This window comes from Streptomyces sp. NPDC002206, from assembly GCF_053593595.1.
The window spans coordinates 513,059-626,131 of sequence record NZ_JBSFCW010000002.1 but is presented as its reverse complement, the minus strand read 5'-3'; the positions used below and the strand labels follow the sequence as shown (position 1 = coordinate 626,131).

100 protein-coding genes and 4 pseudogenes (2 of these 104 only partly in view) are annotated in these 113,073 nt (G+C 69.2%); 51 read left to right on the top strand and 53 right to left on the bottom strand.

The genetic code is table 11. From position 1 onward, the window contains the following. The 3 genes from ACWCP8_RS07705 to ACWCP8_RS07695 all read left to right on the top strand — a co-directional run. Positions 1-697, top strand: partial view of a YVTN family beta-propeller repeat protein gene (locus ACWCP8_RS07705; protein WP_352263508.1) — the 3' portion only. 350 nt of this gene lie to the left of the window's left edge; only the last 697 of its 1,047 coding nucleotides appear in the window; the start codon falls outside the window, past its left edge; it ends in the stop codon at positions 695-697. Positions 698-819: 122 nt separating this feature from the next. After that, complete coding sequence (locus tag ACWCP8_RS07700) at positions 820-1,719, top strand: NAD(P)-dependent oxidoreductase (RefSeq protein ID WP_451114790.1); 900 nt, start codon at positions 820-822, stop codon at positions 1,717-1,719. Positions 1,720-1,811: 92 nt separating this feature from the next. Continuing rightward, complete coding sequence (locus tag ACWCP8_RS07695) at positions 1,812-2,498, top strand: SDR family oxidoreductase (protein WP_451114788.1); 687 nt, start codon at positions 1,812-1,814, stop codon at positions 2,496-2,498. Positions 2,499-2,795: 297 nt separating this feature from the next. Here ACWCP8_RS07695 and ACWCP8_RS07690 read toward each other — a convergent pair whose 3' ends face one another. Then, positions 2,796-3,935 (bottom strand): PP2C family protein-serine/threonine phosphatase, encoded by a 1,140-nt coding sequence (locus ACWCP8_RS07690; RefSeq protein ID WP_451114786.1) that lies wholly within the window; start codon positions 3,933-3,935, stop codon positions 2,796-2,798. 714 nt (positions 3,936-4,649) lie between these two features. Between ACWCP8_RS07690 and ACWCP8_RS07685 the strand changes: the two genes are divergently transcribed. Further along, positions 4,650-4,988 (top strand): MerR family transcriptional regulator, encoded by a 339-nt coding sequence (locus tag ACWCP8_RS07685; protein WP_352263502.1) that lies wholly within the window; start codon positions 4,650-4,652, stop codon positions 4,986-4,988. 539 nt (positions 4,989-5,527) lie between these two features. On the opposite strand, the gene ACWCP8_RS07680 is transcribed toward ACWCP8_RS07685, so the two are convergent. Then, on the bottom strand, positions 5,528-6,157 hold the full coding sequence (locus tag ACWCP8_RS07680) for an alpha-ketoglutarate-dependent dioxygenase AlkB (protein WP_451114783.1): 630 nt from the start codon (positions 6,155-6,157) through the stop codon (positions 5,528-5,530). Between the two features lie 344 nt (positions 6,158-6,501). Here ACWCP8_RS07680 and ACWCP8_RS07675 point away from each other — a divergent pair, with 344 nt between their 5' ends. Further along, complete coding sequence (locus ACWCP8_RS07675; RefSeq protein WP_451114781.1) at positions 6,502-9,048, top strand: ATP-dependent Clp protease ATP-binding subunit; 2,547 nt, start codon at positions 6,502-6,504, stop codon at positions 9,046-9,048. A gap of 239 nt (positions 9,049-9,287) precedes the next feature. Here the strand turns inward: ACWCP8_RS07675 and ACWCP8_RS07670 are convergent, their stop codons facing one another. Further along, complete coding sequence (locus ACWCP8_RS07670; RefSeq protein WP_451114779.1) at positions 9,288-10,739, bottom strand: multicopper oxidase family protein; 1,452 nt, start codon at positions 10,737-10,739, stop codon at positions 9,288-9,290. Positions 10,740-11,110: 371 nt separating this feature from the next. Here ACWCP8_RS07670 and ACWCP8_RS07665 point away from each other — a divergent pair, with 371 nt between their 5' ends. Continuing rightward, on the top strand, positions 11,111-12,436 hold the full coding sequence (locus ACWCP8_RS07665; RefSeq protein ID WP_451114777.1) for a geranylgeranyl reductase family protein: 1,326 nt from the start codon (positions 11,111-11,113) through the stop codon (positions 12,434-12,436). Positions 12,437-12,686: 250 nt separating this feature from the next. Next, entirely contained in the window at positions 12,687-13,958 is a 1,272-nt protein-coding gene (locus ACWCP8_RS07660) for an alpha-L-fucosidase (RefSeq protein WP_352263496.1), read from the top strand. A 2-nt stretch (positions 13,959-13,960) separates the two neighbouring features. Here the strand turns inward: ACWCP8_RS07660 and ACWCP8_RS07655 are convergent, their stop codons facing one another. The 5 genes from ACWCP8_RS07655 to ACWCP8_RS07635 form a co-directional block, all read right to left on the bottom strand. After that, complete coding sequence (locus ACWCP8_RS07655) at positions 13,961-14,740, bottom strand: helix-turn-helix transcriptional regulator (RefSeq protein ID WP_352263772.1); 780 nt, start codon at positions 14,738-14,740, stop codon at positions 13,961-13,963. Between the two features lie 723 nt (positions 14,741-15,463). Next, positions 15,464-16,279, bottom strand: a complete 816-nt coding sequence (locus ACWCP8_RS07650) for an ABC transporter permease (protein ID WP_327128225.1) — start codon at positions 16,277-16,279, stop codon at positions 15,464-15,466. A 43-nt stretch (positions 16,280-16,322) separates the two neighbouring features. Continuing rightward, positions 16,323-17,207 (bottom strand): ABC transporter permease, encoded by an 885-nt coding sequence (locus ACWCP8_RS07645; protein ID WP_352263492.1) that lies wholly within the window; start codon positions 17,205-17,207, stop codon positions 16,323-16,325. 13 nt (positions 17,208-17,220) lie between these two features. Continuing rightward, on the bottom strand, positions 17,221-18,423 hold the full coding sequence (locus ACWCP8_RS07640) for an ABC transporter substrate-binding protein (RefSeq protein ID WP_352263491.1): 1,203 nt from the start codon (positions 18,421-18,423) through the stop codon (positions 17,221-17,223). A gap of 53 nt (positions 18,424-18,476) precedes the next feature. Continuing rightward, positions 18,477-19,514 carry an ABC transporter ATP-binding protein gene (locus tag ACWCP8_RS07635; protein WP_356000752.1) on the bottom strand — a complete coding sequence of 346 codons (1,038 nt, stop codon included), beginning with the start codon at positions 19,512-19,514 and terminating at the stop codon, positions 18,477-18,479. Positions 19,515-19,626: 112 nt separating this feature from the next. On the opposite strand from ACWCP8_RS07635, the gene ACWCP8_RS07630 reads away from it, so the two are divergent. After that, complete coding sequence (locus tag ACWCP8_RS07630) at positions 19,627-20,445, top strand: FadR/GntR family transcriptional regulator (protein WP_451114773.1); 819 nt, start codon at positions 19,627-19,629, stop codon at positions 20,443-20,445. Then, complete coding sequence (locus tag ACWCP8_RS07625; RefSeq protein ID WP_451114771.1) at positions 20,399-21,190, top strand: PDC sensor domain-containing protein; 792 nt, start codon at positions 20,399-20,401, stop codon at positions 21,188-21,190. The genes ACWCP8_RS07630 and ACWCP8_RS07625 overlap by 47 nt, the downstream gene beginning before the upstream one ends. Before the next feature lie 108 nt (positions 21,191-21,298). On the opposite strand, the gene ACWCP8_RS07620 is transcribed toward ACWCP8_RS07625, so the two are convergent. Then, positions 21,299-23,422, bottom strand: a complete 2,124-nt coding sequence (locus ACWCP8_RS07620) for an alpha-galactosidase (RefSeq protein ID WP_451114769.1) — start codon at positions 23,420-23,422, stop codon at positions 21,299-21,301. 178 nt (positions 23,423-23,600) lie between these two features. Here ACWCP8_RS07620 and ACWCP8_RS07615 point away from each other — a divergent pair, with 178 nt between their 5' ends. The 7 genes and pseudogenes from ACWCP8_RS07615 (at position 23,601) to ACWCP8_RS07585 (ending at position 33,746) form a co-directional block, all read left to right on the top strand. Then, the gene (locus ACWCP8_RS07615; protein WP_451114767.1) at positions 23,601-24,776 is read left to right on the top strand and encodes an ROK family protein; all 1,176 of its coding nucleotides are present in this window, start codon (positions 23,601-23,603) and stop codon (positions 24,774-24,776) included. 9 nt (positions 24,777-24,785) lie between these two features. Then, positions 24,786-26,099: an ABC transporter substrate-binding protein gene (locus tag ACWCP8_RS07610; protein WP_382833305.1), complete on the top strand. Its 1,314-nt coding sequence runs from the start codon at positions 24,786-24,788 to the stop codon at positions 26,097-26,099. A gap of 21 nt (positions 26,100-26,120) precedes the next feature. Continuing rightward, positions 26,121-27,101 (top strand): carbohydrate ABC transporter permease, encoded by a 981-nt coding sequence (locus ACWCP8_RS07605; protein ID WP_451114765.1) that lies wholly within the window; start codon positions 26,121-26,123, stop codon positions 27,099-27,101. Continuing rightward, complete coding sequence (locus ACWCP8_RS07600; protein WP_451114763.1) at positions 27,098-28,021, top strand: carbohydrate ABC transporter permease; 924 nt, start codon at positions 27,098-27,100, stop codon at positions 28,019-28,021. Before ACWCP8_RS07605 ends, ACWCP8_RS07600 begins: the two co-directional genes overlap by 4 nt. 99 nt (positions 28,022-28,120) lie before the next feature. Further along, positions 28,121-29,968, top strand: coding sequence for an alpha-galactosidase D (locus ACWCP8_RS07595; RefSeq protein ID WP_451114761.1), 1,848 nt, complete (start codon positions 28,121-28,123; stop codon positions 29,966-29,968). Between the two features lie 140 nt (positions 29,969-30,108). Then, positions 30,109-32,535 (top strand): annotated as a pseudogene (locus tag ACWCP8_RS07590) (glycosyl hydrolase family 95 catalytic domain-containing protein). Next, positions 32,532-33,746, top strand: coding sequence for an SGNH/GDSL hydrolase family protein (locus tag ACWCP8_RS07585; protein ID WP_451114759.1), 1,215 nt, complete (start codon positions 32,532-32,534; stop codon positions 33,744-33,746). The pseudogene ACWCP8_RS07590 and the gene ACWCP8_RS07585 overlap by 4 nt, the downstream one beginning before the upstream one ends. A gap of 290 nt (positions 33,747-34,036) precedes the next feature. Here ACWCP8_RS07585 and ACWCP8_RS07580 read toward each other — a convergent pair whose 3' ends face one another. Next, positions 34,037-35,116 carry an NAD(+)/NADH kinase gene (locus ACWCP8_RS07580; protein ID WP_352263482.1) on the bottom strand — a complete coding sequence of 360 codons (1,080 nt, stop codon included), beginning with the start codon at positions 35,114-35,116 and terminating at the stop codon, positions 34,037-34,039. A 254-nt stretch (positions 35,117-35,370) separates the two neighbouring features. On the opposite strand from ACWCP8_RS07580, the gene ACWCP8_RS07575 reads away from it, so the two are divergent. Beyond that, positions 35,371-36,198 (top strand): aldo/keto reductase, encoded by an 828-nt coding sequence (locus ACWCP8_RS07575; RefSeq protein ID WP_352263481.1) that lies wholly within the window; start codon positions 35,371-35,373, stop codon positions 36,196-36,198. Positions 36,199-36,346: 148 nt separating this feature from the next. Next, entirely contained in the window at positions 36,347-37,141 is a 795-nt protein-coding gene (locus tag ACWCP8_RS07570; RefSeq protein WP_352263479.1) for an SDR family NAD(P)-dependent oxidoreductase, read from the top strand. 231 nt (positions 37,142-37,372) lie between these two features. Here the strand turns inward: ACWCP8_RS07570 and ACWCP8_RS07565 are convergent, their stop codons facing one another. Next, positions 37,373-38,266, bottom strand: coding sequence for an aminoglycoside phosphotransferase family protein (locus tag ACWCP8_RS07565; RefSeq protein WP_352263478.1), 894 nt, complete (start codon positions 38,264-38,266; stop codon positions 37,373-37,375). A 190-nt stretch (positions 38,267-38,456) separates the two neighbouring features. On the opposite strand from ACWCP8_RS07565, the gene ACWCP8_RS07560 reads away from it, so the two are divergent. Both ACWCP8_RS07560 and ACWCP8_RS07555 read left to right on the top strand, forming a co-directional pair. After that, positions 38,457-39,038 (top strand): AAA family ATPase, encoded by a 582-nt coding sequence (locus ACWCP8_RS07560; protein ID WP_451114756.1) that lies wholly within the window; start codon positions 38,457-38,459, stop codon positions 39,036-39,038. Between the two features lie 501 nt (positions 39,039-39,539). Beyond that, positions 39,540-40,007 (top strand): nuclear transport factor 2 family protein, encoded by a 468-nt coding sequence (locus ACWCP8_RS07555; protein WP_451114754.1) that lies wholly within the window; start codon positions 39,540-39,542, stop codon positions 40,005-40,007. Positions 40,008-40,292: 285 nt separating this feature from the next. Here ACWCP8_RS07555 and lpdA read toward each other — a convergent pair whose 3' ends face one another. Next, on the bottom strand, positions 40,293-41,705 hold the full coding sequence (gene lpdA, locus ACWCP8_RS07550) for a dihydrolipoyl dehydrogenase (RefSeq protein WP_352263473.1): 1,413 nt from the start codon (positions 41,703-41,705) through the stop codon (positions 40,293-40,295). A gap of 354 nt (positions 41,706-42,059) precedes the next feature. Between lpdA and ACWCP8_RS07545 the strand changes: the two genes are divergently transcribed. Together ACWCP8_RS07545 and ACWCP8_RS07540 are read left to right on the top strand one after the other, a co-directional pair. Then, on the top strand, positions 42,060-43,202 hold the full coding sequence (locus tag ACWCP8_RS07545) for a hypothetical protein (protein ID WP_451114752.1): 1,143 nt from the start codon (positions 42,060-42,062) through the stop codon (positions 43,200-43,202). Positions 43,203-43,410: 208 nt separating this feature from the next. Further along, positions 43,411-43,893: a hypothetical protein gene (locus ACWCP8_RS07540; protein ID WP_451114750.1), complete on the top strand. Its 483-nt coding sequence runs from the start codon at positions 43,411-43,413 to the stop codon at positions 43,891-43,893. A 54-nt stretch (positions 43,894-43,947) separates the two neighbouring features. Here the strand turns inward: ACWCP8_RS07540 and ACWCP8_RS07535 are convergent, their stop codons facing one another. Further along, positions 43,948-44,880, bottom strand: coding sequence for an NADP-dependent oxidoreductase (locus ACWCP8_RS07535; protein ID WP_451114915.1), 933 nt, complete (start codon positions 44,878-44,880; stop codon positions 43,948-43,950). Between the two features lie 393 nt (positions 44,881-45,273). Between ACWCP8_RS07535 and ACWCP8_RS07530 the strand changes: the two genes are divergently transcribed. From ACWCP8_RS07530 to ACWCP8_RS07520, 3 genes are all read left to right on the top strand, one after another. Further along, on the top strand, positions 45,274-45,969 hold the full coding sequence (locus tag ACWCP8_RS07530) for a type 1 glutamine amidotransferase domain-containing protein (protein WP_352263468.1): 696 nt from the start codon (positions 45,274-45,276) through the stop codon (positions 45,967-45,969). Between the two features lie 120 nt (positions 45,970-46,089). After that, entirely contained in the window at positions 46,090-47,043 is a 954-nt protein-coding gene (locus ACWCP8_RS07525; RefSeq protein ID WP_352263464.1) for a LysR family transcriptional regulator, read from the top strand. A gap of 598 nt (positions 47,044-47,641) precedes the next feature. Further along, entirely contained in the window at positions 47,642-48,079 is a 438-nt protein-coding gene (locus ACWCP8_RS07520; protein ID WP_352263463.1) for a hypothetical protein, read from the top strand. Positions 48,080-48,263: 184 nt separating this feature from the next. Here ACWCP8_RS07520 and ACWCP8_RS07515 read toward each other — a convergent pair whose 3' ends face one another. Further along, positions 48,264-49,682 (bottom strand): DEAD/DEAH box helicase, encoded by a 1,419-nt coding sequence (locus ACWCP8_RS07515; protein WP_352263462.1) that lies wholly within the window; start codon positions 49,680-49,682, stop codon positions 48,264-48,266. A gap of 219 nt (positions 49,683-49,901) precedes the next feature. On the opposite strand from ACWCP8_RS07515, the gene ACWCP8_RS07510 reads away from it, so the two are divergent. After that, the gene (locus ACWCP8_RS07510) at positions 49,902-50,522 is read left to right on the top strand and encodes an L-threonylcarbamoyladenylate synthase (protein ID WP_328624774.1); all 621 of its coding nucleotides are present in this window, start codon (positions 49,902-49,904) and stop codon (positions 50,520-50,522) included. A 227-nt stretch (positions 50,523-50,749) separates the two neighbouring features. Next, positions 50,750-52,276: a glutamate synthase subunit beta gene (locus tag ACWCP8_RS07505; RefSeq protein ID WP_352263460.1), complete on the top strand. Its 1,527-nt coding sequence runs from the start codon at positions 50,750-50,752 to the stop codon at positions 52,274-52,276. Positions 52,277-52,342: 66 nt separating this feature from the next. On the opposite strand, the gene ACWCP8_RS07500 is transcribed toward ACWCP8_RS07505, so the two are convergent. From ACWCP8_RS07500 to yczE, 5 genes are all read right to left on the bottom strand, one after another. Next, positions 52,343-53,563: a cytochrome P450 gene (locus ACWCP8_RS07500; RefSeq protein WP_352263458.1), complete on the bottom strand. Its 1,221-nt coding sequence runs from the start codon at positions 53,561-53,563 to the stop codon at positions 52,343-52,345. A gap of 12 nt (positions 53,564-53,575) precedes the next feature. After that, the gene (locus ACWCP8_RS07495; RefSeq protein ID WP_352263456.1) at positions 53,576-54,958 is read right to left on the bottom strand and encodes an NAD(P)/FAD-dependent oxidoreductase; all 1,383 of its coding nucleotides are present in this window, start codon (positions 54,956-54,958) and stop codon (positions 53,576-53,578) included. Beyond that, the gene (locus tag ACWCP8_RS07490; RefSeq protein WP_267008781.1) at positions 54,955-55,164 is read right to left on the bottom strand and encodes a ferredoxin; all 210 of its coding nucleotides are present in this window, start codon (positions 55,162-55,164) and stop codon (positions 54,955-54,957) included. Before ACWCP8_RS07490 ends, ACWCP8_RS07495 begins: the two co-directional genes overlap by 4 nt. Before the next feature lie 407 nt (positions 55,165-55,571). Next, on the bottom strand, positions 55,572-55,919 hold the full coding sequence (locus ACWCP8_RS07485; RefSeq protein WP_326625053.1) for a VOC family protein: 348 nt from the start codon (positions 55,917-55,919) through the stop codon (positions 55,572-55,574). Further along, complete coding sequence (yczE, locus tag ACWCP8_RS07480) at positions 55,919-56,839, bottom strand: membrane protein YczE (protein WP_352263454.1); 921 nt, start codon at positions 56,837-56,839, stop codon at positions 55,919-55,921. Before yczE ends, ACWCP8_RS07485 begins: the two co-directional genes overlap by 1 nt. A 98-nt stretch (positions 56,840-56,937) precedes the next feature. Here yczE and yczR point away from each other — a divergent pair, with 98 nt between their 5' ends. Continuing rightward, on the top strand, positions 56,938-58,425 hold the full coding sequence (yczR, locus tag ACWCP8_RS07475) for a MocR-like transcription factor YczR (protein WP_352263453.1): 1,488 nt from the start codon (positions 56,938-56,940) through the stop codon (positions 58,423-58,425). 192 nt (positions 58,426-58,617) lie between these two features. Here the strand turns inward: yczR and ACWCP8_RS07470 are convergent, their stop codons facing one another. Further along, positions 58,618-59,034, bottom strand: a complete 417-nt coding sequence (locus tag ACWCP8_RS07470) for a hypothetical protein (protein WP_352263451.1) — start codon at positions 59,032-59,034, stop codon at positions 58,618-58,620. Between the two features lie 114 nt (positions 59,035-59,148). After that, complete coding sequence (locus tag ACWCP8_RS07465; RefSeq protein WP_352263450.1) at positions 59,149-59,511, bottom strand: hypothetical protein; 363 nt, start codon at positions 59,509-59,511, stop codon at positions 59,149-59,151. Positions 59,512-60,282: 771 nt separating this feature from the next. Here ACWCP8_RS07465 and ACWCP8_RS07460 point away from each other — a divergent pair. Next, positions 60,283-61,374, top strand: coding sequence for an NAD(P)/FAD-dependent oxidoreductase (locus ACWCP8_RS07460; protein ID WP_451114743.1), 1,092 nt, complete (start codon positions 60,283-60,285; stop codon positions 61,372-61,374). Between the two features lie 91 nt (positions 61,375-61,465). On the opposite strand, the gene ACWCP8_RS07455 is transcribed toward ACWCP8_RS07460, so the two are convergent. Beyond that, a complete protein-coding gene (locus ACWCP8_RS07455) occupies positions 61,466-62,050 on the bottom strand; it encodes a helix-turn-helix domain-containing protein (protein WP_451114741.1) in 585 nt (194 codons plus the stop codon). A gap of 213 nt (positions 62,051-62,263) precedes the next feature. On the opposite strand from ACWCP8_RS07455, the gene ACWCP8_RS07450 reads away from it, so the two are divergent. From ACWCP8_RS07450 to ACWCP8_RS07440, 3 genes are read left to right on the top strand one after another with little or no spacing between them, the layout of a single operon-like run. Continuing rightward, entirely contained in the window at positions 62,264-62,776 is a 513-nt protein-coding gene (locus ACWCP8_RS07450; protein ID WP_451114739.1) for a methylated-DNA--[protein]-cysteine S-methyltransferase, read from the top strand. Between the two features lie 58 nt (positions 62,777-62,834). Beyond that, entirely contained in the window at positions 62,835-63,563 is a 729-nt protein-coding gene (locus tag ACWCP8_RS07445) for a 2OG-Fe(II) oxygenase (protein WP_352263443.1), read from the top strand. A 5-nt stretch (positions 63,564-63,568) separates the two neighbouring features. Continuing rightward, positions 63,569-64,555, top strand: a complete 987-nt coding sequence (locus tag ACWCP8_RS07440; protein WP_352263441.1) for a type 1 periplasmic-binding domain-containing protein — start codon at positions 63,569-63,571, stop codon at positions 64,553-64,555. A 182-nt stretch (positions 64,556-64,737) separates the two neighbouring features. Here the strand turns inward: ACWCP8_RS07440 and rbsD are convergent, their stop codons facing one another. From rbsD to ACWCP8_RS07415, 5 genes are read right to left on the bottom strand one after another with little or no spacing between them, the layout of a single operon-like run. Then, positions 64,738-65,127 carry a D-ribose pyranase gene (gene rbsD / locus ACWCP8_RS07435; RefSeq protein WP_352263439.1) on the bottom strand — a complete coding sequence of 130 codons (390 nt, stop codon included), beginning with the start codon at positions 65,125-65,127 and terminating at the stop codon, positions 64,738-64,740. Next, positions 65,124-66,029: a ribokinase gene (locus ACWCP8_RS07430; RefSeq protein ID WP_352263437.1), complete on the bottom strand. Its 906-nt coding sequence runs from the start codon at positions 66,027-66,029 to the stop codon at positions 65,124-65,126. The genes rbsD and ACWCP8_RS07430 overlap by 4 nt, the downstream gene beginning before the upstream one ends. 39 nt (positions 66,030-66,068) lie before the next feature. Next, positions 66,069-68,021 (bottom strand): ABC transporter permease/substrate-binding protein, encoded by a 1,953-nt coding sequence (locus ACWCP8_RS07425; protein WP_352263436.1) that lies wholly within the window; start codon positions 68,019-68,021, stop codon positions 66,069-66,071. Continuing rightward, entirely contained in the window at positions 68,011-69,555 is a 1,545-nt protein-coding gene (locus ACWCP8_RS07420; RefSeq protein ID WP_352263434.1) for a sugar ABC transporter ATP-binding protein, read from the bottom strand. Before ACWCP8_RS07420 ends, ACWCP8_RS07425 begins: the two co-directional genes overlap by 11 nt. Beyond that, complete coding sequence (locus ACWCP8_RS07415; protein WP_352263433.1) at positions 69,552-70,568, bottom strand: LacI family DNA-binding transcriptional regulator; 1,017 nt, start codon at positions 70,566-70,568, stop codon at positions 69,552-69,554. The genes ACWCP8_RS07420 and ACWCP8_RS07415 overlap by 4 nt, the downstream gene beginning before the upstream one ends. Before the next feature lie 272 nt (positions 70,569-70,840). On the opposite strand from ACWCP8_RS07415, the gene ACWCP8_RS07410 reads away from it, so the two are divergent. Further along, positions 70,841-71,203, top strand: coding sequence for a DUF779 domain-containing protein (locus tag ACWCP8_RS07410; RefSeq protein WP_451114734.1), 363 nt, complete (start codon positions 70,841-70,843; stop codon positions 71,201-71,203). A gap of 334 nt (positions 71,204-71,537) precedes the next feature. Here ACWCP8_RS07410 and ACWCP8_RS07405 read toward each other — a convergent pair whose 3' ends face one another. The 8 genes and pseudogenes from ACWCP8_RS07405 to ACWCP8_RS07370 all read right to left on the bottom strand — a co-directional run bounded on the left by ACWCP8_RS07405 (position 71,538) and on the right by ACWCP8_RS07370 (position 78,228). After that, positions 71,538-71,732: a hypothetical protein gene (locus tag ACWCP8_RS07405; RefSeq protein ID WP_030924608.1), complete on the bottom strand. Its 195-nt coding sequence runs from the start codon at positions 71,730-71,732 to the stop codon at positions 71,538-71,540. Between the two features lie 134 nt (positions 71,733-71,866). After that, a pseudogene (locus tag ACWCP8_RS07400) lies at positions 71,867-72,136 on the bottom strand (hypothetical protein); the annotation flags it as partial. Between the two features lie 448 nt (positions 72,137-72,584). Further along, complete coding sequence (locus tag ACWCP8_RS07395; protein ID WP_352263431.1) at positions 72,585-73,712, bottom strand: acyl-CoA dehydrogenase family protein; 1,128 nt, start codon at positions 73,710-73,712, stop codon at positions 72,585-72,587. Next, positions 73,709-74,902, bottom strand: coding sequence for an acyl-CoA dehydrogenase family protein (locus ACWCP8_RS07390; RefSeq protein WP_451114732.1), 1,194 nt, complete (start codon positions 74,900-74,902; stop codon positions 73,709-73,711). Before ACWCP8_RS07390 ends, ACWCP8_RS07395 begins: the two co-directional genes overlap by 4 nt. Then, on the bottom strand, positions 74,899-75,867 hold the full coding sequence (locus tag ACWCP8_RS07385; RefSeq protein WP_352263428.1) for an NADPH:quinone oxidoreductase family protein: 969 nt from the start codon (positions 75,865-75,867) through the stop codon (positions 74,899-74,901). Before ACWCP8_RS07385 ends, ACWCP8_RS07390 begins: the two co-directional genes overlap by 4 nt. 215 nt (positions 75,868-76,082) lie before the next feature. Next, positions 76,083-76,871, bottom strand: a complete 789-nt coding sequence (locus ACWCP8_RS07380) for a discoidin domain-containing protein (protein WP_451114729.1) — start codon at positions 76,869-76,871, stop codon at positions 76,083-76,085. Positions 76,872-76,884: 13 nt separating this feature from the next. Further along, positions 76,885-77,313, bottom strand: coding sequence for a TIGR03668 family PPOX class F420-dependent oxidoreductase (locus ACWCP8_RS07375; protein ID WP_352263425.1), 429 nt, complete (start codon positions 77,311-77,313; stop codon positions 76,885-76,887). 90 nt (positions 77,314-77,403) lie between these two features. Beyond that, entirely contained in the window at positions 77,404-78,228 is an 825-nt protein-coding gene (locus ACWCP8_RS07370; protein ID WP_352263423.1) for an LLM class F420-dependent oxidoreductase, read from the bottom strand. A 486-nt stretch (positions 78,229-78,714) separates the two neighbouring features. Here ACWCP8_RS07370 and ACWCP8_RS07365 point away from each other — a divergent pair, with 486 nt between their 5' ends. From ACWCP8_RS07365 to ACWCP8_RS07355, 3 genes are read left to right on the top strand one after another with little or no spacing between them, the layout of a single operon-like run. Next, entirely contained in the window at positions 78,715-80,127 is a 1,413-nt protein-coding gene (locus tag ACWCP8_RS07365; RefSeq protein ID WP_352263422.1) for an MBL fold metallo-hydrolase, read from the top strand. A gap of 53 nt (positions 80,128-80,180) precedes the next feature. Beyond that, on the top strand, positions 80,181-80,540 hold the full coding sequence (locus ACWCP8_RS07360) for a rhodanese-like domain-containing protein (protein WP_451114913.1): 360 nt from the start codon (positions 80,181-80,183) through the stop codon (positions 80,538-80,540). Beyond that, positions 80,537-81,319: a sulfite exporter TauE/SafE family protein gene (locus ACWCP8_RS07355; protein WP_352263420.1), complete on the top strand. Its 783-nt coding sequence runs from the start codon at positions 80,537-80,539 to the stop codon at positions 81,317-81,319. The genes ACWCP8_RS07360 and ACWCP8_RS07355 overlap by 4 nt, the downstream gene beginning before the upstream one ends. Before the next feature lie 38 nt (positions 81,320-81,357). Here ACWCP8_RS07355 and ACWCP8_RS07350 read toward each other — a convergent pair whose 3' ends face one another. After that, entirely contained in the window at positions 81,358-81,636 is a 279-nt protein-coding gene (locus ACWCP8_RS07350; protein WP_352263419.1) for a metal-sensitive transcriptional regulator, read from the bottom strand. 77 nt (positions 81,637-81,713) lie between these two features. On the opposite strand from ACWCP8_RS07350, the gene ACWCP8_RS07345 reads away from it, so the two are divergent. Then, positions 81,714-82,286 (top strand): rhodanese-like domain-containing protein, encoded by a 573-nt coding sequence (locus ACWCP8_RS07345; RefSeq protein WP_352263418.1) that lies wholly within the window; start codon positions 81,714-81,716, stop codon positions 82,284-82,286. Positions 82,287-82,362: 76 nt separating this feature from the next. Here ACWCP8_RS07345 and ACWCP8_RS07340 read toward each other — a convergent pair whose 3' ends face one another. Further along, complete coding sequence (locus ACWCP8_RS07340) at positions 82,363-83,658, bottom strand: alpha/beta fold hydrolase (protein WP_352263416.1); 1,296 nt, start codon at positions 83,656-83,658, stop codon at positions 82,363-82,365. 106 nt (positions 83,659-83,764) lie between these two features. Here ACWCP8_RS07340 and ACWCP8_RS07335 point away from each other — a divergent pair, with 106 nt between their 5' ends. Beyond that, positions 83,765-84,928: a betaine/proline/choline family ABC transporter ATP-binding protein gene (locus ACWCP8_RS07335; RefSeq protein ID WP_451114725.1), complete on the top strand. Its 1,164-nt coding sequence runs from the start codon at positions 83,765-83,767 to the stop codon at positions 84,926-84,928. A 266-nt stretch (positions 84,929-85,194) separates the two neighbouring features. Here ACWCP8_RS07335 and ACWCP8_RS07330 read toward each other — a convergent pair whose 3' ends face one another. After that, positions 85,195-85,917, bottom strand: coding sequence for an HAD-IA family hydrolase (locus ACWCP8_RS07330; protein ID WP_451114723.1), 723 nt, complete (start codon positions 85,915-85,917; stop codon positions 85,195-85,197). Between the two features lie 410 nt (positions 85,918-86,327). On the opposite strand from ACWCP8_RS07330, the pseudogene ACWCP8_RS07325 reads away from it, so the two are divergent. Then, positions 86,328-86,515: pseudogene (locus ACWCP8_RS07325) on the top strand (alpha/beta fold hydrolase); the annotation flags it as partial. A 92-nt stretch (positions 86,516-86,607) separates the two neighbouring features. Here ACWCP8_RS07325 and ACWCP8_RS07320 read toward each other — a convergent pair. From ACWCP8_RS07320 to ACWCP8_RS07300, 5 genes are read right to left on the bottom strand one after another with little or no spacing between them, the layout of a single operon-like run. After that, positions 86,608-88,071: an FAD-dependent oxidoreductase gene (locus ACWCP8_RS07320; protein ID WP_451114721.1), complete on the bottom strand. Its 1,464-nt coding sequence runs from the start codon at positions 88,069-88,071 to the stop codon at positions 86,608-86,610. Then, positions 88,071-88,361 carry a (2Fe-2S)-binding protein gene (locus ACWCP8_RS07315; protein ID WP_352263407.1) on the bottom strand — a complete coding sequence of 97 codons (291 nt, stop codon included), beginning with the start codon at positions 88,359-88,361 and terminating at the stop codon, positions 88,071-88,073. The genes ACWCP8_RS07320 and ACWCP8_RS07315 overlap by 1 nt, the downstream gene beginning before the upstream one ends. Then, the gene (locus tag ACWCP8_RS07310; protein WP_352263405.1) at positions 88,358-89,560 is read right to left on the bottom strand and encodes an NAD(P)/FAD-dependent oxidoreductase; all 1,203 of its coding nucleotides are present in this window, start codon (positions 89,558-89,560) and stop codon (positions 88,358-88,360) included. The genes ACWCP8_RS07315 and ACWCP8_RS07310 overlap by 4 nt, the downstream gene beginning before the upstream one ends. Continuing rightward, positions 89,553-90,491 (bottom strand): dihydrodipicolinate synthase family protein, encoded by a 939-nt coding sequence (locus ACWCP8_RS07305; protein WP_328624824.1) that lies wholly within the window; start codon positions 90,489-90,491, stop codon positions 89,553-89,555. Before ACWCP8_RS07305 ends, ACWCP8_RS07310 begins: the two co-directional genes overlap by 8 nt. Positions 90,492-90,541: 50 nt before the next feature. Next, positions 90,542-91,999, bottom strand: coding sequence for a Na+/H+ antiporter NhaC family protein (locus tag ACWCP8_RS07300; protein WP_352263402.1), 1,458 nt, complete (start codon positions 91,997-91,999; stop codon positions 90,542-90,544). A 197-nt stretch (positions 92,000-92,196) separates the two neighbouring features. On the opposite strand from ACWCP8_RS07300, the gene ACWCP8_RS07295 reads away from it, so the two are divergent. From ACWCP8_RS07295 to ACWCP8_RS07280, 4 genes and pseudogenes are all read left to right on the top strand, one after another. After that, the gene (locus ACWCP8_RS07295) at positions 92,197-92,730 is read left to right on the top strand and encodes a helix-turn-helix domain-containing protein (protein WP_352263768.1); all 534 of its coding nucleotides are present in this window, start codon (positions 92,197-92,199) and stop codon (positions 92,728-92,730) included. A gap of 172 nt (positions 92,731-92,902) precedes the next feature. Continuing rightward, a complete protein-coding gene (locus ACWCP8_RS07290; RefSeq protein WP_451114717.1) occupies positions 92,903-93,262 on the top strand; it encodes a helix-turn-helix domain-containing protein in 360 nt (119 codons plus the stop codon). Further along, positions 93,151-93,933, top strand: a complete 783-nt coding sequence (locus tag ACWCP8_RS07285; protein WP_451114715.1) for an IS630 family transposase — start codon at positions 93,151-93,153, stop codon at positions 93,931-93,933. Before ACWCP8_RS07290 ends, ACWCP8_RS07285 begins: the two co-directional genes overlap by 112 nt. 254 nt (positions 93,934-94,187) lie before the next feature. Further along, positions 94,188-94,370: pseudogene (locus ACWCP8_RS07280) on the top strand (Gfo/Idh/MocA family protein); the annotation flags it as partial. A gap of 33 nt (positions 94,371-94,403) precedes the next feature. Here the strand turns inward: ACWCP8_RS07280 and ACWCP8_RS07275 are convergent. Genes ACWCP8_RS07275 through ACWCP8_RS07265 form a run of 3 tightly spaced genes read right to left on the bottom strand, consistent with a single transcriptional unit; the run spans position 94,404 to position 96,705 of the window. Further along, the gene (locus ACWCP8_RS07275) at positions 94,404-95,357 is read right to left on the bottom strand and encodes an ABC transporter substrate-binding protein (protein WP_352263396.1); all 954 of its coding nucleotides are present in this window, start codon (positions 95,355-95,357) and stop codon (positions 94,404-94,406) included. After that, positions 95,354-96,031: an ABC transporter permease gene (locus ACWCP8_RS07270; RefSeq protein ID WP_352263394.1), complete on the bottom strand. Its 678-nt coding sequence runs from the start codon at positions 96,029-96,031 to the stop codon at positions 95,354-95,356. The genes ACWCP8_RS07275 and ACWCP8_RS07270 overlap by 4 nt, the downstream gene beginning before the upstream one ends. Further along, positions 96,028-96,705 carry an ABC transporter permease gene (locus tag ACWCP8_RS07265; RefSeq protein ID WP_352263393.1) on the bottom strand — a complete coding sequence of 226 codons (678 nt, stop codon included), beginning with the start codon at positions 96,703-96,705 and terminating at the stop codon, positions 96,028-96,030. Before ACWCP8_RS07265 ends, ACWCP8_RS07270 begins: the two co-directional genes overlap by 4 nt. 346 nt (positions 96,706-97,051) lie before the next feature. Between ACWCP8_RS07265 and ACWCP8_RS07260 the strand changes: the two genes are divergently transcribed. The 4 genes from ACWCP8_RS07260 (at position 97,052) to ACWCP8_RS07245 (ending at position 103,980) form a co-directional block, all read left to right on the top strand. Then, positions 97,052-97,507, top strand: coding sequence for an SRPBCC family protein (locus ACWCP8_RS07260; protein ID WP_352263391.1), 456 nt, complete (start codon positions 97,052-97,054; stop codon positions 97,505-97,507). A gap of 248 nt (positions 97,508-97,755) precedes the next feature. Next, entirely contained in the window at positions 97,756-98,487 is a 732-nt protein-coding gene (locus tag ACWCP8_RS07255) for a flavodoxin family protein (RefSeq protein ID WP_352263389.1), read from the top strand. Between the two features lie 687 nt (positions 98,488-99,174). After that, the gene (locus ACWCP8_RS07250) at positions 99,175-103,008 is read left to right on the top strand and encodes a S8 family peptidase (protein ID WP_451114712.1); all 3,834 of its coding nucleotides are present in this window, start codon (positions 99,175-99,177) and stop codon (positions 103,006-103,008) included. Positions 103,009-103,170: 162 nt separating this feature from the next. Next, entirely contained in the window at positions 103,171-103,980 is an 810-nt protein-coding gene (locus tag ACWCP8_RS07245; RefSeq protein ID WP_352263386.1) for an inositol monophosphatase family protein, read from the top strand. A 101-nt stretch (positions 103,981-104,081) separates the two neighbouring features. Here the strand turns inward: ACWCP8_RS07245 and ACWCP8_RS07240 are convergent, their stop codons facing one another. Further along, entirely contained in the window at positions 104,082-104,687 is a 606-nt protein-coding gene (locus ACWCP8_RS07240) for a hypothetical protein (RefSeq protein WP_352263384.1), read from the bottom strand. Between the two features lie 302 nt (positions 104,688-104,989). Between ACWCP8_RS07240 and ACWCP8_RS07235 the strand changes: the two genes are divergently transcribed. The 3 genes from ACWCP8_RS07235 (at position 104,990) to ACWCP8_RS07225 (ending at position 108,476) form a co-directional block, all read left to right on the top strand. Continuing rightward, a complete protein-coding gene (locus ACWCP8_RS07235; RefSeq protein WP_451114911.1) occupies positions 104,990-105,433 on the top strand; it encodes a peptidase dimerization domain-containing protein in 444 nt (147 codons plus the stop codon). Next, on the top strand, positions 105,417-108,074 hold the full coding sequence (locus ACWCP8_RS07230; RefSeq protein ID WP_451114709.1) for a SpoIIE family protein phosphatase: 2,658 nt from the start codon (positions 105,417-105,419) through the stop codon (positions 108,072-108,074). The genes ACWCP8_RS07235 and ACWCP8_RS07230 overlap by 17 nt, the downstream gene beginning before the upstream one ends. A 129-nt stretch (positions 108,075-108,203) precedes the next feature. After that, entirely contained in the window at positions 108,204-108,476 is a 273-nt protein-coding gene (locus ACWCP8_RS07225) for a DUF6225 family protein (RefSeq protein ID WP_352263382.1), read from the top strand. A 45-nt stretch (positions 108,477-108,521) separates the two neighbouring features. On the opposite strand, the gene ACWCP8_RS07220 is transcribed toward ACWCP8_RS07225, so the two are convergent. The 4 genes from ACWCP8_RS07220 to ACWCP8_RS07205 are packed head-to-tail and all read right to left on the bottom strand — an operon-like array spanning position 108,522 to position 110,347. Then, entirely contained in the window at positions 108,522-108,812 is a 291-nt protein-coding gene (locus ACWCP8_RS07220; RefSeq protein ID WP_352263380.1) for a DUF3817 domain-containing protein, read from the bottom strand. Continuing rightward, positions 108,809-109,276 carry a DUF2269 family protein gene (locus ACWCP8_RS07215; protein WP_451114706.1) on the bottom strand — a complete coding sequence of 156 codons (468 nt, stop codon included), beginning with the start codon at positions 109,274-109,276 and terminating at the stop codon, positions 108,809-108,811. Before ACWCP8_RS07215 ends, ACWCP8_RS07220 begins: the two co-directional genes overlap by 4 nt. A 2-nt stretch (positions 109,277-109,278) precedes the next feature. After that, complete coding sequence (locus ACWCP8_RS07210) at positions 109,279-109,599, bottom strand: hypothetical protein (protein ID WP_352263378.1); 321 nt, start codon at positions 109,597-109,599, stop codon at positions 109,279-109,281. A gap of 55 nt (positions 109,600-109,654) precedes the next feature. Further along, the gene (locus ACWCP8_RS07205; RefSeq protein WP_451114703.1) at positions 109,655-110,347 is read right to left on the bottom strand and encodes a DJ-1/PfpI family protein; all 693 of its coding nucleotides are present in this window, start codon (positions 110,345-110,347) and stop codon (positions 109,655-109,657) included. A 205-nt stretch (positions 110,348-110,552) separates the two neighbouring features. Here ACWCP8_RS07205 and ACWCP8_RS07200 point away from each other — a divergent pair, with 205 nt between their 5' ends. Beyond that, positions 110,553-111,491 carry a GlxA family transcriptional regulator gene (locus ACWCP8_RS07200; RefSeq protein WP_451114701.1) on the top strand — a complete coding sequence of 313 codons (939 nt, stop codon included), beginning with the start codon at positions 110,553-110,555 and terminating at the stop codon, positions 111,489-111,491. A gap of 71 nt (positions 111,492-111,562) precedes the next feature. Here ACWCP8_RS07200 and ACWCP8_RS07195 read toward each other — a convergent pair whose 3' ends face one another. Both ACWCP8_RS07195 and ACWCP8_RS07190 read right to left on the bottom strand, forming a co-directional pair. Further along, on the bottom strand, positions 111,563-112,186 hold the full coding sequence (locus tag ACWCP8_RS07195; protein ID WP_451114699.1) for a cysteine hydrolase family protein: 624 nt from the start codon (positions 112,184-112,186) through the stop codon (positions 111,563-111,565). A gap of 47 nt (positions 112,187-112,233) precedes the next feature. Further along, positions 112,234-113,073 carry the 3' end of a SpoIIE family protein phosphatase gene (locus tag ACWCP8_RS07190; protein ID WP_451114697.1) on the bottom strand. Its footprint extends 1,041 nt past the window's final position, so the window shows 840 of its 1,881 coding nt (coding positions 1,042-1,881); its start codon lies beyond the right edge, outside the window; the stop codon is at positions 112,234-112,236.

Below are 113,073 nucleotides of genomic sequence, written 5' to 3'. Positions count from 1 at the left end.
CGGGAACAACAAGATCGTCAAGACTGTGACGGTCGGGAAGAGCCCCACCGGTGTCGGGCTCAGCCCCGATGACAGGTCCCTCTACGTCACCAACGGCAGTTCGAACACCGTCTCGGTGATCGACACCCGAACCAACCGGGTCACCGCGACCATCCCGGTCGGCAAGTCTCCCGTGAGCGTGGCTTTCAGTCCCGACGGCGGTACGGCCTACGTGGCGAATTCCGGGTCCGGCAGCCTGTCGGTCATCAACACCAGCACGCGCCGGGTCGCCCGGAGCCTTTCCGCGGGGCGCTCCCCCGTGGGCGTCGCCATCACCCCGGACGGCAATTCGGCCTATGTCGCCGACGAAGTGGGAAAGCAGGTCCTTGCCGTCGCAACCCGTACCGGCAAAGCGACGGCCGTGCAGGTCGGCAAGGGCCCCTTTGACGTGGCCATCGGGTCCGACGGCCACGTCGCCTACTCCGCCGATCTCGGCCCGGGCAACGTATCCGTGATCGACACCAGCAGCCACCGTGTCTCGGCCACCATTGCCCTGGGCCCCCCCGGCACAGACCCGTTCAACCTGGAAGTCACCAACGAGGCGATCTACGTCACGAACCAGGGAGCGGGCACCCTCAACGTCATCGACCCGGCATCTCATAAGGTCGTCGCGACTGTCACCCTCGGCGCCAGCCCCTACGGCGTGGCGGTGAGCTGAGCCCGCGACGCACCGATCACGGTCCCGAGCGCGCCGCACAGCGAGCAGCCGCTTGGATCATCTGCGGGACAGCCCTTGGCCAACCGTCCGTTGCCAGGAAGGACTCGGGTTGCCGACGGAACATGGCCACGGGGGAAAACAGACAAGGGGTCTTTTTCATGTCTCACGCTTCCACCGTCGCTGTTCTCGGAGCAGGCGCACTCGGCGCCGCGATGGCGATGCGGCTCGGAGATACCGGCCACGAGGTACGGCTGTGGAACCGGACCGAGGAGAGGGCCCGTTCGGTGGCGGAGCACGCTGCCGGGGTCACGGCAGTGAGGGCGGTGGGAGATGCGGTCTCCGGCGCGTCCGTCGTCGTCACTGTGCTCCGTGACGGCGATGCGGTCACTCAGGTCATGTCAGATGCCATCGCTCGGCTCGACAACGATGCCGTCTGGGTGCAGGCGAGCACGGTAGGGCCACAGTACGCCGGCGCGCTGGCCGGTCTGGCTCGTGATCACGGTGTTTCGTACCTCGACGCCCCGGTCTCGGGAAGCACCGCTCCCGCTCGGCAGGGCAAGCTTGTCTGGCTGGTTGCCGGCGCCGAGGACGTCCTTTCGCGAGCGCGTCCCCTGCTCGACGATCTCGGCTCGTCGGTGCTCCACGTCGGGACGGGGGTCGAGGGCAGCGCCGTCAAGCTCGTGGTCAACGCCTGGATGGCTGCCTCGACGGTCGCCATGAGCGACGTCCTTGCGCTGTGCGACGCTCTCGGCGTCGACCATGCGACGTTCGTCCGGGTGCTTGAGGCGGGCCCGCTCGCCATGCCGTACGAGTTGCAGAAAGTAGGCGTCATGGACGACGCCTCATACGCGCCGGGATTTGCGGTGCAACTCGCCCTGAAGGACATCGAACTGGCCGCGGCAGCCGCCACCCCCAGCCCTCTGCTCCAGGCCGTCCGGGACCGCCTGCGAGCGACCGTCGCGGCCGGCCATGACAACGACGACCTCGCCGCCGTCGACTACCTGAGGAGGCCGCCGTCGTAGCCCGTATGGGGGCCGTCGTTCCGGGCCCGGTCCTCCTTGCTCATACGGAATTCCGTGTCAGCCACCCGTCGACCTGAACGGACCACTGAATCGTGACCACCTCGATCATCGTCGGAGGAAGCAGCGGACTGGGCCGCGCCGTAGCCCAGCGATTCGCCGACCGTGGCGACACTGTCCTCATCACCAGCCGCACCACGGCGCACGCCGACACGGTGGCCGGCGAAATCGGCGGCCTGACCAGAGGCCTGGCCATTGACCTGTCGCAGCCGGAGACGATCGCCGCCGCGCTCAGCGAAGTGCGCGCGGTCGACAACCTGGTGATCACCGCCATCAAACAGAGCGTCAACTCCCTCGCGGACTTCGATATCGCCGAAGCCATCGAGTCCGTGACCACCAAACTGGTGGGCTACACCGAGACCGTGCGAGCCCTGCGTGACCGGTTCAACCCCGGCGCGTCGGTGGTGCTCTTCGGTGGCCTGGCCAAGGAACGCCCCTACCCCGGTTCCACCATGGTGACCGCATTCAACAGCGGCATCACCGGCCTGGTGAAAACCCTGGCCGTGGAAATCGCACCCCACCGCATCAATGCGATCCACCCGGGCGTCGTGGGAGACAGCGCCAAGTGGCGCGACGCGCCCGAGCACCCCCACCTGGCGCGGACCCCCATCGGACGCCTCGTGACCACGGCGGAGGTTGTCGATGCCACGGACTTCGTCCTCCGCAACACCGGCGTCAACGCCCTCGACCTGTTCGTCGACGGCGGACTGCGCGTGACCTGACTCATCGGGAATCAGGCAGCCATGCGGACCCGCGCAATGGCTGGGAATGGACCCGCTGGAGGCCAGCCTCCTTCTGCAGGTGCGGCGAGCGGGGAACGCCGCACCTGCCGACACCCCGCAGCTCGGGGCGGGCGGCGGCGCATCCGGCGGGGCCCGGAGGTGGACGACGGCCTCGTGGACGACGTCTCGTAGGTCGTCTGTGCCGCTCACCGCACTCACACCTCCTGCTGCGCGCCGATCTCGGCGAGCGGCGCCTCGATGCGGGTCGCGATCGGCCGGGAAACCCACGGTGACGGCTCACTCCAGGTGCGGCCGGTGGAGGTGGTGGGAGGTGGTGCGTTCGATGACCAGGAGGGCGGCGTCGTCGGTGGGCTGCTCGCCGACGTGGGCGAGCAGGTCATCGTGGATGTGACGCAGCAGGGCATCGGGGCTGGTGGCGGAGAAGGAGGCGACACGCTCGGCGAGCGGGTAGAACTCTCCGGTCGGTGAGCGGGCTTCGATGACGCCGTCGGTGTAAAGCAGCAGGATGTCGCCGGTTTCGAAGGGGAACGGGTCGGCACGGCGGCTTGAGGGAGGCAGTTCGGACATGCCCAGTGGGGGTGCGGGGCAGCGCGAGTACAGGGCCGTCACCTGGTGATCGTGCACCAGCAGGGGCGGGGGATGACCGCAGTTGATCATCTGGGCCTGTGGGTCCTGGTCGAGAATGTCGAGTACGAGGGCGGTGATGAAGTGCTCCCCCGGATCGTGCTTGGTATCGGCCACATCCTCCAGGTTCCGGCAGAAGCTCTCCTCGAGTGCCGCCGTGAGCTCGGGCAGCGTGGCGTACCGGTGAGCACCTTCACGGAACGCGCCCAGCACCACCGATGCCTCTCCGATGGCGGCCATGCCTTTGCCCCGGACGTCACCGATGATCACCCGGGTGCCGGGATGGGCGGCGCGGGCGATCGCAAACAGGTCGCCGCCGATCTGGGTCTCGTCCTCGGCGGCCAGATACAGCCAGGCCACGCGCAACGGCCCGATCCGGCGGGGCGGAGGCCGCAGCAGAACCCGCTGTGCCGTCTCGGCCACCGATCGCGCCCGGCTCAGCTGGCGATCGCGCCGCTCCCGCACGTAGCAGACGAAAACTACCAAAGCGGAGAGCACGGTCAGGGCGGTGATCTGCGCAATGTGGTTGGACGTGGCCAGCCCGCCGTGGAGGACGGCGATGAATATCTGAGCAGCCACAGCCAGAACGCCGATTCCCGCAGTCAGCCATGGGCCGGCGAGGGAGGCGGTGAGTGCGGGCGCGATGACCAGAAACGGCCCCAGATGGACATCGGCCGGCGAGTGGATGTCCACCACAGTGATCACTATGATCAGCGCGAGCGGGATTGCCACAAGTCCCCTGCCCGACGGCTGCTCCAGGAGGCGGTCCATCGATACCCGCTCGACACCCATATACCTCATTGTGTCCCTCGTCCGAGGCGGCGCATGCTCCCGGGATGTCAGCCGCGGAGCAGGCCCGGAGCGCGTACGCACCACCTGCATCGGCGTACAGCCTTCCGTGTCAGGCAGCGTGCCCGCGCCCTCAGCCGTCGCACCCCGCCATCGTGCTTCCCGATGCGGTTTCGAGGGGGGCAGGCCATAGAACTCCACCATTCCCCCGCGCAGAAAATCTGTCGTGGCGGAAGTAGACATGCGTGCTCGTCGGAGTTAGCGTCTTTCTTGTAGCCAAGAAGTCAGCAATGCGTGGAAGAGACGAACTACCGCGCATGCAGGACAGAAGGAGGCTGTGGCACGGCAGTGGAGTGGCGGGGCCGGAAGTCCAGGGGTCTCCTCGCTGACTGCCGGGCCGGGCGGCCCATCGGGGCCGTCAGCGGTTCGCAAGACCGCAGTAGCAACCAGATGGATCAGAAAGACGAGAAGGAGGCAGACGCCATCAGGATCGCCCGGGCGAGGACGTAGTCGGCCCGGGTACCGCAGCCCCGGAACGGAAGGTGGTCCCACGGTCACGTATCCGCGATCCCCGCACTCGCCCCCATCCCCCGGGCGCCGGTGCGGAAACGACAGGCCGGCACCGCAGTAAGCCGGCAGATGGTGTTCAAATCCCTCGGGGCCCTGGTGCCGTACGGCACCAGGGCCCCCTGACGCGTTCCCCTATCAGAGGTGCAAATGACCGCAGAAGATCCGCTCGGCCGTCTGGACGACGACGACTATCCCGCCTACACCATGGGCCGGGCTGCCGAAATACTCGGCACGACCCCCGCATTCCTGCGGGCCATCGGCGAAGCCCGCCTCATCACCCCGTTGCGCTCCGAAGGCGGCCACCGCCGCTACTCCCGCTACCAGCTGAAAATCGCCGCCCGCGCCCGTGAACTCGTCGACCAGGGCACCCCGGTCGAGGCGGCCTGCCGCATCATCATCCTCGAGGACCAGCTCGACGAAGCCCAGCGCATCAACGAAGAACTGCGCCACCCCGCCACCCAGTCCCGCTCCAAGTCCGACGCCTGACCCCCCGACCTTGGAAACCGGCGACGGCCGGCGTCCCCACTGACATTCACCCGGCTGCTGAGAGGAATTGCGGTCTCACAGGCCGTCCACCACCAGCACGCGGACAGGGCTCCGACGATGGCATCGCCGGAGCCCTTCAGCAGACCGCGAAACACCGTGGACGAGCTGGAACAAGGTCTCCAGGACACCCTCGCCCGAACGTTGCCGGAGCAAGCAGAACGACCCAGGGCCCACACGATGACCGCGGTCAACTTCTCGTCGAACCGGCTCCTGGCCTGTGCCCGGCGACGCCGCCGTAGGACCACGACAACAGCAAGCAGTGCTGCCACGTCGATCGTCAGGACCTGACCAGCCCTCCTGCCAGCCCGCCTGTACGATCCCCGCGTTACCCAGGCCTCAGTTCGAGCTGATGGCGTTGCGCTACGCGCTCGGCCACTCCACGTCAAAGGTCGCCTGGTGCAACGGGCGGGATGACTTCGACACGAGGGCGGATCGTCCGTTCCCTCATGCCGGAATCCCGGCATCGGCGAGGCGAGAGGTCACTGCACCCCGTGCGGCCGGAACTGGATGCTGATGCGCCCTCCCGCGGCCCGTGCGGTCTTGGGGATGGCATGCTCCCAGGTCCGCTGGCAGGAGCCGCCCATCACGATCAGGTCGCCGTGTCCGAGCGGCCGCCGGACGACATCACCGCCGCGGCACGGGCGCAGCAGCAGGTCGCGGGGCGCTCCCACGGAGAGGATGGCGACCATCGTGTCCTCGCGGGCCCCCCTGCCGATGCGGTCGCCGTGCCAGGCCACGCTGTCGCGCCCGTCGCGGTAGTGGCACAGGCCGGCTGTCGTGAAGGGTTCGCCGAGCTCGGCGGCATAGTGCGTGGAGAGCGCCTGCCGCGCCTCGTCGAGGACGGGGTGCGGCAGCGGTTCGCCGGCACGGTAGAAGGCGAGCAGGCGCGGGACGTCCACGACCCGCTCGTACATCTGCCGTCGCTCGGCCTTCCAGGGAACGTCCGTGGCCAGCTGTTCGCACAGGGCGTCGGCGCCACTCAGCCAGCCCGGGAGCAGGTCGATCCAGGCGCCGTCACCGAGCTCGGTTCTGCGAAGCCCGTCCAGGGGGCGTAGGCGCACGTCGTCGCTCTGATCGAACAGGGATCCCTGGAGATGGTGCGATGCCATGTCTGCAGCATAGCTCGTATTCGAACATGTGCACTATTAGGACAGGCGGCGCGCCTCCGGGTGGATGCGCCGCGGTACGGGCCCGGACACCCTGGGGATGCCCCGTCGGACGCGGACCATCCCATGTGCCAGGAATAGCGGATCGATGCGCGGCGAGCACCCCTGCGGCTCCGCTGCCCCTTGGTCCGGTTTACCGACACGCAGCTCCCATATCGTCTAAATTGGGGCAAGTGGGGTTGCGTCGATCTGAGGTGACGCCGGACCTGCGGGACCGCGTCCAACACGGCTTCACGTGCACTGAGACAGCGTGGCCCGGTCGGGCCGGGCCACGGGGACGGATACTCATGACCGACGGACAGAAGGGTCCCGAGGACCGCGGTCCGGACCCCCTCGGAGACTTCCTCTCGCACTTTCTCGGCAGCGGACAGGGGGACGAGCCGCCCGACCCGCGGCGCATCGACTTCAGCCGGCTGTTGAGCGGCCCCGCACGGCAGCTCGTCACCGTCGCCGCGTCCTATGCCGCCCAGCACGGAAGCACCGACCTCGACACGGAGCATCTCTTGCGGGCCGCGCTCTCCACCGAGCCGACGCGCCGCATGGTCTCGCGGGCGGGTGCCGATCCCGATGCGCTCGCCGCCGAGATCGACCGGCAGGCCGGGGAGGGGCCGCCGCGAAACTTCATCGCCGTCACGCCGGCGGTCAAGCGCGCTCTCCTCGACGCCCATGAGATCGCGCGCTCCACCGGCGCCTCCTATATCGGCCCGGAACACGTACTGGTGGCACTCGCCGCCAACCGCGACTCCACAGCGGGGCAGATGCTCAACGCCGCGCACTTCTCGCCGCCCGCCGGTGCCCGGGACGGCCTCGCACCCGCGCCCGGCAGCGCCGGCCCGCATCACGGCCCAGCCGAGCGGAACACCCCCAACCTGGACAAGTTCGGCCGCGACCTCACCGACCTGGCCCGGGAGGGCCGCATCGACCCGGTCATCGGCCGTGACCAGGAGATCGAGCAGACCATTGAGGTCCTCGCCCGTCGGAGCAAGAACAATCCCGTCATGATCGGCGAGGCCGGAGTGGGCAAGACCGCCATCGTCGAGGGGCTGGCCCAGCGCATCGCGGACGGCGACGTGCCGGACATCCTGCTGGGTCGGCGTGTCGTCCAGCTCGACCTTTCAGGAGTCGTCGCCGGTACCCGCTTCCGTGGGGACTTCGAGGAACGGCTCACCGGCCTCATCGACGAAATCCGCGCCCACTCGGGCGGGCTGATCATCTTCATCGACGAACTGCATACCGTCGTCGGGGCGGGCGGCGGCTCCGAGGGCGGCCCGATGGACGCGAGCAATATGCTCAAGCCCGCCCTGGCCCGCGGCGAACTCCATGTCGTGGGGGCCAGCACGCTCGAGGAGTACCGCCGCTACATCGAGAAGGACGCCGCGCTGGCCCGCCGGTTCCAGCCGGTTCTGATCCCCGAACCCAGCCCGGCGGACGCCGTCGAGATCCTGCGGGGTCTCCAGGACCGCTACGAAGCCCATCACCAGGTCCGCTACACCGACGAGGCACTGCTCGCCGCCGTCGAGCTGTCCGACCGCTACCTCACCGACCGCTACCTGCCCGACAAGGCGATCGACCTCATGGACCAGGCCGGCGCACGGGTCCGGCTGCGCTCCTCCACCCGCGGCACCAACATCCGCACCCTGGAACGCGAAGTTGAGCAACTCACCCGGGACAAGGACCAGGCCGTCGCAGCCGAGCAGTACGAGCGGGCGTCCGAGCTGCGCGACCGACTCGCCGACCTCGAGCAGCGGATCGCCGAGGGAAACCACGTACAGCAGCCTCGCAGCCATGTCGCCGAGGTCACCGTCGAAGACATAGCCGACATCGTGTCCCGTCAGACCGGAATTCCCGTCAGCAGCCTCACCCAGGAGGAGCGGGACCGGCTGCTGGGCCTGGAGGAACATCTGCACAAGCGCGTCATCGGCCAGGACGAAGCGGTGACCGCCGTCGCCGACGCCGTCATGCGCTCGCGGGCCGGTCTGGCCGACCCCAGCCGCCCGATCGGGAGCTTCCTCTTCCTCGGCCCCACCGGCGTCGGCAAGACCGAACTCGCCCGCGCGCTCGCGGAGGCGCTCTTCGGGAGCGAGGACCGGATGATCCGTCTCGACATGAGCGAGTACCAGGAACGGCACACCGTCAGCCGCCTGGTCGGCGCTCCCCCTGGTTACGTCGGCTTCGAGGAGGCCGGACAGTTCACCGAAGCGGTGCGAAGGAACCCCTACTCGCTGCTGCTCCTGGACGAGATCGAGAAGGCGCACCCCGACGTCTTCAACATCCTGCTGCAGGTACTCGACGACGGGCGGCTCACCGACTCCCAGGGCCGCACGATCGATTTCAAGAACACCGTCATCGTCATGACCAGCAACCTAGGTTCGCAGGCCATCACCGGTCGCGGCGGCGCGATGGGCTTCGGTGCCGGCGATACGGACGCCGACGAGCAGGCCCGCCGCGAGCGGGTGCTCCGCCCCCTGCGCGAACACTTCCGGCCGGAGTTCCTCAACCGCATCGATGAGATCGTGATCTTCCGCCAACTCGCCGACCAGCAGCTACGGCAGATCACCAACATGCTGCTGGACGACTCCAGACGCCGGCTCCGCGCCCAGGACGTCACCGTCGACGTCACCCTGGCTGCTGTCGAATGGCTCGCCCAACGCGGCTACCAGCCCGAATACGGCGCCCGCCCGTTGCGCCGTACGATCCAGCGCGAGGTGGACAACCGGCTCTCCCGCATGCTGCTCGACGGCAGCCTGCAGCCCCACAGCCGCCTCCAGATCGACGTCGGCGACGGCGAGCTGACCATCCGCAAAGAGGAAGAGTCGGAGCAGCCTGCGAGCTGACCCCGAGTGGCGGCCCGGACAGCTGACCCTGCCCGTCACCTCACGACACATGAGCCGTCGGTACAGCGCTGCCCCGCTCTCAACGGTCGCATCAGCGCCCGGCGAAGCAGCCGGTCGCAGCGTCCGTGCTGAAACCGTGCGCGCCTGACGCTCCGGCGGTCCGTCGTCGCGTCGAGCTCGTCCCTCCGTCGTCGGCACGATGGTGGCGCTTCGCCCTGGTGCTGCGGGGCGTCGGCACGCTACTTGACGATCTCGAGCACCGCCATCATGCCCGCGTCCTCGTGATTGAGGATGTGGCAGTGGAGGACGGTCTTGCCGGTGTAGTCCGTGAAGTGGATCCGGATGACAAGCTGCCCCTTGGCGGGCACGCTCACCGTGTCCTGCAAGCCGTGGCCATGGTGCGGACGACCGTTGATGCTCATCAACTGGAAATCGTCGACGTGCACGTGGAACGAGTGTTCCTCGTTGCTGTCGTTGCGCACGGTCCACTCCTCGACCGTGTTCAGCTTGGACCGCACGTCCACCCGATTCGGGTCGAACTGCTTGCCGTTGATGTAGAACTTGGTGCCGTCCTTGTTCTCGGAGAACACGAGGGTGCGCCGTGCGGCGATCGCCGCGTGGCTCAGCTCGTCGGTCGGCGCGAAGGGCGAGGTGGGCAGGGCCGCCGGGTGCGCGGAAGGTCCTTCGGCCACCAGGGTTGCCAGGGTCGCCTGCGGGAACTGGTTACCGGCCGGCCCTGTCTTGTAGGCGAGCGTCTGCAGCTGGGTACGGCCGACCGGACCGCCTTGTACGAGCACGTCGAAGCGGGCGCCCGCCGCGAGGAGAAGCGAGTCGGCCGTCCAGATCCGGTCAACGGGGTTCGCGTCGTGGGCAATCACATGGAACCGTTGACCTTGCAGGCGGAGGTTGTAGTAAATGTTGGCGCTGATGTTGGCCAGCCGCCACAGCTGGGTCTCGCCCGGCCGGATGCGGATGGTCGGGTTCAGCTGGCCGTTGACCGTGCGGTTTGTGGGTGCGCCGATGTGCAGGCCCTTGGTCCTGACCGCATCGCCCTCGACCTGGAAATCCTTGAGCGCGATGACGTGCTCGGTGATGTGGCGCAAGCCCGTCGGCAGGTACTGCTGCAGTCCGTCGACGATGAGGACGCCCGACATGCCCCCGGCGACCTGCGGCGCGGACATCGTGTGCGCATGGGAGTGGTACCAGTAGGTGCCGGGAGCGAGGTTCTTCGGGAACTGGTAGGCGTAGTGGAACGTCTCGCCGGGGGAGATGTGGATGAAGACGTTGTCGGAGTTGCCGCTCGGCGACACATGAAGTCCGTGAACATGCAGATTGGTGAACTCGTCCAGCGAGTTCTTCATCGACAGGTCCAGCTTGTCCCCCGGCCGGATCCGCAGCGTGGGGGGCATGTAGCTGCCGTTGTAGGTGAGGGCCCACAGCTTGCGGCCGCCCACCTCCACCTTTCGTCTCTCCACGACGAGTTCCACCCGCAGGACTCCGTTGCGGCTCACCATCTGCGCCGGCTCCTCCAGCGGGGCGCCCTGCGCAACCGCCGGCGACTGCGAGCGGACGGGCACCGCCTGCGCCGGTTCACGGTCCGGTGACCGCTCGCCGGCACAGCCACCGACCAGGAGGGCCACGACGGCAACGACGGCAGTGGCGAGTTCGGGCAGCTTCGATCGGGACCGCATTACATCTCCACTCTTGGAACCCCTGCATCTCACGTAGCTCGCTACCAGGGAGCACGCGGTCCGAGCCGTTCGCGACCCCGGTAGACCGTTCGCGCGCCACAACCACCCAGGTGAACGCGGGGACGTTGCAGTACAACCCGAGCCATCCCCGTGCGCCGGAGCGAGACACGACGCGTTCGCTGCCGTCGCCGGCGCGACCACCACGACGGAGACGATCGCGAGTGTGCCGAGGAGATCGGCCGCGGTGAACCGCAGCGTGCGGGGACGGCCGGACATCCGGCAAGGTTCCGCACCGGCTCGTCCTGATCGATGATGACGTACCGGGCTGCCGTCCTCGGTGCGGCACCGGCTGTCCCAGGAAAGGGGTCCCCATGCGGGAAACGACGCCAGAGCAGTCCCCGGCGGACGATCGCTCCGTCCACGGCTCGGGCGAAGAAGCCGATGTGATCGTGGTGGGGGCGGGGCCTGCGGGCTCGTCCGCAGCTTTCCACCTCGCCAGGGCGGGCATCGATGTCCTGCTCCTGGAAAAGGCCCACTTTCCCCGGGAAAAGGTGTGCGGGGACGGCCTGACCCCGCGGGCGGTGCACCAGCTCATCCGGATGGGCATCGACATCAAGGCACCGGGGTGGACGCGTTCACGCGGTATGCGATGGGTGGCCGGTGAGCATCAGGTGCACATCGACTGGCCGGCCCTGGGGCGCTACCCGGACTTCGGCCTCTCGCGCAGTCGGCATGACTTCGACGACATCCTCGCCCGCCACGCCGTCGGAGCAGGAGCACGGTTGCGCAACGGGGTGAAGGTGACCCGGCCCGTGACCGACCGCGCCGGCCGCATCACCGGCGTCACCGCCACGGCCGGACCGAAGGAGCCGGTGGTCTTCCACGCACCGATCGTCATCGCCGCCGACGGTGCTTCCGCGCGCCTCGCCCTCGCCATGGGCCTGCAGCGGGACAAGAGCAAGCAGATCGCGACAGCCGCTCGCCGCTATTACCGCAGCCCAGAGCGGTCGCAGGAGGAGTACCTGGAGTTGTGGGCCGATCTCCGCTTCCCGGGGAGCGATCACTACCTGCCGGGATACGGTTGGATCTTTCCCATGGGAGACGGCCGCGTCAACGTCGGGCTCGGTGCGCTGCCTCACCGGCGGCACGGCACCGCGGACCTGCGTGCCACGTTGGACCAGTGGCTGGCCCGCACACCTCACGCCTGGGGACTGCGTGAGGAGAACGCCGAGGGCCCTGTCCGGAGCGCGGCGCTGCCCCTGGGTTTCAACCGTCATCCCCTCTATACCCGGGGGCTCCTCCTGGTCGGCGACTCCGGAGGCATGATCAGCCCCTGGAACGGGGAGGGCATCGGCCAGGCCATGGAAGCCGGCGAAGTCGCAGCCGAGAGGGCCGCGCTCGCCCTCGCCCTTCCCCCGGGCCCCGGGCGGGAGCGAGTGCTGCACGGCTACCCAGTCGAAATGAACCGCCGCTGGGGGCGCTACTACCGTCTCGGCAACACGGCCGCCGACGTCATCTTCAGCCGTTCGGGTTTCCAACCGATCCTCAACCGGTACGTCATGGGATCGCCGTTTCTGCTCAACACCCTGGCCCGGATGCTCACCAACCTCACGGACAAGCCCTCGCACGACGTGATCGACCATGTACTCAACACTGTCGTCCGTCTGGTCCCGGCACCGAATGTACGCAGACGCTGAACGACCAGTCTGCGATTGCCCTACCTGCGTGGTCGTCCCGGCCAAGCCGACACGTTGCCGGTCCATGGAGCCGACGCGGCGCCGTTGTAGCCAATGCTGACCGGCCTTGAGCATGCGCACCAGCTCCTCAAGGCCGGTCAGTACTTCACCGGGCGCTTGCGCGGCGCACCCTGCCCACAGGGTGAAAACAGACCAGTAGTGGTGACTGCGCCCCACGCGCGGACGGCGCACCCCTGCCTAGCGTGATCGCATGCCAATGCAGCCCTGGTTCTCCGATGCCAAGTTGGGCATCTTCATCCACTACGGGATCTACGCCGTCGACGGCGTCCCCGAGTCCTGGTCGTTCTACACCGGCGAGGTCCCGCACGAGCAGTACATGAATCAGCTCGACCGCTTCACCGCCTCGAAGTACGACCCGAAGGCCTGGGCGGAGCTGTTCGCGCGCGTGGGTGCCAAGTACGCGGTGCTGACCGCACGCCACCACGACGGCGTGGCCCTCTGGGACACCGAGCAGGGCGACCTGAACGTCGTGCGGCACGCGCCCGCCGGCCACGACCTCCTTGCCGGGTATGCCGACGCGCTGCGCGAGCAGGGCCTCAAGGTCGGCCTGTACTACTCGCACTCGGACTGGAACCACCCCGACTATGCGAGCACGGTGCACACCGACCCACCGAACGAGGAGGTGGCCGGAAACCGTTACGCCTCGGCCGCACCCGGCACGGAGGACCCCGAGGCCTGGGCACGCTACCTGGCGTACCGCAATGCCCAGGTCGCCGAGCTCGTCGAGCGCTTCCGCCCCGACCTGCTGTGGTTCGACGGCGAATGGGAGCGCAGCGAGGAGCAGTGGAAGATGCGGGAGCTCTCCGAGGAGATCCTCGCGGGCAACCCGGACACCGTTCTCAATGCACGGATGCTCAGTTACGGGGACTACGCCACGCCCGAGCAGGGCGTGCCGCTGCAGGCCCCGGACGGGCCGTGGGAGCTGTGCCTGACCGTCAACGACTCCTGGGGGTACCAGCACCACGACCACAACCACAAATCCGTGCGCCAGCTGGTGCGTTATTTCGCCGAGACCATCGGAATGGGCGGCAATCTGCTCCTCGACGTCGGCCCCAGGGAGGACGGCACGATCCCTGCCGAGCAGGTCGAGCGTCTCGAAGGACTCGGGGGCTGGATCGCCAAGCACTGCGGCGCCGTGTACGGCACGGTCGCCGGACTCCCAGCAGCGCACCACTACGGTCCGAGCACCCTGTCAGCAGACCGCCGCACCCTCTATCTGATCTGCTTCGACGCACCGCGCGAGACCATCGGACTGCGTGGCCTGCGGACCCCGGTCAAGCGTGTGAGCGTGGTCGGCTCGGGCACCGAGCTCGGCCACCGGGTCATCGGCGGCCTCGGCGAAGTGCCCGGAGTTCAGTGGATCGACGCCCCCACGGGTGCAGATGTGGACGAGTACGCCACCGTGCTGGCCGTGGAGCTCGACGGCGAGCTCGACCTGTACCAGGGCGCCGGCCGCGACTGATGTCAGCCGCCGGCACGGATCGCGCGCGGCGACGCGCCCAGTTCGCGCCGGCACGCCTTGTTGAAGGCCTGCAGATCGCCGATTCCTACCGAGGCCGCCACGGCGGGGATCGACAGCGTCGACTCGCGGAGCAGATGGCGGGCCTGCTCCATCCTGCGCCGCCGGATGTACGCAACGACGGTGCCGCCGGTCTCCGCCCGGAACAACCGGATGAGGTGGTTGTGCGAAACCCCGGCGGCCTCCGCCACTTCGGGCACGGACAGCGGCCCTGCCAGGTGGGCCTCGACATGGGCGACGGCCGCGGCGACCGGGCTGTGCGCCCGCTCGGCACCCGCACCTCGTGGCGCCGCGAGCTCGGCAACCCGCCACAGGGCGGCCCACACCTCGGCGGAGGCCCGGGCCCGGCTGCGCGGAGCCACCGCGACGGCCTGCTGCAGCAGACCGGACAGCATTGGCGCCTCCGCACCGGCGTTCTGCATCAGGGGGACGGTCAACTGCTCGCCGGACTGCGGAAGTTCCAAGTGCGCGTAGAGGTGCTCGGATCGCCCGCGGTAGCGGTACTGCACCAACGCACCGGGCGGCGCCAGGCTCACGTGCCCCGGCCGGATCGCGTGCACCACACCGTCGACGGTGAGCTCGCCTGCGTACCGGTACAGATGCAGTTGCCACAGATCCGGAAGCCGGAATACATCGCGAAGGCTCCCGGTCCCATGCACGCCGACGCCCACGCTCGCCACACGAGGTGGCTCGTCCAGGCACACCTGAACGAGGGAGCCGGTCATGGCAGCGGTGCGCACGATGAAAACCTACCAGCGAGGCAGAGACCACTGTGCCGGGCAAGAGGCGCGAGCAGCGGGCGGCGTCCAGGCTTGCAGCCGTCCCGCCCCGCGGTGGTTCGGTCCCACAGCGCACGAGCGATCAGACGACTCGTCCGCTGCCGCCCGGTTGGGGAAGTCGGTCGACATGCGCCATGGATCATGGAGGCATGCCGGCATGACCATTGTCCGAAAGGCTCATGCCGCGTAAGCGGCCGGGCGCGCTCCGCGCGTCCCAGTGGAGAGCGACAGAGAGCGTGTCGTGGCGTATCCGGCGCATGTCACCGCGGACGAGTGCCCTCATTCACCATTTGGAGCATCAATACCCCGAGTTGGACCTGGCGACGGAATCCGCTCTGCGGTTGTACCGGTGGTTCCTGTCCCAGCCCGCATGGAGTCCACCGGTTCATGAGCATCCGTGTCCTGCTCGCCGACGACAACGAATTCACGCGCCGCGGGCCGACCTGGATCATGGACTCCAGCCCCGGCATCGAGGTGTGCGGCGAAGCCGTCGACGGCGAGGAGGCGGTGGCCCGGGCCGGGGAGCTCCAACCGGCCCACCGTGCTCGCCCTCGAACTCGACGGCGAACTCGATCTCGACCGCGGTCAGGGCAAGGGCTGAGCCGGCCTGCTTCCCGACCGGCATCCCGACCTACGTCAGTGAGCCCTTGGGATATGGGGGCGTTCCTGTCAGATGCGGCTGCCGGAGGCGGTGTCCGACGACAGCCGTTGGGCGAGGTAGATCGGTATGACGGACAACAGGACGAGGACGGCGGCGACGACGTTGACGACAGGGGCCTGTTGGGGACGGGCCATGTTGGAGAAGATCCAGACGGGGAGGGTCTGGACGCCGGGCCCGGCGGTGAAGGTCGTCACGACGATCTCGTCGAAGGACAGGGCGAAGGCGAGGAGTCCGCCCGCTACCAGCGCGGAGCGCACCAGCGGGAAGGTGATGTCGACGAACGTACGGAAGGTGTGGGCCCCGAGGTCCATGGCGGCCTCTTCGTACGACCCGGGCATCCGGCGCAGCCGGGCGATCACGTTGTTGAAGACGACCACGATGCAGAAGGTGGCGTGGCCGACGACCACCGTGAACATTCCGAGGCCCACTCCGAGCGGTTCCAGCACCGTGCGGAAGGCGGTGTTGAGCGCGACACCGGTGACGATGCCCGGCAGTGCGATCGGCAGGACGACCACGAAGGAGATGGCCTCGCGTCCGAAGAACTTGTAGCGCTGGCAGGCGAAGGCGATGAGCGTGCCGAGGACCAGGGCGATCGCGGTCGCACCGAGCCCGGCCCTGACCGAGGTCCACAGCGCGTCGCGGGCGCCCGAACTGTGCCAGGCGGCAACCCACCAGTCGAAGGTGAGGCCGGGCGGCGGCCAGCCCGAACTGCGGTCCGGATTGAGAGAGTTGACGAGGACCAGGAGCAGCGGGACGTAGATCACCGCGAAGCCGAGCCCGGCGGCGATGCGCAGTGTGACGCGCGCGGGGCGGGAGAGATTCATCGGGGGCCTTCGCTGTGCGTGATACGGGGGTGAAGGAGAGGGGTCAGAGACTGCTGAGGGCTCCGGTACGGCGCACCGCGAGCAGATAGAGCACGATGATCACGACGGGCACGGTGCCGAGTGCGGCGGCCAGCGGCAGGTCCAGGGTGATGTTGGAGTAGATGAGGTTGCCGATGAGCTGCGTCTTTCCGCCGACGATCTGTACGGCGATGTAGTCGCCGAGACTGAGCGAGAAGGTGAAGACCGAGCCGGCCGCGATGGACGGCAGGATCATCGGCAGCACCACGGAGCGGAAGGTCCGGCCGGTGCGGGCGCCGAGGTCGGCGGAGGCGTCGAGGAGGCTGGCCGGGAGCTGCTCGAGTCCGGCGTGGATCGGCAGGATCATGTACGGCAGCCACAGGTAGGTCAGCACCAGGACGGTCGCGGTCAGTCCGTAGCCGGGCCCCTCGAGTCCCAGCGGCTTCAGCGCCCAGTCGAGCAGACCGCCCTGGGCGAGGATGAGCCGCCAGGCATATGCCTTGACCAGGTAGCTGGCCCACAGCGGCGTGAGGATCGCCACGACGAGGAGCGGCCGCCGCTTGGGGTTCGCGATGCGGGCGGTGTAGAAGGCGATCGGGAAGGCGATCAGTACACACAGCGCGGTGACCGCGAGGGCGACGCCGATACTGCGCAGGGCGACCTGACGGTAGACGTCGGTGGTGAACAGTGCGGCGAAGTTCTCCGTGTTCCAGATCTTCACCACGTTGGAGGTGAAGGAGTCCGTGGTCCAGAACGCGGAGAGGAACAGCACGGTGAGCGAGCCGAGGTAGGCCAGGGCGAGCCAGGCCAGTGGCGCGGAGAGCAGCAGGGACAGCTGCAGCCGGGGGCGGCGGTGCAGGGTCCCGGCGAGCCGCCGGACGGGTCCGGCGGCAGGCGCGGTGGTGGTCATGGACAGGAAACCCTCAGCCCTTGATCTCGGTCCAGGCCTGGACCCACTTGGTGTACGGCACGCACTTGGTGTCCGTACGTCCGTCCACGCACTGCGCGATGGGCGTGGTCCAGAAGTGGACGTCCTTCCAGTACGACTCGTCGGCAGCGTGGTAGGTGGTGCAGTGGTTCTTGTCCGCGGTCAGCGTGCAGGCCTTCGCGTTGGACGGGGCCTCACCGAAGTACTCGGCGACCTGGGCGTTCACCTTCGGCGAGATGATCCAATTCATCCAGTTGTAGGCGCAGTTGGGGTTCTTGGCCTTGGCGGAGATCATCCATGTGTCCGACCAGCCGGTGGCACCCTCCTTGGGGAGGACGGCCTTGACCGGAACCTTCTCGGCCTGGGCGGTGTTCAGGATCACCTGCCAGCTGGTGCCGACCACCGAGTCGCCGCTCTTGAAGGCGGACACCTCCTTCAGATAGTCGCTCCAGTACTCACCGACGTTGGCGTTCTGCTCCTTGAGCAGGTCGACGGCGGCGTCGAACTGCTTCTGGTCCAGGGCGTACGGGTCCTTGATGCCGAGGGACGGCTCGGTCTTCATCAGGTACAGGGCGGCGTCCGCGATGTAGATCGGCGAGTCGTACGCCGTGACCTTCCCCTTGTACGCCGAGGACTTGTCGAAGACCGCGGACCAGGAGTCGGGCGCCGGGGAGACCTTCTTCGTGTTGTACATCAGCAGGTTGGCGCCGCGGCCGTGAGGGATGCCGTACGAGACACCCTTGACCGAGTTCCACTGCTGGTCCTTCAGCCCGGAGAAGACGTCCTTGTAGTTGGGCACCAACTCGGTGTTGACGGGCGCGGCGTCGCCGGAGGCGATCAGTCGCAGCGCAGCGTCACCGGAAGCGGAGACCGCGTCGTACTGACCGGTCTTCATCAGGCTGACCATCTCGTCGGAGGTGCCCGCGGTCTTGGTGTTGACCTGACAGCCGGTCTGCTTCTCGAAGTCGGTGACCCAGTCGACCTTCGGATCGTTGGAGCCGTCCTCGGCGTATCCGGCCCACGCGATCAGGTTCACCTGGCCCTCGGTCTTGCCGAGGGTCTTCTGCGCGGTGAGCTTGGGCGGGGTGAAGTCGCCGCCGCCGGGCGACGTAGCAGCGGTGTTCGAGGAACCGCAGGCGGTGGCGAGGAGCAGGGCGCCGAGCGCGGCCGCTGCTCGGGACGTTCGGTTCAGACGCACAGGGTTCTCCACGGGAGGGAAGGGGCGGGGACGGGTCGTGCGGGTGTGTGCGCTCACCGGGCCTCAGGGACCTGGAAGTTGTGCCGTCGGTGCCACTGGAGGGTGACCCGGGAGCCACGGAAGGCGGCGACGTCCTCGGAGGAGGTCTCCAGGTTCTGCTGGAGGGCGGTGAGCCGCCCGCCTGCGTCGAGGTCCACCAGGAAGCGGGTGGCATCTCCCAGGTAGACGACCTCCGCCACGGTGCCGGTGGCACGGGAGTGCTGCGGCTCGTCGGCGATGGCGGACTCCTTGAGTACGCGGATCTTCTCCGGCCGGATGCTGTACGTTCCCCGGTCGCCCACGACCTGCTCCGCGGCGTCGTCGGTCAGCAGGTTCGACGTACCGACGAAGCCCGCGACGAACGGGGTGGCGGGACGTTCGTATATCTGGGCCGGGGTCCCGATCTGTTCGACGCGGCCCTGGTTGAAGACCGCGATCCGGTCGCTCATCGTCAGCGCTTCCTCCTGGTCGTGCGTGACGAAGACGAAGGTGATGCCGACCTCGCGCTGGATCGCCTTGAGCTCGACCTGCATCTGCTCGCGCAGCTTGAGGTCGAGGGCGCCCAGCGGCTCGTCGAGCAGCAGCACCTTCGGACGGCCGACCAGGGCACGGGCCAGCGCCACGCGCTGACGCTGGCCTCCGGAGAGCTGGGACGGGCGACGCGTCCCGAAGTCTGCGAGACGTACGCTCGCCAGGGCCTCCCTGGCCTGCTTCAGCCGCTCGGCCTTGGGCACCTTGCGGACCTTGAGACCGTAGGCGACGTTCTGCTCCAGGGTCATGTGCGGGAAGAGCGCGTAGTCCTGGAAGACGGTGTGCACGTCGCGCTCGAAGGGTGCCAGACGAGTGACGTCGGAGCCTGCGAGCTCGATGGTTCCGCCGGTGGGAGCCTCGAAGCCGGCGATCATCCGGAGCACTGTGGTCTTGCCGGAGCCGGACGGCCCCAGCATGGAGAAGAACTCGCCGTCCGCGATCTCCAGGTCGACTCCGGCCACGGCCTCTGTCCGGCCGAAGGACTTACGCAGGTTCTGCAACCGGATGGCCATTCCCTCCATGGGGGGAACCTTTCTGGTGCTGTCGGGAGTTGGCTGTAAACATATGAAGTCATAGTTCTAATTTCAAGGCCCCGCTAAGGTAAAAGCTGGGTCAACTGGCAAGGTGGTGATCGTGAATCGAGACAGACCCGGCGCCCGCAGAGTCGTCTTCACGCCGGTCGACACCCTGGCTCGCGTGGATGCCGTCGTGCGGCGGCTCGGTGATGCCATCGACCTCGGACTGCTCGCCGACGGCGAGCAGCTGCCCGGCGAGTCCGACCTCGCCGCCCAGCTCGGCGTCTCCACCGTGACCCTGCGGGAAGCGCTGATGGCACTGCGGCAAAGGGGCCTGGTCACCACCCGCAGGGGCCGCGGCGGAGGCAGCTTCGTCACCGTGCCCGACGGTCCTGCGGAGGACCGGCTGCTTGCCCGCCTCTCCGACTGGAGCACCGAGGAACTCCGCGATCTCGCCGACCACTGGGCGGCCGTCTCGGGTGCCGCGGCGCGGCTCGCGGCCCAGCGCACCGAGCCCGAGGATCTGCAGCAACTGCAGAGATCTCTGGCAGAGATGGTGGAAGCCAAGGACTCGGGGGCGCGCAGCCGCATCTTCGGGCGCTTCCATGTCGAGCTGGCCGCGGCCGCCCAGTCCGCCCGGCTGACCAGGGAAGAGGTCACTCTCCAGACCGAAGTGGGGGCACTTCTGCGCCTCGTACTCTGCGAGGACGGGCACCTCAAGGACACAGCGGATCGTCACCGCGCCGTAATCTCAGCCGTGCATGATGGGGCGGATGACCGTGCCAGGGCCCTGGCCGAACAATGCGTGCAGGCCTCCATGGCGCGCCTGATCGAACTCCGCCTCGGCTCGGCCGACGGTGCGCGCGGTCCCCGTCCGAAGGAGGGCCCCGATGGGCAGCAGTCCCCGTCTCGCAAGCGCCGGAGCGGCAGTACTTGACGAGCGGGCGGTCGCCGACGCGGCCGCCCGCGTCCAAGACGCGCTCGAAGGAGTCTTCGACGCTGTGGGCAGGACCGCTACGGACACGGAGGCGGTGCTCGCCTCGGCCGTCGCGGACGGCCGTCGGCCGGTCTCGGCCGATCTGGCCGCGCTCCGCTCCGGCCTGCACGCCCGTCTCGCCCGGTACGAACTGGTCTCGGGGATCGGCTTCGTGGCGGTGCCCGGACTGCTCGACGACGTACCGGCGTGGCTCGAGTGGTGGCAGACCACCGTGGACGGTGCCGTGCATCCGTTGTTGCTGGACCTGGACCCGGAGCACTCGGCGTACTCCGACTACACCCACTGGGACTGGTTCACCCTGCCCCGCGACACCGGACAGCGGGCGGTCGCGGGACCGTATGTCGACTACCTCTGCTCCGACGAGTACAGCCTCACCCTCTCCTCGCCGGTGACGATCGGGGGACGCTTCATGGGAGTGGCCGCCGCCGACGTCTACCTGCGGCGCTTCGAAGCGGTCGTCATGCCCCTGCTCCAACGCCTGCCGGGACCCGCCCGCCTGGTCAACGCGCGCGGCCGGGTCGCTGCCTCCACCGACCCCCAGCACCTGGTCGGATCGCTCACCAAGGGCCCGGATTTCGCGGCGGTACTGGCCGGCTCGGCCGACGGCGCCGAACACGGCGGGCTGCAGCTCCGCCCCTGCCACGGCGTCCCCCTGATCCTGATGACGACGGCGCCCCCGGCATGAGGCAGGCCGCCCGCCTCGTTGCGGGGCGGCATCTGCGACGGGCGCGGTCGACTGATGCCGGAGTCGCATGGGCGGTCACCGTCCTGCCCCTCCCCCGCCGCTGAGCGGTCAGGGAACCCGGATCAGGTGCACCACCGCGCTCGCCCAGTCGCCGGGCGGCAGCCCGGGCTGTATCCCGTACTCCCGGAGCACGGTCGCAGAGTGGACCGTACCGGTGCGGGCGTCGCGGTAGCGGGCGTCGGGATCGAGGCCGGCCAGCCGGAGCGGGCGTGACGGCCTGCCATGTGGTGATGCCCGCTGCCAGACGAGCAGGAGTGTCTCGCTGCCGTCGGCGGCGAGGTACTGCGTCGCGGCCGGTCCATCGTCGACCGGGGCTCGCAGCCGGTGCTGTGTGCCGTGCTGTACGAGGTGCCGTACCCGCTTGTACTCGGCGAGCAGGCCGGCGCCCTCGGCCAGTTCGGCCTCGGACCACCGGGAGAGGTCTCCGCCGATGCCCAGGGCGCCGGCCATCGCCACATGGAAGCGGAAGCGCAGGGGGACGGAACGGGCGGTGAGCTGGTTGGGCACATCGGTCACCCAGGCGGCCATGGTCCGTGCCGGGTAGAGCTGGCTGTATCCGTGCTGGATGGTGACGCGGTCCGCGGCGTCGGTGTTGTCCGAGGGCCATGCCTGATCGGTGCGGGACAGTATGCCCAGGTCCACCCGCCCTCCGCCGCCGGAGCACGCCTCGATCCGGAGGCGGGGGTGATCGGCGCGGAGCCGGTCGATGACGTCGTAGAGGTGGTGGACGTACGTCGTCCACACCTCGTCGGCCCCGTCCGCCCGGTCCGGCCAGCCGGCTTCGCTGAATGCGCGGTTCATGTCCCACTTCAGGAAGTCGATGCCGTGGTCGCCGACCAGCCGGGTGAGCCATCCGTAAGCCCACTCGGCGACGTCGTGGCGGGCGAAGTTGAGGACCAGCTGGTTGCGCAGCTCGGTACGGGCGCGGTGGGGGAAGTGAAGCACCCAGTCCGGGTGCTTGCGGTAGAGGTCGCTGTCCGGGCTGACCATCTCCGGCTCCACCCAGAGGCCGAAGCGCATACCGAGCCGGTGCACCTCCTCGACCAGGGGCGCCAGCCCCCGGGGAAAGCGGTCCGGGGTCGGTGTCCAGTCACCGAGTCCGGCCTCTTCGCTGCGGCGCCCCCCGAACCATCCGTCGTCCATGACGTAGAGCTCCACGCCGAGCGCCGCCGCCCGGGCGGCCAGCGCCCTCTGGCCCGCTTCGTCGACGTCGAAGCCGGTCGCCTCCCAGGAGTTGTAGAGAACCGGCTGGATCTCCTGGGGGTACGGCAGTACGTGGGCGAGGGTGTACGCGTGCCAGGCCCGGCTCGCCGCGCCGAAGCCGCCCTCGCAGTAGAGGCCGGCGTGGACCGGGGTGGTGTACTCCTCACCGGGGCCGAGCGGGAGGGACGGGCCCTCGTGGCCGGCGCCGGCGGTGAAGCCCGCACGGCCGTCGGGGGTGCGCTGCACGGTGATGCGCCAGCTACCGCTCCAGGCCAGCGCCGCACTCCACACCTGACCGTGGTTCTCGGTCGCGTCGCCCGCGTCGAGCATCACCCAGGGGTTCGCGTGGTGACTGGTGATACCTCGTCTGCTGGTGAGGACTGTTTCGCCGAATGGCAGCAGGTCCCGGCGGAGTTGAGTCTCGGCCGACCACTGGCCGGTGACGTGGCTCAGCCGGTAGTCGTCCCGGAGCGGCAGGGTCCAGGCGGCGGAATCCGCGCGCTGGAGTGCGACGGGGGCGTCGCCGTCGTTGCGCAGCACGGTCCAGCGTTCGATGACGTCGCTGTCGTCGTGGACCCGGTAGTGGAGTGCCACCCGAAGGGGGTTGAGGCGGTCGCGGAAGTCCAGGACCAGCTCCGCCGAGCCCGGCGCCGGCTCGTGGACCCGGTGCCCGGTGGCCTGCCATTCGAAGGCGCGGGTGCCATCGGCGAAGCGCACCTGCAGCGAGGGGGGTCCGTACCGCGGTCCGCCGTCGACGGGCAGTTCGTCACCGACGGACGGCCGTCCCTCGAAGCTGCTGGCCGGGGGTGCCGACTCAGTGACGAACTCCTGGACCTCCTCAAGCGTCAGCGCGGGTCCCCACGCAAGGTGGCAGGGCGCTCCTGTCGCATCGATCCGTAGCGCGTACGAGGTGCGCGGGGTGGAGAGCAGCCAGACCCCGGTGTCGGCGGCGAAGGCGATCACAGACATTGATCCTCACGTTCAGGTTGCGCCACGAAGGCAGTCGGCAGCCAACTGCGCCTTTGATCAGCTGTCAACCCCCCGCGTCAGTATGGGATTTGCATGCTTCTTCCATGCTGAGTTGAGATTTCGAAAGAGCCTGTTTCTTTTATTGACAGCAGAAAAGAACACCCTCTACGTTTCGGCCATGCACTCGTCGCCCCGTCCCGAAGCAGTCCCGGTTCCGACGCCGGCCGCTTCTCTGGTCTTCACCACCACGCTGTCCCACGGCCCGCTCACCCGGGCCGAGATCGGCCGGCGGACCGGTCTCTCACCGGCCGCGGTCACCAAGGCTGTACGGCCCCTGATGGCGGCCGGTTATCTCGTCGAGGGCGTGGACGAGGAGGCACCGCCGTCTCTCGGGCGGCCCGCCAACCTCGTACGGGTGGACGGCGGCCGCGCACTGTTCATCGGAGTCAAGGTCACCGGGGACGAGATCATCGCGGTCCTGACCGACCTGTGCTGCCGCATCCGGGTCGCCCGGCACGTCCGCGTCACCACCCGTGATCCCGGCGCCGTGCTCGCCTCGACCGCCGCGCTCGTGCAGGAACTCCTCACGGAGGCCGACGGGTTCGGGGTGCGGGTGAGCGGCATGGGTCTCGCGGTGTCCGGAGATGTGGACCGCGCCGCCGGAGTGGTCCGCTACTCACCGTTCCTGGACTGGCACGACGTGCCGCTCGCCGAGCTGGCGCAGGCCGTGACGGGTCTGCCCGTCACGGTCGACAACGACGTCCGGGCCCTGACGGTGGCCGAGCAGTGGTTCGGGGCCGGGGTGGGAGTGCCGGACTTCGCGCTGGTGACCGTCGGTGCGGGCATCGGCTGCGGTCTTGTGGTGCACGGCAGGGTGGTCTCCGGTGCGCACGGCGTGGCCGGCGAGATCGGGCATCTGTCCATCGACCCGCAGGGACCGGCGTGCCACTGCGGCAACACCGGGTGTGTGGAAGCCATCGCCGGTGACGCCGCCATCATCCGCCGGGTCGGCGAGGTGACCGGACTGCCGGTCACCGACTCCGCGCAGGCCCTTGAACTCGCGCACCGTGGCGATCCCGGGGCCCGGGAGGTGTACGCACGGGCCGGGGAGGCCATCGGACGGGCCATCGGGGCCGTCGTCAATGTCCTCGGACCCCAGCGGGTGATCATCTCGGGCGAGGGCCTGGCGGCGTACGACCTGTTCGCCGAGCAGATCCGCGACACCTTCGCCGCGGCCGCCTTCGGTACCGCCGCCCAGTGCGACGTGATGACACGTCCGCTGCCCTTCGAGGAATGGGCGCGCGGGGCCGCGGCGACCGCGATCCAGTCCTTCATCGGTACAGAACACGTATGAGGAGCAGTAATGACGATGCAGAGCCGCATCCTGTCGCCCGTCACCGATCCCAGCCGCCGCACGGTGGTCCGAGGCACGCTCGGAGTCGGCGCCACCGCACTGGCCGCGCCGCTGCTGACGGCCTGCGGCGGCGGTCCTTCGGCCGACCCGAAGACGGTGACCTTCGGATCGAACGGAGCGGATGCCACACCAAAATCCGCCTACGCGGCGGTGACCAGTGCCTTCACCAAGGACAGCGGTCTCAAGGTCAAGACGAACACCGTCGACCATGACACGTTCCAGAAGAGCATCTCCACCTATCTCCAGGGCACACCGGACGACGTCTTCACCTGGTTCGCGGGCTACCGCATGCAGTACTTCGCCAAGAAGGGGCTCGCCCGACCGCTCGACGACGTCTGGGACACCATAGGTTCCGGCTTCAGCGACGCCGCGAAGCAGCTCTCCAAGGGCGAGGACGGCAAGTACTACTTCGTCCCGCTGTACAACTACCCGTGGGCCGTCTTCTACCGCAAGAGCGTGTTCAAGGAGCGCGGGTACGAACCGCCCCGCACCTGGAGCGAATTCACCGCACTGGCCAAGCAGATGAAGAAGGACGGCCTGTCGCCGATCGCCTCCGGATACGGCGGGGGCGACAGCTGGTCCATCCTCGGCGCCTTCGACTACCTGAATCTGCGGGCCAACGGATACGACTTCCACATGTCGCTCATGCGGGGTGAGGTCTCCTGGACCGACCGGCGTACGAGCCGGACCCTGGACCTGTGGCGTGAGCTCAGCCCCTACTACCAGCAGGGCGCGGGCGGCCGCTCGTGGCAGGACGCCGCTCAGTCACTGCTCGACAAGAAGTCCGGCATGGCGGTCATCGGGCTGTTCCTGGGACAGCAGATCACCGACGAGAAGCTGCGCGCGGACATCGACTTCTTCGCCTTCCCAGAGATCGACGCAGCCCACGGCCAGGACACGGTCGAGGCGCCCACCGACGGGTTCATGCTCAGCCGCAAGCCGAAGAACGAGGAGGGCGCGGCCCGCCTCCTCGAATTCCTCGGCAGCGCCCAGGCGGAGAACCTGTACATGGGGGCCGACCCGAGCAATGTCGCCGTCCACTCCGCTGCGGACACCGGCTCGTACAACGCCCTGCAGAAGAAGTCCGCGGAACTCATCGCCTCGGCGAAGCACATCACGCAGTTCGGTGACCGCGACAGCGACCCGGGCTTCGTCTCCACCGTCGTACTGCCGGGCCTGGCTCAGTGGCTGGGCCACCCCGACGACGGCTCGGCCCTGCTGAAGAAGATCGAGTCCCAGCGCTCGCGCTTCTTCACGGCCTGATCCGGACCGGGAAGGTTCACCATGTCCTCCGTAGGCTCGGCGCCCCCCGCCTCCCCTCCCCGGGCGCCCGCCCCGGCGCGCCCCGACGCCCCGCGTGCCCACCCACGGCCGCTGCGGCTCGGCCGCGGTGACCGCCTCTTCCTCACGGTCATCGTCGGTATTCCGCTGCTCGCCCTGCTGGTCTTCGTCTGGCTGCCGGCGCTGGCCTCCATCGGACTGTCCTTCACCAGCTGGGACGGCATCGAACCGAGTGACATCCGCTGGGTCGGTCTGGACAACTACCTGGAGATCTTCACCAATTACCCGCCGTTCTGGCCCGCGGTGCAGCACAACGTCGTCTGGCTGCTGTTCACGGCGCTACTGCCCACCCCGTTCGGCATCTTCCTCGCGTACCAGCTCGACCGGAAGATCAGGTTCACCCGCTTCTACCAGACTGCGATCTTCCTGCCCATGGTGCTCTCGCTCGCCGTGGTCGGCTTCATCTGGGAGATCATCTACAACCCCGACAACGGGCTTCTCAACGGCATCCTGAACGGGGCGGCACCCGGCCATCACATCGACTGGCTGGGCGATCCGGACCTCAATCTGTGGGCCGTCCTCATCGCCTCGGCCTGGCGGCACACCGGCTACATCATGATCCTCTATCTGGCCGGTCTGAAGGGCTTCGACCCCGCCCTGAAGGAAGCGGCCTCGCTCGACGGCGCCGATGGACGCCAGACGTTCCTGAAGGTGGTCTTCCCGGCACTCAAGCCGGTCAACATCATCATTCTCGTCGTCACCGTCATGGAGTCGCTGCGGGCGTTCGACATCGTCTATGTGCTCGGCGGCGGTGTCGGCAGCAAGCCCGGCATGGAGCTCCTGTCGCTCCTGATCACCGACAACATCATCGGCGAGTCCAGCCACATCGGTTACGGCTCCGCACTCGCGGTCGTCCTGCTCATCGTCTCGCTGCTCGCCATCGGGACCTTCCTTGCCCAGACCTTCCGCAAGGAGGACCAGTGACCGCGACCGTCACACCGCCGGCCGCCGGCCCGCGCACCCGCCGCGCGCCGCTCCCGGACGCGGGCCCTGCGCGCCCGAGGCGACAGACCGGACGGCATGTGCTGCTCGGCGGGATCGCCTTCCTGTGGCTCGTTCCGCTGCTGTGGGCGGTGTACACCTCGCTGCGGCCCTACTCGGACACCAGCAGGCACGGCTACCTCTCCCTGCCGCACAGTCTCGGCTTCGAGAACTTCGGCACCGCCTGGCGCCAGTCGGGGATGCCGCACTTCTTCTGGAACTCCGTCCTGATCACCGTTCCGGCGGTCCTCGGCACGCTGCTCTTCTCCGCCGCGGTGGCCTTCTTCGTCTCCCGGTTCGACTTCCGCTGGAACGTCGTCCTGCTGATGCTCTTCACCGCGGGCAACCTGCTCCCTGCCCAGGTGCTGATCACTCCGCTGTACCGGCTCTACCTGCTGATCCCGCTGCCCGGCTGGATGAGCGACTCGTTCCTGCTCTACAACTCGGTGTGGGGCATCATCGTCATCCACATCGCCTACCAGTGCGGCTTCTGCACCTTCGTCCTCAGCAACTACATGCGGACGATCCCGAAGGAGATCACGGAGGCGGCGCTGGTGGACGGCGCCCCGGTGTGGCGCCAGTTCTTCCAGATCGTGCTGCCGCTGTGCCGTCCCGCGTTCGCGGCGCTCGCCACCCTCGAATCGATCTGGATCTACAACGACTTCTTCTGGTCGCTCGCCCTGATCGAGACCGGCGACAAACGCCCGATCACCTCGGCACTCGCCAACCTCCAGGGCCAGTACTTCACCAATCCCAACCTCATCGCGGCCGGCGCACTGATGACCGCGATCCCGACGCTGCTCGTGTACTTCGCGCTCCAGCGCCAGTTCATCAGCGGGCTCACCCTCGGTTCGGGCAAGTAGCGAACCCTGTCCCGCGCTGCGCAGCCCTGCACTGCACGCAACCGGAACACCGCACCACTACCGAATCCCTTCGCCGAGAAAGCAAAGAGGTCCCCTCTCATGCGGTCACCCACCCGCCCCGCCGCGAGAGCCCTGCGCTCCGCGCTGGTACTCGCCGTCACCGCCGGCCTGGCAGTCGCCGTGCCGACGGCGCAGGCTGCCCCGTCCGAGGCCCCCGCCACCTCCCCCGTCGCCACCACCGCGGTGGCCGACGCAGCCGGCACCGGCGAGGACGGCATGGCCCAGAAGCCGTACATGGGCTGGAGCAGCTGGAGCCTCCAGACCACCTCGTACCCGGGGATCAATCCCGACGGCAACTACAGCTATCTCACCGAAGCCAACGTCAACAAGCAGACGGACGCCCTGGCCTCCAAGCTCAAGAAGTACGGCTACGAGTACATCAACATCGACGCCGGCTGGTGGCGCGGCTGGGACTGGACGCCGGAGTTCGACGCGTACGGACGCCAGAAGGCCGACAAGGCACGCTTCCCGAGCGGGATGAAGGCGGTCGCCGACCGTATCCACGGCAAGGGTCTCAAGGCCGGCATCTATCTGCCCGTCGGTCTGGAGAAAGAGGGATACGGCGAGGGTAAGCTGCCGATCTGGAACACCGACAACTGCACCACCGGTGACATCGTCTACAGCGATCTGCGGACGACCAACGGCTGGGACAGCTCGTACAAGCTCGACTTCTCGAAGCCGTGCGCCCAGAAGTACGTCGACTCGCAGGCGCAGCTCATCGCCGACTGGGGCTACGACTTCCTCAAGCTCGACGGCGTGGGTCCCGGGTCCTTCAAGAGCGGTGACAACTACGACAACCGTGCGGACGTCGCGGCCTGGCAGAAGGCCATCAAGAGCACCGGACGGCCCATCCATCTGGAGATCTCCTGGTCGCTCGACATCAATTACGCCAAGGACTGGAAGGCCACGTCCAACGGATGGCGCGTCGACACGGATGTCGAGTGCTACTGCAACACGCTGGTGTCGTGGGAGAACTCCGTCGAGGACCGGTGGCGTGACACTCCCGGGTGGACGCGGTACGCCGGCCCCGGCGGCTGGAACGACCTCGACTCGATCAACGTCGGCAACGCCGCCATGAGCGGCCTGACCAAGGCCGAGCGGCAGAGCTACATGACGCTGTGGGCGATCGCCAAGTCGCCGCTGTTCAGCGGGGACGACCTCACCCAGCTCGACGACTACGGCCTGTCGCTGATGACCAACCGCGATGTGCTGAAGATCAACCAGCAGCCGGGGAAGCCCGCCAAGCCCGTCACCTCGGTCGGTGACGAGCAGGTCTGGGCGGCCCAGAACCCCGACGGAAGCTACACCGTCGCCCTGTTCAACCAGGGTGACTCCGCCTCCCCGGTGACAGCCGACTGGTCGGCCCTCGGCTTCACGGGCCAGGCGTCCGTACGTGACGTGTGGAACAGCGAGAGCCTCGGCCGGTACAAGGACGGCATCACCCAGGCCCTGCCGGCCCACGGCTCGCGCCTGTTCACCGTCACCCCGCAGGGCCCCGCACTGAAGACGACGGCGTACGAGGCGGAGTCCCCGGACAACGTCCTGACCGGTTCCGCGTCCGTCGCCGACTGCGCCGAGTGCTCGGGCACGAAGAAGGTCGGCAACCTGTATCTGGGCGGCACGCTCCAGTTCACGCACGTCGTCGTCAAGCAGGCCGGCCGCTACCTGATCAACGTCGCCTACACGTCGGGGGATCCGCGGTCGATCGGCGTGTCCGCGAACGGCAAGGCGCCCGTCGCGACGGCCTTCCCGTCCACCGGGGGCTGGGGAGCCGCCGACACGATCAGTGTGCCGGTCACGCTGAAGGCCGGCAGCAACACCGTCACCTTCGACAGCGGTACGGGCTACTCACCCGACATCGACAAGATCGACGTTCCGCTCCGGTAGCCCCGTCGCACGACCACATCCGGGGGCGCGTCCTGATCGGCGCGCCCCCGTCCCGTGCTGCCCCTGCCCGCGCTCGCGCCCAGGTCTCCCCCGACACCGCACCGCGCCCTCCGCCATGTCCGCAGGAATGGAGTAGTCCCGTGAACGACCAGCATCCGCACACCCCTGCGCAGCCCAGCACCAGCACCAGCCGCCGTCGCGTGCTCTCGCTCGCCGCCGCCGTCGGATCGCTCACCGCTCTCGGCGGCCTCCCCGCCTTCGCCGCCACCGCCCCGCCGAAGCGCCCCACCACGTCCCCGATGCTTGCCGAGGGCCAAGGTTCGACGACGCGGATGTGGTATCGCGCACCGGCCGGCGAGAAGACGATGCTGGAGCGGGCGCTGCCGGTCGGCAACGGCCGGCTCGGCGCTCTCGTCGGCAACGACCCCTCGCACGAACTGCTCTTCGTCTCCGACGCCACCATGTGAACCGGCGGGATCAATGACGTGCTGGAGCAGGACGGGCAATTCCCTTACGGGCGGACTGATTTCGGCAGCCTCACCCAGCTGGCTCACGTGACGGTCGACATCCCGGAGCACGATCTCGGCACGGTCAACAGCTACCGCCGCGAGCTCGATCTCGCCCAGGGCCTGGTCACCTCCAGCTATATCCGCTCGGGTGTGTCCTTCGAGCGCCGCGTCTTCGCAAGTCAGCCGGACGACGTGATCGTCGTGCAGTTCTCCCAGCGCGGTGGCGGTCACTACACCGGCACCGTCTCGCTCGACGGCACGCACGACGAAACGACATCGGCGGACGGCGCACACGACAGCCTTTCCTTCGGCGCCGAGTTCACCAACGGGCTCCGCTACGGCGCCGCGGTCACCGCGCACAGCATGAGCGGATCGGTCACCACCCAGGGCTCGAAGATCGTCTTCACCCGGTGTGCGGATCTGACGGTCGTGATCAGCGGTGGTACGAACTACTCCCCCGACCCGAAGGCCGGCTACCGGGACGCTGACCTCGACCCGGCCGCACTCGCCAGGACCAAGGTGCGGGCCGCCGTGCGCCATTCGCCCACCACACTGCTGCACACCCATGTGGCCGACTACCGCGACCAGTTCGACGGTATGCAGATCTCGCTGGGTCCTTCCACGGCCGAGCAGCGGGCGCTCGACACCTGGGAGCGGCTGAAGGCGCGGACCCAGCAGGACGAGCCCGACCCGGAGTTCGAAGCGCTGTACCTCCAGTTCGGCCGCTATCTGATGATCAGCAGCTCCCGGGGCGGCCTTCCGGTCGCCCTCCAGGGCCCGTGGCTGGACGGCAACGACCCGGACTGGATGGGTGATTACCACACCGACATCAACATCCAGATGAACTACTGGATGGCCGACCGCACCGCGCTCTCCCGCAACTTCGACGCGTTCACCGACTACTGCCTCTCTCAGCTCCCGGTCTGGACGGAACTCACCCATAGTCTGTTCAACGATCCGCGCAACCGGTTCCGCAACTCCTCGGGCAGAATCGCCGGCTGGACCGTGGCGTACTCCACGAACATCTACGGCGGCCTGGGCTGGTGGTGGCACCCCTCGGGCAGTGCCTGGCTGTGCAACACCCTGTGGGAGCACTACGAGTACACCCAGGACCGGCAGCATCTCGCGAAGATCTACCCGCTCCTCCAGGGCGCCTGCGAGTTCTGGGAGACCCGGCTGCTGACCATGACGGTCACCGACACGGACACCGGCAAGGAACGTGAGGTCCTCGTCGCCGACAAGGACTGGTCGCCGGAGCACGGCCCCCAGGACGCGAAGGGCATCACCTACGCCCAGGAAGTGGTGCGGGACCTCTTCGCGCACTACCGCGAGGCCAGTGCGCTGCTCGGCAGGAACGCCGCGTACAGCAAGACCGTCGCCGGGCTCCAGGAGCGGCTGTACATGCCCGAGGTCAGCCCGAAGACCGGCTGGCTACAGGAATGGATGTCCCCGGACAACCTCGGCGAGACCACTCATCGCCATCTCTCCCCGCTGGTGGGCCTGTTCCCGGGCGACCGCATCCGGCCCGACGCGTCGCCCGCGGCGTTGGTGAAGGGCGCGACCGAACTCCTTACCGCGCGTGGGATGGAGAACTTCGGCTGGGCGAACGCCTGGCGGTCCCTGTGCTGGACGCGACTGAAGCACGCGGAGAACGCGTATCGGCTGGTGATCACCAATCTGAGGCCGTCCGTCGACGGCAGCAACGGCAGCGCGATGAATCTGTTCGACATCTACGAGACCGGGAAGGGCCGCGGGATCTTTCAGATCGAGTCCAACTTCGGTACTCCCGCCGCCATGATCGAGATGCTGCTCTACTCACGCCCCGGACACATCGAACTGCTCCCCGCGCTGCCCACCGCCTGGGCGCGCTCCGGCTCGGTCACCGGCATCGGGGCGCGCAGCGGTTTCGTCGTCGACCTGAGCTGGCGCGACGGCAGGGTCCGCGAGGCCACCATCCGAAGTGTCGGTGGGCGCAGGACCACGGTCACCGCAGGTGGCATCTCGCACGACGTCGACCTCCGCTCCGGGGAATCCGTCACGCTGCGGAACTTCCGATGAGCGGCGCGGCGCACCGCGCCCTGATCGCGGTCGTGGCCCTCGCCGCCACAGTTCTCGCCCCCGCCCACGCCACCGCCGCCGCAACTCCCGTACCCGACCGATCGGTGGTCACCTGGGCGGCCAGCGCGGACCGGCTGGGCGAGGCCCCGTCCGACCGCAGCTACCGTCTGGTCGTCCGCACCAGCGTGGGCGGCAGCGGAATGCGCATCCGGGTGTCCAACGCGTTCGGCGACCGGCCACTGGTCATCGGCAGCGCATACGCCGGGCTGAGCAGGAGTGGTGCCCTGCTCGTCGCGGGCTCCAACAGGAAGCTGCGCTTCGACCGGGCGACGTCCGTGACCCTGGCGCCGGGCGAGATCCGCTACAGCGATCCGCTGCCCGGGAGGACCGAGGCCGGCAGCGATCTGGCGGTCAGCCTGTACGTACGGACGGCGGGCGGTCCCGCCACCGGGCACGGGATGGCTCTCCAGACGTCGTACGCGACCACCGGGGACCACGCGGACGAGGAACGGGACGGCGCGTACACGGAACAGGTCGGGTCGTGGTTCTACCTCGACGCGGTCAGCGTGGACACCGGCCCCGACACCGGCGCCGTGGTCACCCTCGGCGACTCCATCACGGACGGCTGGCAGTCCACCACCGACAAGAACCTGCGCTGGCCCGACTTCCTGGCGCGCCGGCTGCACGGGGCGCCGGGCTCCACGGTGCAGGGTGTGGCCAACGCGGGGATATCCGGGAACCAGGTCCTGGTGGACGGCGCCGGGCAGAGCGCGCTCGCACGTCTCGACCGCGACGTGCTGTCGCTGCCCGGGGTGCGCACGGTGGTCCTGTTCGAGGGCGTCAATGACATCAAGTCCCACAGCGGTGTCACGGCGGCCTCGCTGACGGCGGGCTACCGCCGGATCATCGACCGGGCCCACGCGGCGGGGAAGTGCGTCGTCGGCGCCACCGTCCTCCCCTACCAGGGCTGGTCGGAGTGGGATCCGCAGGGGGATGCGGTACGCGTGGAGGTGAACGAGTGGATCCGCACCAGCGGCGCGGTGGACGCGGTGGCGGACTTCGACAAGGTCCTGCGCAGCCCGTACAACCCGCAGCGGCTGCTGCCGACGTTCGACGGAGGGGACCATCTGCATCCCAACGACAAGGGCATGCAGGCGATGGCGGACTCGATCGACCTCGGGGACCTCGAGTGCGACGGCGCGAGCGGGTGAACCCGCGCGGGAACAGGTGAACCCACGGTCACGCCCACGTCCTGACGCCACGCCGGCCGTTCGGCGCGCCCGGGTGGAGATCCGTCAGCCGTGAGCCGACCCAGGGCCCATCGGGACCGCATGTGTCACCGCGCGTGATCCCGACGGGCCGAAGGCCGGTCTTGGCGCAGCGGCTGCCCCGGCAACGTGGGCAGCGGCACAGGACAGTGCCCCGCGGAAGCCGAAAGCACCCGGTGAACGCGGCAGTCATCACGGAGGGCGGCATCCGACGGCTGTCCCCCGGGCCCGCCTCAACCACCGCCAGGCGCGTCCCTGTCCGCCAGGGACAAATGGAGATGTGCCAGGTCGCGCGGAACCGGACCGTCAGGACGGAAGAGCGGTGCGCTCTCCCCGTAGGCAGCCGTGGCCGGAGCATCCGTGAGGCGAAGACGTGTGCGCAGCCGCCCGTAGAAGTCGTGCGGGCCGAGTCTGATGACCCGCAGTCGACGCGGTGCCGCGTACACCCCGAGCCAGTCCCCGGCGTCCAACACGCCACGCAGATGGCCGTCGATCGTCACCGCTCCCTGTCCCGAATGGGGCAGGACCCGGACCGCGATCGGTTCGTCCGGCGCTACGACCACCGTGCGGTCGAAGGTCATGTGCGGCGCAACGGGTGTGAAGATGACGGCATCCATGCGGGGTGAGACCACCGGACCGCCTGCGGCGAAGCTGTAGGCGGTCGACCCGGTGGGGGTGGCCATGATGACGGCATCGGCCGAGTACGAGGCAAGGAGCCGGCCGCCGACATAGACGCCGAGGCTCACCTGCCGGTCACGCGCCAGCTTCTCCACGACGACGTCGTTGAGAGCGGTGACATCCAACGCCACACCCCAGCCCTCCGCCCCGGCCTCCGCGTCCCGGTCGACCTGAGGCGGCGGCAGCATCGGACGTCGTCCGTAGCCCATCAGAGCGTCGATGTCCTTGGGCACCTCGAGCACCCGGGAGGCCCTCATCGTCAGCAGCATGCGTTCCTCGACCGCCGCTCTTCCGCGGTGGACGGCGTCGAGCGCCCGGACGACGTCCTCGGCCGGCACCTCGGTCAGGAAGCCGACACGGCCCAGGTCGATCCCCAGAACGGCGCCACCGGTCTTGGCAGCGATCCTGGCGCCGCGCAGAAATGTCCCGTCGCCTCCGAGCGTCACAATGAGATCGGGGTTGCCCGCGACATCGGCCTCCTCCCGGCCGCCGCGCCGACGTTCGTCGTCGCGCCACACGTCGATGTCCGTGCATGGAATGTCTTCACCTGCACACCAATCGCGTACGACGCGCGCCGCGACGACGGCCTCGGGGCGGCCCTGGTGGACGACGACCCCCACCCGCTCGACACTCATCTCGGTCCAACTCCCCGCGATCCGACGATGTCCTCACCCCACCTTGACGGCCCGAGGGTGTGCCGGCCCGTCGCCGGGCCGACACACCTCTCTCTCCATCAGGCGATCGGGTCCGCCAGGGCGCCGCAGGACCCGTCGACGGGGCCTGCGGGTGGCCCTTGTGGGAGGCCTGCCGTCACCCTTCAGGGTCTTTCCCGATCCCCTGTACGCGCCTTGCCGCCGTTGCCGATCCTCAACACGGAAGGATCAGGGCCATGAGCATTCCCACTCCGAACGTCACGCTCAACAACGGTGTTGTGATGCCGCAGCTCGGTTTCGGCGTCTTCCAGATTCCGGACGAGGAAACCGCCACCGCCGTCACCACCGCCCTCGACTGCGGCTACCGGAGCATCGACACGGCAGCGGTCTACGGCAATGAGACCGGCGTCGGCCGGGCTCTGGCGTCCTCCGGCATCCCCCGCGAGGAACTGTTCGTCACCACCAAACTGTGGAACGAGGACCAGGGCCACGAGAGTGCCCTGGCTGCCTTCGATGCCTCACTGAACCGGCTCGGCCTGGACTACGTGGATCTCTACCTCATCCACTGGCCCGCCCCGGCACGCGCCACATACCTTGACACCTGGCACGCCCTCGAGAGGATCTACGCCGAGGGACGGGCGCGCGCCATCGGCGTGTCCAACTTCCAGCCCGCTCACCTGCAGCGGCTGCTGGAGCACAGCGACAGCGTCCCCGCCGTCAACCAGATCGAATTGCACCCTCGGCTCCAGCAGAACGAGCTGCGCGCCTTCCACGCCCAGCACCGCATTGTCACCGAGGCATGGAGCCCGCTCGCTCAGGGAGCCCTGCTCACGGACCAGGCGATCACCACCATCGCCGAGCGTCACGGCATGACCCCCGCGCAGGTCATCCTGCGCTGGCACCTGCAGCTCGGCAATGTCGTCATCCCCAAGTCCGTCACCCCCGAGCGCATTCGCGAGAACCTTGACGTCTTCGACTTCGAACTCACCGACGCCGACGCCCGGGACATCGCCGCCCTCGACAGCGGCACCCGAACCGGCCCCGACCCCGACAGCTTCAATTAGCGGATGCGTGAAGGCCGCTGGACGGCGCCCCCACCGCCCGGGCGGCTGTGTTCGCCCGTCGCACGCTCGCCGGCTGCCGGCCTCCGAACACCGTCGCACCGACCGGCGACGGGCCGTGTCGCACCAACCACGTGTCTGAGGAGAAACCGTGCTCATCGATCTCACCGGCAAGACCGCGCTCGTCACCGGATCCACGCAAGGTATCGGTTTTGCCATTGCTGCGGGGCTGGCCCATTCCGGCGCCCGCGTGGCTGTCAACGGCCGCCGACCGCAGTCCGTGGACGATGCCATCGAGAAACTGCGGCAGGAAACGGACCGTGACTGCTTCATCGCCGCGCCCGGCGACATCACCACCGACGACGGCGCCCGGCAGGTCATCGAGGCAGCCCCGGACGTCGCCATCCTTGTCAACAATCTGGGCATCTTCGGGGCGACACCTGCCCTGGAGATCAGTGACGAGGCGTGGCGCCAGTACTTCGACGTGAATGTTCTGTCCGCCGTCAGAATGATCCGCGCCTATCTCCCCACCATGAAGGACCGCTCCTGGGGGCGAGTTCTGAACGTCGCAAGCGATTCGGCCGTGGCCATCCCGGTGGAGATGATCCACTACGGCGTGTCGAAAACGGCTCTGCTCGCCGTCACGCGGGGCTTCGCCAAGGACGCCGCCGGCACCGGAGTCACCGTCAACTCGATCATCGCCGGGCCGACTCACACCGGCGGCGTCGAGGATTTTGTGTACGAACTCGTCGACCCCGGTCTTCCCTGGGACGAAGCGCAGCGGGAGTTCATGGTCAAGCACCGGCCTCAGTCGCTCCTGCGGAGACTGATCGAACCGGAAGAGATTGCAAACATGGCTGTCTATCTCAGCTCGGACCTCGCCTCCGCGACGACCGGCGGGGCCGTGCGCGCGGACGGTGGATACGTCGACTCCATCCTCCCCTGACAGGTCACGCGCGCCAGGATCACCGCAGCGACCGTCTCGTGAGAGTGGCTTCGCGCGGGCGGTCGAGGAACTCGGTGTCGGAGAGCCGGCAGAGGCCCTGTCGTGCCCCCGGCGGCGAGACGGGACGGGGAATCGAGCCGGCCGCATAACTCGACGGCCGCCGCTCGTGGGTGCCTCGAAACGGATGATTCCACCTGGTCCCTCGCGGGACCCGTGTCCTCGCAGCGTCTCCTAGCGATCAGCGCACTGGGAGGCGAGTACCTCACGGATGACGTGGCGGGCGTTGGCGGAAATGATCGGGTTTGTATTGCGGAAGTACGGGAGTTGGATGACGGCCATGGCCAGGGCCCAGCCACGGCCGCGCGCCCATGTCGCGTCGTCGACGTCCACGGCGTCCCGGAACGCGTCCCTGGTCGAGGACGGCAGCAGGTTCCACGCGGGGATCAGGTCGCAGGCGGGGTCACCGACGCCGACGGTGGCGAAGTCAAGCACCGCGGTGAGCCTGCCTCGGGCGACGAGCAGGTTGCTCGGCATAAGATCGGAATGTGCCCAGCGGGGTGCTGCGCTCCATGGCCGCGCGGCGAGCGCGTCCTGCCAGGCAGCCGCGGCCGCGTCGGCGTCGAAGTCTTCGTCGGCATGGCGCAGTTCCTCGATCGCAGCGCGTGTCCGGGCATCGACCTTCGCCAGCGGAGTCCCTCGGTAGGCGCTGGGCCCGCCTTCGACATGGATGTTTCGCATTGCCTTGATGAACTCGGCCAGATCACACGCGAGGAGCTCGGGCTTGTCGAGGTGGCCCTCGACCGGGCTTTCACCTTCGATCCACCGATGCACCGACCACGCCCACGGATATCCCTCGGCGGCTTCCCCCGTCGCGACCACGGTCGGAACAGTGACGGGCAGAGCGGGAGCGAGCTTGCGCAGCCACCGTTCCTCCCGCTCCAGATCCTTGGCGCCGCCCTCCGTGAGGGGCAGCCGGACGGTCAGTGTGTCGCCGAGCCGGTAGACCGCATTGACCGTACCCCCAGAGGCCAGCCGCTCGACCGGCAAATCCGCCCACTGCGGAAAACGTCCACTGACCAGCCGCCTGACGAGGTCTGCGTCGATGTCCGTCTCATCAGCATGCATCTTGACCATCCGCCAAAGAAATGCCCGAAGAGCCCAGCCCGTCAACTGATTTCACCCGGCGACGCGCATCGCCGGGCGCTTCGCTGCGCCCCGCTTTTCGTCTCACGCCTGGACCGAGTGGCCGTCGACTCGGCGGATCACGCGAAGCGCGTACTCTCAGGGTCTTTATCGCTGTGTTTGGAGAACTCGTATGAGCTTGAATCCGGTACCCATCGACCGCGAGTCGGCCGCCGGGGCTGTCCTGCTGACCGGCATCCCGGGCAGTGGGAAGTCCACGGTGGCCGAAGCGCTGGCCGGCCGGCTCCGGATGTCGGCCCATATCGAGGTGGACGCACTCCAGCAGATGATCGTCAGCGGTGGGCAATGGCCCTCTCCGGCCGAAAACGCGGAAGCCGACCGGCAGATCTTCCTGCGGGCCCGCAACGCGTGCCTTCTGGCGGACAGCTTCGCGCGGGCGAGTTTCATCCCGGTGCTCGACGATGTTGTGGTCCGCCGTGCCCACCTCGACTTCTATCGCACAACGCTGGCCGTCGTGCCGCTCCATGTCATCGTTCTGGCTCCCGGCCCGGCGGTCGCGTGGCAGCGCAACCAGACCCGGGAGAAGGTCCTGACCACGGACTGGTCTCCCCTGGATACGGCGCTGCGCTCCGAACTCGGGCAGCAGGGAACCTGGATCGACAACGCTGATCAGACGGTTGAGGAAACAGTCGGGGCGATCCTGTCCGCGACCGGTCTGGCGTCGATCCCCGAAGTCGATCAGCCTCTGCAATGATCGCCAGGTGGCGCGTGGAGCTCTGACGGCTACCCAGCGGGTCGGGCCGGCGCCGTTGTCGCCCGAAGCTGCTGCGCGCGGCGTCCTGGCCCCCTCCGCGATTTCGGCTCGCCGGATCCTGTCGTGCTGCTGGGCGAGTGGCGCCTGCCGCTGTCGGAGATCCGTCTGCTGCGGTGACGGGCCCTGAGTCGGCCTCAGCGCGTTACCGAGCACGCAATGCCGCAAGCACTCGTTCAGGTCAGGCGTGGAAGCGTCAGCCGGATCGGCGGGTGTCCTGGGATCGATCGGGATCGGCGCGTGCCGACACGACGACAGCCGGTGCACGTGTCGGTACCGAATTCACCCAGATCGCAATGACTCCCCTGGCGGGCTGCCCGGCGAGGACGGCCGGCACCACGTTGGTGCCGCGAAACGCCAGGCGGAGTGGGTGCGGTCGACTGGCAAGCGGGTACAGGCAGCCCTAGCGTCGAAGTCAGAGCGCCCGAGCCTGAAGGAGCAGTCATGACCGCACGTCCGCCTGTCCCCCCGTTCACGCGGGAGACCGCAATCGAGAAGGTCCGCCAGGCAGAGGACGGATGGAACACACGGGACCCCGAGAAGGTCGCCCTGGCCTACACGGAGGACTCACGTTGGCGCAACCGGGCGGAGTTCGTGACGGGACGCGATGAGATCGTCGCGTTCCTGACGCGCAAGTGGACCCGCGAGCTCGACTACCGGCTGATCAAGGAACTTTGGGCGTTCGACGGCAACCGGATCGCGGTGCGGTTCGCGTACGAGTCGCACGACGACTCCGGCAACTGGTACCGCTCCTACGGCAACGAGAACTGGGAATTCGATGAGAACGGGCTGATGGCCGTACGGCACGCCTGCATCAATGACCTGCTGATCAAGGAAACGGACCGCAAGTACGACTGGCCGCTCGGTCGCCGCCCCGACGACCACCCCGGTCTCAGCGACCTCGGACTCTGATCCCGGAGCCGCTCCTGCGGCGCCCGAAGCGTTGTGGGCCCCGCGTGGCGCGGCGCGGGGTCGCGCAGCCAATCGCCGGCTCCCCGAAGGGCAGGTGCACGAGGCCCGCTCCGGCCATCACGCCTACGACGGGCGGGTGCTGCCGCGCCCGACCGGGTGGTTGCAGAAGGCGGGCATGGCGCAGCCACCGCCGGGCGAGGTGCCGTCCGGGGCGGATTCATGGTCTTCCCCGGCCCCTGGCGACGGAGCCGACGGAGTCCGGGGGCAACGTGTGGCGCCGCCTTCTCACATGTTGATCATGTGCCCGGCGAGCCCGTGCACGGCCTCCTTGACCGCCTCGCCCAGCGTCGGGTGCGCGTGGACGTTGCGAGCCACCTCGTGGACCGTCAGGTCCCACTGCTGGGCCAAGGTGAGCTCTGGCAGCAGTTCGGTGACGTCCGGACCGATCAGGTGGGCGCCGATGATCTCCCCGTACTTCGCGTCGCTGATCAGCTTCACGAAGCCGGTCGTGTCGCCCAGTCCGTGAGCCTTGCCGTTCGCGGTGAAGGGGAACTTGGCAACCTTGACGTCGAAGCCCTTCTCCCGTGCCTGCGCCTCGGTCCAGCCGAAGCTGGCAACCTGCGGCTGGCAGTACGTGGCGCGCGGGATCATCGGGTAGTCGAGCTCCATGGTCTCGGCTCCCGCGATGGTCTCGGCCGCGACCACGCCCATCGCCTCGGCGGCGTGCGCGAGCATCAGCTTTGCGGTGACGTCGCCGATCGCATAGATGTGCGGTACGGATGTGCGGCAGCGGCCGTCGATATCGATCGCCCCGCGCTCGGTGACCTGTACACCGGTTTTCTCCAGGCCGTAGTCGGTGACGTTCGGTGCGAAGCCGATCGCCTGCAGAACCTTGTCGGTCTCCAGGACCTGTGGTGCACCGTCCTTGCCGATGACCGTGACGCGGACCTGCGGGCCGGACTCATCGATCGAGTCGACGCGGGTGGAGGTGAGCACATCGATGCCCAACTTCCTGTATTGCCGCGCCAGTTCGGCAGAGACGTCCGCGTCCTCCAGCGGCGCCATCCGGTCCAGGAATTCAACGACGGTGACCTTCACACCGTAGTTGTGCAAGACATACGCGAACTCGACACCGATGGCCCCGGCGCCGGCGACCACGATGGACTGCGGCAGGTCCTCCGCAAGGATCTGCTCCTCGTACGTCACCACGCGTGAGGTGCGGCGGGTTCCGGGCAGCAGCTTCGGAGTCGCTCCGGTGGCGATGATGCAGTGGTCGAAGCCGATCGTCCGGGTCGAGCCGTCGAAGAGGGCCACGTCGAGCGTGTGCGCGTCCACGAACGTGCCACGGCCGCTGATCTCCGTGATCCCGTTCTTCTTCATCAGGTAGTGGACACCCTTGACCCGGCCGTCCGCGACACGGCGGCTGCGCCGGAACGCCTCACCGTAGTCGAAGGAAACCTGTCCTTCGACCTTGATGCCGAAGGTCTTGGCCTCGCGTGTGACGATGTGCGCCAGCTCGGCGTTGCGCAGCAGGGCCTTGGTGGGGATGCAACCGACGTTCAGACAGACGCCGCCCCAGTATTTGGCCTCGACAACGGCGACGCGCTTGCCCAGCTGGGCTGCTCGAATGGCGGCGACATATCCGCCTGGGCCTGCTCCGAGTACGACGACGTCGAAGCGCTCACCTTGCTCATCCATGGAGAGTTCCTTTCTGACGGGGATCGGCTCGGCCACCGTTGAGAGCCGACTCATCCTGTTCGAACAGCCTGTGCACCGGCCGGGCGGCTGTGGTTTCCGACACCCGTCCGCGGGAGGAACATCACCCGGAAGACAATGCGGGCGATGGGCCGGCCGGTCACATCATCGCTCGTGCCGGATCGGCTCGGCACGCCGGTCGCGCAGACGCTCCGTCTCTCGCCCGTCGTTTCCGTGCGCCGCACGGCGGAGCCGCAACGCTCGGCCGGGTGCAGTACGGCGCGAGCTCCCGGGTCCTCGCCCCGAATTTACCGGGCCGCGCAGAACTACCTCACGCCGCTGTCCGGCTTCACCGACATGCGTAACGCGATGGCCCTCGCCGCCAAGTCCCTGAAGGTCCCCGGGGACGACCTCGCCGTCATCCGCAAGGCCTTCGACACCCACGGCATCGTGGACAGCTGGGAGCAGCAGGCCGGCACCCACGACGGCACCACCATCGGCGCCCGGGTGCTGCCCGCCTACGAGGTGTACGGCGGCGTGCACGAGCAGGCCGCGCAGATCAACGGCGACGTCTACGCCATCAGCCACGGCGACGCGATCGCCTGGGACCGGGGCGGCGCCGCCTTCAACATCACCGTCGGCCGCTTCAGCAAGCTGCACGGCAACGCGGAGCACGAAATCGCCCAGGACGACGCCTACCTGCTCGACCCGTCCTTCGACGACGACCGCATCGTCTTCACCCGGATCACCGCCGACGGCATCGGCATCTACGCGGCGGGGAACAAGGGACAGGGCGCGATCAAGAAGCTGGTCGACGACCCCGCCGCCGACGAGACCGAGCCGGTCACCGACCACGGCGACCTCGCCTGGATCCGCACCACCCCCGACGGCGAGCAGGACGTCATGCTCCGCAGGGCCGACGGCACCACTGTCAACGTGACACCCGAGCCCGGCACCAGGGCCGGCCGACTGGCGATGAAGCACGGCAGCATCGCCTGGGCCGGCGGCGCCGACCGCAGTTACGTCAGGCTCTACGACATCGCCGCCGGCACCACCCAGAGCAAGCGGATCGGTGGCTTCCTCTTCAACTCCGTCGGCGACATCCAGTTCACCTCCGACCGCATCTTCTGGCGGGAGAACAGCAGCCTGTTCGGCTCCACGAACTTCATGTCCGCGCCGCTGAACGACCTGGCCAAGTGGGCGAAGCTGACGGGGACCTACCTCGCCCAGTTCTCCGTCAGCGACAACTACTTCGCCTACCCGACGTACGACGCCTGGAGCGGCCTCGGCGCCTGGAGCGGGCCGGACAAGATCAAGGTCCAGGTCGCCGGTACCGCCGACGTGGTCGCAGGGACCGGCGCCTTCAGCCGCGCATCCTGCTCGTCCGGCGCCCAGCCGGCCCCGTCCCTCGGTGACGGCCAGCGGGTGGCATGGCTCGACACCACCGCCGCCGACACCGACGTGGTGACCCGAGCCACCTTCGCGGGCACCTGCGAATAACATCCGCCACGCGTCGGAGGCGGTCACCGGATAATCCGGCGGCCGCCTCTTCGCGTACGGGCGTCGGAACACTCGTCGACCTCCTGGCGCACGCCAGTACCTGCCCGAACCATCAGGGCACTCGGAACCGTTCACGAACGTTGCCGACAAGGAAGCACGCGTCGAGAAGAGTGCCCGCGGGGGCACCCGGGTTCGGGTTCGGGTCGGCATGACAGTGATCGCGGAAGTGCGCGGAGCGGGCGGCTGGTGTGGCGCCGAGGTCGCCATCAGCGACGAGTGGCGGGTCGAGCTCAGCGCCGTCCATCAAGCCGAACTGCGCGCCGCAGTCGGCGCCGTGGAGTCGGCCGGCCTCGGTCTCGTCGACTTCTCACGCGAGGACTTTCCGTTGCCGACACTCGGTCCCCTGCTCCACAGCCTCGTCTGCGAACTGATGGACGGCCGCGGTTTCGTGCTGCTGCAGGGCGCACCCGTCGCCGATCTGAGCGAGCAGCAATGCGAGATCCTCGCCCTGGGAGCGGGCCGACACGTCGGCCGCACCGTGAATTTACGCGCGGGCGACATGCAGTTCCTGAACAACCACGCCACCCTGCACAGCCGCATCGAGTACGTGGACCACCCCGAGCCGAAGCGCCGCCGTGACCTCGTCCGACTCTGGCTGAGCGCCGACCGGGACCGGCACGCGCCGTCCTGAAGGACAGGACGAGCACGGTCAAGCACGGCAGCAGCGAGCCGGCCCCGGGGTTGCCTACTCCACGACCAGGACGATCTTGCCGGTCGTTCGGCCGGTCTCCCCCAGCGCGTGGGCCTTGGCCGCATCCGTGAGGGGGAAGGTGGCCTCGATGTGGGCGCGGAGAGAGCCGGTCTCGACGAGATCCGCGATCGCCTTCATGCCCGCGTGGTCGGACTCGACGAGGAGCGTCTCGACGCGGATGCCCAGCCCGGCGGCCTTCGCTGCCTCCTTCGGCGAGCCGCCGTTCAGGAGGGAGACGAGAATCCCGCCGGGGCGGAGTACGTCGAGGGAGCGGGCGCGGGTCTCGCCGGAGAGGGGGTCGAGGACCATGTCGATGTCCTGAACGGCGTCGGCGAAGTCGACGGTGCGGTAGTCGATGACTTCGTCCGCACCCAGCTCGCGTACGAAGTCGTGTTTGGGCGCGCTCGCGGTGCCGATCACGTATGCGCCAAGGGACTTGGCGATCTGTACGGCGAGGTGGCCTACGCCGCCGGCCGCGGCGTGGATGAGGACGCGCTGCCCGGGCCGGACTTCGGCGGTGTCGACGAGTGCCTGGTAGGCGGTGAGGGCAGCGAGCGGAAGTGCGCCCGCCTGGACGTGATCGATGTCGGCCGGCTTGCGGGCAAGGGCGCGGGCGGGGGCGGTCACGTACTCGGCGTGGGAGCCGACGCCGTACGGGTAAGGCAGCATGCCGAAGACCTCGTCGCCCGGCTTGAAGAGGGTGACCCCGTAGCCGACGGCCTCGACGACCCCGGAGACGTCCCAGCCGAGAACGAGCGGAAGGCGGTCGAGGAACAGGCGGTTCGCCCGGTGCTTCCAGTCGGTGGGATTGACGCCGGCCGCCCGGACGGCGACCAGAACCTGGCTCGGGCCCGGGACAGGTCTGGGGAGCCGGACTTCCCTGAGTACATCCGGGGTTCCGTAGGCGTCCTGACTGATCGCGCGCATGGTGGCCTGGCCGGTGTTGTTCGTCATGCGTCCAGCGTGCCGGTCCTCGCCGTTCCGTGCCACGGGGTGCATGCGATCTTTCATCGGGATCCCGACATTGGTTCCCGCAGGTGGCACTGGATCCTGACGTCTCCTTTCCCGCGCGCCCTGCACACAGGGACTGAGAATCAGCGCAAGTCAGCTGATTGGATGATATTTACTCTGAGCCATTGGAATTTTGATGGCTGCCATTCGGATCCCCATTGGAAATGCATGGATTGCCGTCCTAACTTCGAGGACATCGCCGCACTGACGATCCGGCCCCGGAGGGTCGGAGTTCGCAGGACGTAGGAGCGTGCGATCCGAATCCCCCATCCCATGGGCCCGAGCGGGCCCCGTTCCCGGAGACCACTCATGTCGAAGATCCTTTTCGTGATGACCGGCGTCGACCACTGGACGCTGGCCGACGGCACGAAGCACCCCACCGGTTTCTGGGCGGAGGAGGCCGTCGCCCCGTACGAGGCGTTCAAGGCGGCCGGGCACGAGATCGTTGTCGCCACGCCCGGCGGCGTCGTCCCGACCGTGGACAGGGGCAGCCTGGCACCCGAGTTCAATGGAGGGCAGGAGGGTGCGGACAAGGTCGCTGCCACGCTCGCCTCGATCACCGAGCTCCAGCACCCGATCACGCTGGCGGACGTGAACCTCGACGACTACGCGGCCGTGTTCTACCCCGGCGGCCACGGCCCCATGGAGGACCTCGCCGTCAACCCGGCCTCCGGCCGGATCCTCATCGACTCCCTCGCCTCCGGCAAGCCGCTCGCGGTCGTCTGCCACGCCCCGGCCGCGCTCCTGGCCGCCGAGAAGCCCGACGGTTCCAACGCGTTCGCCGGCTACAAGGTGGCCGCGTTCACGAACGTCGAGGAGACCCAGGCCGGTTTCGCCGACAAGGCGAAGTGGCTGCTCGAGGACCGTCTGACCGAGGCGGGCGTGGAGGTGCAGGTGGGCGAGCCGTGGGTCCCGAACGTCGTCGTCGACCGCAACCTTGTCACCGGCCAGAATCCCGCCTCGTCCGCCCCGCTCGCCACCGAGGTCCTCAAGAAGCTGGCCTGACGATGAGTGCCGACCGGCTCGCAGAGGTCCTCGACGCCAATGACAACTGCCTCACCCGGTATGACGTACGGCGCACGATGGACGACATGCACTCCCATAAGAATGCCTATATTTATCTGCATGGAGCATAGGGATTCAGATGAGCCGCGGGTGGTGCCGCACGCCGGTCCGGCACCGCTCGCAGACCTCAACCTCCTGCGTACCTTCCTCGCCGTCTACCGCGTCGGCTCCTTCACCGCCGCCGCTCATCTGCTGGGCCTGTCCCAGCCGACGGTGACGACGCAGATCCGTTCCCTGGAACGACAGACCGGCCGCGAGCTGTTCGAACGCCTCCCGCGCGGCGTCTCCCCCACTCCGATCGCTCACGACCTCGCGACCCGCGTCGCGGGCCCGCTCGACGCCCTCGCCGCCACCGGCCGGGATCCCGCCGCGCAACCGCACGCGCGCCCCGACCCCGTCCACCTCGCAGGGCCGGCCGAGTTCCTCGCCGAGCGCGTCCTGCCGGGCCTCGCCCCGCTCGTCGCCGACGGCGTACGGCTGCGGGTCACGACAGGGCTGACCGACCCCCTCCTGGACGAGCTGCGGCACGGCCGACACGACCTCGTCATCGCCACCGTCCGCCCACGTGGCCGGACCCTGGCCTCGGTGCCCCTCGTCGACGAGGAGTTCCTCCTGGTCGCCGCCCCCGCCGTGGCCGAGCGCACCAAGCCACTTCTGGCCGCCGACGGCCCCGCCGCACTGCACACGGTGCCGCTCATCACGTACGCGGACGACCTTCCGATCGTCCGCCGCTACTGGCGTCACGTCTTCGGGGCCCGTCTGAACCGCGAGGCCGCCGTGACCGTCCCCGACCTGCGGGCCGTGCTTGCCGCGGTCAAGGCGGGCGCCGGGTTTTCGGTCCTCCCGCATTACCTGTGCCTGACCGACATGGCCGGGGGCTCCCTGGCCCTCCTCCATGAGACGGACGACCCGCCCATCAACACCAGCTACCTCGTGCAGCGCCCCGGCACCCCCGACAACCCGAATGTCACACGAGTCCGGGACCACCTGCTGGGCCTCGTCCGCAACTGGTGACATCGACCGTGGGATCCAGGACTTCGGGGCGCGTACATGTGCGCGGGCTACTCGTCGTAGCCCTGCGCCACCTGCTCGTTCCACACGTCCGCGTCCATGACGTCGAAGGCTGACACGCTGTCAGGCAGGCAAGCCGCTGGATTTTCCCGCCTGTCGATCGCTACGCCACGCTGATCCAAACTGCTGCTCACGCAGCGGCAGTCACGGACTTCGCTCGGCCCGCAGCATCCATTCGGTCAGTGCGCAACGTCCGCGTCCGTGCGGCCCGGCCTTGCCGGCCGGCCCGGTGAGTGCTCACGCCGCGATGCCGAGTTCCGTACGCGTCACGCGCCGGTCGATCACGAGGAGCGCCCATTCCTCTCAGCGCGGGGGGCTGAGAGAAGACGAGGCCAATGGGTGCATATTTACTACTTTGCGAAGTTGTTACCTGTGTGGGTGGTGCGTCCCCGGGCTCGGCCGTAGCGTCGATAGCGGAACATCCGTTGAGGAGAGGCCGGAAGCGCCGTCAGGCGCCTGCTCCGGATCCGCGGCCCGCACCGCGGCGCGAGCCGGGCGTACGCGAGGCCTCACGGGCCGGAGAGACTGCTGGGGAGCGGACATGCAGAGACTCAAACTGAAGACAGCGATCCTGATCTGTGCCGCGGTGTCCCTCACAACAGCAGTCGTACCGGCATCGGCTACCACAAAGCCGAAGTCTCCCAACACCGTGATCATCGACTGCTTCTCGGACCCTCAAGCACGCCCGGACACGTTCCTGATTGCCTGCGGGGACGGCAACAGCATCCTCACCGCGCTCCGGTGGTCGGCCTGGAAACCGAAATTCGCCACGGGCAGCGGGCTCAACGTACTGAACGACTGCCAGCCCTACTGTGCTGCAGGCAAGTTCCACTCCTACCCTGTGGCCGTCAGGCTCGATCGCCCGGAGCCATGGCATAAGCATGCTGGGCAACGGCACTACACCCAGATGCACCTCGTCTACACGGGCCACAGGCCGCCGGAGATGCCGAGAGAAGTGACCTACCGCCTCTGGAACTGACGGTTGGCCCAAGTCACTCGACGCAGCGCGTTCAACGGCCGCCTACCGCACTCGGCGGGGTTGTGCCACATGTACCGCCGGCGGACGAAAACTCTCCTCGTGTCGCACCGCCCGAAGAAGCCGGGCTCCCCTGCCCCCTGCAGACCCGTAAAGGCGCCTGATCTGCACCTTTACCGCCAGGCGCCTACTCGGAGCCGCGGCGTACCCGTGCGGCCCTGCGGGCCTCGGCCATCTTGCGGGCGTCATCGCCCCGGCGGGACCCGCCACCGGTGCGCCCGGATTCGCCCCGGGCGGTCCCCATGCCGCGGAACGGGGCGTTGCCGTTCTTCGGGCGCGCTGCTGCAGGACCGCCGTCGAGGGGAACACCGGAGGGGGCCCGGGCACCGGTGATCCGGCTCAGTTCCGCCTCACCCGAGCGCACCGCGGTGATCTTCGGCGTGATGCCGGCGTCAGCCATGAGCCTGCTCATTTCACGGCGCCCGCTCGAAGGGACCAGGGTGACGACGCTGCCGGACTCACCGGCACGGGCGGTACGCCCTGCACGGTGCAGATAGTCCTTGTGGTCGCTGGGCGGGTCGACATTGACCACCAGGTCGAGGTCGTCCACGTGCAGGCCCCGGGCTGCGACATTGGTGGCCACCAGCGCGGTGACCTGACCGTTCTTGAACTGGGCGAGGGTGCGCGTGCGCTGGGGCTGGGACTTTCCGCTGTGCAGCGCGGCCGCTCGGACACCGCTGGCCCGCAGGTGCTTGGTCAATTGGTCGACCGCATGCTTGGTGTCCAGGAACAGGAGCACCCGGCCGTCGCGGGCCGCGATCTCGGTCGTGACGGCGTACCGGTCGGCGCCGTGGACGGTCAGCACATGGTGTTCCATCGTCGTGACCGCCCCCGCCGACGGGTCGACCGAGTGGACCACCGGGTCGTGGAGGTAGCGGCGGACCAGCAGGTCGACATCGCGGTCCAAGGTCGCCGAGAACAGCATCCGCTGCCCGTCGGGGCGCACCTGATCGAGCAGTTCGGTGACCTGGGGCAGGAAGCCCATGTCGCACATCTGGTCGGCCTCGTCCAGCACGGTGATACGCACCCGGTCCAGCCGGCAGTCCTTGCGCTCGATGAGGTCGTGCAGGCGTCCGGGGGTCGCTACGACGACCTCGGCCCCGGCCCGCAGCGCACCGGCCTGCCTGCCGATCGATATGCCGCCGACCACTGTGACCATCCGCAGCTTCAGAGCCTGTGCGTACGGTGTGAGCGCCTCGCCGACCTGCTGGGCCAGCTCCCTGGTGGGGACGAGGATCAGCCCGAGCGGCTGCTTCGGCTCCGCACGCCGGCCCGCGATCCGGGTGAGCAGCGCCAGGCCGAAAGCCAGAGTCTTGCCCGATCCGGTGCGTCCCCGGCCCAGGACGTCCCGGCCCGCAAGGGCGTTCGGCAGCGTCGCCGCCTGAATCGGGAACGGGTGGTTCACGCCGAGGCCGGTGAGCGTCTCCAGCAGGTCGGGCGGCAGATCCAGGTCGGCGAACGACGCCGCCGCCGGCAGGGCCGGGGTGACCGTGTCCGGCAGGGCGAATTCACCCGTCGGGGCGTTCGTGCGAGCTGAGCGCGTCATACAGAGCCTTCCTCGATGTGCGGCACGTATCGAGGAATTCCCGGCAGACGGAGAAGCCGGCAAACCGCAAGAACGGGCAAGTGAAGATGATGGAGGCCATCAACGGTAGCAGCCGGTGCTCACCAGGAGCGTGAAAGCTCAACCACCGCAGAGGCCGGCCACCTCACCACTGCGATCCGGTCCCTGACCACAGCTGTCCGGATCGCATAGGCTCGGCGGATGGCAAAGTACTTTGACGTACACCCCGAAAATCCTCAGCGGCGCGCCATCAGCAGCGTGGCTGACAGCATCCGCTCCGGCGCGCTCGTCGCGTACCCGACGGACTCCTGTTATGCCCTGGGATGCCAGCTGGGCAACCGTGACGGCATCAGCCGGATCCGGTCGATCCGGAACCTCGACGATCGTCACCACTTCACCCTCGTGTGCGAGGACTTCGCGCAGCTGGGCCAGTTCGTGCACATCGACAACGACGTGTTCCGCGCGATCAAGGCAGCCACGCCCGGCAGCTACACGTTCATCCTCCCTGCGACGAAGGAGGTGCCGCGCCAGCTGCTGCACCCCAAGAAGAAGACGGTCGGAGTCCGTATTCCCGACCATGCTGTTGCTCAGGCCCTGGTCGCCGAGCTCGGTGAGCCGCTGCTGTCCAGCACACTGCTCCTTCCCGACGAGGACGAGCCGATGACTCAGGGCTGGGAGATCAAGGAGCGGCTCGACCACGTGGTGGACGCCGTGGTCGACTCGGGAGACTGCGGCACCGAACCGACGACGGTCATCGACTTCTCCGAGGGCGAGGCGGCGATCGTACGCCGAGGAGCAGGAGACACCACACGCTTCGAGTAGCCGTACCCGCACGAGTGCCGGGGGCGGGCGCGCCGGGGGCTGCGCGGCCGGCGCTCCTTCCACCCGAGCGTCTGCTGGAACAGGTTGAAACGCGTGCACCGCATCGAAGCGGTGGCGGAACGACTGCCGACTTGCGAATGACGTCCACAGCCCGATGAAAGAGGAATAAACCAGGCGTACCCTGAGCAAAACGCCTATACACCGCAATTGAGCGATGGAGGCGGAGCATGACCGACCCCCACGGCTTCCTCAAAGTTCCCCGTCGGCCCGTTCCGGCGCGCCCCGTCGAGGAACGGCTGGGCGACTGGAACGAGGTCTATGCGGGGCAGGCACGGCTTCCGCTCGTGTCCGAGCAGGCGGGGCGCTGCATGGACTGCGGCATACCGTTCTGTCACAGCGGCTGTCCGCTGGGGAATCTGATCCCCGAGTGGAACGCGTACGCGGCGAGGGACGACTGGTGGGCCGCCGCCGAGCGACTGCACGCGACGAACAACTTTCCGGAGTTCACCGGACGGCTGTGCCCGGCGCCATGTGAGGACGCCTGCGTGCTCACCATCAATGCTGATCCGGTGACGATCAAGAACGTCGAGCAGGCGATCGCCGACGAGATCTGGGCGCGCGGGTACGCGTCACCGCGACCGCCCGAGCGGCTCAGCGGGAAGACCGTCGCCATCATCGGCTCCGGACCGGCCGGACTGGCTGCAGCACAACAACTCACCCGTATCGGTCACACCGTCGCCGTCTACGAGCGCGCCGACCGTATCGGTGGACTGCTGCGCTACGGCATACCCGCGTTCAAGATGGAGAAGCAGCACTTGAACCGCCGCATCGAGCAGATGCGGTCGGAGGGCACCAAGTTCCGCACGGGTGTGGACGTCGGCAGCGATCTCGACGCCATCGAGCTCACAAGACGTCACGACGCGGTGGTCGTGGCCGTCGGAGCCAGGGGACAACGGGAGCTGCCCGTCCCCGGCCGTGACCTGCACGGCATTCATCAGGCCATGGACTACCTGACCTTCGCCAACCGGGTCAGGGAGGGCGACTACGTCTCGTCCCCCGTGACAGCCGAGGGCAAGCACGTGGTGATCATCGGAGGCGGGGACACCGGTTCGGACTGCCTGGGCACCGCCCTGCGTCAGGGAGCGACGTCCGTGGTCCAGTTGGACATCAATCCGGAGCCCGGCGAGGCCCGGCGGGACACCGAGCCCTGGCCCACGTATCCGAAGGTCTACCGGATCTCCCATGCCCATGAAGAGGGCCGGGAACGGGAGGGTACGGATCCGCGAATCTTCTCCTCCGCCACCCTCCGTCTCGAAGGGGACCGGCACGGCCACGTGCGCGGCATACGCCTGGCGGAGGTGGAACCCGAGGACAGAAGGCCTCGGCCGGACACCGAGCACGTGATGTCGGCGGATCTGGTCCTGCTCGCGCTCGGCTTCTACGGTCCCGAACGGGGCACCGGCCTGATGAAGCAGCTCGCGCTCACGCTGGACGACCGGGGTAACTTCGCCCGGGATGCCGATTTCGCCGCCGAAACGGCGGAGTGCGCTGAGCGAACCCGGAGCGCCGAGCGGACGGTCCGTACCGGGACCGACGGGGTCTTCATCGCCGGCGACGCGGGACGTGGCCAGTCCCTTGTGGTGTGGGCCATCGCAGAGGGACGGTCCGCCGCGGCCGCAGCGGACCGCTATCTGAGCGGCTCCACAGAACTGCCGGCCCCCGTAGCCCCGAGGGACCGCCCCCTGGTGGCATGAGTGCTTCCGGTACCCCGTGCGCACGATCACGTTCGCTGCTTCGCCGGAGCCGCAGCGACCTGCCGGCTACGTTCCTGCGGCGTGCTGGATCACGAGATGACGGGGACCGCGCAGCACGGGACTGCGCCGGTACGGGGGTGGGTCCTCGACCAGGCGGGGGTCGTCGAGGCTGCGGAGGAGCGCATTGAGTGCGATCTGTGCCTCGACACGGGCGAGCGGGGCGCCGAAGCAGTTGTGGATGCCACTGCCGAAGCCGAAGTGCTGGTTGTCCTCACGCATCGGGTCGAAGCGGTCCGGGTCGTCGAACCTCAGGGGGTCCCGGTTGCCGGAGGCGAGCACAAGGATCAGAGAGGCGCCCTTGGGGATGGAGACGCCCGCGACTTCGATGTCGGTGAGCGGTGAGCGCTGCGGCAGGAACTGGACGGGGGGCTCGTAGCGCAGCAGTTCCTCCACGGCCCTCGGCATGAGTTCGGGCTCCGCGCGCAACTTCGCCAGGATGTCGGGGTGGCGCAGGAGGGTGAGCATGCCGTTGGTGATCAGGTTGACGGTCGTCTCGTGACCAGCGATGAGCAGCAGTACAGCTGTGGCCATCAGTTCCGGCTGGGTGAGACGGCCTTCGGGTCCTTCGTCGTTGGCCAGCGCGGAGAGCATGTCGCCGGACGGGTGGCCACGCCGCTCTTCGGCGAGGTCCCCCAGATAGTGCGCCATCGCCTCCCGCGCCTCCATGGCCGACTGCCGACGCTGCGCCGGGTCCTCCCCGTGCGAGAAGTCGAAGCCGGCGATGATCGTGTTCGTCCAGACACGGATGCGGGGCACATCTTCCTGGGGCACGCCCAGGAGCCCGCAGATCACGGTGACGGGCAGCGGGTAGGCGAAGTCGTCGACGAGGTCGATCCGGTCCTTGCCCCGGAACTCGTGGATCAGTTCCTCGGCGATCCGGGTGATGTCGCCCTGCAGGGCGTCGATCCGTCCCGGGGAGTGCGGCGGACCGAAAGGGCGCATGGCGATGCGGCGGAGCCGGTCGTGTTCGGGGTCGTCGACACCGATGAAGGCCGGCGGCATGTCGTCCGACCTGGCCGGCAGTTCATCCGGATCCGTTCGGTTACGAAGGTCCGAACTGATCCGCGGGTCGTGGAGCAGGGCGGCGATCTCATGGTAGGTGCCCACCAGGTAGCTGCCATCGCCCTGTCGTGACACGCCGTTCTCGCGGAGTTCTGCGTAGAGCGGATACGGGTCGGCGCGGTTCGCGTAGTCGGTGATGCGTTCAAAGAGAGTGTCCGGGGGCATGCGTGGGGCTCCTCATCGAGCGTGGGCGGCGGTCGGGGGTGATTCGGCCCGCACCAGAATCAGGTGCCGGTCCGGCAGATGACCGGTGAGAGCCACGGTCGGACCGTGCGAGAGCAGCTGAGGGGACGGCACGTCGGAGGGGACGGGCGCGGGCGAACCGGACCGGTCGGCGGCACCGGGGGCGGGTGGAAACGGTGCCGCCGTCTCGATGAGGTACTGGTAGTGCTCCAGCCACTTGGCGCGGTTCACACTGACCGCCGCGGTGACACGTCCCCGGTAGCCGTAGACGGCAACGAACCGGCCCTCGTGCAACGAGCCCTGGGCGATGACCACTTGATCCGAGAAGGTCGGTACGCCCACGGACTTGATGTTGAGGCCGAACTGGCTGGACCAGAAGGCGGGCACCGACAGGTGCGGACGCCTGCGTGGTCCCGGGCTGATCATGTTGTGCGCCGCCACTTCGGCCTGTGCAACCGCGTTGCCCCAGTGTTCGAGGGAGAGCATCTGGTACTCGAAGAGCGGATGCGGGAAGCGTGCCACGTCTCCGGCGACGAAGACGTCGTCGGTGACGATCCCGTACATGTCGAAGGCGCGGCACCCCGCGTCGCAAGCGACGCCTCGAGGGCCCGCGGCCAGGCCTGATCCGTCGAGCCATTCGGTGTTACGGATGGCTCCCAACGCGACCACGGCGACATCGGCGTCGATCCGGCGGCCGTCGGAGAACTCGGCGCCCGTGAGCCGGCCGTTGCTGCCCTTCAGAGCGGTAACGGTCACGCCGCAGCGCAGGTCGACCCCGTGCGCACGCTGCAGCCGCCCCGCATAGCTACCGAGTGTCCCGCCGAGCGCGCCGACGAGAGGCGAGGGACCGCGTTCGGCGACCGTTACGTCGAGACCGCGCTCCCGGCAGGCGGACGCGATCTCCGAGCCGATGAATCCGGCCCCGATCACCAGAACCCGGCGCGGTCCTGCGTCGAGGAGTTCGGCGAGGCGGGCCGCGTCGTCATTCGTACGCAGGGTGAGTACGCCGTCCAGGCGGGCTTCGTCGGAGTTCGCCCAGGGTCGGGCCCGGGTCCCGGTGGCGATCAGCAGCCGGTCGAAGGGAAGCTCTTCGCCGTCGGCGAGGACCACCCGCTTCTTGATCGGGTCGACCCCGACGGCACGGACACCGAGCTTCCATCGCGCGTTCACCTCGCGGCGGCTCGGCAGCCCGACGTCATGCGCGTGTACCCGCCCGAGCAGCACCTGCTTGGACAGCGGTGGTCTGTCGTAAGGAGGGTGGGGCTCCTCCCCGACAAGGGTCAGCGATCCGGCGAAGCCTTCGTCACGCAACGTCTCGGCGGCGCGCAGACCGGCCAGCGACGCACCGACGACGACGATCCGGCCGACGCCGCTCACGGAGCGCCGACGCCTGCCGGCTCACCGACGAGGATGGCCTGTACCGGACAGGCCGCCGCCGCCCGGCGGACGCGCTCATGTTGATCGTCGGGCACGGTCGGCGTGAACATCAGGGCCTCCTCGCCATGCAGCTCGAACACCTGCGGTGCGAGAAACACGCACTGCGCATACCCCTGGCAGCGATTGAGGTCGACAACGATCTGCATCCCGGCCCGCTCCTCCCTGCCACCCGTCACCTCTGTCCTAATGCCTGCCGGCGGCCGACGCGAACGGTGCTGGTCCATCCGGGTTCGCAGACCGACCGGTCAGGAAGGGCAGCGGCTGCGGCAATGCGCGCGCCGGGGAAGCACCGGTTCCGCGCGCTCCGGCGCGACGATGCTGCGGGCGTCACGGGAACGGCGACACGGCCGGTGGACGCACACGGCCGCGCACGGACGGACGGTGCCGCAGTTCTCGGCTCAGCAACGGTGGTTCGGCGAGTGCAGGTCTTCCCGGCAGGCGGGACCCGTGAGGCCCAGCAGCTGTATCCGGTGCAGCAGTTCCTCGGGGGCGCCCCGCTCGGTCGGAGGAGCAGCTGCTGCTGCTGCTGCTGCTGCTGCTGCTGCGAGGACCCCTATCGGTGGCCCAGTACGTTGACGACCCGACCGTTGGGGTCCCGGACGAAGAACCGGCGCACTCCCCATTCCTCGTCCTGCAACGGGTGCAGGATCTCCGCACCGCTGTCACGTACGACCGCGTAGGCCGCGTCCACATCGTCCACCTCGACGCTCATGTCGGGCACGACCGGTGCGGTCTTGTCGTTCGTCATGAAGCTGACCTGTGCCGTCGGGGCGGACGGAGAGGCAAGCGTCATGATCCAGCCGTGATTCATGACCTCTTCCAGGCCCAGCAGACCGTAGAAGTCCCGGCTCTCCTGTACGGTCTCCGACTGGATGTTGGGCACGACACGGCGAACGGCCATCAACGCCTCCATGTGAAGTAATCATGTCTCTGAGCCGCCAGGAAACCTCGGGCACGCACTCTCGCAACAGGCTCCAGGCTAGTTCTTGGCAGAGCCTCGCCCTGAGCAGGAGTCACCGTCTTTCCAGCCACTTCCGTGCGTCCCTCCCAAGCCTTGACCGGTGCAGTCGGGGTCGCCCTCTCGGATCGGGCTTCCGTCGCAGCTCGTTCGGCGGTGCTCCGGTAGGCGAACCGCGGCATGAAGAGCTGCGTGGTCGGGCCGACCGTGAGCGCGTACAGCACCGTGCCGACGCCCACGCTCCCGCCGAGCAGCCAGCCCGCGCCGAGCACGGTGATCTCGATCAGGGTGCGGATGAGCCGGATGGAACGCCCGGTTGCGGCGGACGCGCCGGTCATCAACCCGTCCCGGGGGCCGGGGCCGAAGCGCGCGCCGACGTAGACGGCGACGGACAACCCATTGAGGAAGACACCCCCGACGAGCAGGCCGACCCGGGCAGGGGAGCCGAGGTCCTCGGGGATGAGCAGGAGGCCGAGGTCGGATGAGCACGCCAGGACGACGATGTTCGCGACGGTGCCGAACGTCGGCCTCTGCTTGAGCGGGATCCACAACAGGAGGACGAGAACACCGACGGCGCCCGTGATCGTGCCGAAGCTCAGGGAGGTGTGGTGCTCCAGACCCTCGTTGAGGACGCTCCAGGGGTTGACGCCCAGCGAGGCGCGGACCATGAGCGAGAGGCTGAATCCGTACAGGCCAAGGCCGATGAACAGTTGGGGAAGACGCCTGGGCAGGTGCTCGCCGAAGGGGACGTAGGTGAGGGACGGCGGAGACGGGCGCGTGATGGGCACCGGTGGAGCGGCAGTGCGTTCCTCGTGACGGCGACGGAGTTCGCGCTCGCAGCGGTCCGTGTCCTTCTGCCCCATACCAGTCGCCTCCAGCGAGTTCGGGTGGCTCAAGGCCACAGGCGGCGAGTCTGTACAGTGATTGGCCCAGACAACACGGCCAATCCGGGGAGAGTGGTATGGCTGACTCGAATCCGTTCCAGCCGGTGGACCGGGTGAACCGCACCGGCCGGACCCTGGGGAGCCGACAGCTTGCCGCGCTGCTGCCCGACCCGACGGGAATGAGGCCCGCCTACCGTCACCTGGCCGGGGCGATCAGCGCGCTGATCCTGGACGGACGGATCGCGTTGCACGTCAGACTGCCTGCCGAGCGGGAGCTGGCCACCGCTCTGAACACCAGCAGGGCCACCGTCACCGCCGTGTACGACCTGCTGCGCGAGAGCGGCTACGCGCACAGCCGCCAGGGCTCCGGTACCTGGACGGCTCTGCCGGAAGGCCGTACGCCCAGCGGCATCACCCGACTCCTCGGACCGCAGGACACCGCGATCGACCTGGCCAGGGCCGCCCCCGGTCTGCCGGAACAGACGCTCGTCGACGCCCTCGTCCAGGTCGCCCCCCGGCTGGCCGAGCACGCTCACACACCCGGCTATCACCCCTACGGTCTTCCGGAACTGCGCGCCGCCATCGCCGAGCGTTTCACTCGGCGCGGCCTGGCCACCGTGCCCGAACAGATCCTGCTCACCTCCGGCGCCCAGCACGCACTCACGCTGGTCATGGGGCTGCTGTGCCGACCTGGCGACCGGATCATGGTCGAGAATCCGTCCTACCCGAACGCCCTGGAGGCCATGCGCCGCGCCCACCTCCGTACCGTGTCGGTCCCGGTGACCGATACCGGCTGGGATATCGAGATCAACGAATCGACCCTGCACCAAGTGGTGCCCCAACTGGCCTATCTGATCCCCGACTTCCACAATCCGACCGGTTGCCTCATGCCCGATGAGGAGCGCGTCCGCATCCTGCGCGCCGCTCAGCGCTCCAGCACCTGGCTGGTCATCGACGAGACCCTGGCCGACCTCGCCCTCGATGTCCCGGCCCCGCTGCCCTTCGCCGCCCATGCCACGCCCGGTGGGACCGGCCAGGTCATCACCATCGGCTCGATGAGCAAGACCCACTGGGGCGGTCTGCGCATCGGCTGGCTGCGTGCTTCGTCGCGGCTGGTGACCGAGCTCGCCGGCCAGCGGATCGCCACCGACATGGGCGGCTCGGTCCTGGACCAGCTCCTGGCCCTCGCCCTGCTGGCTCGGGCCGGGGAGCTGTTGACGCCGCGCCTGGAACACCTGCGCGAGCAGCGCGCTGCCCTGGCTGCTGCCCTGGCCCAGCACATTCCGCAGTGGACCTGGCAGCTGCCGCCCGGCGGTCTCTCTCTGTGGGTCGACCTGGGCGAGCCCATCGCCTCACCGCTGGCCGAGCGCGCCCTGGACTACGGAGTTCGGATCGAGGGCGGCGCCTACTTCGCCACCGACCCCGGCATCTTCGAACAGCGCCTCCGCATCCCGTACACAACGCCTCCCGAGACCCTGCGCGAGGCCGTGCGTCGCATGGCCACCGCGCTCGCCGACGGCCTCCCGCCCTCGTCCTCCACCCGACGGCCGCATTGGATCGCCTGACGGCATCCCCGTCGGCTGCTGCGCCAACGGCTCGTCATCCAGCGTCCAGGATTGACAGAAGGGCGCCTGCCTTGGGCGGATACCCACCAGGCGCTCTTCACGTCACTACTTCATGCGGCGGCCCGGACACGGCGTGGACCGGCGGCCCACCTGCCTTCCCGGCCCGCACCCACCCGTCGGACCGCTCGCCGCTCAGCCGAGTCCGACGGCGAAGACGTGCAGGTTGGCGTTGTCGGGCAGCGTCACACTCTTGATCCGCTTTCCGTCAGGCACCGAGAAGGGCGCTGTCGCAAACACATGCGCGGCAGGCCCGCGTCCCCCTGACTCGTCGCGGTGATCGGTGCGGGCCACGACCGTGTTGTCGAACACCGGGTCCTCTCCGCCGCCCGGCAGCGTCCAGTCACCGAACGACAGGTCGGTGGCAGCAGTGGTGCCGTCGGTGAAGGTCACCGTCACGCTGCCCCGTTGGTCACCGTGGGTGGCGGATCCGACGAACAGCGGCTGCTCCGCGTTCTCGGCCCGGTCCGCCAGCTCGAGCCGCTGACCGGCTGCGACCGCGTTGTCGGGGCTGCCCTCGCTCCACGGCTGGACAGACCACAGTGGACGCACGCGAACGGCGCCAACAGGTGCTGCTGATTCTCCGAGCGCTGGGGTAGCGATGATCACTTACGGTGACTGCGTCACAGAAGTTGAGCCAGAACCGAGGAGAACCCGGGGCGAGGCTCACGCCGGCCGGTCGGGGTCCTTGGCGTTGATGTCGGCGAGCCAGGCGGTGAGGGTCACACGTTCAACCGCGTCCAGGGCCGCGAGGAGAGCCGCGAGCGACTGCCGGTACACGGCGTCCTTGGCGGCCATCCCGGCCGGGGTGACGGTCATGTCCAGCTGCTCGCGCAGAACGTCGGCGTGGTCGAAGCGCTCGTCACGTGGAGTGTCGAGCCAGGAACGCCCCCTGAGCACGCCCCACGCGGCGCGGCCCAGCCCCGTCTGCATGTGGTGCACCTCTGCGCGGATCGCGGTGACGTACTCCCGCAGCTCGTTCGTGGTGCCGATCTTCTCACCTTGTTCGACCCAGGTGTCGTCATCCATGACGGGCTGATCCTTTCGGTGGGAGTCGAACCCGGAATCCGGCACCGGGCCTCGTGATGAAGCTAGGCGCTGGTACCGCCTGGGGCGGTGATTGACCCCCGAACTCATCGACATTGATCACCGTCGCAGTATGCGAAGTGACTCCCGAAGTCATCGACAAACGACTCCCGTTCTCGCGAGCGTAGCCAGTCCGCCGTATCCGGAGTCTTCGACGTGGGACGCCAGCAGGGCCAGGAGTGTGACGAGCTCACCGATGCCGTCGTCCAGCCAGAAGTTTCGGGTGGGCAGTCCCCAGGCATCCCATTTCCGCGGAACTGGCGCTGCAGGGACGCGAAGTCCCCACCCGGCAGACAGCTGTCCGGGCCCGGGACGAGCAGCGGGTACGGGTGCTCGCTCGCATCGAGGTGCGACGGACGGTCTGCGCTTGCGCCTGTGTGCCACCGCAGCGCGGCGAGGACCGGCTCGGGTGTCCCATCCCGGAGAAAACAGGTTCCTCTGGTCCACCCTCGGAGCGAACAGGCAGTTCACGGCCGGAGGCATTCTCCCTGCGGATCGAAGCAGACGAGACCGTGCTCGCGAGCCAGCGAGGCGGCGTACTCGGACACTTCCTCAGCCTTGCCATAGGACATAAGCAGGTACCCGATCGGCCCCGATGCCTCCTCGATGACCGGCGGTGACGCCCATACGACACTGCGATCTACGTCGTTCTCAGACTTGCCAGACCAGCAAGAAACCTTGCAGCTGGGTTCGAGTGGCTCGCAGGGTGTCCGTATGGATGAGACGGAGAAGAACAGCCTCACTGAGGCAGATGCTGTTGTAGATGTCGTGGTCGTCGGAGGTGGGGTCGCCGGGCTGTCCGGCGCTCTGACGTTGGCCCGTTCCCGGCGGTCGGTGCTGGTGGTCGACTCCGGGGAACCGCGCAACGCTCCCGCATCCGGGGTCCACGGACTGTTGTCGCGCGACGGAATCGCGCCGCGCGAGCTGCTGCGGACCGGCCAGGAGGAGGTCACCGGTTACGGCGGGCGGGTCGTGTCGGACAGGGTGGTGGTCGTCCGCCGTGACGGCGAACGGTTCGTCGTGGACACCGCCGGAGGCCGGAGCTACGGTGCACGACGGCTGCTGGTGACCACCGGGCTGGTGGACGAACTCCCAGATGTCTCCGGCCTGCGGGAGCGGTGGGGTCGCGACGTACTGCACTGCCCGTACTGCCATGGGTGGGAGGTGCGCGACGCGCCGATCGGAGTGCTGGCCGACGGGCCGGCCGCAGTGCATCAGGCGCTGCTGTTCCGCCAGTTGTCGCCGCACGTGACTCTCTTCCTGCACACCGCGGACGACCCGGGCGAGGAGCAGTGGGAGCAGTTGGCCGCTCGCGGAATCAGCGTGGTCGACGGAAGGGTCGCCGCTCTCGAAGTGAGCGATGACCGCCTGTCGGCTGTACGGCTCTCCTCCGGTCTGCGGGTACCGGTGCGGGCTCTGGTGGTGGCGCCCCGGTTCGACGCCCGTGGCGAGGTGCTCGCAGACCTCGGCCTGACGGCGGTGGAGCACCCTGTGGGAGTGGGGAGTTACGTGGAATCGGACGCGAGCGGGTTCACCGGGGTCGCCGGGGTGTGGGTCGCCGGGAACGTCACCGAACTGCTGGGCGGAGTCCCCGCCGCCGCGGCCTCCGGGGTACAGGCCGCGGCGGCGATCAACGCCGATCTCGTGGCCGCCGACACCGATGCCGCGGTGGCACGCCGGAAGGAGACGCGGTTCGTTGACGCCTTCAGCCCGGATGCTGAGGCAGCCGGCTGCGAGCGCGCCCTGGGGAATCGCCGTCATGGACTCGACACGCTGCTCCACCCGGGTCGCCCCACTGCTCGGTGACTCCCCTGCGCCGGTCGGCGGCGTGCGCTTCCTGACCGCCGGCCGCAAGCAGCCTCCCGCCTCTTGAGCGGGCGCGGACCACCGTATGTGGTCAGGTCGCGCGGGCGCGCAAATGGGCACGCTCACCCTGCGGACCGAAGAGGACGAGCAGTTCGACCGCGTCGGAGTCAGCAGATCCCAGCCAGTGCGGCAGGTGGGTGTCGAACTCCGCCACCTCACCGGGTTTGAGAACCAGGTCCTGGTCTCCCAGGAGCAGCCTCAGCCGGCCGCTCAGGACGTAGACCCACTCGTGCCCCTCGTGGATTTTCAGGTCGGGTTCGGTGTCCTGGCGGCTGGGCGGGATCACCAGTTTGTACGCCTGCATTCCGCCGGCCCGGTGGCTCAGCGGCACGAATGTCATCCCGGATCGGCGTACCGGACGAAGGTGCACGCGCGGGTCCCCGGTCCGCGGCGCGCCGACCAGTTCATCGAGCGGCACTCCGTAGGCGCGGGCCAGTGGCAGCAGCAGTTCCAGGGTCGGCCGCCGTCCGCCGCTCTCCAGTCGCGAGAGCGTGCTCTCCGAGATGCCGGTCGTCTCCGTCAGGTCGGCCAGGGTGATGCCGCGCTGCCTGCGCAGTGCGCGCAGTCGCGGCCCGACAGTGGCCAGTACGGTGCTGAGCTCGTCCACGTCCATCATCTTGCTGAAACAGCACGAACAATTGCAAGTGGATGAGCTCGGCGTGGCATCGCACAGCGACGTCGGGCCGTCGTGACGGGCCTCTTCGACGTCGTGGAGTCCGGCCCCACGACAGCTCCCAGCGCGGCGTCCGAATACCGCCAGCCGTTCGCGCCCGAAAACCTCAGGCTGTGAGAGCAGAGCGGAAACATCCAGACGAAGGGGACCACGACCATGAGGGTCCACACCATGATTGACAGCCCACTCGGCCAACTGCTGCTGGTGGGCGAGGAGTCCGGCACCGCACCGGGTGGTACGGCGGTCAATTCACTGTCCGTGCAGGGCATGAAGAAAGCTCCCGTCGTCCGCAAGGACCGGCGGCACGACGAAGCCGCCTTCGCCGAGGCCGTACGACAGATCCGGGCTTACTTCGCAGGTGAACTAACCGTGTTCCAGCTGGAGTTCACCCCCACGGGGACCGACTTCCAGCAGCAGGTGTGGGGCGCCCTGGATGCCATCCCGTACGGCGCCACCACCACCTACGGCCGGCTGACCGAACAGCTCGGCCTCCCGCGTGAGCGGGTGCAGGCCGTGGGCGGGGCGATCGGCGCCAACCCCCTGCTGCTGGTGCGCCCCTGCCACCGCGTGATCGGCGCCGACGGCTCGATGCGGGGTTACGCGGGCGGCGTAGAGCGGAAGGTGCAGCTCCTCACGCACGAGGGCGCCCTGCAGCCGACGCTCATCTGACGACGGGCGGGCGCCGCCGACGGCGGCGCGGCCCACACCCCCTACCGGAGAAACACTGATGAGCACCGAGACCGACATCGCGGACACCCGCAGACAGGTGGACACGGCCGACTGGGCGCACCTCGCCGAGGAACTGGACGCCTACGGATGCGCGCTCACGCCACGCCTCCTCACCCTCGCCCAGTGCGCCGAGATCAGTGAACTCTACGACCGGGACGACCTGTTCCGGACGACGGTCGACATGGCACGCCACCGTTTCGGTTCCGGCCAGTACCGATATTTCACCCATGACCTGCCCCGGCCGGTGGCCGAACTGCGCGCCGCGTTCTACCCGCACCTGCTGACCGTCGCCCGCGACTGGGCCGCTCGGCTCGGCCGCCCCGCACCCTGGCCCGACACCCTGGAGGAATGGGTGGCCATGTGTCACGCAGCGGGGCAGGACCGCTCGGCCCAGATCCTGCTGCGTTACGAGGAAGGCGACTGGAACGCCCTGCACCGCGACGTGTTCGGCGACATGCTTTTCCCTCTCCAGGTCGTGATCGGTCTCGACGCGTACGGCACCGACTACACCGGCGGGGAGTTCCTGCTCGTCGAGCAGCGTCCGCGCGCCCAGTCGCGCGGCACCACGAACGTCCTCGATCAGGGCCACGGACTGATCTTCACCACGCGCGACCGCCCGGTGGCCACCAGGCGCGGCTGGTCGGCCGGTGCGATGCGGCACGGGATCAGCACCGTGCGCTCCGGCCGCCGCCATGCGCTGGGCCTGGTCTTCCACGATGCCGCCTGAAGCGCATGTACACCCTGCTCGGCGTGGACGGACTGCCGTACCGGAGTACCACTCCTGGCACGCTCGGAGGGCACCGGCGCGGGCGTCTGTACGGCCGGCTCGACTGCCCGTCCGCCCTGCGGGCCCTCGCCCGTGGCCACTATGTCGCACATCGGGTTTTCTTCCCCGACGAGACCACCGCGATCACGGCCGGATACCGGCCTTGCGCGGTGTGCCTGCCCGCGACGTACGCCCGCTGGAAACAGAACCGGGAGAGCGCCTCCGCCATGGACACCATCGAGGAGCGGAAGCAGGACCGCTCACCTCTGATCCCCGCCTCGGATCTCCCCGAGTACGGCGATCTGCCGCTCCCGTCCCCGCACACCGAGGCCGAACTCACCGCACTCATCGGGCTGCTGAAGTACCCCGGGTCCCGCATCGAGACCGTGTCTGTCGGCCACAGCCGCGACGACGCGTCCCGGGCCGCGGCCGAAGCCTTCAGCACCGCCTGGCGGGTCGGCGACGGAACGGTTCTGGCTGTGGTCGACTGGCCCGAGTCGGCGGCTTCCTGGCTGCGCCCCGCGACGAGGCTGACCAGTGAGACACCTGACGCCTGGGTGGTCGCAGCCGCCCCGCTGGGCTTCGCCCAACTGGCCCGCCGCCTGCGCCGGAGCACCGACTGGGCCCCTGACCGTACGGTTGCCTTCGCTTCACTCCAGGACGCCCGCCTGCTCGCGCTCGCCGGAGAAAACGTCCTGGACGGCCTGCGCGGCGCGAGCGCCGACGGCGGCACGTGGAACGTACGCCACGGCTGGGTGACCTCCTGGCAGCCTGCGCCGGCCGGCCGTACCACCGCCCTGCCGGGGTGGCCACACGTCGGGGCTGGTCCCCGCGCCGAGTCAGGAGACATCGTCGCGAAGCGGTCTGCCGTCGAAGGCGTCGAAGGCGTCGACGACATTCTGGACGGCCGCCAGGGCGATCCGGACCGGGGTCCCTCCGGCCACGTGGGGTGAGCACCCTCCGGGGAACCTGGAGCAGCCGGTGGTCCGCGGGGCCGGTTCGAGGTGGCCCGTGCCCTGGGTATCGGTGTCGGCAGCACAGGCGGGGCGGGTGCGCTGAGCTGCCGGACCGCCAGGGCACGCAGTGAGGCCCGGCACCGCGTTGCGGTGCCGGGCCTCACTCGTACGCACGCGTGTCAGAAGAAGACTCCGCAGCGCAGCAGCACGTTCGCGTAGGGCCGCGCCTCTCCGGTACGTACCACCAGCCGCGCCCCTGCCGACAGCGCCTTGAGCTCGTCGTGTCCGACCAGCTCCAGCTCCGGGAGGCACCCTGCCAGCAGCCGGGCGGCCGCAGGATTCGCCTCCCGCACCTCGCGTGCGGCCGTGGCGCCCTCGATCACCAGCTCGTCCAGCAGCCCTTCGAGCACGTCGGCGAAAGAAGGGATACCGGCGCGGAAAGCCAGATCGACGACGCGCGGACCGGCCGGGACGGGCATGCCCGCGTCGCAGACGAGGACCGTGTCGCCGTGGCCCAGTTCGGCCAGTGCCCCGGCCAGATGACGGTTGAGGATTCCGGCCTTCTTCACAGCGCGGAGACCTCCTCGGCGGTCGGGAAGGACGCCTGCGCGCCTTCCCTGGTGACGGCGGCGGCGCCCACCCGCACGGCGAAGGCGGCAGCCGTCGCGAGGTCCTCGCCCAGGCTGAGCCGCCAGGCGAGGGCGGCGGTGAAGGCGTCACCGGCGCCGGTGGTGTCCACGGCGTCGACCCGGGGGCTCGGGACCCGCACCACGGTGCCCGTGCGGCCGTCGGCGACCAGTGCGCCCTGCGCACCCAGCGTGACCACCACCGACCGCGGGCCGAGCGCGAGAAGCTCCCGCGCCCAGTCCTCGGGGCCCGGCCCCGCCGCATCGCCGAGCGTGAACCGGGCTTCGTGCTCGTTGACGACCAGCGGGTCGCAGGCGGCGAGTACGTCCGCGGGCAGCGGCGCGGGCGGCGACGGATTCAGTACGAACCGGGAACCGGCCGGCCGGGTGCGTACCACCTCGGCCACGGTCTCCAGGGGGATCTCGAGCTGCGCCGAGACGACCCGGGCGCCGGCGAGCAGGCCGTCGGCGGCGCGGATGTCGCCGGGGGTCAGCCGGGCGTTGGCCCCTGGCGAGACCACGATGCTGTTGTCGCCCGACGGGTCCACCGTGATCAGCGCGACGCCGGTGGGCGCACCTCCGACCTGGACACCACCGGTATCGACACCGGCCGCGCGCTGCGATTCCAGCAGCAGCCGCCCATGGGCGTCGTCGCCCACCCTGGCGAGCAGCGCGGTCCTGGCGCCGAGGCGGGCGGCGGCGACGGCCTGGTTGGCTCCCTTGCCGCCGGGGTGGACGGCAAGATCGGAACCGAGCACGGTCTCGCCCGGCGCGGGTCGACGCTCGACGCCGATCACCAGGTCGGCGTTGGCCGACCCCACGACCAGCAGGTCGTAGTCGCGCATCGCTGTCCTCCTTTCACTGGGGTGCGGGGGTGGGACTGGTCAGGAGAAGTCGGCGACGTTCTTCTCCGTCACGACCTTCACCGGCACCTTGACCATGGTGTCGACCTGCTTGCCGCGCGCCGCCTCGACCGCGTTCTGCACGGCGATCTTCCCGAGTTCCTTCGGCTGCTGGGCGACCGAGGCGTACAGGGTGCCCGCGGCGACTGCCTTCAGACCGTCGGGGGTGCCGTCGAACCCGACGACGTCGACGGACTTGCCGGCCTTGCTGCCGAGCGCCTTGACCGCGCCGAGCGCCATCTCGTCGTTTTCGGCGAAGACACCGGTGATGCGCGGGTGTGACTGCAGCAGGTTGGTCATGACGTCCAGGCCCTTCGTGCGGTCGAAGTCCGCGGGCTGGGAGGCGACGACCTTGATCCCCGGGTAGGCCTTCAGGCCCTCGGTGAATCCCTTGCCGCGCTCGCGGCTGGCGGAGGTGCCCGCGGTGCCCTGGAGGACGACGATGTCGCCCTTGCCGCCGAGCTTGTCGGCCAGTGCCTTCGCGGCGAGCCTGCCGCCCGCGACGTTGTCGGAGGCGACGAGCGTCGCCGTGTCCGCCTTGTTGACGCCGCGGTCGGCGGCGACCACCGGGATGTCGGCCTTGTTGGCGGACCGCACCGCGGGTCCCACCGCGTCCGAGTCCACCGGATTTACGATGATCGACTGCATGCCTGCGCCGGTGAAGTTCTGCAGCTGGTTGGCCTGCTGCGACGCGTCGTTCTGCGCATCCGTCACGGTGAGGTCGATGCCCGCATCCTTCGCTTCGGCCTGCGCGCCCGCCTTCATCTGGACGAAGAAGGGGTTGTTGAGCGTGGAGAGCGACATGCCGACCTTGGTGGTCGTACCGGAGTTGCCGGAGTTGAAGAAGGACACGGCTGCGACGACGGCCGCCACGCACACCGCGGCGATCGCGATTTTCGCGGCTCCCTTGCCCCGGGGCCCGGTAGCACCGGACGAGGGCGCCGACGTCGTGGACCCACCGCCGGCCCGCCGGCGCACCGTGTCCAGCAGGACCGCGAGCGCGATCACGACACCGATGACGACCTGCTGCCAGAAGGCCGAGACGGACAGCAGGTTGAGGCCGTTGCGGAGCACGGCGAGTATCAGCGCGCCGATCAGGGTTCCGGAGGCCTTGCCGACGCCGCCCGCGAGGCTGGCGCCGCCGATGACGACCGCGGCGATCGCGTCCAGCTCGTAACCCTGCGCGGCCTGCGGCTGCGCGGAGGTCAGGCGGGAGGCGAGGACGATGCCCGCGACAGCGGCGAAGAGTCCGGACAGGGCGTAGATGACGAGCTTCTGCCGCTTGACGCGCAGGCCCGAGAGCCGGGCCGCTTCCTCGTTGCCGCCGATGGCGTACATCGAACGGCCGATGTACGTGCGCCCGAGGACCACTGCCGTCACCAGCCCCATCGCGACCATCACGAGGACGGGGACGGGCAGCCACCCGCCGAGCGTGTCGCCGAGCACCGAGACGGAGTCGGGGAAGGGGATCGGGCTGCCCTGCGAGATGACGAGGGACAGGCCGCGGCCGATCGAGAGCATCGCCAGCGTGGCGATGAACGACGGGAGTTTCCCGTACGAGACGAGGACGCCGTTGACGAGACCGCAGGCGATGCCCGTGGCCACGGCGAGGAGCACCGCGATCCACACGGGGACGCCCTCGGACGTCGCCATCCAGGCGAGTACGGTCGCCGAGAGCGCCGCCACCGAGCCGACGGACAGGTCGATACCTGCCGAGACGATGACGAAGGTCACGCCGAACGCGAGAATCGCCGTCACGGAGGCCTGCACACCCACATTCAGCAGGTTCTGAGTGGTGAGGAAGTCGCCGGAGAGCAGCGACATCGCCACTACCAGGACCACCAGGGCGCTCAGTGCGCCGTTGTCGAGCAGGATGCGGCGGAGCGCCGAGGCGCCACTTGCGCCCGTATTGCTCTTGAGCGTGTCAGTGGCCACGGGAGCCCTCCACTTCATCGTTCACATCTGGGGTGGTTGTTGCGGACGGGGCGCTGACGGCGAGCGCCATCACCGTGTCCTGAGTCGCTTCGTGCGCGGGCAGTTCGCCGGCGATCCGGCCCTGGGCCATGACGAGCACCCGGTCGCTCATGCCGAGGACTTCGGGAAGGTCGCTGGAGATCATCAGGACCGCGTGGCCGGAGGCCGTCAGTTGGTTGATGAGCTGATAGATCTCGACCTTCGCGCCGACGTCGATGCCTCGGGTCGGCTCGTCGAGGATCAGCACCCTGGTGTCGGCGAGCAGCCACTTCCCGATGACGACCTTCTGCTGGTTGCCGCCGGAGAGAGTGCGGACGTGCTGGCCGAGGCCTGCCATCCGTACGCCGAGCTCCTTGGCGATCCGGGCGGCGGCTGTGCGCTGCCCCTTGAGGTCCACGAGACCGCCGCGGCTGGCCGAACGCAGCGTGACCAGGCCGAGGTTCTCCTGCACCGAGGCGTCGAGCACGAGGCCCTGCCCCTTGCGGTCCTCGGGCACGAGCCCGATCCCGGCGCCCATGGCCGCGTTCACGTCGCCCTTGCCCAGCCGCTCGCCGCGCACCTCGACGCTCCCTGCGTCGTAGGGGTCGGCGCCGAAGACGGCGCGGACGACCTCGGTGCGGCCGGCGCCGACGAGTCCGGCGAGTCCGACGACTTCTCCGGCGTGCACGTCGAAGCTGATGTCGTGGAAGACGCCGCCGCGGGTCAGCCCGCGCACGGAGAGCAACGCTTCGCCCGTCTCCGGGCGTTCGCGCGGGTACTGCTGCTCGATGCTGCGCCCGACCATCAGCCGCACGAGCTCGTTCTCGGGGGTCGAGGCGGGCACCTGGTCGATGCTGCGGCCGTCGCGCAGCACGGTGACCCGGTCGCCGAGCGCCGCGATCTCCTCCAGGTGATGGGTGATGAAGACGATCCCCACGCCGTCCGTGCGCAGCTGCCGGACGATCCGGAAGAGCTTGTCCACCTCTTCGCTGGTCAGCACGGCGGTGGGCTCGTCCATGATCAGGACACGGGCGTCCAGGCTGAGCGCCTTGGCGATCTCCACCATCTGGAGCCGGGCGATGCCCAGTTCGCGCACCTTGGCCTTCGGTGAGACGCGCACGCCGACCCGGCGCAGGAGTTCCTCGGCGTCCGCCTCCATCTTCCTGCGGTCGATCATGCCGAAGCGCCGCGGCTGGCGGCCCAGGAAGATGTTCTCGGCGACGGTCAGCTCGGGCACCAGGTTGAATTCCTGGTAGATGGTGGCGATCCCGAGCCTTTCGGCGTCCTGGGCGCCGTGGACACGCACCTCGTTCCCGTCGACCAGGATCCGTCCGCTGTCCGGGCGGTAGGCACCGGAGAGCATCTTGATCAGCGTGCTCTTGCCCGCGCCGTTCTCACCGAGCAGGACATGCACCTCGCCGCGGCGCAGGTCGAAGTCGACGGAGTCGAGCGCGACCACGCCGGGAAAGGTCTTTCGTATTCCCTCGATGCGCAGCAACTCGTCCTGGTTGCTCACAGGTTGCTCCTCCGGTTCGAAGCGGGCTCGCCGCACGACCTGCGTACGACGAGATGGGCGGAAAGGGTGACGGACTGCGGGGGCCGGCCCTCGATGACGTCGACCAGCGCCCGTACGGCGGCTCGGCCGAGGTCTCCGGTCGGCTGGGCGATCGCCGTGATCGGCGGATCGGTGTGGACGAACCACGGGATGTCGTCGAACGCGGCGAGCGCGATGTCCTGTGGAACCCGCAGCCCGCGCGCACGGATCGCGTCCAGGGCGCCGAGGGCCATCAGGTTGTCGGCGGCGAAGACCGCGTCGGGCGGCTCGGGCAGGGCCAGGAACCGCTCGGTGGAACGGCGTCCGCTGTCCGCCTGGAAGTCGCCCTGACCGATGTAGGCATCGGGCAGCGGAAGCCCGTGCTGACGCAAGGCGTCGCGGAAGGCCTCGACGCGCTCGCTGCCGGTGGTGGTGGCAGCCGGGCCGGCGATGATTGCCAGCCGGCGGTGGCCGAGGCGGTGCAGATGGGCGACGAGGTCCCGCACGGCGGGACATCCGTCGGCGCGCACCACCGGCACGTCCACCCCGGGAATCCAGCGGTCCACGAAGACCATGGGGGTGCCGCCGCGCGCGGCGTCGAGTATCTGCGGGGAGCCGCCGTCGGTGGGCGAGACGAGGAGCCCGTCGATCCGGCGGTCGAGGAGCGTACGGATGTGGTGGTCCTGCAGCTCGGGCCGCTCGTCGGCGTTTCCGATGATGACGCTGTACCCGAGGGCGCGCGCCGCTTCCTCGACGGAGCGGGCCAGCGCGGTGAAGTACGGGTTGAGTACGTCGCTGATGATCAGCCCGAGGGTGCGCGTCTGGTCGGTGCGCAGCGATCGGGCGACGGCGTTGGGCCGGTAGCCGAGCGCGTCGACAGCAGCGAGGACGCGGGCCCTCGCGTCGGGGCTGACGGACGGATGACTGTTGAGGACTCGCGACACCGTGGCGACGGACACGCCCGCCTCGGCTGCGACATCTTTGATGCTCGCCACTGCCGGACCACCTCCTTGTGGTTTCCGTGAGCACGGATCCAGAGGGCGGCGCGGTCGGCACCGAAGCCCGTGGAAACGATTACACGAACGATTGGAAACGATTACATGCCCTCGAAGCAAGACCCCCCCGCCACAGCGAGACATAACCGTGATGAAGCGATGCTCATATGAGCGCGACCCGCAGGGCTCACGGTTCGCGTGCAACCTCCACGCAACGTCGTACGGGGTTACCTGGAGCCATCGCATCGGATCGGACAGCGAAAGGTCGACACGTGATCCCCTCGGACGCACCGCTCGTGGAGCTCACCCCCGCAGCCGCCGATCTGGTGCGGCGGCTGCGCGAGGCCCACGGGCCGCTGATGTTCCACCAGTCCGGCGGCTGCTGCGACGGCAGTGCGCCGATGTGCTACCAGGACGGCGAGTTCCGTACCGGCAACTCCGACGTGCTGCTCGCCTCGCTCACCGTCGACGGGATCGCGGAGCGCGTCCCCTTCTGGATGTCGAAGAGCCAGCACGAGGTGTGGGCGCACACCCGGCTGATCGTCGACGTGGTGGCGGGGCGCGGCAGCGGGTTCTCGCTGGAGGCACCGGAGGGGGTCCGGTTCCTGATCCGGTCGCGCCTCGTCGGCACCTGATCCGCGCAGGCCGCACCCCCGACCCTGTACGTCAATGGGTGTCGCGCGCCGCCCCGATGCCGTTGAAACACGCCGACGCAGGCCGCGCCATCGGGACCGATGGTGATCGGCGCCCAGTTGTTCCTGTACGAGGGGCCCGTGCCCGTCAGCCTGCGTCGGCGGCGTTCGCCGGTGCGGAAGTCGACCGCGCCGAGGTGTCAGGTTCCGCCGTCACCGAAGAGGTCGGTTTGCGTACGGGGTCGCACCGCCGCCAGACGCCGGAGCGACCACCTTGAGGTGCCCGCGGAAGTTCCCTGTGTTTCATGACCGCTTCACGGCGGCACAACGAGTCCGATCAGGGCTTGAGACTGCTGACGACGTCGGCCGTGGCCGTCAGTCCCTCCTGAATGCTCGGCGCCATACTCGTCCCCGCCAGGAAGAATCCGAGCAGCGCGCAGACGATCGCATGCGAGAGCTTCAGTCCGCCGTTGCGGAGGAAGATCACCGCAAGGACCAGCAGTAACAGCACCAGTGAGATCGAAATGGCCATGGCCAACCTCCTCCGCCGCGCCGGAATGCGGCATTCGGCCGCCAGTGTGGCGTAACGAAGGGGCCATCCGGCGGACTGGCGTGTCCGCCATCCGGGTGTTGACTGACTGTCACCGCAGTAGGCAGTACGGCCCGTCAGGCGCCGTCCCGGGTACCGCTGTTCTTCGCACGTAGGAAGAGCTCGAGCCCGGCCAGGTCGTCCGTGTTGAGATGGTCGACCCCTGCTGCCGGCAGTTCGGTCCAGACGGCGTCGCGCTCGGGTCCCGCGACGTCGGACGTCGCCCAGAAGCGGACGCGCTGCCCTGCGCGGCGAGCGGCGCCGACGAGGGCGCGGAGCCTGTCCCGTTCGGCGGCGGGGAACGGGCCCGTGCCCAGCCGGCCGAAGCTCTCGGTGCAGTTGAGGGAACCCGCCCACCCACCACGGACCGGCCCCCCGGAGGGCCGTCGCCGAGCGGGAAGCGAACGCGGGGGACCAGTGCATCCAACACCGTTCGGGATGCGCCCAGTACGCAGCAGTGAGCCCAGGACTCGCTTGTGCGCACTGGTTAGGAACGGTGACCGCGCCTGCGCGTACCCGGCCGTCGTGGTACGAGGTCAGCATCCGGCGGTACCGCTGCAGTTGCCGGTCGAGATCCAGGTAGGCGTCGGCGCCGTCCGTCTTGATGTCGATGAGCAAGTGCACGGGTTCGCGGTAGCCGGCGTACACCGTGCAGTGGTTGGCCCTGACTGGGGCACGGCCTCCCTCCGGTCGGGGTCATGTTCTGCACCGTCCGATCGCCCGGAACGACGAACGGGGCGGGGATACACAACCCGTATCCCCGCCCCTCATCCCGCCGCCGTGGGCGCAGTTCCGTTACGGCGCGGGCAGTTCCATCAGTTCGGCGATCGCCTCGCGGTGGCTTCCGGCCGTGCCGTACGCGATCGCGTCGGCCTTGGCCCGCTTCAGATACAGGTGCGCGGGGTGCTCCCACGTCATGCCGATGCCGCCGTGCAGCTGGATGCACTCCTCCGCGGCGTGGACCGCGACCTTGGAGCAGTACGCCTGTGCCACGGCCACCGCGAGCGGCGTGTCGGGACTGCCGGTCGCGAGGGCGTCCGCGGCGTTTCGCGCGGCGGCGCGGGCCGAGACGACCTCCAGCCAGAGCTGCGCCATCCGGTGCTTGAGCGCCTGGAACGAGCCGATGGGCCGGTTGAACTGATGCCGTTCGCGGGTGTACCTGACCGTCTCGGTCAGGCACCACTCGGCGAGGCCGAGCTGCTCGGAGGCGAGCAGTCCGGCACCGGCGAGCAGCCCGCGGCGTACGGCGGGGCGTGCCGCTTCCGCGTCGGCGAGGCGGGTTCCGGTGGCGGCGGTGAGGGTGACGGTGGCAAGCGGGCGGGTCCGGTCGAGCGGGACGAGCGGCTCGACGGTGACGCCGGGCGCATCCGCCTCGACCGCGTACAGGCCGCCGGTGGTCGGCACCAGCAGTACATCGGCTGCGGCCGCGTCGGCGACCGCGGTGACGGTGCCGTCCAGGGTGCCGGTCACGGCCTCGGCCGCCGCGTTGTTCTCCGGCGTCGCGGGGAACGGCATGGCGAGGACCGCGACCTTGCGTCCTGCGGCCAGCTCGCCGAGGAGTTCGGCGACCGGCCCGTCCTCGCTCCCCAGGGCGAGGAGCGTCTCGGTCGCGACGACCGCGCTGGTCAAATAGGGGGCGGGGGCCACGCTGCGGCCCAGTTCCTCCAGGACCACCGCAGCCTCGCGATGGCTCGCGCCCTGGCCGCCGAGCTTCTCCGGCACGAGCAGCCCGGCGGCGCCGATGCCGGTGCCGAGAGCCTTCCACAGCTGCGGGTCGTACGGCGTGTCGGACTCGATGCGGGCGATCACCGTCGGCGCGTCGGACCGGTCGGCGAGCAACGACCGCACGGCGGCCCGCAGGTCGTCCTCGGCCTCCGAGTACAGCAGATCGGGCGCCACGGTCTCTTCGGTCTGTGCTGTCATCGGGACAGGTCCTTCCAGGCGACGTCCTTGTCGTTGCGCGGCTCGGCGGGCAGCCCGAGGACGCGTTCGGCGACGATGTTCAGCAGAACCTCACTCGTGCCGCCCTCGATCGAGTTGCCCTTGGACCGCAGATAGCGGTAGCCCGCATCGCGTCCGGTGAAGTCGACCATGTCCGGCCGGCGCATCGTCCAGTCGCTGTACAACAGCCCCTCTTCGCCGAGGAGTTCGACCTCCAGTCCGCTGATCTCCTGGTTGAGGCGGGCGAAGGCGAGTTTCATGCCGGAGCCTTCGGGGCCCGGCTGCCCGGCGACGAGCTGCTGGCGCAACCGTTCGCCGGCCAGCCTGGCGACCTCGGCCTCGACCCAGAGGGTGAGCAGTCGCTGGTGGAGATCGTGGGTGCGCAGTTCGGGACGTTCGCGCCAGGTCCTGGCAACCGGGCCGATCATGCCGCCCTCGCGCGGGATCCGGGATCCGCCGATCGAGACGCGCTCGTTCATCAGGGTGGTCTGGGCGACCTTCCAGCCGGCACCGACCGGGCCGAGCCGCCGGCTGTCGGGGATGCATACGCCGGTGAGGAAGACCTCGTTGAACTCGGCCTCGCCGGTGATCTGACGCAGCGGCCGTACCTCGACACCCGGGTCGGTCATGTCGCAGATGAAGTAGCTGATGCCGCGGTGCTTGGGCAGGTCCGGGTCGGTTCGGGCAATGAGGATCGCCCAGCGGGCCACATGGGCGCTGGACGTCCAGACCTTCTGGCCGTCGACGATCCAGTCCCCGTCGGCCTCTTCGCGCACGGCGCGGGTGCCGAGCGCGGCCAGGTCGGATCCGGCGCCTGGCTCGCTGAAGAGCTGGCACCACACCTCCTCGCCGACCCACAGGGGGCGCAGGAAGCGCTGCTTCTGCTCGTCGGTGCCGAAGCCGAGGATTGTGGGGGCGGCCATGCCGAGGCCGATACCGATGCGGCGCGGGTCGTTGTCGGGGGCGCCCGCTGCGGCGAGTTCGGCGTCGACGACCGGCTGCAGGGAGCGCGGTGCGTCGAGTCCGCCCAGCCCGGCCGGATAGTGCACCCAGGCGAGGCCGGCGTCGAAGCGGGCCCTCAGGAACTCCGTGCGCCCGGTGGTGGCCGGGGGGTGTGCGGCGAGCAGCTCCCGGGTGCGGCGGCGGAGTTCGGCCGCGTCGATGGTCGTCATCGGGCGGCTCCTGCCGGAAGGACGACGATACGGCCGGTGCTCGTGCCGTCGGCGACACGCTGGACGGCACCCGCCGCCCCGTCCATCGCGACACGCTCGCTGATCAGCGGCTTGATGACACCGCGCGCCGCGAGCGCGGTGAGCTCCTGGTGACAGGCGCGGACCGCGGCCGGGTCCTTGGTGTTGTACAGACCCCAGTGGAGCCCGACGATCGAGTAGTTCTTGACGAGTGCGTGGTTGAGCGCAGGGGTGGGGATGACGCCGCTCGCGAAGCCGACGACGATCACCCGGCCCTCGAAGGCGATGCACTTCACCGACTTGGCGTACGCGTCGCCGCCGACCGGGTCGTACACGACATCGGCGCCGCGCCCGCCGGTGGCTTCCTTGACCGCCGCGACAATGTCCTCGGCGCGGCGGTCGATGACCAGGTCGCAGCCGAGCTCGTGGGCGATCTTGGCCTTCTCGGGGCCTCCGACGACACCGATGACCTTGGCCCCGGCGGCCTTGCCGAGCTGGACGGCCGCGCTGCCGACACCGCCCGCCGCGGCGTGTACGAGGAGGGTCTCGCCCGCCTGGAGGTGCGCCCTGCGGTGCAGTCCGAACCAGCCCGTCTGGTAGCCGATGTGCAGAGCGGCCGCTTCGGCGTCGTCCAGGGCGTCCGGGGCCGGCAACAGAGCCGCCTCGTCCGCGACGACGTAGTCGGCGAAGCCGCCGTTCGGCAGGGCAGGGGTGGCGAGGACCCGGCGCCCGTCCGGCGTCTCGCCGCAGATCTCGACTCCCGGGGTGAACGGCAGGGGCGGCCGCACCTGGTACTGGCCGCGGCAGAGCAGCGCGTCCGGGAAGTTGATGTTCGCGGCGAGCACCTTGAGGAGCACCTGCCCGTCGCCGGGCGTGGGCCGGTCCGTCTCCTCGAGCCGCATCACCTCGCTCGGCTCGCCGTTCCGGTGCACTCGCCATGCCTGCATGAGGGGCCTCCACAACACTGTCGGCGTTACCACTGCTCCGGCGCATACTAAGCGGTCGCTTGCCCGACTGGGAACAGCCTGCCCGGACCGATTCGGCCGGGCCGGGACATCACTGCGCGCCCGGCACACCCCGAGAGGTCAGGGGATGCCGGGCGCGCGGCCGGTCGGAGCAGATCCGGCCGGTGTCGAGGGCCGCTCCGACGGCCCCTACCGGTTCAGCCGACCACCAACTCGGCGATCTGCGGCGCCGCCGACCCGGCGCGCCAGGCGAGACGTACCGCATCGGCTGTGCGACCGGTCGTGTTCACCCTGGTGTACGGACCGTCGAGCTCACCGACCGTGTGCCAGGTTCCGTCGGCGCCCCGCAGCTGGATGTCGGCGAGGGCGTCCGACCCGGCCGGCTGCAGGACGGTGACGGACTCGACGGAGCGCGCGGAGCCGAGCCCCAGCTCCAGCGCCTCACCGGCCTCCGGCGCGCGCGTCGCCCGGTAGACAGTGCCCGGGTCGCCGTCGGCCGCCGAGCGCAGGGCGGATCCGGTGGCGGCGGGCGGTCCGCCGGCCACCGCACCGTCCTTCAGCTCGACGGCGAACTCACGCACGACAAGCCAGTTCGTCTGGCCCGCGCTCGCCCGCACATAGCGGGCCTTCGTACCGGCGGGGGCGGTCGCGGTGACGTCCGGCTTTCCGGAGAACGTGGTGAGCTGCTGCCAGCTCTGCCCGTCGACGGAGTGCTCCAGCACGCCGTCGTGGAGGTAGTCGCCGGTGCTGCCGGGCTTGGCCATGGCGAGGGTGATGTCGCCGATCTCCCGTGCCCGGCCCAGGTCGACGGTGACCTGATCACCGGCGGCGGGGGCCCCGTCGCTCCAGAAGTATGTCGAGTCGTCACCGTCGAGCATCCGGGCGGCGGTGTTGGGCCTCCCGGACGTGCCGGTCAGCAGCAGGGTGACACGTTCCCGTCTCCCGCAGAGGAGTTGTCGCCGAACGCCTGCCGGGCGGCGGACCACGTGCGTGACCGAGTCACGACGCGCGCCAGCCGCTCCACCGCAGGACCGAGACTTCGACCACCGGTCCGTCTGGAGGACGGTCGGCGTACTGCTGGTATTTCGCCGTGAGCAGTCCGACGCAGCGGGCGGCCTCGGGGAAGCCGTCCGGTGACGGGAGCACTCGCGCCTCGCCATCGGCCCGCACCCACCACAGTCGGTCCCAGTCCTCCTCGTAGTGGTCGGCGAGCAGACAGACCGACGGGTTGGCGGCGATGTTGGCCAGGCGTTTCAGCCGCACGGTCCGTTTCGGTTTGTGGTCCACGGCCAGCATCACCGTGTCGCCGTCCAGGGCGAACACCACCGGCACCAGGTGCGGGCGGGAGGCCGCGTCGATCGTCGCGAGGTGGGCGATGCGCGCCGCGGCGAACCTCTCCCGGGCCTCAGCACTCGTCAGAGCGGGCATCACACCCCTTACGACAGTTGCGGCAATCACGGCGGACGGTCGGGGATTTCCGGATCGGTCCACATCCCGAGGCGCGTCGCCTCCGGCGTCTCAGCGGTACCGGGCAGCCACTTCGGCCAGCCGGTCGAGGTACTCCAGCGTCTCCCGTTCAGGCATCGTCGGCAGATAGAGCAGCAGCCGTTCGACGCCCAGACCGATGTACCCCTCGATCTGACCGGGATCGTCGGGAGCCGCGTACACCGTCACCGGCACCTCTCGTTCGGCAAGTGCGCGCAGCCGCTCGATCCGTGGACCGAGCTCCTGCGGTGACGCACTGTTGGCCAGCCACGCGTCTCCGAGCTGCGACACCCGCGGGAACGCATTCTCGCCGCCGCCGACGTAGATCGGCGGATGGGGGCTCTGTGCGGGTTTGGGCCATGCGAAGACGGGATCGAAGTTCACGAACTCACCGTGGAACTCGGCTCTCTCCGAGGTCCACAGCTCCCGCATGGCACGCAACCGCTCGTCGGTGAGCCGGCCACGGGTCGAGGGATCCGTGCCGTGGTTCCGCATCTCCTCACGGTTCCAGCCGACACCGATACCGAAGATCACACGGCCCCCGGAGATCACATCGAGCGAAGCGACTTCCTTCGCCGTGATGATCGGGTCCCGCTGCGGGATCAGCGCGATGCCGGTGCCCAGCAACAGCCGCTCGGTCACCACGCCGATCGCGGTCAGGGCCACGAAGGGGTCCAGGGTGCGGTAGTACATCTCCGGCAGTTCACCACCGCCCGGGTAGGGCGTCTGACGGTCGGCCGGGATATGGCTGTGCTCGGCGATGAACAACGACTCGAAGGAGCGTTCTTCGAGCGCGGTCCCGAGTGAGGCCGGGGCGATGCCCTGGTCGGTGATGAAGGTCGATACCCCGAATTTCACGGTGGCTCCGTCGAGGATTGAGTACGGGAAGGGACGGGTGGCACAGATCTGTTGACTACCCGCCCGCGGCGTTCCCGCTCCCATAACCACCCGGGAGAACCATCGCGGAGCAGCGTTCCCGGCTCCGCGACCGCATGAACGCCTCGTGGGTTCGCTGCGCTCGAAGAGCTCGAACGCGCACGCGCGATGCGTCGGCAGTGACTGCACGGAACGCCCTGGGTCCGCGACACGAAGTGCCCCACGACCGCGGAGCACGCCCGCTGATCCTGCTCGCGCAGCGGTACGCGCACCCCCGGCCCGGCGCGTCGGTAGCCGCCTCGCCACGGGTGGCGAGCGCGTGGGCGACCTCGCGCCCGGCGGCGCCGGGTCCGCGACGGCCCCGTCGTTCCGCACGTCACACCGGAGCCAGAAATACCCCCCGGGGTATAGATGCTAATCTCGGTGAGAGATACCCCCCGGGGTAACCCGTACGGAAGGAATCACGCCGTGTTCTTCGTCGACACCATGGAGACCGCCGGCCTCGGCAACCGCAGCTATCTGGCTGGCGGGCGGCACTCCGCCCTGGTGGTGGACCCGCCCCGCGACATCGACCGGGTCATCGCCGCAGCGGCACGACGCGGCGTGCGGATCGCCCTGGTCGTGGAGACGCATCTGCACAACGACTACGTGACCGGCGGCCTGGAGCTGGCGCGTGTCACCGGGGCCGCATACCTGGTGCCCGCCGCCGCGCCGGTCTCGTTCGACCGGGTGCCGGTCGCCGACGGGGACACCGCCCCGGTCGACGAGGGCCTGACGCTGCGCGCGATGGCCACTCCCGGGCACACTCCGCACCACACCTCGTACGTGCTGGAGGAGGACGGCCGCCCGGTGGCCGCCTTCACCGGCGGTTCGCTGCTGATCGGCAGCGTGGGCCGGCCCGACCTGGTGGAGCCCCGGCTCACCGCCGTGCTGGCCCGCGCCCAGCACGCCTCCGCGCACCGCCTCGCCGACGAGCTCGACGACGCCGTGCCCGTGTTGCCGACCCACGGCTTCGGCAGCTTCTGTTCCTCCGCGCAGGCCGACGGGGACACCACGACGATCGGTGCCGAGCGAGCCCGCAACGACGCGCTCGTCAAGGATGTGGACACATTCGTCGCCGAGCTGCTCGCCGGGCTGGACGACGTCCCCGCCTACTACGCGCACATGGGCCCGGCCAACGCCGCAGGTCCCGACCCGGTCGATCTGACCCCACCCGCCCGGGCCGACGCCGAGCAGATCGCGCGGCGGCTGGCCGCAGGTGAGTGGGTGGTGGATCTGCGCAGCAGGGTGGCGTTCGCCGAGGGGCATGTCGCCGGTTCGTTCAACTTCGAGGGCGAGGGCCAGCTCGCCACATATCTGGCGTGGCTGATCCCCTGGGGCAGACCGGTCACCCTGCTGGCGAACAGCGCCGACGACGTCGCGCACGCCCAGCGCGAGCTGGCCCGGGTGGGCATCGGCCGCCCGGTGGCCGTTGCGACCGGCGACCCGCAGACCTGGGTCCGCACCACGGACGAGCTGCGCTCGTTCCGCAGGTCGGACTTCGCGGGCCTGGCCGCGGCACGCGAGCGTGGCGAGCAGCCGGTGATTCTCGATGTCCGCAGGGACTCCGAACGCCGGGCCGGAGCTGTCGCCGGGTCGGTGCACATCCCGGTGCACGAGCTGCCCAAGCGGCTGCACGACGTGCCGGGCGGCAAGGTGTGGGTGCACTGCGCGGGCGGGATGCGGGCGGCGATCGCGGCGTCGTTGCTGGACGCCGCCGGCCGTGAGGTCGTGGCCGTCGACGACGGGTTCGCCGCTGCCGAGGCCGCCGGTCTGACGATCGCGGCTCCGGCAGCCGGCGCACCCGAGAGGACGACCGGCACCGCACCGGCCGCCGCCTGACCGTCGGACTTCCCCGTCCTGCACTTCTGGAGCACTTCCCCATGCCTTCCCTGATGTCCTTCTTCCGGCGCGGCCCGGGCCGCGTCACCCCGGCCGAGGCCCGTCGGCGGACCGCCGATGGTGCGGCGGTCCTGCTCGACGTACGCGAAACCCCCGAATGGAAAGCCGGACACGCTCCGGACGCCGTCCATCTGCCGCTCTCCCGGCTGGCCGCCGGGAAGACACTGCCCGCTTCGGCCTCGGGCCGCCCGGTGGTCGTCGTCTGCCGTTCCGGCCACCGTTCCCGGCAGGCCGCCCGCATCCTTGCCGGACGCGGCACCGACGCCGTCGACGTCACCGGGGGCATGACCGCCTGGGCGGCCGAGGGGCTGCCCGTGCGGAACCGTCACGGAGCGGCGGGCACCGTCGCATGACCACCCTGATCCTGGCCCTGGTCGCCGGTGCGGTGGTCGGTCTGGCACTGGGCGGGCTGGGCGGCGGCGGCAGTGTCCTCGCCGTTCCCGCACTGATCTATCTGCTCGGCTTCACCCCGGCCGCGGCCACCACCGCCGCTCTGCTCATCGTCATCGCGACCTCCCTGACCGCGCTGGTGGCGCATGCCCGGGACGGTCACGTCCGCTGGCGGACCGGCGGACTCTTCGCGATGGCGGGCATCGTGCCGGCAGCGGTGTCCGGGGCACTGTCGGTCCGGATTCCGACGGGGGTGCTCACGGCGGCGTTCGCAGTGCTCGCGGTCGTGGCCGCGGTGCGGATGATCCGACCGCGGGCGCCTGCGCGTTGCGAGGCGACTTCGGCCGGGGCGTACGCCCCGGACCCCGCCGACCGTACGGACGCCTGGCGGGCCGTGCGCGCCGGGGCCGGCCTCGGCTCCGTGACCGGGTTCCTCGGGGTCGGTGGCGGATTTCTCGCCGTGCCCGCGCTGGTCACCGTCCTCGCCGTCCCCATGACGGCAGCGGTCGGTACCAGCCTGCTCGTCATCACGGTGAACTCCACGGCTGCCCTGGCCACCCGGCTCACCACCCCCACCTCGCTGGACTGGGCGGTGATCGCCCCGTTCACGGCGGCGGCGGTCCTCGGGGCCTGGGACGGCAAGCGTCTGGCCACCAAGGTGTCCACTGCCGCACTCCAGCGGATCTTCGGCGCATCGCTGCTCGCCGTTGCGCTCTTCATGCTGGTCGACAGCGTGGTCTGAGCCACGCCACGCCGTCGACAGCGGATCGGGATCCGGGCTCAGGCGAGCGAGAGGAACAGCTTCTCCAGCCGGGCGCGCATCTGGTTCCGGTCGGCGGGTTCGGCGCTGTCGTCGGCCATGCAGTGCTGAAGGCCCGTCGCGATGATCGCGAAACCCGCCCGGTCGAGCGCGCGCGAAACGGCTGCCATTTGCGTGATGACGTCCTCGCAGTCCCGGCCTTCCTCGATCATCCTGATGATCGCGGCAAGCTGGCCCTGAGCGCGGCGAAGGCGATTGAGGACCGATTTCAGTTCGTCGGCCGCCATGTCAAATTCCACACATCCTCCTTCGAATACCCCAAGGGGTATTCTAGCCTGTCCGGGGTACGCCCCGGCGACGAAAGGAAGCATCCCTCGTGACCAGCCCCGCCTCCCTCTCCCCCACCCAGGCCGCAGCCCGGATCGGCGAATTCACCGTCATCGACGTGCGCGCCCCGGGCGAGTACGCCTCCGGGCACGTGCCGGGCGCGCTGAACATCCCGCTGGACCGTCTCGACGAGGCGCTGCCCGCTCTGAAGGCGGCGTCGGCCCGCGGCTCCCTGCTCGTGGTATGCGCCTCCGGTGTCCGTTCCACCCGAGCCTGCGACGTTCTCTCCGCGGCGGACATCGACGCCGTCACGCTGTCCGGCGGCACGTCGGCATGGGAGGGCGAGGGCCACGGCCTGGACCGCCCCGCCGGCGCCCGGGCCACCTGGCCGATGGAGCGTCAGGTCCGGTTCGCCGCCGGTTCGCTCGTGGTGGCCGGTCTGCTCGCGGGCCGGCGCTTCCCGGCCGCACGCTGGCTGTCGGCGGGCGTCGGCTCCGGTCTGGTCTTCTCCGCGGTGACCAACACCTGCGGGATGGCCGCCGTTCTCGCGAAGCTGCCGCACAACCGGGCGCCGCGCTCGGCGGTGGACTTCGACGCCACGCTGGACGCACTGCAGAGCTGAAGCGGTACGGAAGTGCCCGTACGGCAGGAGCCGGTCGCGCCACCCGCGTGACCGGCTCCTGCCGTGAGCAAGCGGGTCAGACGTCGTCCCGGACGAGGGCCAGCAGCCGGTCCAGCACCTGCGGTCCCCCGGCGCGCAGACCGTCGTGCTCGAACTCGTTCGTCACCCAGGTGCGCAGTCCGCGGATCGACGCGGCGGTGCACAGCGCGTGCTCCGTGTCGACGTACATGTCGTCGTGGTAGACGGCCGCGGCGACCGGCACCTGGTTGGCGGCGAGGCGCTCGGGGTCGTACAGCTCGGGCCAGTCGGTACGGGAGGCGAGCAGTTCGGCGGTCTCGCGCAGCGGACGCAGCGCCGGGTCGACTTCGAAGTGCCAGGGGTGGATGGTCTCGCCGGTGAAGAGCACCGGCCCGTCGCCCGCCAGGGCGGTGGCGACGTCGAACTGCGGGAATTCGGCACGGACCCGCTCGGCGGCCCAGCCGGTGGGCTGCTTGCCCTGGCCGTAGATCGCCTCGTGCATCAGGGCGTACAGAGGGTGGCCCGCGAACGAGTTGGCGGTGCGCATGGCTTCCTGGAACGTGTCGGAGAGCTCAATGCCCAGCGGCGTGCGGACGAAGGCGTTCTCCAGCAGGTAGTGCAGCTGATGGCTGCCGTTGCCGCTGCCCAGCATGATGCCCAGGGACTGGAACCCCTCGGGCGTGAGGCGGTGTCCGGCGCTCTCCGGGCGGTGCTCCGCAAGGTACGCGGCGATCTCGCGGACGCGCTCGACGTCCTGCGGGTAGCGGGCGTAGTGGGCGGCGACCTTGCGCTCGATCCGTGGGTACGCGGCGCGGTACACGTCGTCCGCGTGGGCATCGAGCGAGGGCAGCCCGCCAGTGATCAGGACAGCCTTGAGCCCCTCGGGGGCGGCCGACAGATAGCGGACCGCGCAGAAGCCGCCGAACGACTGGCCGAGCACGGTCCACGGGGCGCCGCCGGTCAGCTGCGGCCGGATCAGCTCGCAGTCGCGCACGATGTTGTCGGACCGGAAGTGGGCGAGATAGTCGGCCTGCTCGCGCGGGCCGCCGCGCAGCGGCAGCGTCTGCCGGTTGGCAGGCGTGGAAAGGCCGGTGCCGCGCTGGTCGAGGAGCAGCACGCGGAACTCCTCCACCGCCCGCCCGAGCCAGGCCTCCGTACCGACGAAACGGCGGGCCCCGAAGCCGGGTCCGCCCTCCAGATAGACCAACCACGGCAGCTCTTCGTCGGCCTTGCCGCGGGCGACGGCTTCCCGGCCGAAGAGCTCGATCTGCTCACCGCCCGGATCGGTGTGATCGAGAGGAACCGTGAAATGACGGTCGGTGAGAACGACGCCGGGCTGCCGGTAACTGCTCAAGAGATGCTCCTGGATCAGATGTTTCACAGACAGTTCAGCACACGGCCGTGACTCGGACGGTCCCGGCCCGTGTGCGCCGTGCACGGAGCGCTCCTAGCGTGCAGTCATGATCCGGTTCGAGCAGGTCAGCAAGGTCTATCCGGACGGTACGACCGCGGTCGACGGGCTGTCCTTCGAGGTGGGCGAAGGGGAGCTCGTCACGCTGGTCGGACCGTCCGGCTGCGGCAAGACGACCACGATGATGATGGTGAACCGGCTGATCGAGCCGACCTCGGGCAGGATCCTGGTCGACGGCGAGGACATCGCGCAGATCGACCCGGTGAAGCTGCGCCGCCGGATCGGCTATGTCATCCAGCAGGTCGGGCTCTTCCCGCACCGGACAGTCCTCGACAACACGGCGACCGTCCCCTCGTTGGTCGGCTGGAAGCGGGCGAGGGCGCGGGAGCGGGCGGCCGAGCTGCTGGATCTGGTGGGACTGGACCCGAAGACGTACGGGTCCCGCTACCCCGCCCAGCTCTCCGGAGGCCAGCGCCAACGGGTGGGCTTCGCACGGGCGCTGGCCGCCGATCCGCCGGTTCTGCTGATGGACGAACCGTTCGGCGCGGTCGACCCCGTGGTGCGCGAGCGTCTGCAGAACGAGTTCCTGAGCCTGCAGGCGACGGTCAGGAAGACGGTCCTGATGGTGACCCATGACATCGAGGAGGCGGTCCGGATGGGCGATCGGATCGCGGTGTACGGGGAGGGGCGCATCGAGCAGTTCGACAGCCCGGCCGCCGTGCTGGGCACGCCGGCGACTCCGTACGTGGCCCGGTTCGTGGGCGCGGACCGGGGACTGAAGCGGCTGTCGGTCACCACGATCGAGCCGGACGACCTGGAGGAACCGCCGGTCGCGCGGCTCGACGAACCCGCCCGGACGGCGGCGGCCCGGCTGAACGACGTGGACGCCCGCTGGGCGGTCGTACTGAACGGCGAGGGGGAGCTGCACGGCTGGGTGTCGGCGGACGCGCTGCGGACCGCCGGGGAAAACGGCACGGTCGGGGACCTGGCCCGCCGGATGGACGCGTGGGTGCCGGTCGGAGCCCCGCTGAAGCAGGCATTCAGCGAGATGCTCCAGCAGGACGCCGGGTGGGTGGCGGTGCTGGACGGCGCCCGTTTCCTCGGCGTACTGACTCCGGCGAAGCTGCATGAGGCGCTGCGTCGGTCGGTGGACGCGGACGCGCGGGGGGTGGGGCGCGACGAGGTGCAGTTCGACTCGGTGGCGGACGCGTAGCAAGCCGGGCACTTCGACATCGAGGAGGAGTCGCCCCCGCCCGTGCCGGCCCAGATCTCGTGCCCACCGGCCTCAACCCCATCGGCACCCGAGCCGAAGATCCCTTGACCGGCTCTCCCGCGAAGCCTAGGCCCGGACTTCGCGGGTCACCGATTCAGGTCTGTGGCCAGTGGGTTTGTCCGATGTCGGTGTCGAGGAGATCGAGGAGGTGGAGTTGAACGCCGCGGGCGATCTGCCGTTCAAGCCAGGCTTGGACCGTACCCACTTCACCACAGGTGCGTGCACCCTTTGAATGACGGCGAGTTGGCGGGCTGGCTGGAAAGCGCCTCCTCGGGGAGGACTGCGTTCACCCCGAGGAGGCGCTCCAGCTCGTCGACCGTCTCGTTCTCAGTTGTCGCGAGGACGGTGGTGATGCCGAGGGCCTCGGCGGGCGGAAGGTTCACTGGGTGGTCGTCGACGAAGAAGCAGGCCGGCCCCGGCAGGCCGAGGCGGTCCAGGGTGAGCTGGTAGATCGCCGGGTCGGGCTTTGCGAGACCGACCACTTCCGAGACCACGTGGACGTCGAACAGGTCCCAAATGCCCGCATGAGCGTAAGGGTTGAACGGCTCCAGTCCGAAGCTGTTCGACAGGAGCGCCAGCCGGTATCCGGCGTCCTTGGCGGCGCGGGCGAGCGCCGCCATGCGTCGGGCCGACGGTACGCCCGCCCAGGCGCGTCCCATCAGGTTCTCCGGTGCAACGTGTGCGCCGAGCAGGGCGGCAGTCCCCTCGTTCCACTCGGCCTGGGCGATTTGGCCGATCTCCAGGGCGGTGTACAGCCGCCGCCCCTCGGGATGGTCGTTGAGCGTCGCCCGCCATGCTTCCGCGGGGAGCCCTTCGGACTCGCACCATGCGCGGTGCACGGGGCGGGGGTCCCCGGTCAGCACCCCGGCGAAGTCCAGGATGAGCCCGCGGGGGGCGTCGTGGTGGGCGGTGTCCGTGGGCTGCAGCATGCTGCGGGGTTCCTCTCCGTCGACCTCAACGACGACGCTACCGCGAGGTGTTCCGCTCCTTCATCGCGTGCGTTTCGTCGGCTTCGCCGACGACGCTGTGTAGGACGCCGGGGCAGGAGGAGTCCAGGAGGCTGGAGGGCACGTGTAGGATCTCGCGGCTCGTGTCATGCGCCATCGCGCTGACCGGCTGCTTCTCGGTCTGTCTCACGCTTTGGCTGAGCGTTCTTGTCTCAGGATGGGTGGCATTTCCTCATGCCCGCCTCGGGAGCCATGACGGCCGGGGTGAGATCTTTCAGCGGGCGGTGGTCCAGACTTCCTCGAACCCCTCGGGTCGGCTGCTCCGGATCAGGGCCTGCCCTGAGAGTGCCCTCCAGGTATGAGAGACGGCTGACTTCCCAGCTCAGGAAGTCAGCCGTACACCCTGTGCGGTCTGGGGCGCCAACGACGAGATCTTCGGCCCGGCGGGTGCGCAGGCCTTCATCCAGGGCCTGCCCCATGCCGAGATCCTCCTGCTCGAGTCCGGGCACTTCGCCCTGGAGAGCCATCTTGAGACATCACCCAGTACATCCACGACTTCCTCGGCCGCGTCCTCGTCTGATGCGGCGCCAAAGGGTTGTCCCGTGATCCCTGGTGGATCGGCGCGCGGCGTCAGAGATCAGCTGGAGATGTCCAACGGCCGTGGCATACCGGTCACGAACGAAGAGGATCCGATCCGTCCGATGCGGATTGCTCGGCAGCCGAGTCGAGGCTTCGGAGGTCCCCGACAGGCACAGGTTTGACCGGCAGGTGGGCGGAGAAGCGTCCGCCGAGCCCGATCGGCTGCTCGCGCGCCGATGCAAGGATCGTGCCGACGCTGCTCTCGCAGTAGCGTCCCTGGCAGGGGCCCATGCCTGTGCGGCAGGAGAGCTTGACGGCGTTGACGTCGCTGACGAACGGCGACGATGCGAGGAAGTCGTCGATTGTGCCGCGTGTGACCATTTCGCATCGGCAGATGGTGGTTTCTCGCATCGCCAGATCTCCGAGTGCCTCGCGGACCGGTTCGAACATGCGTTGCACCACGGTGGAGAATCGTGTCGCTTTACGGATATCACGTTCCGCTTCGGCGAACGCCGCGGGGGGCACGGCGCGGCCGAGGTCGGCGGCGATCCCGAGACCCGCGAGCGCGCCCTCGGCGCGGGACCGGTCGGCGCCGGCGACACCCGTGGGCTCGCCGGCGACGAACACTCCAGGGACGGATGTCTGCCGTCGTTCGTCGTGTGCGACCACCCAGCCGCCCCGTGGCGAGTCGAACGCGAGCTCGCATCCGATCTGGCGGGCAAGCTCCGTCGACGCGGAGAAGCCGTACCCGAGCACGAGATGCGATGCAGCGACCTCGCGGGGTGCGCCCGTCACCTCCCACCGCCGGTCGACCCGGGCGAGCTCGACACGGGAGACGCGTTCCGTGCCGTGGGCGGCCGTCACGATGGTCCGGGGCGAGACTCGGACGCCCTTGCGCACCAGCCGCGCCAGGATCGCGCCCGTCTCTGCGAGCATCCGCAGATGACCGGGTACGGCGCCGAGGGCGCGGAGCATGTCCATCGGCGTCGGGATGCTCTGCGCGAACGCGACCTCGCGTACCGGGACGCCGTCGCGGACGAGCAGGTCGGCCACGAGCAGCAGCAGCGGATGCGCCCCGGCCAGCACGACGTCGCCGACGGGTGCGATCTTCTGTGCCTTGACGAGGGTCTGGACACCGCCGGCAGTCATGACGCCGGGCAGCGTCCAGCCGGGGAAGGCGACGGGGAGGTCATAGGCGCCGGTGGCGATCAGCAGCCGCCGCGCGCCGATCACGCGAGTGCCGTGTTCCGGGTGGTTGATCGCCACGCACAGACCGTCCAGCTCTGCGTCGTCGTGCAGCACACCGATCGCAGACCAGCCGAGCTCCGTCGTCAGTCGCGGGTCTTCCTCGAACCGCTGGATGAGCTCGGTGGCCCAGTCGTAGCCGGCGGTGGGGTGCAGGATGCTTCCGGTGAAGGCCTCGGGCGGCTGACGGAAGATCTGCCCGCCCGCCCGCTGCTGCTCATCGATGACCACGACCGTCAGACCATGGTCGGCTGCGGTGAGAGCCGCCGACATGCCCGCCGGACCTGCGCCGATGATCGCGACATCGAACATCACAGCCTCCCTGACGTCTCGATGACCATGCCCTCGCGCGCCGGGACCAGGCAAGTGCGGGTCAGCGGCCGGCCGTCGACGGTGGCGACGCACTCGAAGCACGTCCCCATGTTGCACAGCGGCGCCCGGGGTGCCCCGGTGCGGTCTCGTTCGAACGCGGCCCCTTCGGCGAGCATGGCGGTGGCCACCGTCTCGCCCGAACAGGCTCGAACCGGGTCACCGTCCACGCCGATCGTCACGGCGTCGCCGCGCTCCTGCGCGGTGCGACGCCAGGCACTGTCTGTGGTCATGAGGTGCTCCTTTCCGCAAAGCGGGCCGGGTCGTACGGTGCGAGGTCGATATCGGGTGAGCGCCCGGCGATGAGGCCGGTCAGCACCCGCGCGAAGCTCGGCCCGAGGGTGAACGCCGATCCGCCGGTGGCGACGAACACCCCGGGCGCGCCCTTGACCGCGCCGACGAGCGGGAGCTGGTCGGGTGCCACCGTGGTTGCGCCGACCCAGCTGCGCACGGCGGGTACCCGTTCCAGCGCGGGAACGGTGTTCACGGCCGCACGCGCGTTGCCTGCGATCGACTGCGGGATCAGCTGGTGCTTGCGGTCGAACGCCGGGGCGCCGTGCGCGTCCCTCATCAGACGTGCCGGCCACCCGCCGCCGATGAGGACCGTGCTGTCGAGCGACTGCTTGAGCGACAGGCGCGCGCCTGCGTGCTGAACGAGGTGCGGGATGAGCTTGGGGATCTTCGAGGTGACGGTCATCGTGAGGGCGAGGGGGACAGTGGGGAGCTCTGAGTCGAAGATCCGCCCGAGCTCGGTCGTCCACACGCCGGCGGCGAGCACGACTGCGGCGGCCCGGACGGTGCGGGCCTGTTCGTCTCCTGCGCGGCCCGTCTCCCGGAGGGTGACTTCCCATCCGGTCGGAACGCGATGCGCGCCGACCAGGCGGGAGCGTGTGCGCACGCTCGCACCGGCCGCGACGGCCGCGCGGCCGACCGCGGGAGCGGCGATGCGGGCGTCCGCCTTTCCTTCCAGCGCGCTGAGGTTGGCTGCGAGGATGTTCCGTGAGAGGTACGGTGCGACGGCGTCGAGCTCGGTGCGATCGAGCGTGCGCACATCGAGGCCCCAGGAGCGTTCCAGCTCCGCCTTGAACTCAAGCATCCTGACCTGGTCGGCGTTCTCGGCGACCATGAGCCCGCCCGTCTGGCGCACGCCGAGGGGCTCTCCGATCTCGTCCTCCATGCGCGCCCACATCGCGGCGGCGTCGAGGTGCAGCGGCATCGCCTCCGCGGCGACGCGCGCGGCCTCCTCGCCTGCCTCGACCATCCGGTATTCGAGCTGGAAGTGCAGGCTCCCGGCGTTCTGGCCCGAGGCGTGCTGGTTCACCTGATCCTTGTCGACCAGGAGCACGTGCGCACCGTCGCGGGCGGCCATCCACGCCGTGAGGCAGCCGAGCAGCCCGCCGCCGACGACAACCAGGTCGTACCGCTCAGTCATCGGCGAGCGGGTGCGTGTCGATGCCGAGCTCGTGCAGGGTCGCCTCGACGCGGGCGACCTCGTCCGGTGTGAGCTCAAGGAGCGGCGCCCGCACGAAACCCGCGGGGATGCCACGCAGCCGCAGCGCGGTCTTGATGATCGCCTGCTGGTTGCCGAACTGCACGCCGTAGTCGGGACGGAACCACGCGTCCATGTACACGCGGTCCTTCTTGCCCAGTTGGACCGCGCGCTCCCGGTCCCCGGCGTCGACGGCGTTCCAGAAGTCGGCCTGGTCGCGGCCGAGGATCCCGCCCGTTCCCATCAGGCCGTCGCCGTGGCCGAGGATCGCAAGGTCGGCGCCGAGCGCGTTGGTGGGCAGGCCGAAGTACCGCACCTCGCCCTCCAGCGCGTACATCCCGGCGAGGAAGCTCGCGAAGTCTCCCGTCGAGTTCTTGATCGCGACGACGTTCTCGATCTGCGCGAGCTCGGTCAGCAGTTCCACGTCCATGTCCACGACGCAGCCGCGCGGCCAGTTGTACACGGTCATCGGGATGTCGGTGGCATCGCTGACCGCCCGGTAGAACGCGACGATCTCCTTCCCGTTGGGCACGATGTAGGGCGGCGGGGTGAGGAGGATGCCGGCGAGGCCTGCCGCCTCCGCCGCGCGGGCGTGGGCGATTGCCTCTTGCGGGGTGAACGCATTGCAGGCGCCGAGGACCGGGAAGGCGCCGCTCTGGTGCTCGGCGCCCGCCGCGAACAGTTCCGCGCGTTCCTTCGCGGACAGGGAGAACCACTCGCCGCTGGTGCCGGCCAGGATCGCACCCTGGATGCCCTCGTCGACGAGCCAGGCGACCTGCACGTGCAACGCGTCGATGTCGAGCGAGCCCTCGCGGGTGAACGGTGTGGTGATTGCGGGGATGTAGCCGCGCCAGTTGACTGTGTTGCGATCCATGCGTGCTCCAGTTGCCGTCGTCCGGTGGTGTTCTTGCTGGGGTGTGCCGGTCAGACCGCGGCGGGCGTGCGCTCGGGTCGCTTCAATTCGACGCCGTCCGGGCCCTCGAAACGGCGACCCCAACCGGTCGCGGCCGCCACGACCAGGACGACGGTGAGGACGAGCGGGTAGAGCATCGCGACGAAGATCTCCGTCGTGGCCAGGGCGGGAACGCCCTTGAACCCGGTCGTGAGCTGCGCGCCGATGAACAGATAGGCGCTGAGAACGGGGACGATGGCGGCGATCCCCATCGCGAAGCAGTCCATGACGACCGCCCGGCGGTACGGGTGCAGGCCGACGCGGGCGCCGATCTTGTCGGCGACCGGGCCGAACGTGAGCATCGCGGCCGAGTTCACGCCGCCGAACAGCAGCGTGGTGACCGAGATCCCGATGCCGATCGCGAACTCCGCACCGCGCGGGGTGCGGGACAGCCGGCTTCCGGTGAGGGCGCCCACGAGCCAGTCGAGGATGCCCGCGTCCGTGAGTACGCCCATGATGCCGAACACGGCCACCACCAGAGCGATCACACTGAGCATGTCGCCGACGCCCGAGATCAGGAATCCGGTCGGAGCCCCGTCGCGGACGCCGATGACTCCCTCAGGGGTCAGCAGGCCCGAGGCGAGGCCGGTGACGATCCCGGTCGCCAGCCCGATCGTGACCGCCTTGAAGATGTCGCGGGTGAGCAGCGCCACGGTGAGCATGAGCGCGACGGGGATGAGCATCACGAGGGCGAGCGGGTTGGCGGCCTGCTCCAGCAGTTCCTGCGAGTGTGCAGAATTGCTCGAGCGGCCCGACGACCCCAGCACGAAGAACCCGACGGCCGCGAGGGCTGCAGCGGTGAAGGCGAAACGAGCGCGGTTGCGCACGACTCCGGCGATATCGGCGGTGCCGGTCTTGCGTCGGAACGCCTGCGTCGACGACGAGATGACGGTCGTGTCGGAGATCGGGGCCACGTTGTCTCCGAAGATCGCGCCGGAGATGACCGCGGCGGCGAGGAACGCCGGCTCGGCGCCGAGGAACACGCCGGCCGGGTAGAAGATCGGAAACGCTGTGAACATCGTCCCTATGGACGACGCCGTCGACATCGAGATGATGCACACCGCGACGAACGTGAACAGTGTGAAGGTGCCGCCGTCGACGCCGAGGAACTCGGCGAGCCACACGAACCCGCCAGAGACGTTGGTCTCCTTGATCAGGGCGGACATCAGACCCACGCAGAACAGGATCATCACGATCGTGACCGCGGTGGACGATCCGATCCCCCTGGTCACGGCGGACCAGTACGCCGAATACGGCTTGGCGAACAGCGCGCCGACGAGCAGCGCGACGACACCTCCCGCGGCGAGGGCGGTCATGTCGAACGTCTTGAACACGACGAAGAAGACGACGCAGAAACCGAGGAACACGGCGACCGGCAAAAATGCCAGTGCCTTTCCTCCGCGGAAGACCAGATGGTTGTCGGCGCTCATTGGCGGTGGACTCTCCATGACGTTGAGGGTAACGCAAGGGCGTGTACTTATTTACACGAGTACACAAAAGTGCACGACGCCGTGGCTGTCAACCGGTGACTCTTCGGCAGTAGCGTGCCGAAGCTTCCCAGGGACCACGCACCTCGGGTGTACAAGAGTGCACAAGGGTGCACGGCTCAGCTAGGCTGACCACCGTGATGGGAGACCAGCTACGCGCGCTACGGACGGAGTCGGGGCTCAGCCTGCGCGATCTCGCGGCGCAGACCGGCCTGTCAGCGACCCTGCTCAGCCAGGTGGAGCGGGGCATCCGCGAGCCGAGCCTCAAGACCCTCCGGGCCTTGAGCACGGTGTTCGGTCCGTCGGCCGCCTCGCTGTTCCATGAGCAAGCCCCGCTCACGGCTCACCACAGCCGACCCGACGAACGTTCCCGGCTGCTCATGCCGAAGGGCCTCGTGCAGTACGAACGCCTGACGCCGAGCAACGGCCAGCTCGAAGTCCTGCTCGGCAAGCTCGAACCGGGCCATGCCTCCAGCGACGAGCCGTGGAGCCATGTCGCGGTCGAATGCGCCTACGTCATCAGCGGCACGGTCACGGTACACGTCGCCGATCAGCGTTTCGACGTGCAGGCGGGCGAGGCGCTGACCTTCGACGCCACACGGCCTCACCGCTACAGCAACAACGGAAGCGAGATGGCGACCTACCTGGCGTCGGTGACACCACCCACGCCCTAGATGTATTGCCCTGGGAGGTTGGTGTCTGGCAGATTCCTTCCCCTTTGCCAGATAAGACTGTTGTTGTGGGTTTGCAGAAGAAGCCGCCGGTCAGGTTGACCGCGCAGGATCGTGAGGATCTGGTCCGGGTGACCACGACAGGTGTTCGTGGGGCCTCGATGATCGTGCGCGGGTGCTGCTTGCGCTGGACAGCTCGGTGGGTGAGGTGGACACCAAGGAGGCGATCGCGGTCCGACCCGGCGTCTCCGGTGAGACGTTACGGCTGGTCGCCAAGCGTTTCGCCGAGACCAGTGGCGATGTGCACGCCACGGTCGCGCGGAAGAGGCGTGACCTCCCGCCGGTGCCCTCGCCGGTGACCGGCGAGGTCGAAGCCCGACTGATCGCGATGGCATGCTCACAGCCACCCCAGGGCTATACCCGGTGGTCGCTGCGGCTGCTGGAGAAGCATGTCGCGCTGGTCGAGGACATCCCCGATCTGGACCACTCCACCATCGGGCGGGTCTTAAAAAAACGGAACTGCGTCCTCACCTGAGAAAGTGCTGGACCATCCCGCCACGAGCGAACGCGGAGTTCGCGGCCCGGATGGAAGACGTGCTGGCCATCTATGCCCGGCCCTACGATCCGACACGTCCCGTGGTGTGCATGGACGAGAAGCCCTACCAGCTCCTCGCCGATGCCCGCGCCCCGCTCCCGGCCCGCCCTGGTCACGACGCCCGCCAGGACAGCGAGTACATCCGCTGCGACACGTGCTCGATCTTCGTGTGGGTCGAACCCCTGCGCGGATGGCGTCGCGTTCAGGCGCTGTCCCAGCGGACCCGGATCGACTGGGCCGGCCAGGTCAAGCAGTTACTGAGCGTGGACCACCCAGACGCTGAGGCCGTGGTGCTGGTGATGGACAACCTCAACACCCACGGCATCGCCTCGCTGTACGAGGCATTCGAACCAGAAGAGGCATTCGCCCTGGCCCAACGCCTCGAGATCCACCACACGCCCAAGCACGGGTCATGGCTCAACATCGCCGAGATCGAACTCTCCGCGCTGACCCGGCAATGCCTCGACCGCCGGATCAGCAACCTCGACAACCTCAACACCGAACTCTCAGCCTGGCAGAACGCCACCAACACCGACCAACGTCAGGTGAACTGGCAGTTCACCACCCACCACGCACGCATCAAACTGCGCCACCTCTATCCCAAAAATTAGCCGCGACGGTCTACTAGACCCGGACTTCGCGGGTCGTTGATTCGTATGGTGTGACCGGTCGGGGGGTGTCCTCGGGCCGGGTGTGGCGTTGGGTGGGGTGCGTCGAAGACTTCCCGGTCCCCGCGGCCACGGTCTCAGCGTCAGCGTTTTGAAGTAGCGGTGACGTCCGTGGTGGAGAAGCGTCTGGGCGCTCTGCCTGTCGTTTCCGACTTCACTCGTCGGCTGGATCCAGCCGGGATCATCGACGATCTGCCGCCGGGCGGCGGCCGCGCAGCAGTGGCGCCGACGGCTGGACGAGCCTCGAACTGGTCGCCGCCCTGTACAAGGCCGCCTTCACCGGTCACACCGTCCGTGCCGGTGAGATCGGTCCGGGCGATCCGTACTACAGCGCCCTGCACGGCAATGTCCCCGGCTGGGCGCCCGAGCCGACGGTATGACATTCGGCGGCCCGCCACCGCTGCCCTGAAGCTTCAGCCACCCACAAGGAGCTTCTTGGACTCCAGGTAGTTCCGCGCGACGTCCTCGGGCAGCCGTCGCCAGCTGTCCACCTGTTCGTTCATGCGGGCCAGGTCGGAGGTGGTCAGCACAGTGTTGAGCCGGTCCAGTGCGTTGCGTACCCCGGCGCTGCCGGCCCGCGCACGGTTGACGACGGGGACGAGGTAGTCGGCGTTCTGAAGGTGTTTGTCGTCGGCGAGCAGGACGAGCCCGAAGTTGTCGAGGGTGGCGTCGGTGGTGGTGGTCAGAACCATCTGGTCCCGACCGCTCTGTACGGCCTGTTTGGCCTGGGTGGTGCCGACACCCTTGGGGTCGACGGCGGTGATGTCGATGCCGTACGTCTTCTTCAGCCCGGGTGCGCAGTAAGGCCGTTGTACGCATTCGTCGCCCGCGGCGAGCCGCACCGGCAGCCCGGACCTGCCGAGGTCGCTGAGCGTCTTCAGTCGGTGCCGCGCCGCGTACGGGGCGGCAACGGCGAACGCGTTCTGGTCGACGGCGCGTCCTGGGTCGAGGACGGTGAGGCCGCGGGGGGCGGCCAGGGCGCGCAGGGCCTTCATGGTGGTGTCGAGGTCGGGCGAGCCGACAGGGGTGGCGTCGGCGCCGTTCTTCTTGGCATTCAGCCAGTCGGCGAAGGTGGCGGCGTACTCCGGTACGACGTCGATCTGGCCGCTCTCCAGCGCCGGTTCGTAGATCTCCCGGTTGGTGACAGAGATGATCTTCGTGGAGTAGCGGGCCCGGTCGAGCAGCAGCGCATACATCCGGGCGAGCAGATCGCTCTCGGTGAAGCCCGCGGAGCCGATGGTGAGGTGTCTGCTGTCGCCCGGCGGGGCGGTGACGTCCCCCTGGTTCTCCAGGGCGGGCCCGGTGGTGCACGCGGTCCCCGTCAGCAGCAGCGTCAGGAGTACGGGTAGGGTCCGGCAAGCCCTCATCCGGTGTCCTCGCCGCGCACCCAGGCGGGGGCGAACCGCTGGCCGATCTCGAAGATCCCTTCGACGATCAGAGCAAAGACGGCGACGAGGATCGCCCCTGCGACCACTTGCGGCGTGGAGGCGAGGTTGAAGCCCGCGGTGATGATCCGGCCGAGTCCCCCGCCGCCCGCCAGTGCGGCAAGGGTGGCGGTGGCGACGAGCTGGACGGCGGCGATCCGCACGCCGGTCAGGATGAGCGGCAGAGCGAGCGGCACCTCGACGCGTAACAGCAGCTGCCGGCCCGTCATGCCCATACCGCGGGCGGCCCGTACGACATCGCGGTCGACCTCCCGCATCCCCACGTACGCGTTGGTGAGCAGCGGCGGGACGGCGAAGAGCACCAGGGCGACGACGGTCGGCCCCTCGCCGTACCTGCCGATCGGGGTGAGGAGCAGGAGAACGAGGACGGCGAAGGTGGGGACGGCCCGGCCGACGTTGGAGATGTTGACGGCGAGCGCGCCGCCCTTGCCGAGATGACCGAGGACCAGGGCCACCGGCAGTGCGATGAGACAACTGATCAGCAGACAGACGACGGTGAGGAACAGATGCTGTTCGAGGCGGTGCCAGATGCCGTTGTCGCCGGACCAGTGGGCGGAGCTGGTGAGCCAGGACCAGGTGTCGGAGACGGTCTTCACGACTGCCTCCGGGTCCACGGGGTCAGCAGCCGCTGGACGCCGAGCAGCATCAGGTCGGCGCAGACCGCGATGACGACGCAGAGGACGGATGCAGTGAGCACCTGGGCCTTGAAGTAGGTGTTCATCCCGGAGTAGATGAGATTGCCCAGCCCGCCGTAGCCGACGATCGCGCCGACGGTGACCAGGGAGACCGCGGAGACGGTGGCGATCCGCAGCCCGGCCATGGCGGCGGGGAGCGCGAGTGGCAGCTCCACGGCGACGAGGAGACGGATGGGCCCGTAGCCCATGCCGCGGGCGGCCTGCCGGGTCTCCTCGGGCACGGCGCGCAGTCCGGCGAGGATGTTCCGTACGAGCAGGGTGAGCGAGTAGAGGACGAGCCCCGCGACGACGAGCGAGGCGGAGAGTCCGTAGACCGGCAGCAGCAGCGAGAACATGGCGAGCGACGGCACGGTGTAGAGGATGGTCGTCACGCCGAGCACAGGTCCGGCCGCCCAGCGCCGGCGCCGGGCGGCGAGAGCGAGCGGGACGGCGAGGAGCAGTCCGACGAACACGGAGACCGCGGTCAGCTGGAGATGCTGGATGACGGCGTCCTGGAGGATCTCGCGACGGCTCGTCAGATAGGCCCCGCAGAGCCAGTCGTTGCGCGCGAGGCAGTCGTCGGGTGGCGCGGTCATGTTTTCATTGGAGCGCGGCGAGACGGGAGCCGCGCGCCTGGATCGACTGTTCGGGGCGGCGCGGCCGGAGCGAACCTCGCGGCGATCGCATGCCATCGGACCGGGCGGCCGTGCGGGCTGCTCCGGTGCGTCACGGCCGACGGGGCAGCGGCGCGCCCGGGCGCCTTCTGAGCCGTCACCGTCTGCCCAGGGTGACGCGCAGCGCCGTCACATGTCGTTCCGCCTGCCGTCCTTCCCCGGCGGACTTATGATCGCCGTCCCGCGCCTTCGCGGGCCTTCGCGGGCCTGCGGTCGCGTGCCGCCCCCGCAGCCCGAACGCACCTGATCAGGGTGACGAGGAGAAGTCATGGCCACTCAGTTCGAGGCTACGGTCGAGATCGACCGGCCCATCGCCGAAGTCTTCGCTTATCTCGCCGATGGCGAGCACGACCCGGAGTTCAGTCCACGTGTGATGAGGATCAAGAAGTCGCCGGCCGGGCCGACGGCGGTGGGAACGGTGTTCCGGAGCACGGTCAAGGATGCCGGCATGAAGACCCGGCGGGAGTTCCGTATCAGGGAGCTGGTGACGCCCACCCGCATCCGCTGGGAGGAGCTCTCGAAGAACCTGGTCACCGCTGCCGAGGGCGGCTACGACCTCGAGGCCACAGCCGACGGAACGACCAAGGTGCGGATCTTCAACGTCCTGGAGGGCCACGGCATCGGCAAGCTCCTGGTGGGCTTCGCCGCCGGTGCCGCGCGCAAGGACGCGCCCGCGTTCGGACAGCGGATCAAGGCGGCGGCCGAGGCTGCGATCGCCCGCTGAGCAAGCAGTGATCCGCCCCGTCGGGCTCGTCCACCTCCTGCGGCGTATCGCCTCTCAGGGCCGGTCGACGAGCCCCACGAACACCGCACGCGTACTCACCGCGCGCATACGGCGACGCCTGTCCGGCCCACTCCTCGTGCACCTGCTGCGTATGGGGGGCACCCGCGCGCCTATGGCCGGGGATGCCCGGCGGTGACGGTAGACCGGGTGACGTCTCATGTTCTCCCGTACGCACAGAGGAGTCCCGCATGGTGTCACCCGGCCCTACCGATGACGCATACCGCTTCGACGATCTGCGCGCGATGTACATCAACTGCACGCTCAAGCGCTCCCCCGAAGTCAGCAACACAGAGGGACTGATCGACCGGAGCCGCGCGGTGATGGAGGGGCGTGGCGTCACCACCGAGGTGGTCCGGGCCATCGACCACGACATCGCCACCGGCGTGTGGCCGGACATGAGGGAGCACGGCTGGGAGACCGACGCCTGGCCCGAATTGTACGAAAGAGTGATGGCCGCCGACATCCTGCTGTTGTGCGGGCCGATCTGGCTGGGAGACAACTCGTCGGTCATGAAGCGCGTGATCGAGCGGTTGTATGCGTGTTCGTCCATCCTCAACGAGGCAGGGCAGTACGCATACTACGGGCGAGTCGGGGGCTGTCTGATCACGGGCAACGAGGACGGTGCGAAGCACTGCGCGATGAACGTGCTCTACAGCCTGCAGCACCTCGGGTACACGGTGCCGCCGCAGGCCGACGCCGGCTGGGTGGGAGAAGCAGGTCCGGGACCGTCGTACCTGGACAAGGACTCGGGCGGCCCGCAGAACGACTTCACCAACCGCAACACCACTTTCATGACGTGGAACCTGCTGCACCTGGCGCGGCTGCTCAAGGAGGCGGGTGGCATTCCGGCGCACGGGAACCAGCGCTCGGAGTGGGACGCCGGCTGCCGCTTCGACTTCGAGAATCCCGAACACCGCTGAATCCGGGAGCGGGAAGGGCGACCGGAGCGATCCGAGGGGCCCGCAATGCGGACGTAGAGGGTCTCACACCGCGAGTGTGAGAGTCCGTGCCCGGAGCCGACGCCCCGGCCCGACCGTCCTGGGCGAACTGACGGGCTTCCGCCATCTGTCCCTCACCGGACGCCGGTGGACCACCCTGCTGGACGAGGGCAAAGTGCCACCCACCCTCACCGCCGACCGCCCGCCCGGCCCACGCCGACGCCACCCTCGACGGCGCCCTCGCCTGGGCAGCCCGCCACGGCCTCAACACCGATAACGCTCTCCGCTCACCGGCACCCTCAAGACCGTCAGCGGGTGAAATTCGCCCCCTCTTCCTCCGGGTGGATGGCAGATTCTCGCGGGTCGAGCTGCAGCGACGGATCCGTGACCACGTGCACGGACTGCTGGAGCCGGTCGATCGGAAGAACGGCCGACAGTTCGCGGAATTTGTAGGTGACAGCACGCCGGACGGGCCGCAGCGTCTGCGCGAAACGCTGCAACCCCAGTGACCCGAACCCGGGTTCTCAGGCGGGACGGACGCGCAGGCCGCGCGTGTCGCTGTTGGGACATGTCGCAGTTGTGACACGTGAGGCCGGCGACACGTCAGCTTCATCAGTGGATTCTTTCGGGCAGGTTGTGACCCCCAGCTGTACGAAAGGTTTTTCGCTGATGAAATGGATCCGCCTGACGGGGTCGATATCGGCAGGACTGATGGTGGTTGCCGGAGGGATGCCGGCCGCCGCCACCACGGGGAAGGCAGACACCGGGACCGCCACTCGTCCCGCCGCCAAGCCTGGAGCTCGCTCCGCGACCGTGCGACTGATGACCGGCGACCGGGTGACCGTGACGTCGTTGCCCGGTGGACGGCACACCGCGTCGGTGCAGCCCGGACCCGGGCGCGAGGATATCCCCTTCCGGACGCTGGAGGGGGACGACAAGGCACTGACCGTGATCCCGTTCGACGCCGAGTCGTTGGTGTCCGCCGGCACCCTGGACCGCCGCCTCTTCAATGTGACGGCCCTGATCGCCGACGGCTACGACGAGGCCCACGCCTCCACGCTTCCGCTGATCGTCTCCTCGGAGCCGTCACGGGTCGGGGCCAGGGTCAGCTCGCAGGCGGCGAAGGCCGCCGCAGCCACTGCTGACCGGCTGGTGGCGTTCAAGGCGGCCGCGACGCCCGCCCGTAGGCTGGAGAGCCTCGACGCGCGGTCGCTGCGGGTCGCCGACGACGACCTCGGCCGCTTCTGGAAGACGCTGAACCCCGGCGGAAAGTCGGACGCCGCCCGTGCCGCGGTCGTTCCGCGGGTCTCGCTGGACGGCAAGGTGAAGGCCGTGCTGGACCGCAGCACCGCGCAGATCAACGCCCCCGCCGCCTGGAAGGCCGGCTACGAGGGCCAGGGCGTGAAGGTGGCCGTGCTGGACACCGGCGTCGACGCGAACCACCCCGACCTGGCCGGCCGCGTTGCGGAGGCGAAGGACTTCTCCGGCAGCCCGAGCACGGACGATCACTTCGGCCACGGCACGCACGTCGCCGCGACCGTCGGTGGCACGGGCGCCGCGTCCTCGGGCACCCGGCGCGGTGTCGCGCCCCACGCCGACCTGCTGATCGGCAAGGTACTGGGCGACGACGGCTACGGCTCGGAGTCGTCCGTTATCGACGGCATGGAATGGGCTGCCTCCCAGCACGCCAAGGTCGTCAACATGAGCCTCGGTTCGGACGCCGAAACCGATGGCACCGACCCGATGAGCCAGGCCGTCAACACCCTGACCGCGTCCACCGACACGCTCTTCGTGGTCGCCGCGGGCAACGCCGGACCGGGCCCGTCCACAGTCGGGTCGCCGGGCGCGGCCGACGCCGCGCTGACCGTCGGAGCCGTCGACCGCGACGACTCCCTCGCCTCCTTCTCCAGCCGCGGCCCGCGCCTGGGCGACGCGGCGGTCAAGCCCGATGTGACCGCCCCCGGCGTCGGCATCGTCGCCGCCCGCGCGTCCGGTACCACCATGGGCGACCCGGTCGATGCCAACTACACCTCCGCGTCGGGTACTTCGATGGCGACCCCGCATGTCGCCGGTGCCGCCGCGCTGCTGGCCCAGCAGCACCCCGACTGGGGCGCCCAGCAGCTCAAGGACGCCCTGATCAGCACCTCCCACACGGTGCCCGGCACCAAGGTGACCGAGCAGGGCGGCGGCCGCATCGACCTGGCCACGGCCATGGGCCCTGTCACGGCAACCGGCAGCGTCACCCTCGCCCCGCTCTACACCGGCGGCAGCGGGAAGCAGCAGGGGGCCACGGTCCGCTACACCAACACCGGCGACAAGCCGGTGACGCTCTCCCTGGCCGCAACCCTGGCCACCAACACCGGGCGCGCCCTCGCCGGCGGCGTGGTCACCCTCGGCTCCGACACCGTGCAGCTGGCCCCCGGCGCCACGGCCGAAGTACCGCTGCGCACCGACGCGGCGAACGCCGTCCGCGGCAAGTACTACGGCTACGTCACCGCCACATCAGCCGACGGCACCGTGCTCACCCACACCACTGTGGCCCTGAACGTGCACGCCCCGGTCCACAAGCTCACCGTGGTCGCCCGCGACCGCGACGGCAAGGTCATCCCGGGCGCCGCTCCGGTGATCTGGGGCGCCGACGGCTTCGTGAACTACACGAGCATGGAGCCGGCCGTCGCCGAAGTGGAGGAGGGCACCTACCAGCTCAGCTTCGGCACGCTGGACAGGGCGGCCGACGGCCAGGAGCTGCGCGAGGTGGTCAACCCGGAGGTGAAGGTCACCAAGGACATGTCGGTGACGCTCAACGCCGCCGACACCACCCCGGTGCAGATCCGCACGCCCCGCCCCGCCGAGCAGCGCGGTGTGCTCAGCTACCAGACGTACCGGAAGATCGACGGCAACGGCCTGATCCAGGGCGTGATGTTCTTCGACATCGCCAAGCGGATCTACGTCAGCCCCACCGCCAAGGTCACCGACGGCGACTTCGAGTTCTCCTCGCGCTGGCAGATGGTGGCCCCGCAGCTGCGGGCGAAGGTCTCCGGTACATCGCTGAGCTTCAGCCCGTATTACGTGAACGCCTCCCCGGCCTTCAGCGACAAGGGAGCACGGCTGACCGCCGTGGACGCCGGCAAGGGCACGAGCGCCGAGCTTCGCGCCGCCAACGTACGCGGCAAGCTGGCCGTCGTCCGCTGGGACTTCTCCGACGACCGGGCGCTCGCGCAGGCCGCGGCGGACGCCGGGGCCGAGGCACTGATGCTGGTCGTGGAGGACGGCTTCTACCCCTGGACGCGGTGGAGCCCGACCGGTGACCGGATGGCTCTGCCCACCATGCGCGCCGGCACGGCGGAAGGCACCGCGGTGCTCAAGCGCGCCAGCGAGCGGACCACGACGGTGGAGTTCTCCGGCACGGTCCGCAGCCCGTACCTGTACGACGTGATGCAGGTGGCCAAGGGCTCCGTCCCCAAGCAGCTGGTGTACACCGTCTCCGAGCGCGAGAGCGCGGTGGTCCGCAGCACGTACACCCGCACCGGTGCCTCGTCCTGGGCGAGCGAGCAGCGTTTCGGATGGCGGCCGTACCAGGACACCGCGTGGAACCAGTACACGCGCTACGTTCCGGCGGGACAGGAACGCGTCGAGTACGTGACCGGCGGTGACACGCTGTGGAAGCACGTCGTGCACCACAACGTCATCGACGTCCCCGACTTCCCGCTGGCGGCCGGCATGCACGACGACACGCGTACCTACCGGCCGGGCGAGCGCACCACGGAGCGTTGGTACGGCGCGGTGGTCCGCCCGTCGATCCCGCGTGGTGGGCACCTGCCGTCGGTGCGCAACGGCGACACCCTGTCGGTGTACGTGCCGGAGTTCAACGACTCCGGCAACGGCCACTGGTCGTTCGCGGAGGCCGACCCCTTCGGTGGCGGCATCGGCACCGGCGTCACTGCGGCCGCGATGAACGACACGGCCACGGCGGCGCTGTACCGGAACGGGCAGCGGATCGCCGAGTCCGACCAGGGCGCGTGGGGCAACTTCGAGGTGCCCGCGGGCAACGCCGAATACCGGATGGACCTGACGACCGCCCGTACCTCGGACGACTGGCGCTTCGGCACCGGCACGCGAACGTCGTGGACGTTCCGCTCCGACACCGCCGCCGACACGGCCCTGCTGCCGATGCTGCAGGTCGACTACACCGTGCCGGTCGACGCCCGGAACGCGGTGGACTCGCAGCGCAGCCACACTCTCGGCCTGGACGTCCGGATGCAGGACGGCATGGCGGCGCCACGCGGCGTGACGCTGAAGGTCGAGACGTCCTACGACGACGGGCGGACCTGGACCACTGCCACCACGGCCCGCAAGGGCAGCGGCTTCACCTCCGTCGTGGAGCGGCCGGCCCGGATGCACGGCGACGCGTACGTGACGTTGCGCGTGACCGCGAAGGACGCGGCCGGCAACACCGTCCGGCAGACAGTGGACCGCGCGTACCTGCAGCCCGGCACCGCATGAGGCGCTCGGAACGGTAGCGCGGACCTACCCGGCTGAATCGCGGCGGGTGCCAGGGGAGGTGACCCCTGGCACCCGCCGTGCCATGTTCCTGTCCCGGCCACACTTCGCGACGATGCCGGTCCGACCGACGAGGACACGCTTCACGCCGATATTCTGCGCGACGTGATCAACTCATATGCGGGCCTTGACGATGCCGGTGTTGCGATAGCTGCGGCACGTGCCGGCGCGGACGTGGTGCACAACATGTACGGCCGGCGGCTCACCCGCATCGACAAGGGCGCCGGGGACTTCGCCACCGCCGCCGATGTGGAGGCCGAGAAGACGATTCTCGGTGTCATCCGTGCCGCCCGGCCCGATGATGCGGTGCTCGGCGAGGAGGGCGGGCAGCAGGGTGCTGCCGACGCGGTGCGCCAGTGGTTGGTGGATCCCTTGTGCGGCACGCTGAACTACGCCGTCGGCAACATGCTGGTGGCCGTCAACGTGGCGCTGCGCGACGGGGCGGCGGCGGTGGCCGACCCGTTCAGCGGCGAGGTCTTCTTCACCGACGGTGAGACCGCCCGGGTGCGGCAGAACGGGGCAGATGCGCAGTTGGTGCCCACGCCCGCCACCCAGCTGGTGGACGTCAACCTGGATCCGCCGTTCCCGGGGGCGCCGGGGTTCCGGGCCGTGGACTTGCTGGCCCACCCCGGGTTCGTCGAGCGGTTCCGGCCGCGGGTGGTGTCCACGACGCTGGCGTTGGCCTGGGTCGCCGCCGGCAAGCGCGCCGCGTATGTCACCGATGGCGGCGACCTGTCCGGGAGCGTGCACTTCGCCGCGGGCATCGCTGTCTGCCGGGCCGCCGGATGCGTCGTCACCGGGATCGACGGCGTCCCGATCGGGCAGGCTGGCCGCGGGCTTGTCGTGGCCGCCGACGCCGAGACCCACGGACTGCTGATGTCGATGATCCGTAGCCGAAGCCGGAACCGCACCTGACCTCGTCGGGTGCGGCCGGAGTCGCAGCAGAGCCGGAGCGGCCACCACCGATCACACGAATGCCCCGCCACCACCACGGGCGACAGGGCATCGTCATGCCGTCAGTTCGTCGGGTAACGCGTCACCTTCGACACCTTGCACCTGACCTTGCCCGGCACCTTCACGAGGCCCTGCGCCTTCTCCCTGGCCTTCTGCCCCACAGCCAGGCTGTCGGTTGCGGCCAAGCCCTCGCCGAGACGTGTACCGGAACCGTCCACGAACTCCACGTTGACGACGTAGGTCGCCTTCGAGTCGCCGTGGTTCACGATCTCCACATCAGCGGCCGGCCACGTCGTCAGCGAATCCACCACGCACTTGGTGAGCTTCACATCCGCCTCGGGGCTCCCTTTCTCGACGGCGGGCTCCTCGGAGGGTGCGTCCTTCCCAGGTGCCTTGTCCTGCGGCGCCTCGGTCGTCGGCAGCGTCCGCGGCTTCGGTGCATGGCTCACCGTGACTGCCACCAGCGCACCACAGCCGCCGAGCAGCACCAGCCCACCGAGCACCGACAGCGTCACGATCAGCCCGGTATTCGACTTCCTGGGCGGCGGCGCGCCCCACCCCGGGCCCTGCTGGGGCCACTGCTGATACGGCGGCGGAGGCTGCTGCCCCCACTGGGGTTGCTGGCCGGGTTGCTGGCCGGGCTGCTGAGGCGGGTAGCCGTACGACATGTGATCCCCCCATGGGATGCGCGTGATCCTGAGCCCGCTCACGCTATGCCTGTCCGGAATGTTCTGGCCCGCTCGTGTCGGATTCGTAACAGGCCTGCTCGACGGCGCCTTGGACGCTGCCGTGGGGGTGAAGGAGGCCCATCCCGGGCGAGCGCTCCCTCGCTCCGGCTACCAGGGCGAGATCGGCTGGACGCCGATGCGGCGCACCTGCTCGTCGAGCAGGTGACCCATGCGTTTGATGGTGCACGCCGCCCCCGACGACAGCTTCGGCGCCTCCTCACCGGCCATCGGGGCCCTGGGACATCACCTACCGCGGCAAGCCCTCGCACGCCGCACTCGCCCCCTGGGAAGGCATCAACGCCCTCGACGCGATGACCGTCGCCCACACTGCCGTCGGACTGCTCCGTCGGCAGCTGCCGCCCGGTGTGGTCGTACACGGCATCGTCACCGCCGGCGGCCAGGCCGTGAACGTCATCCCAGCCCTCACCCGCGCGCGCTGCGAGGTCAGGGCGCTGACCGTGGAGCAACTCGGCGAGGCGTCGCAGCGGGTGCGCGCTTGCTTCGAGGCTGGGGGCGCTTGCCACCGGCGCCGTGCTCGACGCTCGGCAGTCCGGTACCGCTGGTCCTGCTTGCGGCGGTGTGGATCACCCAGCCGGTTTCCCGTGGCAGGCCTCCTCGCCTGCGGCGAAAATGGTGGACGGAAAGCAATTGAGGAGGTTGGCATCCGGTGTGAAGCTCTCCCGTAGCCCCGGCGCGACCGACGCGCCGCTCGCACTCGACTCAGGCGCGGGTAAGAAAGGGCTCAAATCCGGTGCTCTGGGACTGCTCTCCTCCGTTGCCATCGGCCTGGCGTCCACCGCCCCGGCGTACAGCCTCGCGGCCACCCTGGGCCTCATCGTGGCGGGGGTCGGCCTGCAGGCCCCGATCATCACGATGCTGGCCTTCGTCCCGATGCTCCTGATCGCGTACGCCTACAAAGAACTCAACGCGAGCAACGCCGACTGCGGCACCACCTTCACCTGGGCGACCCGTGCCTTCGGCCCACGCACCGGCTGGATGGGCGGCTGGGGCATCATCGTCGCCGACATCATCGTCATGGCGAACCTCGCCGAGATCGCCGGCATCTACAGCTTCCGTCTCCTGGGCTACGACTCCCTCACGGAAAACAGGGTGTGGACCACCCTCGCGGGTGTCATCTGGATCATCGTCATGACCGCGATCTGCTACATCGGCATCGAGATCTCGGCTGCCGTCCAGCGCTGGCTCCTGTGCATCGAGGTGTCCGTACTGTTGCTGTTCGCCGTCACCGCCCTGGTCAAGGTCTACACCGGCAACCCCGAGATGGCGATCCACGTCTCCGCCTCCTGGTTCAACCCCCTCCACGTGCCATCGGCCGAAGCGCTGACCGCGGGGATCCTCGCCGCCGTCTTCATCTACTGGGGCTGGGACACCGCCGTCACGGTCAACGAGGAGACCGCGGACAGCACGCGCATCCCCGGACGCGCCGCGATCATCTCCGTTGTACTGCTGCTGGTCATCTACGCCCTGGTCGCCACCTCGGCGCAGGCCTTCGCCGGAGTCGGCTCCGCCGGGATCGGGCTCGGCAACAGGGACAACGCGGGCGACGTGCTCTCGGGTCTGGGCAACGCCGTCTTCGGTACCCACGGGGTGGGGCCCTTCTTCTCCAAGCTGCTGATCCTCATGGTGCTGACGTCCGCCGTGGCCTCAGCCCAGACGACCATCCTTCCTATGGCCCGGACCGTCTTCTCCATGGCCGCGCACAAGGCCGTCCCCTCCCGGTTCGCCCGACTGCACCCCAGATTCCTCACCCCGACCTGGTCGACCGTCTCCTTGGGCCTGGCCTCCGTCGGCTTCCTCGTCCTGCTGACGGCGATCAGCAACAACGTCCTGGCCGACACCATCGGGTCGGTCGGGCTCGCGATCACGTTCTACTACGGCCTCACCGGCTTCGCCTGTGTCTGGTACTTCCGCAGGGTGCTCACCCGCAGCCGCAGGGACTTCCTGTTCAAGGGCCTGCTGCCGGGTCTGGGCGGGCTGACGATGCTCTTCCTCTTCTGTTACGCCGCCTTCGTCGTCTACGCCGACCCCAGATACGGCGCAACCTCCATCGACCTGCCGTTCATCGGACTGACGGGCGGGGTCACCGTCGTGGGCCTCGGAGCCCTGCTGCTCGGCGTCGTGCTGATGCTGGTCGTCACGCGCGAGCACGCCGCGGCCCTCAGGCTTCAACGCAGCCTGCTTCCGCGCCGGCTGCCGCAGCCGACCGCTGTCGAGATGGCGAGCCGCTATGTGCCCGCCGACAGCCGGTCCGGGGTGGGCGGTGACTGGTTCGACGTCATCCCACTGTCGGGAACGCGTGTCGGCCTGGTCGTCGGGGAGGTGATCGGCCACGGACTGCTCGCCGCCGCCACCATGGGGCGCCTGCGCACCGGCGTACGCGTCCTCGCCCGCCTGGACCTCGACCCGGACGAGCTTCTCTCGCGCCTGGACGACCTGGTAGGGCAGACCGCCAAGGAGCGGGCGGCCGTTCATGGTGCGGGCGGCGCGGGGCCCCGGGAGGACGACGCCCTGGGGGTGACGTGCCTGTACGCGGTGTACGACCCGGTGTCGGGACAGTGCAGCATGGCGCGCGCCGGCGAGTCGATGGCTGCGGTCGTCCTGTCGGACAGCGGCGTCGCCAGCTACCCGGATCTCCCGCCGGGCCCTCCGTTGGGACTGAGTGGTCTGCCCTACGAGACCATGGGATTCCAGCTGCCGCAGGGCAGCCTCGTCGCCCTCTTCACCGACGGGCTCGTCCAGGCGGCCGCCGACGACATCGATGTCGGACTCGGTCTGCTCACCGGCGCCCTCGCCCAGTACCGGCGCCCCTTGGAAGAACTCTGTGACCGCGCAGTCGCGACCCTGGTGCCAGGGCCGGCGAACGACGACGCGGTCCTGCTCCTCGTACGCACACGGATGCTCGACGAACACCAGGTGGCTACGTGGGAGCTGACCGCGGAGCCGGCGATGGTCGGCAAAGCCCGCGCCGTGACCACGGGGCAACTCGGAGCATGGGGGCTGGACGAGCTGTCGTTCTCCACCGAACTCATCGTCAGTGAGCTGGTCACCAACGCCATCCGCTACGCCGCGGGTCCGATCCACGTCCGGCTCATCCGCGACGAAACCCTGATCTGCGAGGTCGCCGACACCGGGCACACCTCACCCCATCTGCGCCATGCCGCCGCTGACGACGAGAGCGGCCGCGGCCTGTTCATCGTCTCCCAGATGGCGCAACAGTGGGGCACGCGCTACACGACCACCGGCAAGACCATTTGGGTGGAACAGGCCCTGCCGGCAGGGCCGGCCGTCGGTGAAGCGCCCGCTTAGCCGGCATTTTGCCGCCTGCCCCCGCGATTCGTCCGATCCTTGCCCGGGCCTTGCACCGGATCAGCGCTTCGGGCCGGGAAGCAGCCGTGCCTCCGCCTGCAGGACACCGCGTTGCGGCAACCTGTGCGCATGACCGACACCTTCGAGCACGTCCCTCAAATCTGGAACGCCGCCCAGCTGCGCGATGCACTCAAGGATCTTCCCGATGACGCGCCCATCCATATCGGCGTGGCAAGCGACCCCGGTGACTTCGACGGGTACCGCGGCTTCGTCCTCGTGGACGCACATCAGGTGGAGAACTGGTGGCCGGCCACTTCCACCGCACCGGAACGCACCGAGACGGAGCAGGCGCTGACGCTGTTCGCCGACTGGGAGCCGGACAGGTACGACCGTCTCGACTGAACCGGCCGGGTTCCCACCGGGCTGTCAGTCACCGGGGAGCGGGAGTCAGGGCCGGATGGCGCCTTCACCTTGCTGATCGACGAGGTCGGCGCGGAGCCGGCGCAGTGCGAGGAGGCCGCCGATGCCAGGGATGACAGCCGTCGCCTTGGTGACGGGTGTGGCCTGCTTGAGGCGCCAGGTGGCCACCACGACGAACAGGTAGGCGCAGCCGTGGGTGGGGCCCATCAAGGAGGAAACAGGTTGGAGGTGGGCGGTGGCGAGGTTGGTCAGCAGGATGATCAGTGAGATGAGTTCGCCCTGGGCCGCGATACGCAGGTGACGGAGGTTCACGGTCATGCTCCCGTCGTGGAGCCGGGGCGGATGATCATCAGGATGGTGACGGTGGCCCACAGCAGGTTGAAGACGCCGGTGTGCATGGCGAGGCGGCCGGCCGAGCGGGGGCCGGAGCCGGCGCCCGGGGTCTGTGCGGTGGCGAGCGCGCGGTCCTGGGCGGGCAGGATCAGCAGGGCCAGGGTGGCCGCGGCCGCAGCGGTCAGCAGGATTGAAGTGATCAGCCATCCGCTGCCGAGAACGCCGAGGCTGCCGGCCGTGGCGAACCCGAAGACCGGGACGGCGATGCCGATGGCCGCGTAGACGCGGCAGATGCGGTGCAGCAACCGCAGGTTCGTGAGCGCCTCGCGGTCGCCCGGGTCGCTGTGCGCGTGACGTAGAGCTTTGGGAAACATGCTAGCTGCGACGGTGACCGGGCCGATGGTCAGGACGGAGGCCAGAACGTGCAGCGAGAGGAGGAGTTTCGTCATGGTCAGTGTTCCGTGATCGGCCGGGCGGCCCGGCGCCGGCCGGTGACCTTCGAGGCGGGCAGGCATCCGGCCTCGGAAGTGCCGATCAGGGTGTCACCGTCGACCGCCACCGCAAGGACCGGGTTCAGGCGCACGGGCTGGGTGACGGTCTGCCTCCAGGTGAGTCGGTGACCGTCGAGGGCGACGTCGACAAGCGGGACCTCCTCCCCCGCCCCGTGGGCCACCCCGGTCAGGACACTGTGCTGTCGGCGAAGTTCGACCACTGCCTTGATCGTGCCGATGGGAGTCGAGATGGACAGGTGCCAGGTATCTTCGACAGACATGTTGCTGTACTTCCTTACGGTGCGTGCGGTGAACAGGTGCCCGAGCAGGGCATGGTCAGAGGCCTGTGGGAGCTGGGCCCCGGGCACGCCGGACGGTGCCGCGACGCTCGTGGGCGAACAGCTCCTCGACGGCGTGGGCGATCCGGGGGCCCACTTCGCGCTCCAGCAGCAGGTACAGGCCCAGGTCGAGCCCGGAGGTGTCACCGGCGCCGGTGACCAGGTCGCCGTCGTCGACGACACGGGCGTGAACCGCATGGACGCCGGTGGCATCGAGCATGTCCAGGCCCATGTGGTGGGTGGTGGCGTGGCGGCCCTCGAGCAGGCCGGCCATGGCCGGCACGAGCGAGCCGCCGCACACCGCGCCGACCGTCACCTGCGGATTGTGCACAGCCGCATTCAGCAGCGTCGGCAGTTCGGTATTCAAGGTGCGGCCCAGCAGTACGGGGATGAGCTCGTCCTGCTTCTGTTCGCCGGTCCCGGCCTCCAGGTCAGGTGTTTCGCCGGGCTCCCCGACACGGCCCGAGGCTCCGGGAACCAGGACCAGGCCCGCACGGCCGGGGTCAAGAGCGGCAGTCGCCTGCAGCGTCGGCCCCCCGGACCCGCTGACCACCGCGCGGGGCCCCTCCGCGGACACCGGCTCCACACTCACCGCTCCGCCGGAGGCGGTTCCACCGGCGTACAGCACCTCATAGGGGGCGATGACATCAAGCGGATCGAAGCCGTCGAACGGGACGATCTGGGCGTGCATGGAACTTCCTTCACGTACGGGGGACCGGTCTGCACCGGGTAGACCTCGACGCTAAACACGTTTCATCCGACCGCCCAGTGGCGTGAGTGACATGTTTCAACGGGATATCGCCATCGGTCAGACCATGGCCCTTGAGCTGGGTGGACGATCGCGCCTGGTTCCTTGAAGCCGAGTCGGCGGCAGGGCGGGCAGGTAAGTTCTGGCCATGCACACCGTCGCTGTTCTCGCCCTGGACCAGGTGATCCCCTTCGACCTGTCCACCCCGATCGAGGTCTTCGCCCGCACCCGCCTCCCGGACGGGCGCCCCGGTTACCAGGTCCGTGTGTGTGCTGAGCAGCCGGAAATCGACGCAGGCGCATTCAGTCTGCGCGCGCCCTGGGGGTTGGACGGCCTCAAGGGCGCCGACACGATCATCGTGCCCGGCACCGCCGACCCCGCCGCCCCGCTCACCTCCGCCGTCCGCGACGCGCTGCGCGCCGCGGCGAAGGACGGCACCCGTATCGCCTCTATCTGCTCGGGCGCCTTCCCCCTCGCCGCCACCGGCCTGCTGGACGGCCTGCGCGCCACCACCCACTGGATCGCGGCCGGTCTCCTGGCCGCCGCCCACCCGGACATCGAGGTCGACCCGGATGTCCTGTACGTCGACAACGGGCAGATCCTCACCTCGGCAGGAGCCGCCGCCGGCCTGGACCTGTGCCTGCACATGATCCGCGGCGACTACGGCTCGGCCGTCGCCGCCGACGCCGCACGCCTGTCCGTCGTCCCTCTCGAACGCGAGGGTGGTCAGGCGCAGTTCATCGTCCACGACCACATACCCACCCCACGGGGATCCGCGCTCGAACCCCTGCTCACATGGCTCCAGGACAACTTGAGCCGCGATCTGGCCCTCGCCGACATCGCCGCTCAGGCCGGAATCAGCACCCGGACACTGATCCGGCGCTTCCGCGAACAGACCGGGGTCACCCCGCTCCAGTGGCTCCACCGGGCCCGCATCCGCCAGGCCCAGCACCTTCTGGAGACCACCCGGCACTCCGTCGAACGCATCGGTGCCCAGGTCGGCTTCGGATCGCCCACCGCCTTCCGCGACCGCTTCCGGCGCACCACCGGAGTCAGCCCCCACACCTACCGGCGGTCCTTCAGCTGACTCGCCTGTATGTCCTGCCAGCGAGTGGACCGGCCCTCGCACAAACGCTCATCTGTATGAGCCCACGTCGGTCAGCTGCCAGTGACTCGTTCGGGCAGGAGCTCCTCGACGCGGCCGATCCGCACGCCGAGCGCGGCGAGCTGCTCCAGTGCCGTGCGGTGCTCGGCCTGGCTGCGGCTCGCGGTCGCATCGGCGGCGACAGCCACCTCGTAGCCGAGCGCCTTCGCCGTCGAAGCGGTCGCGGCGACCCCGTTCGCGGTGGAAAGGCCCGCCAGGACAAGCTTGGTGACGCCGGATCCGCGCAGATGGTCGTCGAGGCCGGTGCCCTCGAAGGCGTCCAGCCCGTTCTTCGTCACCAGACGGTCCCCGGCGCGGGGTTCGAGGCCGGGGACCAGCCGGTTGGGGGCGGCGTCGACACCGCCGTCGGCACCGTCCGCACGTACGTACCGGACAAGAATCACGGCCGGGGAGCCGGCATGCGCGAAGCGATCGCGCAATTCCACGCAGGCGTCGGCCACGACGCCTCCCGTGACCGGTTCCCACTGCATGTCAACGATCCATTGCTGCAGATCAATCAGAACACGATCGACGGTCGATCGGCACGATATCGCCCGAGGTATCGTCCGGTCGCAGGTGTTGTGCGAACTGCTCGCCGCCGACAGGTCACTTCGCGCGGCATCCGAAGCTCTCGACAACGGCGATCGGGCCTGAGCGAGCGGCCTCTCCGCTTACCCGTCGACGTTCAGGTCCGACTCGCACAGGGGTCCGTCACTGCTTGCAGCACCAGTACCGAGAGGTCGTCCTCGACCGGCCCCGTCCCGAAGTCGTGCGCCGCCCGCCGTACGTGCTCCGCAAGTGCCTTCGCACCCAGTCCCATACCCTGCCTGAGCACATCGGCCAGACCGTCATTATCGTCCAACTGCCAGTTGCCGCAGCGGCGTTCGGTGACGCCGTCGGTCACGCACAACAGCGTCTCACCGGGCGCGAGGTAAAAGGTGACGGCCCGGAATTCGGCGCCCTCATCGATGCCGAGCAGCATCTGGGGCACGGAGGCCGGTTCCACCTTGCCGTCGGCATGCAGATGCAGCGGCGGAGGATGGCCTGCAGTGGCGACCGTGCAGTGGGCTCCCGGCACGCCCGGGTCGACGGTCAGCTCCCCGTACAGCAGGCTCAGGAAGCGGGAGCCTGTCTGCTCGGCGCCGAGCGCGAATGCCTCGGCGCTCTCTTCCGCCATGGCGACGTTCAGCCGGCCGAGCACCGATTCGACGCCATGGCCCTCGCGCGCCAGCAGCCTCACCAGGTGGCGGGCCAGGCCGGTGACGGACATCGCCTCCGGGTCCTTTCCCTGTACGTCGCCGAGCAGGAAGCACCAGTGGTTCTCGCCCCTCGGGAAGATGTCGTAGAAGTCGCCGCCGACGGTCTGCCCCTCGCCGTGCGGCTCGTAGACGATCGCCGTATCGACGCCGACGATCCTGGCCAGCGTCGCCGGCAGCTGCCTGCGTTGGAGCGCGGCGCTGATCCTGCGCTGCCGGGTGTACTGGCGAGCGGTGTACACGGCCTGCGCGACCCTGCGGGCCACGTC

What these genes read in the sequence shown, in the direction of transcription:
- ACWCP8_RS07700 (WP_451114790.1), top strand. Translation starts at nt 820, where the DNA reads ATGGCCACGGGGGAAAACAGACAAGGGGTCTTTTTCATGTCTCACGCT.
- ACWCP8_RS07690 (WP_451114786.1), bottom strand. Translation starts at nt 3,935, where the DNA reads ATGGGTGTCGAGCGGGTATCGATGGACCGCCTCCTGGAGCAGCCGTCG.
- ACWCP8_RS07685 (WP_352263502.1), top strand. Translation starts at nt 4,650, where the DNA reads ATGACCGCAGAAGATCCGCTCGGCCGTCTGGACGACGACGACTATCCC.
- ACWCP8_RS07680 (WP_451114783.1), bottom strand. Translation starts at nt 6,157, where the DNA reads ATGGCATCGCACCATCTCCAGGGATCCCTGTTCGATCAGAGCGACGAC.
- ACWCP8_RS07675 (WP_451114781.1), top strand. Translation starts at nt 6,502, where the DNA reads ATGACCGACGGACAGAAGGGTCCCGAGGACCGCGGTCCGGACCCCCTC.
- ACWCP8_RS07670 (WP_451114779.1), bottom strand. Translation starts at nt 10,739, where the DNA reads ATGCGGTCCCGATCGAAGCTGCCCGAACTCGCCACTGCCGTCGTTGCC.
- ACWCP8_RS07665 (WP_451114777.1), top strand. Translation starts at nt 11,111, where the DNA reads ATGCGGGAAACGACGCCAGAGCAGTCCCCGGCGGACGATCGCTCCGTC.
- ACWCP8_RS07660 (WP_352263496.1), top strand. Translation starts at nt 12,687, where the DNA reads ATGCCAATGCAGCCCTGGTTCTCCGATGCCAAGTTGGGCATCTTCATC.
- ACWCP8_RS07655 (WP_352263772.1), bottom strand. Translation starts at nt 14,740, where the DNA reads ATGACCGGCTCCCTCGTTCAGGTGTGCCTGGACGAGCCACCTCGTGTG.
- ACWCP8_RS07650 (WP_327128225.1), bottom strand. Translation starts at nt 16,279, where the DNA reads ATGAATCTCTCCCGCCCCGCGCGCGTCACACTGCGCATCGCCGCCGGG.
- ACWCP8_RS07645 (WP_352263492.1), bottom strand. Translation starts at nt 17,207, where the DNA reads ATGACCACCACCGCGCCTGCCGCCGGACCCGTCCGGCGGCTCGCCGGG.
- ACWCP8_RS07635 (WP_356000752.1), bottom strand. Translation starts at nt 19,514, where the DNA reads ATGGAGGGAATGGCCATCCGGTTGCAGAACCTGCGTAAGTCCTTCGGC.
- ACWCP8_RS07625 (WP_451114771.1), top strand. Translation starts at nt 20,399, where the DNA reads ATGGGCAGCAGTCCCCGTCTCGCAAGCGCCGGAGCGGCAGTACTTGAC.
- ACWCP8_RS07620 (WP_451114769.1), bottom strand. Translation starts at nt 23,422, where the DNA reads ATGTCTGTGATCGCCTTCGCCGCCGACACCGGGGTCTGGCTGCTCTCC.
- ACWCP8_RS07615 (WP_451114767.1), top strand. Translation starts at nt 23,601, where the DNA reads ATGCACTCGTCGCCCCGTCCCGAAGCAGTCCCGGTTCCGACGCCGGCC.
- ACWCP8_RS07610 (WP_382833305.1), top strand. Translation starts at nt 24,786, where the DNA reads ATGACGATGCAGAGCCGCATCCTGTCGCCCGTCACCGATCCCAGCCGC.
- ACWCP8_RS07605 (WP_451114765.1), top strand. Translation starts at nt 26,121, where the DNA reads ATGTCCTCCGTAGGCTCGGCGCCCCCCGCCTCCCCTCCCCGGGCGCCC.
- ACWCP8_RS07595 (WP_451114761.1), top strand. Translation starts at nt 28,121, where the DNA reads ATGCGGTCACCCACCCGCCCCGCCGCGAGAGCCCTGCGCTCCGCGCTG.
- ACWCP8_RS07585 (WP_451114759.1), top strand. Translation starts at nt 32,532, where the DNA reads ATGAGCGGCGCGGCGCACCGCGCCCTGATCGCGGTCGTGGCCCTCGCC.
- ACWCP8_RS07580 (WP_352263482.1), bottom strand. Translation starts at nt 35,116, where the DNA reads ATGAGTGTCGAGCGGGTGGGGGTCGTCGTCCACCAGGGCCGCCCCGAG.
- ACWCP8_RS07575 (WP_352263481.1), top strand. Translation starts at nt 35,371, where the DNA reads ATGAGCATTCCCACTCCGAACGTCACGCTCAACAACGGTGTTGTGATG.
- ACWCP8_RS07565 (WP_352263478.1), bottom strand. Translation starts at nt 38,266, where the DNA reads ATGCATGCTGATGAGACGGACATCGACGCAGACCTCGTCAGGCGGCTG.
- ACWCP8_RS07560 (WP_451114756.1), top strand. Translation starts at nt 38,457, where the DNA reads ATGAGCTTGAATCCGGTACCCATCGACCGCGAGTCGGCCGCCGGGGCT.
- ACWCP8_RS07555 (WP_451114754.1), top strand. Translation starts at nt 39,540, where the DNA reads ATGACCGCACGTCCGCCTGTCCCCCCGTTCACGCGGGAGACCGCAATC.
- lpdA (WP_352263473.1), bottom strand. Translation starts at nt 41,705, where the DNA reads ATGGATGAGCAAGGTGAGCGCTTCGACGTCGTCGTACTCGGAGCAGGC.
- ACWCP8_RS07545 (WP_451114752.1), top strand. Translation starts at nt 42,060, where the DNA reads ATGCGTAACGCGATGGCCCTCGCCGCCAAGTCCCTGAAGGTCCCCGGG.
- ACWCP8_RS07540 (WP_451114750.1), top strand. Translation starts at nt 43,411, where the DNA reads ATGACAGTGATCGCGGAAGTGCGCGGAGCGGGCGGCTGGTGTGGCGCC.
- ACWCP8_RS07535 (WP_451114915.1), bottom strand. Translation starts at nt 44,880, where the DNA reads ATGCGCGCGATCAGTCAGGACGCCTACGGAACCCCGGATGTACTCAGG.
- ACWCP8_RS07530 (WP_352263468.1), top strand. Translation starts at nt 45,274, where the DNA reads ATGTCGAAGATCCTTTTCGTGATGACCGGCGTCGACCACTGGACGCTG.
- ACWCP8_RS07525 (WP_352263464.1), top strand. Translation starts at nt 46,090, where the DNA reads ATGGAGCATAGGGATTCAGATGAGCCGCGGGTGGTGCCGCACGCCGGT.
- ACWCP8_RS07520 (WP_352263463.1), top strand. Translation starts at nt 47,642, where the DNA reads ATGCAGAGACTCAAACTGAAGACAGCGATCCTGATCTGTGCCGCGGTG.
- ACWCP8_RS07515 (WP_352263462.1), bottom strand. Translation starts at nt 49,682, where the DNA reads ATGACGCGCTCAGCTCGCACGAACGCCCCGACGGGTGAATTCGCCCTG.
- ACWCP8_RS07510 (WP_328624774.1), top strand. Translation starts at nt 49,902, where the DNA reads ATGGCAAAGTACTTTGACGTACACCCCGAAAATCCTCAGCGGCGCGCC.
- ACWCP8_RS07505 (WP_352263460.1), top strand. Translation starts at nt 50,750, where the DNA reads ATGACCGACCCCCACGGCTTCCTCAAAGTTCCCCGTCGGCCCGTTCCG.
- ACWCP8_RS07500 (WP_352263458.1), bottom strand. Translation starts at nt 53,563, where the DNA reads ATGCCCCCGGACACTCTCTTTGAACGCATCACCGACTACGCGAACCGC.
- ACWCP8_RS07490 (WP_267008781.1), bottom strand. Translation starts at nt 55,164, where the DNA reads ATGCAGATCGTTGTCGACCTCAATCGCTGCCAGGGGTATGCGCAGTGC.
- ACWCP8_RS07485 (WP_326625053.1), bottom strand. Translation starts at nt 55,919, where the DNA reads ATGGCCGTTCGCCGTGTCGTGCCCAACATCCAGTCGGAGACCGTACAG.
- yczE (WP_352263454.1), bottom strand. Translation starts at nt 56,839, where the DNA reads ATGGGGCAGAAGGACACGGACCGCTGCGAGCGCGAACTCCGTCGCCGT.
- yczR (WP_352263453.1), top strand. Translation starts at nt 56,938, where the DNA reads ATGGCTGACTCGAATCCGTTCCAGCCGGTGGACCGGGTGAACCGCACC.
- ACWCP8_RS07465 (WP_352263450.1), bottom strand. Translation starts at nt 59,511, where the DNA reads ATGGATGACGACACCTGGGTCGAACAAGGTGAGAAGATCGGCACCACG.
- ACWCP8_RS07460 (WP_451114743.1), top strand. Translation starts at nt 60,283, where the DNA reads ATGGATGAGACGGAGAAGAACAGCCTCACTGAGGCAGATGCTGTTGTA.
- ACWCP8_RS07455 (WP_451114741.1), bottom strand. Translation starts at nt 62,050, where the DNA reads ATGATGGACGTGGACGAGCTCAGCACCGTACTGGCCACTGTCGGGCCG.
- ACWCP8_RS07450 (WP_451114739.1), top strand. Translation starts at nt 62,264, where the DNA reads ATGAGGGTCCACACCATGATTGACAGCCCACTCGGCCAACTGCTGCTG.
- ACWCP8_RS07445 (WP_352263443.1), top strand. Translation starts at nt 62,835, where the DNA reads ATGAGCACCGAGACCGACATCGCGGACACCCGCAGACAGGTGGACACG.
- ACWCP8_RS07440 (WP_352263441.1), top strand. Translation starts at nt 63,569, where the DNA reads ATGTACACCCTGCTCGGCGTGGACGGACTGCCGTACCGGAGTACCACT.
- ACWCP8_RS07430 (WP_352263437.1), bottom strand. Translation starts at nt 66,029, where the DNA reads ATGCGCGACTACGACCTGCTGGTCGTGGGGTCGGCCAACGCCGACCTG.
- ACWCP8_RS07405 (WP_030924608.1), bottom strand. Translation starts at nt 71,732, where the DNA reads ATGGCCATTTCGATCTCACTGGTGCTGTTACTGCTGGTCCTTGCGGTG.
- ACWCP8_RS07395 (WP_352263431.1), bottom strand. Translation starts at nt 73,712, where the DNA reads ATGACAGCACAGACCGAAGAGACCGTGGCGCCCGATCTGCTGTACTCG.
- ACWCP8_RS07390 (WP_451114732.1), bottom strand. Translation starts at nt 74,902, where the DNA reads ATGACGACCATCGACGCGGCCGAACTCCGCCGCCGCACCCGGGAGCTG.
- ACWCP8_RS07385 (WP_352263428.1), bottom strand. Translation starts at nt 75,867, where the DNA reads ATGCAGGCATGGCGAGTGCACCGGAACGGCGAGCCGAGCGAGGTGATG.
- ACWCP8_RS07375 (WP_352263425.1), bottom strand. Translation starts at nt 77,313, where the DNA reads ATGCCCGCTCTGACGAGTGCTGAGGCCCGGGAGAGGTTCGCCGCGGCG.
- ACWCP8_RS07360 (WP_451114913.1), top strand. Translation starts at nt 80,181, where the DNA reads ATGTCCTTCTTCCGGCGCGGCCCGGGCCGCGTCACCCCGGCCGAGGCC.
- ACWCP8_RS07355 (WP_352263420.1), top strand. Translation starts at nt 80,537, where the DNA reads ATGACCACCCTGATCCTGGCCCTGGTCGCCGGTGCGGTGGTCGGTCTG.
- ACWCP8_RS07335 (WP_451114725.1), top strand. Translation starts at nt 83,765, where the DNA reads ATGATCCGGTTCGAGCAGGTCAGCAAGGTCTATCCGGACGGTACGACC.
- ACWCP8_RS07330 (WP_451114723.1), bottom strand. Translation starts at nt 85,917, where the DNA reads ATGCTGCAGCCCACGGACACCGCCCACCACGACGCCCCCCGCGGGCTC.
- ACWCP8_RS07320 (WP_451114721.1), bottom strand. Translation starts at nt 88,071, where the DNA reads ATGTTCGATGTCGCGATCATCGGCGCAGGTCCGGCGGGCATGTCGGCG.
- ACWCP8_RS07315 (WP_352263407.1), bottom strand. Translation starts at nt 88,361, where the DNA reads ATGACCACAGACAGTGCCTGGCGTCGCACCGCGCAGGAGCGCGGCGAC.
- ACWCP8_RS07310 (WP_352263405.1), bottom strand. Translation starts at nt 89,560, where the DNA reads ATGACTGAGCGGTACGACCTGGTTGTCGTCGGCGGCGGGCTGCTCGGC.
- ACWCP8_RS07305 (WP_328624824.1), bottom strand. Translation starts at nt 90,491, where the DNA reads ATGGATCGCAACACAGTCAACTGGCGCGGCTACATCCCCGCAATCACC.
- ACWCP8_RS07300 (WP_352263402.1), bottom strand. Translation starts at nt 91,999, where the DNA reads ATGAGCGCCGACAACCATCTGGTCTTCCGCGGAGGAAAGGCACTGGCA.
- ACWCP8_RS07295 (WP_352263768.1), top strand. Translation starts at nt 92,197, where the DNA reads ATGGGAGACCAGCTACGCGCGCTACGGACGGAGTCGGGGCTCAGCCTG.
- ACWCP8_RS07275 (WP_352263396.1), bottom strand. Translation starts at nt 95,357, where the DNA reads ATGAGGGCTTGCCGGACCCTACCCGTACTCCTGACGCTGCTGCTGACG.
- ACWCP8_RS07265 (WP_352263393.1), bottom strand. Translation starts at nt 96,705, where the DNA reads ATGACCGCGCCACCCGACGACTGCCTCGCGCGCAACGACTGGCTCTGC.
- ACWCP8_RS07260 (WP_352263391.1), top strand. Translation starts at nt 97,052, where the DNA reads ATGGCCACTCAGTTCGAGGCTACGGTCGAGATCGACCGGCCCATCGCC.
- ACWCP8_RS07255 (WP_352263389.1), top strand. Translation starts at nt 97,756, where the DNA reads ATGGTGTCACCCGGCCCTACCGATGACGCATACCGCTTCGACGATCTG.
- ACWCP8_RS07250 (WP_451114712.1), top strand. Translation starts at nt 99,175, where the DNA reads ATGAAATGGATCCGCCTGACGGGGTCGATATCGGCAGGACTGATGGTG.
- ACWCP8_RS07240 (WP_352263384.1), bottom strand. Translation starts at nt 104,687, where the DNA reads ATGTCGTACGGCTACCCGCCTCAGCAGCCCGGCCAGCAACCCGGCCAG.
- ACWCP8_RS07225 (WP_352263382.1), top strand. Translation starts at nt 108,204, where the DNA reads ATGACCGACACCTTCGAGCACGTCCCTCAAATCTGGAACGCCGCCCAG.
- ACWCP8_RS07220 (WP_352263380.1), bottom strand. Translation starts at nt 108,812, where the DNA reads ATGACCGTGAACCTCCGTCACCTGCGTATCGCGGCCCAGGGCGAACTC.
- ACWCP8_RS07215 (WP_451114706.1), bottom strand. Translation starts at nt 109,276, where the DNA reads ATGACGAAACTCCTCCTCTCGCTGCACGTTCTGGCCTCCGTCCTGACC.
- ACWCP8_RS07210 (WP_352263378.1), bottom strand. Translation starts at nt 109,599, where the DNA reads ATGTCTGTCGAAGATACCTGGCACCTGTCCATCTCGACTCCCATCGGC.
- ACWCP8_RS07205 (WP_451114703.1), bottom strand. Translation starts at nt 110,347, where the DNA reads ATGCACGCCCAGATCGTCCCGTTCGACGGCTTCGATCCGCTTGATGTC.
- ACWCP8_RS07200 (WP_451114701.1), top strand. Translation starts at nt 110,553, where the DNA reads ATGCACACCGTCGCTGTTCTCGCCCTGGACCAGGTGATCCCCTTCGAC.